Annotated in this window: 104 protein-coding genes, 3 tRNA genes, 1 pseudogene and 1 riboswitch (2 of these 109 cut by a window edge); of the genes and pseudogenes, 49 read left to right on the forward strand and 59 right to left on the reverse strand. The window is 65.1% G+C overall.

What is annotated here, in order from left to right; genetic code table 11:
- A protein-coding gene (locus tag ASG20_RS11870) for a hypothetical protein (RefSeq protein ID WP_056052393.1) crosses the window boundary here: on the forward strand, positions 1-468 show its 3' portion. Its footprint begins 168 nt before the window's first position; only the last 468 of its 636 coding nucleotides appear in the window; its start codon lies beyond the left edge, outside the window; it ends in the stop codon at positions 466-468.
- 117 nt (positions 469-585) lie between these two features.
- Positions 586-2,079, forward strand: coding sequence for a serine hydrolase domain-containing protein (locus tag ASG20_RS11875; protein ID WP_082470912.1), 1,494 nt, complete (start codon positions 586-588; stop codon positions 2,077-2,079).
- A gap of 201 nt (positions 2,080-2,280) precedes the next feature.
- On the opposite strand, the pseudogene ASG20_RS19405 reads toward ASG20_RS11875, so the two are convergent.
- A pseudogene (locus tag ASG20_RS19405) lies at positions 2,281-2,359 on the reverse strand.
- Positions 2,360-4,135: 1,776 nt separating this feature from the next.
- On the opposite strand from ASG20_RS19405, the gene ASG20_RS19905 reads away from it, so the two are divergent.
- Positions 4,136-4,675, forward strand: a complete 540-nt coding sequence (locus ASG20_RS19905) for a hypothetical protein (RefSeq protein ID WP_236698767.1) — start codon at positions 4,136-4,138, stop codon at positions 4,673-4,675.
- A 47-nt stretch (positions 4,676-4,722) separates the two neighbouring features.
- A complete protein-coding gene (locus ASG20_RS19910) occupies positions 4,723-5,157 on the forward strand; it encodes a hypothetical protein (protein WP_231420713.1) in 435 nt (144 codons plus the stop codon).
- Positions 5,158-5,178: 21 nt separating this feature from the next.
- Here ASG20_RS19910 and ASG20_RS11885 read toward each other — a convergent pair.
- Positions 5,179-5,254, reverse strand: a tRNA-Thr gene (locus ASG20_RS11885).
- A gap of 212 nt (positions 5,255-5,466) precedes the next feature.
- Between ASG20_RS11885 and ASG20_RS11890 the strand changes: the two genes are divergently transcribed.
- Both ASG20_RS11890 and ASG20_RS11895 read left to right on the forward strand, forming a co-directional pair.
- The gene (locus tag ASG20_RS11890; RefSeq protein ID WP_156364262.1) at positions 5,467-6,606 is read left to right on the forward strand and encodes a PAS domain-containing protein; all 1,140 of its coding nucleotides are present in this window, start codon (positions 5,467-5,469) and stop codon (positions 6,604-6,606) included.
- A gap of 76 nt (positions 6,607-6,682) precedes the next feature.
- Positions 6,683-11,299 carry an NAD-glutamate dehydrogenase gene (locus tag ASG20_RS11895; RefSeq protein ID WP_056052401.1) on the forward strand — a complete coding sequence of 1,539 codons (4,617 nt, stop codon included), beginning with the start codon at positions 6,683-6,685 and terminating at the stop codon, positions 11,297-11,299.
- A 159-nt stretch (positions 11,300-11,458) separates the two neighbouring features.
- Here the strand turns inward: ASG20_RS11895 and ASG20_RS11900 are convergent, their stop codons facing one another.
- From ASG20_RS11900 to ASG20_RS11935, 8 genes are all read right to left on the reverse strand, one after another.
- Positions 11,459-12,568 (reverse strand): PepSY-associated TM helix domain-containing protein, encoded by a 1,110-nt coding sequence (locus tag ASG20_RS11900; RefSeq protein ID WP_056052404.1) that lies wholly within the window; start codon positions 12,566-12,568, stop codon positions 11,459-11,461.
- Between the two features lie 154 nt (positions 12,569-12,722).
- Positions 12,723-13,406 (reverse strand): Fe2+-dependent dioxygenase, encoded by a 684-nt coding sequence (locus tag ASG20_RS11905; RefSeq protein ID WP_056052407.1) that lies wholly within the window; start codon positions 13,404-13,406, stop codon positions 12,723-12,725.
- Positions 13,400-14,146 carry a tetratricopeptide repeat protein gene (locus ASG20_RS11910; protein WP_056052410.1) on the reverse strand — a complete coding sequence of 249 codons (747 nt, stop codon included), beginning with the start codon at positions 14,144-14,146 and terminating at the stop codon, positions 13,400-13,402. The genes ASG20_RS11905 and ASG20_RS11910 overlap by 7 nt, the downstream gene beginning before the upstream one ends.
- Before the next feature lie 7 nt (positions 14,147-14,153).
- Positions 14,154-16,637 carry a TonB-dependent receptor gene (locus ASG20_RS11915; protein WP_056052412.1) on the reverse strand — a complete coding sequence of 828 codons (2,484 nt, stop codon included), beginning with the start codon at positions 16,635-16,637 and terminating at the stop codon, positions 14,154-14,156.
- A 74-nt stretch (positions 16,638-16,711) separates the two neighbouring features.
- Entirely contained in the window at positions 16,712-16,954 is a 243-nt protein-coding gene (locus ASG20_RS11920) for a ribbon-helix-helix domain-containing protein (protein ID WP_082470913.1), read from the reverse strand.
- A gap of 16 nt (positions 16,955-16,970) precedes the next feature.
- Positions 16,971-18,794: a cobaltochelatase subunit CobT gene (cobT, locus tag ASG20_RS11925; RefSeq protein ID WP_056052419.1), complete on the reverse strand. Its 1,824-nt coding sequence runs from the start codon at positions 18,792-18,794 to the stop codon at positions 16,971-16,973.
- Positions 18,795-18,798: 4 nt separating this feature from the next.
- Positions 18,799-19,803 carry a cobaltochelatase subunit CobS gene (gene cobS / locus ASG20_RS11930; RefSeq protein WP_056052421.1) on the reverse strand — a complete coding sequence of 335 codons (1,005 nt, stop codon included), beginning with the start codon at positions 19,801-19,803 and terminating at the stop codon, positions 18,799-18,801.
- A 178-nt stretch (positions 19,804-19,981) separates the two neighbouring features.
- Positions 19,982-20,506, reverse strand: a complete 525-nt coding sequence (locus ASG20_RS11935; RefSeq protein ID WP_082470914.1) for a J domain-containing protein — start codon at positions 20,504-20,506, stop codon at positions 19,982-19,984.
- Positions 20,507-20,628: 122 nt separating this feature from the next.
- Here ASG20_RS11935 and ASG20_RS11940 point away from each other — a divergent pair, with 122 nt between their 5' ends.
- The 6 genes from ASG20_RS11940 (at position 20,629) to ASG20_RS11965 (ending at position 24,985) form a co-directional block, all read left to right on the forward strand.
- The gene (locus ASG20_RS11940) at positions 20,629-20,916 is read left to right on the forward strand and encodes a BolA family protein (RefSeq protein ID WP_056052428.1); all 288 of its coding nucleotides are present in this window, start codon (positions 20,629-20,631) and stop codon (positions 20,914-20,916) included.
- Complete coding sequence (locus ASG20_RS11945) at positions 20,916-21,623, forward strand: glutathione S-transferase (protein WP_056052431.1); 708 nt, start codon at positions 20,916-20,918, stop codon at positions 21,621-21,623. Before ASG20_RS11940 ends, ASG20_RS11945 begins: the two co-directional genes overlap by 1 nt.
- 196 nt (positions 21,624-21,819) lie before the next feature.
- Entirely contained in the window at positions 21,820-22,203 is a 384-nt protein-coding gene (locus tag ASG20_RS11950; protein ID WP_231420712.1) for an NUDIX domain-containing protein, read from the forward strand.
- Between the two features lie 4 nt (positions 22,204-22,207).
- Positions 22,208-23,107: a pirin family protein gene (locus tag ASG20_RS11955; RefSeq protein ID WP_056052436.1), complete on the forward strand. Its 900-nt coding sequence runs from the start codon at positions 22,208-22,210 to the stop codon at positions 23,105-23,107.
- A 229-nt stretch (positions 23,108-23,336) separates the two neighbouring features.
- Complete coding sequence (locus ASG20_RS11960) at positions 23,337-24,209, forward strand: alpha/beta fold hydrolase (RefSeq protein WP_056052438.1); 873 nt, start codon at positions 23,337-23,339, stop codon at positions 24,207-24,209.
- Between the two features lie 296 nt (positions 24,210-24,505).
- The gene (locus ASG20_RS11965) at positions 24,506-24,985 is read left to right on the forward strand and encodes an RcnB family protein (RefSeq protein ID WP_056052443.1); all 480 of its coding nucleotides are present in this window, start codon (positions 24,506-24,508) and stop codon (positions 24,983-24,985) included.
- A 139-nt stretch (positions 24,986-25,124) separates the two neighbouring features.
- Here ASG20_RS11965 and ASG20_RS11970 read toward each other — a convergent pair whose 3' ends face one another.
- The gene (locus ASG20_RS11970; protein ID WP_056052446.1) at positions 25,125-26,225 is read right to left on the reverse strand and encodes a DUF2332 domain-containing protein; all 1,101 of its coding nucleotides are present in this window, start codon (positions 26,223-26,225) and stop codon (positions 25,125-25,127) included.
- Between the two features lie 46 nt (positions 26,226-26,271).
- On the opposite strand from ASG20_RS11970, the gene hisG reads away from it, so the two are divergent.
- The 11 genes from hisG to ASG20_RS12025 all read left to right on the forward strand — a co-directional run bounded on the left by hisG (position 26,272) and on the right by ASG20_RS12025 (position 36,469).
- Positions 26,272-26,940: an ATP phosphoribosyltransferase gene (hisG, locus tag ASG20_RS11975; protein ID WP_231420711.1), complete on the forward strand. Its 669-nt coding sequence runs from the start codon at positions 26,272-26,274 to the stop codon at positions 26,938-26,940.
- Between the two features lie 136 nt (positions 26,941-27,076).
- Positions 27,077-28,372 (forward strand): histidinol dehydrogenase, encoded by a 1,296-nt coding sequence (gene hisD / locus ASG20_RS11980; RefSeq protein WP_056052450.1) that lies wholly within the window; start codon positions 27,077-27,079, stop codon positions 28,370-28,372.
- Positions 28,373-28,585: 213 nt separating this feature from the next.
- Positions 28,586-29,041, forward strand: a complete 456-nt coding sequence (gene nusB, locus ASG20_RS11985; protein WP_056052453.1) for a transcription antitermination factor NusB — start codon at positions 28,586-28,588, stop codon at positions 29,039-29,041.
- A gap of 114 nt (positions 29,042-29,155) precedes the next feature.
- Positions 29,156-30,049 carry a thiamine-phosphate kinase gene (gene thiL, locus ASG20_RS11990; RefSeq protein ID WP_056052456.1) on the forward strand — a complete coding sequence of 298 codons (894 nt, stop codon included), beginning with the start codon at positions 29,156-29,158 and terminating at the stop codon, positions 30,047-30,049.
- Positions 30,050-30,140: 91 nt separating this feature from the next.
- Positions 30,141-32,297 carry a sodium-translocating pyrophosphatase gene (locus ASG20_RS11995; protein ID WP_056052460.1) on the forward strand — a complete coding sequence of 719 codons (2,157 nt, stop codon included), beginning with the start codon at positions 30,141-30,143 and terminating at the stop codon, positions 32,295-32,297.
- Positions 32,298-32,557: 260 nt separating this feature from the next.
- Complete coding sequence (locus ASG20_RS12000; RefSeq protein ID WP_056053132.1) at positions 32,558-34,195, forward strand: DNA methyltransferase; 1,638 nt, start codon at positions 32,558-32,560, stop codon at positions 34,193-34,195.
- 180 nt (positions 34,196-34,375) lie between these two features.
- On the forward strand, positions 34,376-34,594 hold the full coding sequence (gene infA, locus ASG20_RS12005) for a translation initiation factor IF-1 (RefSeq protein ID WP_031441079.1): 219 nt from the start codon (positions 34,376-34,378) through the stop codon (positions 34,592-34,594).
- A 45-nt stretch (positions 34,595-34,639) separates the two neighbouring features.
- Positions 34,640-35,206: a Maf family protein gene (locus ASG20_RS12010; RefSeq protein ID WP_056052463.1), complete on the forward strand. Its 567-nt coding sequence runs from the start codon at positions 34,640-34,642 to the stop codon at positions 35,204-35,206.
- A complete protein-coding gene (locus ASG20_RS12015) occupies positions 35,199-36,158 on the forward strand; it encodes a ribonuclease (RefSeq protein ID WP_056052465.1) in 960 nt (319 codons plus the stop codon). The genes ASG20_RS12010 and ASG20_RS12015 overlap by 8 nt, the downstream gene beginning before the upstream one ends.
- On the forward strand, positions 36,155-36,340 hold the full coding sequence (locus ASG20_RS12020) for a DNA gyrase inhibitor YacG (RefSeq protein ID WP_056052469.1): 186 nt from the start codon (positions 36,155-36,157) through the stop codon (positions 36,338-36,340). Before ASG20_RS12015 ends, ASG20_RS12020 begins: the two co-directional genes overlap by 4 nt.
- A gap of 53 nt (positions 36,341-36,393) precedes the next feature.
- Positions 36,394-36,469, forward strand: a tRNA-Phe gene (locus ASG20_RS12025).
- A gap of 166 nt (positions 36,470-36,635) precedes the next feature.
- Here the strand turns inward: ASG20_RS12025 and ASG20_RS12030 are convergent.
- From ASG20_RS12030 to ASG20_RS12050, 5 genes are all read right to left on the reverse strand, one after another.
- Positions 36,636-37,703, reverse strand: coding sequence for a 5-(carboxyamino)imidazole ribonucleotide synthase (locus ASG20_RS12030; protein ID WP_056052472.1), 1,068 nt, complete (start codon positions 37,701-37,703; stop codon positions 36,636-36,638).
- 25 nt (positions 37,704-37,728) lie between these two features.
- Positions 37,729-38,184 (reverse strand): 5-(carboxyamino)imidazole ribonucleotide mutase, encoded by a 456-nt coding sequence (gene purE, locus ASG20_RS12035; RefSeq protein ID WP_056052477.1) that lies wholly within the window; start codon positions 38,182-38,184, stop codon positions 37,729-37,731.
- A gap of 248 nt (positions 38,185-38,432) precedes the next feature.
- Entirely contained in the window at positions 38,433-39,119 is a 687-nt protein-coding gene (gene gpmA, locus ASG20_RS12040) for a 2,3-diphosphoglycerate-dependent phosphoglycerate mutase (protein WP_056052480.1), read from the reverse strand.
- Positions 39,120-39,280: 161 nt separating this feature from the next.
- Complete coding sequence (locus tag ASG20_RS12045) at positions 39,281-40,417, reverse strand: M14 family metallopeptidase (protein ID WP_056052483.1); 1,137 nt, start codon at positions 40,415-40,417, stop codon at positions 39,281-39,283.
- Complete coding sequence (locus ASG20_RS12050; RefSeq protein ID WP_056052486.1) at positions 40,414-41,028, reverse strand: DUF4136 domain-containing protein; 615 nt, start codon at positions 41,026-41,028, stop codon at positions 40,414-40,416. Before ASG20_RS12050 ends, ASG20_RS12045 begins: the two co-directional genes overlap by 4 nt.
- Before the next feature lie 157 nt (positions 41,029-41,185).
- Here ASG20_RS12050 and ykgO point away from each other — a divergent pair, with 157 nt between their 5' ends.
- Both ykgO and ASG20_RS12060 read left to right on the forward strand, forming a co-directional pair.
- Positions 41,186-41,311: a type B 50S ribosomal protein L36 gene (gene ykgO / locus ASG20_RS12055; RefSeq protein WP_003046794.1), complete on the forward strand. Its 126-nt coding sequence runs from the start codon at positions 41,186-41,188 to the stop codon at positions 41,309-41,311.
- Positions 41,312-41,315: 4 nt separating this feature from the next.
- On the forward strand, positions 41,316-41,942 hold the full coding sequence (locus ASG20_RS12060) for an HAD family hydrolase (RefSeq protein WP_056053135.1): 627 nt from the start codon (positions 41,316-41,318) through the stop codon (positions 41,940-41,942).
- An 83-nt stretch (positions 41,943-42,025) separates the two neighbouring features.
- Here the strand turns inward: ASG20_RS12060 and ASG20_RS12065 are convergent, their stop codons facing one another.
- Positions 42,026-42,631, reverse strand: a complete 606-nt coding sequence (locus ASG20_RS12065) for a L,D-transpeptidase family protein (protein ID WP_056052490.1) — start codon at positions 42,629-42,631, stop codon at positions 42,026-42,028.
- Positions 42,632-42,829: 198 nt separating this feature from the next.
- On the opposite strand from ASG20_RS12065, the gene ASG20_RS12070 reads away from it, so the two are divergent.
- On the forward strand, positions 42,830-43,534 hold the full coding sequence (locus ASG20_RS12070; RefSeq protein ID WP_056052493.1) for a murein L,D-transpeptidase catalytic domain family protein: 705 nt from the start codon (positions 42,830-42,832) through the stop codon (positions 43,532-43,534).
- Between the two features lie 10 nt (positions 43,535-43,544).
- On the opposite strand, the gene ASG20_RS12075 is transcribed toward ASG20_RS12070, so the two are convergent.
- The 5 genes from ASG20_RS12075 to ASG20_RS12095 all read right to left on the reverse strand — a co-directional run bounded on the left by ASG20_RS12075 (position 43,545) and on the right by ASG20_RS12095 (position 52,471).
- Positions 43,545-44,636, reverse strand: coding sequence for a glycosyltransferase family 2 protein (locus ASG20_RS12075; protein WP_056052496.1), 1,092 nt, complete (start codon positions 44,634-44,636; stop codon positions 43,545-43,547).
- The gene (locus ASG20_RS12080) at positions 44,633-47,143 is read right to left on the reverse strand and encodes a DegT/DnrJ/EryC1/StrS family aminotransferase (protein WP_056052499.1); all 2,511 of its coding nucleotides are present in this window, start codon (positions 47,141-47,143) and stop codon (positions 44,633-44,635) included. Before ASG20_RS12080 ends, ASG20_RS12075 begins: the two co-directional genes overlap by 4 nt.
- A gap of 137 nt (positions 47,144-47,280) precedes the next feature.
- Positions 47,281-49,194 (reverse strand): CocE/NonD family hydrolase, encoded by a 1,914-nt coding sequence (locus ASG20_RS12085; protein WP_056052502.1) that lies wholly within the window; start codon positions 49,192-49,194, stop codon positions 47,281-47,283.
- 88 nt (positions 49,195-49,282) lie between these two features.
- Positions 49,283-49,582 (reverse strand): hypothetical protein, encoded by a 300-nt coding sequence (locus tag ASG20_RS12090; protein ID WP_056052504.1) that lies wholly within the window; start codon positions 49,580-49,582, stop codon positions 49,283-49,285.
- A gap of 45 nt (positions 49,583-49,627) precedes the next feature.
- The gene (locus ASG20_RS12095; protein ID WP_056052507.1) at positions 49,628-52,471 is read right to left on the reverse strand and encodes a M16 family metallopeptidase; all 2,844 of its coding nucleotides are present in this window, start codon (positions 52,469-52,471) and stop codon (positions 49,628-49,630) included.
- 376 nt (positions 52,472-52,847) lie between these two features.
- On the opposite strand from ASG20_RS12095, the gene ASG20_RS12100 reads away from it, so the two are divergent.
- A complete protein-coding gene (locus ASG20_RS12100) occupies positions 52,848-53,363 on the forward strand; it encodes a MucR family transcriptional regulator (RefSeq protein ID WP_056052510.1) in 516 nt (171 codons plus the stop codon).
- 147 nt (positions 53,364-53,510) lie between these two features.
- Here the strand turns inward: ASG20_RS12100 and ASG20_RS12105 are convergent, their stop codons facing one another.
- The 5 genes from ASG20_RS12105 to ASG20_RS12125 form a co-directional block, all read right to left on the reverse strand.
- On the reverse strand, positions 53,511-54,311 hold the full coding sequence (locus tag ASG20_RS12105; RefSeq protein ID WP_231420708.1) for a dienelactone hydrolase family protein: 801 nt from the start codon (positions 54,309-54,311) through the stop codon (positions 53,511-53,513).
- Between the two features lie 85 nt (positions 54,312-54,396).
- Entirely contained in the window at positions 54,397-55,629 is a 1,233-nt protein-coding gene (gene lysA, locus ASG20_RS12110) for a diaminopimelate decarboxylase (RefSeq protein WP_056052513.1), read from the reverse strand.
- Positions 55,630-55,699: 70 nt separating this feature from the next.
- Positions 55,700-55,963, reverse strand: a complete 264-nt coding sequence (locus ASG20_RS12115; protein WP_056052516.1) for a hypothetical protein — start codon at positions 55,961-55,963, stop codon at positions 55,700-55,702.
- Positions 55,960-56,478 carry a methyltransferase domain-containing protein gene (locus tag ASG20_RS12120; protein WP_082470957.1) on the reverse strand — a complete coding sequence of 173 codons (519 nt, stop codon included), beginning with the start codon at positions 56,476-56,478 and terminating at the stop codon, positions 55,960-55,962. The genes ASG20_RS12115 and ASG20_RS12120 overlap by 4 nt, the downstream gene beginning before the upstream one ends.
- A gap of 13 nt (positions 56,479-56,491) precedes the next feature.
- Complete coding sequence (locus tag ASG20_RS12125) at positions 56,492-56,755, reverse strand: hypothetical protein (protein ID WP_056052519.1); 264 nt, start codon at positions 56,753-56,755, stop codon at positions 56,492-56,494.
- 361 nt (positions 56,756-57,116) lie between these two features.
- Here ASG20_RS12125 and ASG20_RS12130 point away from each other — a divergent pair, with 361 nt between their 5' ends.
- A complete protein-coding gene (locus tag ASG20_RS12130) occupies positions 57,117-59,681 on the forward strand; it encodes a PAS domain S-box protein (RefSeq protein ID WP_082470916.1) in 2,565 nt (854 codons plus the stop codon).
- 298 nt (positions 59,682-59,979) lie between these two features.
- Here ASG20_RS12130 and ASG20_RS12135 read toward each other — a convergent pair whose 3' ends face one another.
- From ASG20_RS12135 to ASG20_RS12150, 4 genes are all read right to left on the reverse strand, one after another.
- Positions 59,980-60,834, reverse strand: coding sequence for an alpha/beta fold hydrolase (locus ASG20_RS12135; protein ID WP_056053145.1), 855 nt, complete (start codon positions 60,832-60,834; stop codon positions 59,980-59,982).
- Positions 60,835-60,906: 72 nt separating this feature from the next.
- Complete coding sequence (locus ASG20_RS12140) at positions 60,907-61,911, reverse strand: NADP-dependent oxidoreductase (protein WP_056052522.1); 1,005 nt, start codon at positions 61,909-61,911, stop codon at positions 60,907-60,909.
- Positions 61,908-62,129, reverse strand: coding sequence for a hypothetical protein (locus tag ASG20_RS12145; protein ID WP_056052525.1), 222 nt, complete (start codon positions 62,127-62,129; stop codon positions 61,908-61,910). Before ASG20_RS12145 ends, ASG20_RS12140 begins: the two co-directional genes overlap by 4 nt.
- A 35-nt stretch (positions 62,130-62,164) precedes the next feature.
- On the reverse strand, positions 62,165-62,944 hold the full coding sequence (locus ASG20_RS12150) for an SDR family NAD(P)-dependent oxidoreductase (protein ID WP_156364264.1): 780 nt from the start codon (positions 62,942-62,944) through the stop codon (positions 62,165-62,167).
- 106 nt (positions 62,945-63,050) lie between these two features.
- On the opposite strand from ASG20_RS12150, the gene ASG20_RS12155 reads away from it, so the two are divergent.
- Together ASG20_RS12155 and ASG20_RS20030 are read left to right on the forward strand one after the other, a co-directional pair.
- Positions 63,051-63,635: a TetR/AcrR family transcriptional regulator gene (locus tag ASG20_RS12155; RefSeq protein ID WP_056052531.1), complete on the forward strand. Its 585-nt coding sequence runs from the start codon at positions 63,051-63,053 to the stop codon at positions 63,633-63,635.
- On the forward strand, positions 63,632-63,757 hold the full coding sequence (locus ASG20_RS20030; protein WP_269083211.1) for a hypothetical protein: 126 nt from the start codon (positions 63,632-63,634) through the stop codon (positions 63,755-63,757). Before ASG20_RS12155 ends, ASG20_RS20030 begins: the two co-directional genes overlap by 4 nt.
- Positions 63,758-64,594: 837 nt before the next feature.
- On the opposite strand, the gene ASG20_RS12165 is transcribed toward ASG20_RS20030, so the two are convergent.
- The 4 genes from ASG20_RS12165 to ASG20_RS19410 form a co-directional block, all read right to left on the reverse strand.
- Positions 64,595-65,848, reverse strand: a complete 1,254-nt coding sequence (locus tag ASG20_RS12165) for a right-handed parallel beta-helix repeat-containing protein (protein WP_056052537.1) — start codon at positions 65,846-65,848, stop codon at positions 64,595-64,597.
- 482 nt (positions 65,849-66,330) lie between these two features.
- Positions 66,331-66,921 carry a response regulator transcription factor gene (locus ASG20_RS12170; protein ID WP_231420707.1) on the reverse strand — a complete coding sequence of 197 codons (591 nt, stop codon included), beginning with the start codon at positions 66,919-66,921 and terminating at the stop codon, positions 66,331-66,333.
- A gap of 67 nt (positions 66,922-66,988) precedes the next feature.
- Positions 66,989-68,041: a sensor histidine kinase gene (locus tag ASG20_RS12175; RefSeq protein WP_056052540.1), complete on the reverse strand. Its 1,053-nt coding sequence runs from the start codon at positions 68,039-68,041 to the stop codon at positions 66,989-66,991.
- A 673-nt stretch (positions 68,042-68,714) separates the two neighbouring features.
- Positions 68,715-68,981, reverse strand: coding sequence for a hypothetical protein (locus ASG20_RS19410; protein ID WP_156364266.1), 267 nt, complete (start codon positions 68,979-68,981; stop codon positions 68,715-68,717).
- 23 nt (positions 68,982-69,004) lie between these two features.
- Between ASG20_RS19410 and ASG20_RS12185 the strand changes: the two genes are divergently transcribed.
- The 4 genes from ASG20_RS12185 (at position 69,005) to ASG20_RS20150 (ending at position 75,175) form a co-directional block, all read left to right on the forward strand.
- The gene (locus tag ASG20_RS12185) at positions 69,005-70,153 is read left to right on the forward strand and encodes an efflux RND transporter periplasmic adaptor subunit (RefSeq protein WP_056052547.1); all 1,149 of its coding nucleotides are present in this window, start codon (positions 69,005-69,007) and stop codon (positions 70,151-70,153) included.
- Positions 70,146-73,262, forward strand: a complete 3,117-nt coding sequence (locus ASG20_RS12190) for an efflux RND transporter permease subunit (protein WP_056052550.1) — start codon at positions 70,146-70,148, stop codon at positions 73,260-73,262. The genes ASG20_RS12185 and ASG20_RS12190 overlap by 8 nt, the downstream gene beginning before the upstream one ends.
- Complete coding sequence (locus tag ASG20_RS12195; RefSeq protein WP_082470921.1) at positions 73,259-74,752, forward strand: efflux transporter outer membrane subunit; 1,494 nt, start codon at positions 73,259-73,261, stop codon at positions 74,750-74,752. Before ASG20_RS12190 ends, ASG20_RS12195 begins: the two co-directional genes overlap by 4 nt.
- 198 nt (positions 74,753-74,950) lie before the next feature.
- Positions 74,951-75,175 (forward strand): hypothetical protein, encoded by a 225-nt coding sequence (locus tag ASG20_RS20150; protein ID WP_443025931.1) that lies wholly within the window; start codon positions 74,951-74,953, stop codon positions 75,173-75,175.
- Here ASG20_RS20150 and ASG20_RS12200 read toward each other — a convergent pair.
- A complete protein-coding gene (locus ASG20_RS12200) occupies positions 75,103-75,525 on the reverse strand; it encodes a VOC family protein (protein ID WP_056052555.1) in 423 nt (140 codons plus the stop codon). The genes ASG20_RS20150 and ASG20_RS12200 overlap by 73 nt on opposite strands.
- Before the next feature lie 116 nt (positions 75,526-75,641).
- A riboswitch (Fluoride riboswitch) is annotated at positions 75,642-75,718 on the forward strand.
- A gap of 23 nt (positions 75,719-75,741) precedes the next feature.
- On the opposite strand from ASG20_RS12200, the gene ASG20_RS12205 reads away from it, so the two are divergent.
- Entirely contained in the window at positions 75,742-77,097 is a 1,356-nt protein-coding gene (locus ASG20_RS12205) for a voltage-gated chloride channel family protein (protein ID WP_056052557.1), read from the forward strand.
- A 168-nt stretch (positions 77,098-77,265) separates the two neighbouring features.
- Here ASG20_RS12205 and ASG20_RS19415 read toward each other — a convergent pair whose 3' ends face one another.
- Together ASG20_RS19415 and ASG20_RS12210 are read right to left on the reverse strand one after the other, a co-directional pair.
- Positions 77,266-77,604 (reverse strand): hypothetical protein, encoded by a 339-nt coding sequence (locus ASG20_RS19415; RefSeq protein ID WP_156364268.1) that lies wholly within the window; start codon positions 77,602-77,604, stop codon positions 77,266-77,268.
- 152 nt (positions 77,605-77,756) lie between these two features.
- Positions 77,757-78,191 (reverse strand): PaaI family thioesterase, encoded by a 435-nt coding sequence (locus tag ASG20_RS12210; protein ID WP_231420706.1) that lies wholly within the window; start codon positions 78,189-78,191, stop codon positions 77,757-77,759.
- A 760-nt stretch (positions 78,192-78,951) separates the two neighbouring features.
- On the opposite strand from ASG20_RS12210, the gene ASG20_RS12215 reads away from it, so the two are divergent.
- Complete coding sequence (locus tag ASG20_RS12215; protein ID WP_056052564.1) at positions 78,952-79,326, forward strand: hypothetical protein; 375 nt, start codon at positions 78,952-78,954, stop codon at positions 79,324-79,326.
- Between the two features lie 33 nt (positions 79,327-79,359).
- Here ASG20_RS12215 and ASG20_RS12220 read toward each other — a convergent pair whose 3' ends face one another.
- Together ASG20_RS12220 and ASG20_RS12225 are read right to left on the reverse strand one after the other, a co-directional pair.
- The gene (locus ASG20_RS12220; protein ID WP_056052567.1) at positions 79,360-80,169 is read right to left on the reverse strand and encodes a SirB1 family protein; all 810 of its coding nucleotides are present in this window, start codon (positions 80,167-80,169) and stop codon (positions 79,360-79,362) included.
- Between the two features lie 252 nt (positions 80,170-80,421).
- On the reverse strand, positions 80,422-81,156 hold the full coding sequence (locus ASG20_RS12225; protein ID WP_056052570.1) for an SDR family NAD(P)-dependent oxidoreductase: 735 nt from the start codon (positions 81,154-81,156) through the stop codon (positions 80,422-80,424).
- Between the two features lie 81 nt (positions 81,157-81,237).
- Here ASG20_RS12225 and ASG20_RS12230 point away from each other — a divergent pair, with 81 nt between their 5' ends.
- Positions 81,238-81,642 carry a winged helix-turn-helix transcriptional regulator gene (locus ASG20_RS12230; RefSeq protein WP_056052573.1) on the forward strand — a complete coding sequence of 135 codons (405 nt, stop codon included), beginning with the start codon at positions 81,238-81,240 and terminating at the stop codon, positions 81,640-81,642.
- A 182-nt stretch (positions 81,643-81,824) separates the two neighbouring features.
- Here the strand turns inward: ASG20_RS12230 and ASG20_RS12235 are convergent, their stop codons facing one another.
- Positions 81,825-82,760: a LysR family transcriptional regulator gene (locus ASG20_RS12235; RefSeq protein ID WP_201780722.1), complete on the reverse strand. Its 936-nt coding sequence runs from the start codon at positions 82,758-82,760 to the stop codon at positions 81,825-81,827.
- Between the two features lie 136 nt (positions 82,761-82,896).
- Here ASG20_RS12235 and ASG20_RS12240 point away from each other — a divergent pair, with 136 nt between their 5' ends.
- A complete protein-coding gene (locus ASG20_RS12240; RefSeq protein WP_056052579.1) occupies positions 82,897-83,622 on the forward strand; it encodes an SDR family oxidoreductase in 726 nt (241 codons plus the stop codon).
- A gap of 409 nt (positions 83,623-84,031) precedes the next feature.
- Here ASG20_RS12240 and ASG20_RS12245 read toward each other — a convergent pair whose 3' ends face one another.
- A complete protein-coding gene (locus ASG20_RS12245) occupies positions 84,032-86,371 on the reverse strand; it encodes a putative bifunctional diguanylate cyclase/phosphodiesterase (protein WP_082470922.1) in 2,340 nt (779 codons plus the stop codon).
- Entirely contained in the window at positions 86,371-86,970 is a 600-nt protein-coding gene (locus ASG20_RS12250; protein WP_056052582.1) for a hypothetical protein, read from the reverse strand. The genes ASG20_RS12245 and ASG20_RS12250 overlap by 1 nt, the downstream gene beginning before the upstream one ends.
- Before the next feature lie 138 nt (positions 86,971-87,108).
- On the opposite strand from ASG20_RS12250, the gene ASG20_RS12255 reads away from it, so the two are divergent.
- Both ASG20_RS12255 and ASG20_RS12260 read left to right on the forward strand, forming a co-directional pair.
- Positions 87,109-87,993 (forward strand): DUF3034 family protein, encoded by an 885-nt coding sequence (locus ASG20_RS12255; RefSeq protein WP_156364270.1) that lies wholly within the window; start codon positions 87,109-87,111, stop codon positions 87,991-87,993.
- A gap of 12 nt (positions 87,994-88,005) precedes the next feature.
- A complete protein-coding gene (locus ASG20_RS12260; protein ID WP_056052588.1) occupies positions 88,006-88,476 on the forward strand; it encodes a group I truncated hemoglobin in 471 nt (156 codons plus the stop codon).
- Positions 88,477-89,215: 739 nt separating this feature from the next.
- On the opposite strand, the gene ASG20_RS12265 is transcribed toward ASG20_RS12260, so the two are convergent.
- The 3 genes from ASG20_RS12265 to ASG20_RS19690 all read right to left on the reverse strand — a co-directional run bounded on the left by ASG20_RS12265 (position 89,216) and on the right by ASG20_RS19690 (position 90,405).
- Complete coding sequence (locus ASG20_RS12265; protein ID WP_056052591.1) at positions 89,216-89,578, reverse strand: hypothetical protein; 363 nt, start codon at positions 89,576-89,578, stop codon at positions 89,216-89,218.
- Between the two features lie 218 nt (positions 89,579-89,796).
- Positions 89,797-90,057 carry a phage integrase central domain-containing protein gene (locus tag ASG20_RS20155; protein WP_443025932.1) on the reverse strand — a complete coding sequence of 87 codons (261 nt, stop codon included), beginning with the start codon at positions 90,055-90,057 and terminating at the stop codon, positions 89,797-89,799.
- Positions 90,058-90,147: 90 nt separating this feature from the next.
- Complete coding sequence (locus ASG20_RS19690; protein WP_168371628.1) at positions 90,148-90,405, reverse strand: Arm DNA-binding domain-containing protein; 258 nt, start codon at positions 90,403-90,405, stop codon at positions 90,148-90,150.
- Between the two features lie 290 nt (positions 90,406-90,695).
- On the opposite strand from ASG20_RS19690, the gene ASG20_RS12270 reads away from it, so the two are divergent.
- Complete coding sequence (locus tag ASG20_RS12270) at positions 90,696-91,907, forward strand: tyrosine-type recombinase/integrase (RefSeq protein WP_056052595.1); 1,212 nt, start codon at positions 90,696-90,698, stop codon at positions 91,905-91,907.
- A gap of 88 nt (positions 91,908-91,995) precedes the next feature.
- Here ASG20_RS12270 and ASG20_RS12275 read toward each other — a convergent pair whose 3' ends face one another.
- Both ASG20_RS12275 and ASG20_RS12280 read right to left on the reverse strand, forming a co-directional pair.
- Positions 91,996-94,587: a DEAD/DEAH box helicase gene (locus tag ASG20_RS12275; RefSeq protein ID WP_056052598.1), complete on the reverse strand. Its 2,592-nt coding sequence runs from the start codon at positions 94,585-94,587 to the stop codon at positions 91,996-91,998.
- 3 nt (positions 94,588-94,590) lie between these two features.
- Positions 94,591-96,720, reverse strand: coding sequence for a site-specific DNA-methyltransferase (locus ASG20_RS12280; RefSeq protein ID WP_056052601.1), 2,130 nt, complete (start codon positions 96,718-96,720; stop codon positions 94,591-94,593).
- Positions 96,721-96,962: 242 nt separating this feature from the next.
- Here ASG20_RS12280 and ASG20_RS12285 point away from each other — a divergent pair, with 242 nt between their 5' ends.
- The 5 genes from ASG20_RS12285 to ASG20_RS19430 all read left to right on the forward strand — a co-directional run bounded on the left by ASG20_RS12285 (position 96,963) and on the right by ASG20_RS19430 (position 101,377).
- Positions 96,963-97,886, forward strand: a complete 924-nt coding sequence (locus ASG20_RS12285; protein ID WP_056052603.1) for a hypothetical protein — start codon at positions 96,963-96,965, stop codon at positions 97,884-97,886.
- Positions 97,887-98,000: 114 nt separating this feature from the next.
- Positions 98,001-98,162: a helix-turn-helix domain-containing protein gene (locus ASG20_RS19030; protein ID WP_082470923.1), complete on the forward strand. Its 162-nt coding sequence runs from the start codon at positions 98,001-98,003 to the stop codon at positions 98,160-98,162.
- A gap of 3 nt (positions 98,163-98,165) precedes the next feature.
- Complete coding sequence (locus ASG20_RS19695) at positions 98,166-99,116, forward strand: DUF7146 domain-containing protein (RefSeq protein ID WP_056052606.1); 951 nt, start codon at positions 98,166-98,168, stop codon at positions 99,114-99,116.
- Entirely contained in the window at positions 99,113-100,624 is a 1,512-nt protein-coding gene (locus ASG20_RS12295; protein WP_156364274.1) for a YfjI family protein, read from the forward strand. Before ASG20_RS19695 ends, ASG20_RS12295 begins: the two co-directional genes overlap by 4 nt.
- Positions 100,625-100,654: 30 nt before the next feature.
- Positions 100,655-101,377 carry a hypothetical protein gene (locus ASG20_RS19430; RefSeq protein WP_156364276.1) on the forward strand — a complete coding sequence of 241 codons (723 nt, stop codon included), beginning with the start codon at positions 100,655-100,657 and terminating at the stop codon, positions 101,375-101,377.
- Positions 101,378-101,461: 84 nt separating this feature from the next.
- On the opposite strand, the gene ASG20_RS19045 is transcribed toward ASG20_RS19430, so the two are convergent.
- Together ASG20_RS19045 and ASG20_RS12305 are read right to left on the reverse strand one after the other, a co-directional pair.
- Positions 101,462-102,787 carry a diguanylate cyclase gene (locus ASG20_RS19045; RefSeq protein ID WP_082470925.1) on the reverse strand — a complete coding sequence of 442 codons (1,326 nt, stop codon included), beginning with the start codon at positions 102,785-102,787 and terminating at the stop codon, positions 101,462-101,464.
- A gap of 259 nt (positions 102,788-103,046) precedes the next feature.
- A tRNA-Ser gene (locus ASG20_RS12305) sits at positions 103,047-103,139 on the reverse strand.
- A gap of 270 nt (positions 103,140-103,409) precedes the next feature.
- Here ASG20_RS12305 and ASG20_RS12315 point away from each other — a divergent pair.
- A complete protein-coding gene (locus ASG20_RS12315) occupies positions 103,410-104,204 on the forward strand; it encodes a DUF1134 domain-containing protein (RefSeq protein WP_056052619.1) in 795 nt (264 codons plus the stop codon).
- A 254-nt stretch (positions 104,205-104,458) separates the two neighbouring features.
- Positions 104,459-104,809 carry a hypothetical protein gene (locus ASG20_RS12320; protein ID WP_056052624.1) on the forward strand — a complete coding sequence of 117 codons (351 nt, stop codon included), beginning with the start codon at positions 104,459-104,461 and terminating at the stop codon, positions 104,807-104,809.
- Between the two features lie 39 nt (positions 104,810-104,848).
- Here the strand turns inward: ASG20_RS12320 and ASG20_RS19435 are convergent, their stop codons facing one another.
- Positions 104,849-105,004: a hypothetical protein gene (locus ASG20_RS19435; protein ID WP_156364278.1), complete on the reverse strand. Its 156-nt coding sequence runs from the start codon at positions 105,002-105,004 to the stop codon at positions 104,849-104,851.
- Positions 105,005-105,150: 146 nt separating this feature from the next.
- Positions 105,151-106,188: a dihydroorotase gene (gene pyrC / locus ASG20_RS12325; protein WP_056052627.1), complete on the reverse strand. Its 1,038-nt coding sequence runs from the start codon at positions 106,186-106,188 to the stop codon at positions 105,151-105,153.
- Between the two features lie 91 nt (positions 106,189-106,279).
- Here pyrC and ygfZ point away from each other — a divergent pair, with 91 nt between their 5' ends.
- Positions 106,280-107,014 (forward strand): CAF17-like 4Fe-4S cluster assembly/insertion protein YgfZ, encoded by a 735-nt coding sequence (ygfZ, locus tag ASG20_RS12330; protein ID WP_056052631.1) that lies wholly within the window; start codon positions 106,280-106,282, stop codon positions 107,012-107,014.
- Positions 107,015-107,035: 21 nt separating this feature from the next.
- Here ygfZ and ASG20_RS12335 read toward each other — a convergent pair whose 3' ends face one another.
- The 7 genes from ASG20_RS12335 to ASG20_RS12365 all read right to left on the reverse strand — a co-directional run.
- The gene (locus ASG20_RS12335; protein ID WP_156364280.1) at positions 107,036-107,920 is read right to left on the reverse strand and encodes a hypothetical protein; all 885 of its coding nucleotides are present in this window, start codon (positions 107,918-107,920) and stop codon (positions 107,036-107,038) included.
- A 180-nt stretch (positions 107,921-108,100) separates the two neighbouring features.
- Entirely contained in the window at positions 108,101-109,222 is a 1,122-nt protein-coding gene (locus ASG20_RS12340; protein WP_056052637.1) for an OmpA family protein, read from the reverse strand.
- 120 nt (positions 109,223-109,342) lie between these two features.
- Positions 109,343-109,855: a DUF2793 domain-containing protein gene (locus ASG20_RS12345; protein WP_056052640.1), complete on the reverse strand. Its 513-nt coding sequence runs from the start codon at positions 109,853-109,855 to the stop codon at positions 109,343-109,345.
- 25 nt (positions 109,856-109,880) lie between these two features.
- Positions 109,881-112,028 (reverse strand): phage tail protein, encoded by a 2,148-nt coding sequence (locus ASG20_RS12350; protein ID WP_056052643.1) that lies wholly within the window; start codon positions 112,026-112,028, stop codon positions 109,881-109,883.
- 1 nt (position 112,029) lies between these two features.
- Complete coding sequence (locus ASG20_RS12355; protein WP_056052645.1) at positions 112,030-112,404, reverse strand: hypothetical protein; 375 nt, start codon at positions 112,402-112,404, stop codon at positions 112,030-112,032.
- Entirely contained in the window at positions 112,401-113,198 is a 798-nt protein-coding gene (locus ASG20_RS12360) for a DUF2163 domain-containing protein (RefSeq protein ID WP_056052648.1), read from the reverse strand. Before ASG20_RS12360 ends, ASG20_RS12355 begins: the two co-directional genes overlap by 4 nt.
- Before the next feature lie 169 nt (positions 113,199-113,367).
- Positions 113,368-115,343, reverse strand: partial view of a DUF2460 domain-containing protein gene (locus ASG20_RS12365; protein ID WP_056052651.1) — the 3' portion only. 298 nt of this gene lie beyond the right edge of the window; 1,976 of the gene's 2,274 nt are visible here — the last part of the coding sequence; its start codon lies beyond the right edge, outside the window; its stop codon occupies positions 113,368-113,370.

Here is a 115,343-nt window from a genome sequence, read left to right on the forward strand (position 1 = left end):
CCGGCGCACGACGAAGGCCGGTTCAGCCTTACGATCCATGCGCTTGCGCTGGGGCTGATCGTGCCGATAGGCTCGTTTCAGGTTGTTGGCCTGTGGCACGGCTTTCCCGCCATGCTAAGCATCGGCGACTTCGCGGTGCCTAACAGCCTTCAGGGCTACCTTATGACCAGCGCCTATCAAGGGCTGACGCCATTGATAGCGGTGGTTTCGCTGGTGCTCGGCGGGGCGCATCTGCGGCTGGCGTGGACGCTGCTCGACTGTGACTGGGCGCGTGTCGAAGCAGCCGGTGCAATGAGCCTGGCTGCGGCGGTCACCATCATCATCCTGATCGGCTTGCTTGATTGTAATGTCGGTCAGGCGCTGCGCCAGGTCGCGATCCTGCTCCTTGAACTAGCGATCGTCGCGGCCTTGGCGCGCTGGCACGCCGAACTACCGCAACCTCCACAGGCCGATCAGGCGGCCACATGAAGAGGTCTCGTTGCCAGGCGGCCTTGTCCTCACACGGGCGGGCGTGAGTCGCAGTGAAGCGATCCGCGCCGACCCATTGCTAGGGCGGAATACAAAGCCATCGAGAGGAAACACGCAATGCAGCGGTTAGGAAAATGCTACTTGTTCGGTGCGGCGGCTGCGGTGGCGTTCGCCGCTCCCGCTAGTGGGCAGACCGGTCGTTGCCCCGTGCCCGCGTTGGCGGCGGGTGGCCCCGACAACATCCACACGCGCTATGTCGAAGGTCATTTGCAACCGCCGGTTATTAAGTCCGGCGCACGGCCGTTCAGCCTCGCCGACCGGATGCGCCAGTACGATGTGCCCGGAATCAGCGTCGCCGTAATCCACGACGGCAAGATCGTTTGGGCGCGAGGCTGGGGCGTTCGCGATCTGACGAGCTGCAAGCCCGTAACGCCGAATACCGCCTTCCAGGCTGCGTCGATCAGCAAGGTCGTGACCGCGGTGACGGCGCTCCGCTTGGTTGAGCAGGGTAGGATTAAGCTCGACCAGAACATCAACGAGGTGCTTCGTTCCTGGCAGCTGCCGAAGGACGCGAAGCTGGCGCCAAACGGCATCACACTACGCGAACTGTTGAGCCATACGGCCGGCCTGGGGGTTCATGGCTTCGGCGGCTACCAGCCCGGCTCACCGCTCCCCACGCCCGTTCAGATACTGGACGGCGTGTCGCCCGCGAACACGCAGCCCGTGCGCAGCATATTACCCGTGGGCGGCCAGTTCGAATATTCAGGCGGCGGCTATGTAGTAACGCAGGTCGCTCTATCCGATGTGGGCCGCACCGCCTTCGCAGACCTCGGCCGACGCGAGGTTCTATCGCCGCTCGGCATGACGCGGAGCGCCTTCACCATGCCACCATCGCCGGCGATCCTGGCCAATGCGGCGTTCGGCTCTGCGCAGGGCAAGCCCATGCCCAGCAACTATCAGGTCTACCCCGAACTCGCGCCGGCCGGCCTGTGGACGACAGCTACCGATCTCGCCCGCCTGCTGATCGACCTTCAGGCGTCGGCGGCAGGCAAGAGAGGGCACCGCCTATCGCCGGCTATGACCCGCCTGATGATGACGCCGGTCAAGGACAATTGGGGACTTGGGGTCGCCGTATATCCCGAAGGAGCGCCGCGCTTCATGCACGACGGCGTGAATGCCGGATACGAATCCTTCATGGTCTCCTACATTGGCAAGGGCGACGGGATCGTCGCGCTGACCAACGGGGGCGACGGCCGGCGGCTGATGGGCGAGGTCATCCGCGCAATCGCGACCGATTACGGCTGGTCAGATGTCGCCGCACCCGCGACCGAGGAAAAGACGCTGTCGCTCGCCGAACTGTCGAAGGCGGCCGGCCACTTCGAGGGGGGCGGGCTCAAGGTGGACCTCGAAGCACGATCCGAGGGATTGTTCGCCAGGCTTGTCGGCGGGAACATGGCCGAACGCCTGATCGCCCTGTCCCCAACGCGCTTCCGATCAGAGGGACTTGGCGTCACGGTCGAGTTCGCGCCTGACTTCTCAAGCTGCACAATGATCGAAGGCGCGCCGCCCATGAAGATGGTACGGTCAGCGGGCCCGCGCTCAGCTTCCTAGCACAATTGATCAATTCCATTGATGCCGAAACACGGACCGATCAGATGGAACTAGGACGATTGTTCCACCGTAGTGGCGACCGTCCATGGCGCTGCCCGCTAGCCGCTCTTGGAGACGAAGAATGGGGAAAAGGCGCGCTTAACGAATGGCCGTTATCGGACGCCCCTATCGTCAGCCTGAATGTCCGGGTGTGGGCGAAGTTGCCAACGGCAGGGAATCGAACCCGCACCCGTCTCCGGGATCGCTGTAGCGATACGTCTACCAATTCCGTTACGCTGGCACGGACAATATTCGGGCAAATCCCCTAGTTAAGCAATGTCCGGTTTCGGGTGGCGCGGTTCGCTGGTGGAATGGCTATATTTGGGCGAAACTCCCCGCCAGCAGAAGGCTGGCAAGACCCAATTGCGGACGCTCACGCCCCTTCCCTCGCTTCCCAACTTCGGACGCTGGTTCATCTTTGCGAAAACCGATTTTGAAGCCCGACTATCCGCTCGCGAATGTCGTGATGGGGAAGGAAAACGGACGTTCCGTTTACGCGAACGGGTGGCCAGCATCTTCCTCATAAGAGTAGATATTCCAGGGCTCGGGCATCGCGGGCAGCTTTGCCTCGAAACAGGTAAGGTGGCACCACCACGTCTTCGTGACCTCCGAGCGTGTGCCGATTGTCAGGTAGGTCGGATCGACCCCAGAATAGTCAAAATTGCCACAGAAGCAGCATGGGGTCATAGGTTTGGCGTCGCTCATAGCGCGAGCTTGCCCTAGTCGTCGAACGTCTGCAATTAGGCGTAAGCGGAGTGGCCAGAATGGGGAGGTTAGTGGCCTTCCGGTTCGATCACGACGAAGACGCAGGGGAGATCGATAACAGCTTATCCGCGATAACTTCGTTAGGCGACATTCCCATATGGCCAAACCTGCCTGGACAGAGTGAACGGCGGCCATCAATTGTGATAGCAAAGTCGCGAGGCGTATCACCCTGCATTGAGGCGACCGCAGACCGGGGCGGGTTAGGGACCTGTAGCCACACATCCCTCGTTTGCCTGCCGTCAGACGAAAGCGTGAAGTACGAACCCTCAAGATCCACGTGCCAAATCCCGGTCAAACGTTGGGACGGTCCAAACGGGAAGCATGTGATGTCGCCGACATATCGGCCCTGCCTTAGATCACCCCCGTAGCACCGCTCCTCGGTAAGTTTCGGGTCACGCGCCTCGACACAGCTTGCGAGGCGAGGGACGGCCTGATGGCAGGAAGCGAGAGAAAGCAGGTATGTGAGTGCGATCCACCTCATGCTTGAGAGACTGGCGGACATCGGGGATGTCCGCAACTGGGCGCAGACAGACCCACTTGGACAGTTGCGGTAACGGCCATCCCGTTGAATCGAACGCGACCCCCACTCGGTGGGCGTGATGCCACCTCAACTCCGCGGTGCCCTCCCAATGTCCGGTTTGGGAGGAAAGCGGAACGTCCGCTATTGGGGAACATGGCGCATCCGACGCCAAACTTCCGGACGATGCCGCCGCCTCGGATTCGCGCGGCGAGCGGCTCCCCGCTCGCCGGCGCAAGCTTCATAAGGCGATCTAATGAGCGCTCCCTCGATCGTCAGACTCGATCAGAAGCTCGCCCGCGCTGCCGAGCTTGGAAAGGGTATCCGGCTGGAGTCCGCCGACCTCGACCTGCTCGGTAGTCTCGGTCTCTTCGACATGACGCACCGCGCCAAATCCGATTATCTGAAAGAACGAACACAATGTCGCGACGCACGCCGCCGGTCTATCAACGGGGCAAATACTGGCTCGCTCATGACGAACGAGCAGACGGAACCCGGCGGACCCCCAATTTCTATGTCTGATGGTACGATTCCGCCACGCGACGCGAGCGCAGCTCGTCAACGGGTACGGTAGACGAAGCCGCGGCGATCCTCGCACTCGACAAGCTTTATCTTGCCGATAAAGGCGAGGCCCCGGCCTTCTGCCACGCCTGCGGCCAGTCGCTGGCGCAGGCGCAGACCTATCTGCTGAGCGACGCCATCGCCGACTATAAGATCGAGTGGGGCGACACGCGCGTGTCGGCGGACACGATCGCCGGACGCCTGGCGCACGTCGTTGCGTTCCTCGACGCCGAGCAGGCACTGGGCGCGGAAGGCCGATTTGGTCACGCGACCAGCTGCGCTGCCGCCTGCTCGTCAGTCTTCGTCCACGCGTTTCGCGCGTGGTCGCGGTTGCAGCCGGTCGAATGGCGCAACGGCAAAGGCGAGGTCACGGTATCGCGCATCCGCTCACCGGCTGCGACCGAGGCATCGATCGCGCAACTGATCGCGGTCCTAAACCACGCCGCCAACGCCGAGCCGCCGCGCTCCGACAAGCGTCCGATCTATAAGCCCCTTCCCGCCCGCCAAGTGCAGCGCCAGCGCCGCACGCGAATCGGCGTTGACGAACTGGCGAAGATGTTCGCCTACGCGGCCGAACCCGATCGCCAGCGCGGCTCGCTCCACGCATTTCTGGTCGCCTCAGTCTGCACGATCGCGCGACCGGGCGCAGTGATGGATATTAGCGTTGCCCCGAACGCCAGCAATGGTGGCCCGGCGCCCCAACTATCGACCTGAACCCGCAGGGTCGGACGCAGAACAAGAAGCATCGCGCGCTGCTACCTGTGCTCCCGCTACTCGATCGCTGGCTGCGCGCCGAATACGAGACGTACATCTCACTCAAGCCTGTCGAGCGTTCGGGCTGCGGCTGGCTGGTGAACTATCACGGCCGCCCCGTGCAGGATGTCGACCGCGCTTGGGACACGATGCTGACGAAGCTCGAAATGCCCAACGGCCGCGAGTGGCGCCCCTATGTTCTGCGCCACAGCTTGGCGACGCTCGTTCGCAACCGCGGCGCCGAGAAATGGGATCTGGAGGGCTTCATGGGCCACCGCGCCGGCAGCCAGACTGAGGTCTACGCGATCGGCGAGTTCCCTAGCGTCGTCCGCGCTCTGGAGAGCATCATCTCGGAGATCGAAACGCTCGCTCCGGGTGCAATGCACCGGAACCGCACCGGAGCCGAGAAATCCTCGACCATGCGGGAAAATCTTAAAATGTGAGTACTCTCAACAACTTGTCGATGGTGCCGCTTACAGGACTCGAACCTGTGACCCCCGCATTACGAATGCGATGCTCTACCAGCTGAGCTAAAGCGGCCCGACGACGGACGTATCCGGTCGAGGTCGCGGCGAATACCAAGGGATTTGCGGGCTGACAAGCGGTTTGCGTCTTTACCGGGCGTTTACCAAACGGCGTGCAAGAGCGTGGCTGAAAAACGGGGGCCCTTGGGCATGGATACGGTACGCGGCCTGGACAACGAACGCAGCGACGGTCCAGATGGTCCGGTCGCTCGCGGAGGATATGATGCAGTGAGTTCGGGTTTCGGAAATTCGGGTTCTGGGAGTTCCGATTTCGGAAGTTCGGGTTTCGACGGCACGGACCGCGCGACGTCCAGCGATGCGCGTCATTCGACCGATGCGGGCGTCAACGACGTGATGTTCGATCTCGGCGGCGATGAGCGGCGGATGCACGTCCGCGCGTACAACCACTGGGTGTCGCTGCTGAAGGACCGCCCCTACCCGTCGATCGCCGATCTCGAGCCGGAGACGATCACCGATTTCGGCCCGCACAGCGTGCTGCTCGATTTCAGTCGCGGCATGGGCGACCCCCGGATCGCGTATCTCGGGCGTGCGCTACGCGAGGAATGCGGGCTCGAGGGGCCGATCGCGACGATCGCCGACGTGCCGAGCCGCTCGCTGCTGTCGCGGCTGACCGACCATTATCTCCAGATCATCGCCAATCGCGCACCGATCGGTTTCGAGGCGGAATTTGTCAGCAGCCGGGGGCGGACGACGTTGTACCGCGGCATCCTGATGCCGTTCGCGTCGGGCGGCGTGACGATCGACTTCATCTACGGCGTGATCAATTGGAAGGAACTCGCGGACGCCGATCTGCAGGCGGCGCTGTCGGCCGAACTGGATGCGGCGGTTCAGGGCACGCCACGGGTCTCGGGTGCGGCCGCGCAGGTCTGGGCCGATGGTCCGAGCGGCGGGTTCGATATCATGCCGGCCGAGCCGACGCCCATGCCGGCGCTTGTCCTGGATGATCCCTTGCCGGCCGAGTATGTGCTCGCCGGTCCGCTCGGCGAGCAGCTGGCGATGGCGCGCGAGAGTGCGGCACAGGTGCGGGCTGCCGAAGCACGCAGTCGTGCGGCGCTGCACCGGACGCTGGGTCGTGCGCATGATCTCGCGGTGTCGACCGAGCACGACGAGGGCGATTTCGCCACGCTGTTCGCCGCCGCCTGCCTGCCTGGCCAGACGGACGTCATGATGCAGATCGTCACGCTGGTCTTCGGCGTCAATTTCGAGGCGACCCGACTGGCGACGTTCGCGGCGGTGCTGCGCCACGCGCAACGGCATCAGGTGCCCGCGGGAGGTTTTGCAAGCTTTCTCGGCGGTTTCGATGGCGATCTGATCGCGATCGCAGCCGCCGAACACGCCGCATCTTAGGTGCGCCGCAGCATTCGCCTTCGCACCTGCCACAAGGGTTGAGATAGGCGAATAGCGGGCGCATAGGCCCTGACCTATGGCGAACCAATCGTTGAACACGCTCACCGAAACCCTCGCGGGCCGGTTGACCGAACGGGCCCTTCCGGGCGAACTGAGGGACTTCGGGGCGAGCGAGGTCGCGCAGGCCGCGGCGTTCGTCGCCGCGACCGCCGCGCACCGCGACGACGGTGCGCCGGCGATCGCGATCGAGCCGATCAGCGCGGACGACACGCGGCGGCGGATGCGGCTCGCGATCGTCAACGACGACATGCCGTTCCTGGTCGATTCGATCGCCGCGGCGATCGGCGCGCAGGACATCGCGGTCGACCGGATCATTCACCCCGTCGTCCGCACGACGCGCGCACCCGATGGCACGCTGCATGCGATCGACGCGGACGGGCAAGGCGCGGGCCGCCCCGAATCGATGATCTACCTGGAGATGGAGCGCGCCGATGCGCGTGACCGTCGCGGGCTGATCGAGGATCTCACGGCTGTATTGGCCGACGTCCGCGCGGCGGTGACCGACTGGCGCGCGATGCAAGCCGCGCTCGACGACGATATCGCCAAGCTGCCCGAGGGCGAAGGCGCCGCGCTGTTGCAATGGTTCCTCAACGGCCATCTGACACTGCTCGGACATCAGATCTGGCATCGTGACGGGAGTGGCCACGCCGCGCTGGGTATTGCGCGCAACGAGCACCGTGTGCCGATCCTTGCCGAAGCGTCGCGCGCGCTCGCGATCGAGTGGTTCGAGGCGGGCAACGACGCGCCGTTGTTGCTGAAGTCGAACTTGATTTCGACCGTCCACCGCGCCGTGCCGCTCGACCTCGTCGTCGTGCCGGTGATGGAAGGCGCGACCGTCGCCGGGCTGTCGATCTATAGCGGGCTCTGGACCAGCGCCGCGCTGGCCGCAATGCCGCGCGACGTGCCGGTCCTCCGCACGCGACTCGCCGCGATGAAGGCGAAGTTCGGGTTCGATCCGCGCGGTCATGCCGGCAAGGCGTTGACGCACGCGTTCACTGCGCTTCCACACGATCTGGTCATCGCGTTCGCACCCGATGCGCTCGAGGATCTGGCGCTGACCGCGATGAGCATCGCGGATCGGCCGCGGCCGGCGCTCGTGCTCGTCGAATCGGCGCTCGGGCGTCATCTGTTCGGGTTCGTGTGGTTGCCGCGCGACGACGTCACCACCAGCCGCCGCGTCGCGATCGGCGACATGCTGGCCGAAGCGGCGAATGCGAGCGTGCTGAACTGGTCGATCGCGCTGGAAGACGGCGAGGTCGCGATGATTCGCTACACGCTCGATCTGCGCGGCGATGGCCGGATGCCCGACGTCGCGCCGCTCGCGCTCCGGTTGCAGCGGATGGTGCGCGGCTGGGTGTCGGACGTCGAGGCCGCCCTGGTTGAGACGTTGCCACCGCCGCGTGCGGCGCGTCTTGCGCTCAAATGGGCGGCGGCGTTCCCGCAGAACTACCGCAACCTCAGCACGCCCGCCGAGGCCGCCGAGGATATCCAGCGCATCGCCGCGCTGGGCGATGCGGATGCGCGTGGTGTGCGTCTCGTACCCGGTGAAGCCGGCGCCGATCCGCAGCTGAAGATCTACAAGCTCGGCGGTGCGTTGCCGTTGTCCGACGCAGTCCCGGTGCTGGAGAATTTCGGCTTTCGCGTGATTGGCGAACTGCCGACGCGGTTGCGCGACGACAGCGTGCCGTTCGTCCATGACTTCGTGCTGGAGGCGAACGACGCCGCGCAGCAGAGCGACGCGCCCGTGCTCGAAGGCGCGATCGCGGCGGTGCTGGAAGGCGCGGCCGAGAACGATGCGTTCAACCGGCTGATCGTCGAACTCGGGATGCGTCCCGAGGCGATCGTGCTGTTCCGTGCGTGGTTCCGGTATCTGCGCCAGGCGGGGCTTCCGTATGGTCTGACCACCGTGGTCGACGCGCTGCGGCGTGCGCCGAAGGTTGCGGCGGCTCTGATCGCGCGGTTCACTGCGGTCCACCATCCGGAGCACCCAGGTAACGCGATCGAGGCGGATCAGGCGATCGAAGCCGGGCTAGACGCGGTCACGGCGATCGACGACGACCGCATCCTGCGTGCGTATCGCAACCTGATCGCGGCGACTCTGCGGACCAACGCGTTCACGCCCGCCGCGTCGGAAGCGCTCGCGTTCAAGCTCGACAGCCATCTGATCCCCGGTCTCCCCGCCCCCGTGCCGTGGCGCGAAGTCTGGGTGTATTCGCCTCGCGTCGAAGGCATCCACCTCCGCGCCGGCCCGGTCGCACGTGGCGGCCTGCGCTGGTCCGACCGTCGCGACGATTTCCGCACCGAGATCCTCGGGTTGATGAAGGCACAGCGCGTCAAGAACGCGGTGATCGTGCCGACCGGCGCGAAGGGCGGCTTCTATCCGAAGCAACTCCCTGCCCCGTCGAACCGCGACGCATGGCTGGCCGAGGGTACCGAGAGCTACCGGATCTTCATCCGCACCCTGTTGTCGATCACCGACAACATCGTCGAGGGCAAGGTCGTCCATCCCGACGGCGTGACGATCCTCGACGGCGAGGACCCGTATTTCGTCGTCGCCGCCGACAAGGGCACCGCGACGTTCAGCGACGTGGCGAACGCACTCGCGCTCGAACGCGGCTACTGGCTGGGCGATGCGTTCGCCTCCGGTGGCTCGGTCGGATACGACCACAAGGCGATGGGCATCACCGCCAAGGGCGCATGGCTGAGCGTCCAGCGACACTTCGCCGAACGCGGGCTCGACGTGCAGAGCGAGAGCATCACCGTGGTCGGCTGCGGCGACATGTCGGGCGACGTGTTCGGCAACGGCATGCTGCTGTCGAAGACGCTGAAGGTCATCGCGGCGTTCGACCACCGCCACATCTTCCTCGATCCCGATCCCGATCCGGCGACCAGCTGGGACGAGCGCAACCGTATGTTCGCGTTGCCACGGTCGAGCTGGGCGGACTACGACGCCAGCCTGATCTCGAAGGGCGGCGGCGTGTTCGCGCGCACCGCCAAGGTGGTGAAGCTGTCGCCGCAGGTGCAGGCTGCGCTCGGCGTGACGGTGAGCGAGATGGAGCCGGGCGCGCTGATCTCGGCCATTCTCAAGGCGCCGGCGGATCTGCTCTGGTTCGGCGGCATCGGCACCTATGTGAAGGCGGCATCGGAAGCGAACGTCGCGGTCGGCGATCCGGCGAATGACCGGCTGCGCGTCAATGCCGAGGATCTCCGCGTGATCGCGATCGGCGAAGGCGCGAACCTGGGCGTCACGCAGGCCGCGCGCATCGCGTTTTCGGCACGCGGCGGGCGGATCAACACCGACTTCATCGACAATTCGGCAGGCGTCGACTGCTCGGATAACGAGGTCAACATCAAGATCGCGCTCAACCGCGAGATGATCGAGGGCCGGCTGGAGTACGAGGACCGCAACACGCTGCTCGCCAGCATGACCGACGACGTCGCGCACCTGGTGCTGGAGGACAACCGCCTCCAGACGCTCGCGCTGTCGATCGCCGAAGCGGACGGCGCGGTCGCGATGCCGAGCTATGTCCGCGTGATCGAGATCTTCGAGGGCACCGGGCGGCTCGATCGGGCGGTCGAGGGGCTGGCGTCGAACGATATCCTGCTGCGCCGCGGCCAGGATGGCCTGGGGCTCACGCGGCCCGAGCTGGCCGTGCTACTGGCGACCGCCAAGCTCGGGTTGCAGGATGCGATCGAGCATAGTGATGTCGCCAAGGACGACGCTTTGAAGGCGGATTTGCATGCCGCGTTCCCGGCGGCGATGCGCGAGCGCTTCGCGACGGCGATCGACGAGCATCGGCTGCGGCCCGAGATCGTCGCGACCAAGCTCGCCAACCGGATCGTCAACCGATTGGGCATCCTCTACCCGTTCGAACTGGCGGAAGAGGAAGGCGCGGCGATGGGCGATATCGCGGCGATGTTCGTCGTCGCCGAGCGCCTGTTCGACCTGCCCGCGTTGTGGGCGGAAATCGAGACCGCGGTGATGCCCGAGGCGGCGCGGATCGCGCTGTTCGACGAGGTGGCGGTCGCGACCCGCTCGCAGATCGCAGACCTGTTGCGCGTGTCTGCACCGGGCGCCGTGCCGGGCGAAGTGCTCGCACGGTTGGCGAAGGGCATCACGCAGCTCGACAGCCAGACCGCGGCGTTGCTGCTTGAGGAAGCAAGTGCGCAGAGCAGCCGCATCGCGGGGCAGCTCGAAGCGGTCGGTGCACCAGGCGATCTGGTGCGCAAGGTCGTCCGCCTGTTCGAGATGGACGGCGCGGTCGGACTTGCCGATCTCGGCGAGCGGATGACGCTCGACGAGGCGGTCCTCACGCGCGCGTTCACGCATCTCGGGCAGGCGCTCGGGCTCGACTGGGCGCAGGCAAACGCCGCGCGGATCAGCCCGACCGATCCGTGGGAGCGCCTGCTGATCGCGGGCCTCGCGCGCGATTTCCAGCAGCTACGGCTCGAATTCCTCGCCCGCCGCGGCGCGCAGGATCCGCAGGGCGCCGTGGAAACGTGGCTGGCCGCAAATGCAACGCGCGTGGCGCAGTTCAAGGCGGTAATCGACCGCGCGCGCCACGCGGCGGTGCCGAATGCGGCGATGCTAGCGCAGATCGCCGGGCAAGCACGGGTATTGTTGGGGCGGTAACTTAACCCCTCTCCCCTGCGGGGAGAGGGAGGGGCCCGCGTGCTCTTGCGCGTGGGAGGGTGAGGGGAATGAGGCTCGGGACGCTGATCCCAACAGCCCCTCACCCTTCCGTCGCCAAGAGGCTCCTCCTTCCCTCTCCCCGGAGGGGAGAGGGACAGCCTAGGTCGCCCGTCGCGCCGCCAGCTCCGCCTTCCACCCCCGTGCACGCCACCACATGATCACCCCGGTCACCGCCAGCACCGCCGGCAATATCCCTCCGAGGAAAATGATCACCTGCCACAGCGCACCCATGTCGGTGCCGTCGTGGATTCGCCGCATCCACCGCGCCACGCCGCCCTGAGGCCGCGCGGGGGCAGCAGTCGCGCCGCCGGTGTCGTCGGCGATCTTCACCCCGACCGGCGTCGTCCCGCGCGCGAACGTCACGGTCCAGTCGGCGCTGAGATCGGTCGGCCAAGCGACACTGCGCAACGGCGCGCCACCCGCCAGGGCGCGCGCCTTGCCGATCGCCACGGCAAGCGGTTGCGCAGGCTTGGCCAGCGGTCTCGCACGCATCATCGCGCCGCGATCGGGCCCGCCTCGGGGCCGCGACGCCTCCCCGTTGATCTTCCCGAAGAATTGCGGGAACGAGATCCACGCGCCGGTCAGCGACAGCACGAACAACGGCAGCGCGATCCAGAACCCGAACAGGTGATGCAGGTTGGTATCGACGTTACGGTGCCGCCGGAACCGCAGCCCGCGCGACCATTTGCCGACCGTCGGCCACCACAGCCAAAGCCCGGTGAAGCACGACACCATCATCGCCACGCCGATCCAGCCGACGATCGATCGCCCGACGCCAGGCAGTTGCAGGCTGCCGTGCAGGACGTGCAGAAACCGCACGAGCCCACCGTTCGACGGCGACACCTCCAGCACGCGCGCAGTCGGCGGATCGAGATACACCATCGTCCGCTGCGGCGGTCCCGGTCGCTTCGATGCAGTCCCGCCGGCGGCGGCGGCAATGACGACCGGTCCGCCATCGTCGGGCATCGTCAACTGCGCGATCCGCTCGCCGTGCGTCAGCCGGGTCGCTGCCGCCGCGACATAGGCGTCCGGGCTGAGCACCGTCGTCCCCGACACCGCATAGCGCGTCGGATCGACGATCCGGTCGAGCGCGTCATGCCACACCAGCGCCGCGCCGCTGAGCGACAACGGAATGATCAGGATCGCAAGGATCAGCCCGATCCACTTGTGGACCTGAAACCACGCCCGCCGCATCGCCAATTTACTCATCGAATATTCCCCCGCTCGCGGAGCGTGTCATGGCAGGCGTACGCAAGTCCATCCATCCCCTTCCCGTCATCCTGACAAAAGTCAGGACCCAGAGCCAAGCAGCGTAAGACCCGGGATCCTAGGTCCCGCCTTTCGTCAGGATGACGGATCGCGCTCAGACATCGGCCCAGCGGCGCAAAAGATTATGGTACACCCCCGTCAGCCGCACGGTCGCCGGATCGCCCTGCCCTTGCGCGGCTGCAACCGCCTGCACGCCCTGGTCGAGATCGAACAGGATCCGCCGCGCGCCGTCATCCCGGACCATAGACTGCAGCCAGAAGAACGACGCCACCCGCACACCGCGCGTGACCGGCGCGACGCGGTGCAGGCTAGAGGCGGGGTACACCACCATATGGCCGGCGGGCAGCTTGACCGATTGCGGCCCGAACTGATCCTCGATCACGAGTTCGCCGCCGTCATAGGTCTCGGGATCAGCGAGGAACAGCGTTGCCGACAGGTCGCTGCGAATGCGGAAGTCGGAGCCGCGCTTGATCCGGATCGCAGTGTCGACGTGCAGCCCGAAATCCTGGCCGCCGGCGTAGCGGTTGAACAGCGGCGGAAAGACCTTCAGCGGCAGCGCGGCGGCGACGAACAGCGCGGAGCGGCCGAGCGCGTCGAGGATGATCCCGCCAGCCTCACGCGCTTCGCCGGAGTCCTCGGGCAGTTGCTCGTTGCGCTTGGCGAGCGCCGATTGCTGGCCGGAGGTCGCGTTGCCGTCGATCCATTCGGCCGCATCGATGACGCTCCGCACTCGTGCCACTTCCGCCGGATCGAGCACATCGGGAACGGCGATCAGCATGCCGCACCTTCACGCAATGCGGCCACGCCAGCAGTGCGGAACGCGGGAATATCGCTAGCCGCCAGCCATGCTACGGCCTTGCCCAGAAACGCCGCGTTGCCGCGCGCGCCGGCTTGTTTCAACCAGACCAGCGCCGCGTCGACATCCCCCGCCGCGCCCAGCATCCGCGCGTGATTGAAGCATCCGCGGAAATCGCCGCCCTCCGCTGCCCGTGCATAGCATTCAGCAGCCCGCACCAGATCGCGCTCGCACGCCCATCCGTCTTCCGCAAAACTGCCGACGAAGTTGATCGCCTTCGCACTGGCGAGCCCCGAATCCATCCCCGCGACCGTCTCCAGCAACGCCAATGCCGCCGGCTTGTCTTCGGCGACACCCTCCCCCAGTGCGAGAAGCGTCGCGTAATTATACATCGCCCAATCGAGCCCGCGCGCCGCCGCGACCCGGTAGCATTCGGCCGCACGCGCCTTGTCGACCCGCGTGCCCCAGCCGAGATCGTAGCAGCGCCCAACCATGTTGAGCGCCATCACGTGATGCTGCGCCGCCGCCTTGGTGAACCACCCAAGCGCCGCTACCGGATCGGCCACGACGCCGGTGCCATCGAGCAGCATCTGCCCATACACCGCCTGCGCCTCGGCGACGCCGGCGTCCGCCGCCTCGCGCACGAACGCCGCGCGCTCCTCCGGACTTCCGGAGAGGCGCGCGGCGATGGCGTCGGGCGTGAGGGTATCGATCGCCGTCATATCATCCTCAGAACCGCAGGTTCACCGTGCCGAAGATCGTGCGACCGGCCGCGAGCGTCGCATAGTGGCTGGCATAGGTCTGCGAGAAATAGGTCTTGTTCGTCAAATTCTGCGCATTGACGCTGAGGTCGACATTGTCGGTCAGCTTGTAGCTCGCGCGTGCATCGAAGCGCCAGTAGTCGGGCGTGCTGCGCGTCAGGACCTTGGTCGCCGGGTTGACCGACACGACGCCGGCGGCAGTCTGCGTCGCGGTGCGGTTGTCGGCATAGCCGCCGATCTGCTCGTCCATGTACAGAGCCGTGCCGCCGATCTGAAGCCGCTTGGTCACGGCGACGTTGGTGGTAGCGGTGAAGCTGTTCTTCGCGGTCTGCGGGACCTGCTTGCCGGTGTTGACCGACACGACGCCGATCGTCCGGGCCGGCTGGATACCAGGGAGCGCGGCGGCGGTCAGCGTCGTGAAGCCGCCGTCGATGATCTTCGGATCGAGATGCGTGAAGCCGCCGAAGACGGTCCAGCCGGGCAGGATCGTCCCACTGACGTTGAACTCGACGCCACGGATCCGCGTCTCGCCGATGAACGACGCGGTGTTGTTGTCGTCGAGCACGCGGGCATTGGCGATATCGGTCTGGAACACCGCCGCGCCGAGTTGGAGCTTTTCACCGAACAGGCTGGCCTTGGCGCCGACCTCATACGACTTCGTCTTTTGCGGCTTCAGCAAATTGAGCGTTGCTGCCGTGATCGCATTATCCTCGCGGCCTTCGCCGAGCAGGCTGTTGGGCGGCGTCGCGGCGGTCGCATAGCTTGCGTACAGGCTGGTCTCCGGCGTCGGCTTGAACACCAGGCCGGCCTGCCAGTTGAACAGGTTGTCGACCCGCTTGACCTTGGTTTGCGTCGCGCCCGGAAGGGTGATGGTGGATTCGAACCGATCGTAGCGCGCACCCAAGTTCAGGATCAGCGCCGGCATCAGCGTGATCGAATCGAACGCATAAACCGCCTTGGTATTGGCGTCGTTCTGGGTTTCGGCGGACGTCGCGCCCTTCACGATCGGGGTCGGCGTGGTCGACGTGTCGCTCGTGTAGTTCACCCACGGTGCATTCGGGTTCGGATCGAACAGGCTCACGCAATAGGACCGCGCGATCGTCGCGGTGTTGCAGCGTGGCGAGATCGTCGATCCGTTCGCCGACACGAACGCGCCGCGCCGCGTCTTCTCCCACGAGATTTCGGTGCCGAGCGAGAAGCTGTGCTCGATGCTCCCTGTATCGAACTTGCCGTACAGGTCGGTCTGGTCGACGATGCTCTCGCTATAGCCGTACCGCGTGTTGCCGCGCGTCCAGACATAGCCGCCGGTAAGCACGTCGCCGCGCGTGCCAGCGGCACCGCTGGTCGGATTGACGGCCGCCGTACCAAAGACATTGCCCTGGCTGTCGTCGGGCAGCGTGAAGATATAGCTCTGGTCGCTGTGCGTGTAGCGCGCGGTGTTGCGCAGCGTGATGCCGCCGAAATCATGCTCGACGCGGATCGTCGCCTGGTTGGTGTTGGCATCGCGGAAGTCGCGATTGGCCAGGCCGTAGAAGTTCTTGCGCGAGACGTAGCCGGTCTGGCCGCCGGCGGTCGTCACGGTACCGAGCGCAGGCTGGGTCGAAATGTTGCCGGTGCCGGGATGGTTGGCGATCGTGTAGAGATACGGGATGCCGCTGTCGGGCAGTTCGCTGCTCTCCATATGATAGAAGCTGGCGGTCAGCCGGGTCGGCGTGCCGAGCCCGACCGCGAACGACGGTGCGACACCCCAGCGCTTCGACCAGATCGCATCGCGCCCGGCGACATCCTGGTCGTGCCACATGCCTTCGATGCGGAACGCGGCGGTGTCGGAAATCTTGAGGTTCACGTCGCCGGTGATGCGCTTGTAGTCCGCCTCGCCGTAGCTGCCGCTGAGCGATCCAAAGTTCTCGAGCTGCGGCAGGCGCGACAGGATGTTGATCGTGCCGCCGGCCGAGCCGCGGCCGCCGAGCGTCGAATCCGAGCCACGAACGATCTGGACCGAATCGACCGCGAAGACTTCGCGCGTCTGCGATGCGAGATCGCGGACGCCGTCGACATAGATGCTGCCCTGGCTGTCGAAGCCGCGGATGAACGGGCGATCGCCGATCGGGTTGCCGCCCTCCGCTGCGCCGAAGGTGATGCCGGGCACGGTCCGCAGCGCGTCGGCGAGGCTGTTCGACCCGGTCTGCTCGATCACGTCCTTTGGCAGGACGATCACCGAGCGCGGCGTGTTGACGAGTGGCGCGACCTGCTTGGGGCCGGAGTCGCGCTCGCGCTGACCGTTGACGAGGATTTCGTCGCGTTGCTGTGCATCGGTCACTGGTGCCGCGGGTTTGTCGGCATCCGCCGCATAGGCCGGCGCGGTCGCGAAGGCGCCGACGCACGACAGAGCGAGAAACGCTGGTACGGAGGACGAGCGCGGCAACGATGCGCGCAGCGAAGGTAGCGACATGGACAAACCCCTTTGTTCTTAAGGGGCTCGCTATTGAGAGTCGTTCTCACTGTCAACGCTAATGCGAGTAGTTCTCAACCTGGATTATCAAACAGCCATGTTCTCAATGCGCTAGCGAGATTGGGGGGATCGTCCGCGACGATGCGAATCGCATCGATCTCGGCGACGAGCGCGGACAGCGGCAGGGCAAGACGCACCGCCGCGCCTTCGAGCGCCTGCCAAAAGACCGGTTCGAGGCTGATCGAGGTCTGGTGGCCGGCGATCGTGATCGAGCGTTTGACGGGTCCGTGGAACCCGCCGGCTGGCGCCGCGATCACGCCGCCGGCCTGCGGATCATTCGGTATCGAACAGCGAGGCCAGCTGTTCGATGATCGTCCCGCCGAGCTGCTCGACGTCCATGATCGTCACGGCACGCGCGTAATAGCGGGTGACGTCGTGGCCGATGCCGATCGCGACCAGCTCGACCGGCGACTTGCTCTCGATCCAGCCGATCACCTGGCGCAGATGACGTTCCAAATACGAGCCGGAGTTCACCGACAGCGTCGAATCGTCGACCGGCGCGCCGTCGCTGATCACCATCAAGATGCGACGTTCCTCCGGCCGTGCGACTAGCCGCGCATGCGCCCACATCAGCGCCTCGCCGTCGATATTCTCCTTCAGCAACCCCTCGCGCATCATCAGCCCGAGCGAGTTGCGCGCGCGCCGCCACGGTTCGTCGGCACGCTTGTAGACGATGTGGCGGATGTCGTTGAGCCGACCCGGCTGCGGCGGACGCCCGGCAGCCAGCCACGTCTCACGGCTCTGCCCGCCCTTCCAGGCGCGCGTCGTGAAGCCGAGAATCTCGGTCTTCACGCCGCAGCGCTCCAGCGTGCGCGCGAGAATATCCGCGCTGATCGCCGCGATCGAGATCGGGCGACCGCGCATCGAGCCGGAATTGTCGATCAGCAACGTCACCACGGTGTCGCGGAAGTCGGTCTCGCGTTCGGCCTTGTAGCTCAGCGACAGCGTCGGGTTGACGATCACGCGTGCAAGGCGCGCCGCGTCGAGGATGCCCTCCTCCTGGTCGAAATCCCACGACCGCGACTGCTGCGCCATCAGCCGCCGCTGGAGGCGGTTGGCGAGCTTCGACACGGTCGATTGCAGATGCACGAGCTGCTGGTCGAGATAGCCGCGCAGCCGCGCGAGTTCGTCGGCATCGCACAGTTCGGTGGCAGCGATCACCTCGTCGAACTGCGTCGTCCACGGCTTGTAGTCGAACGCGCCGCCCATGTCCGCGAAGGGACGGTTCGGGCGGACCGGCTGCATGCCTTCCTCGCCGTCGTCGCCGGGCTCGCCGTCGATGTCGTCCATCGACTCGTCGCTCTGCTCCTGGCCGTCGCTTTCCTCGTTCTGCTGCTCGGACTGTTCGCCGCGCGCCTCGACTTCGCCCTGGCCGTCCTCGCCCTGGTCGTCGCCTTCGTCGCCCTCGTCTTGCTGCTGTTCGTCGGTGCCCTCGTCCTCGGAACCGCCTTCGTTGCTCTCCTCGGGGACCTGATCGCCCTCGACCAGTTCGAGCTCCTGCAGCATTTTTCGCGCAAGGCCCTGGAACGCTTTTTGGTCATCGAGCGCGTAGGCCAGCGCGTCGAGGTCGGTCTTGCTCTCGATCCATTCGCGGACCAGCGCGAGACCGGGCGCGGCAATCGCGGGGGATTCCTGCCCGGTCAGCCGTTCGCGCACCATCAGGCCAAGCGCGGTCGACAGCGGCACTTCGTCACGGTTGCGCGCGCGCGTAATTGGATCGGCGCGCAGGCGGACGTCGAGCGCGCGTTCGAGGTTCTCGGTGATCCCCGCATAGCCACGCGAGCCGAGCGCTTCGACTCGTGCAGTCTCGATGGAATCGAACACCGCACGCGCAACCGCGTCGACCGGCGCCGCACGATTATGCAGCGCGATGTCGTGGTGCTTTAACCTGAGCGCGAAGCCGTCCGCGAACCCACGCGCCTCCGCGACCTGCTCCAGCGGCAGAGCGCGAGCGGGCATCGGCACCTTGATGTGCTTGCCCGACTGTGTCGGCGCGTCCGCAGTGAAGGCGAGTTCGACCTCCGGTTCCTCCGAGATCGCACGCGCCGTGCCGGCAAGAACCGCCTTGAAGCGATCGAGAGGGGTTTCGTTGGCCAAAGGTTTAGGCCTTGCCCACCACGCTCTCAGGCAAGTCCTTGCCGAACACGCGCTGGTAATATTCGGCGACCAGCGGCCGCTCCGCTTCGTCGCACTTGTTGAGGAACGACAGACGGAACGCGAAGCCGACGTCGCCGAAGATCAGCGCGTTCTGCGCCCAGGTGATCACCGTGCGCGGGCTCATGACAGTCGAAATGTCGCCGTTGACGAAGCCCTTGCGAGTCATATCCGCCACCCGAACCATATTCTCGACGGTCTTCTTGCCCTCGGGCTTGTCGTATTCGCCCGACTTGGCGAGCACGATCTGCGCCTCGACCTTGGCGGGCAGGTAGTTGAGCGTGACGACGATGTTCCAGCGGTCCATCTGGCCCTGGTTGATCTGCTGCGTGCCGTGATACAGCCCGCTCGTGTCACCGAGACCGACCGTATTGGCGGTCGCGAACAGGCGGAACCAAGGGTTCGGGCGGATCACCCGGTTCTGGTCGAGCAGCGTCAGCTTGCCCTCGGTCTCCAGTACGCGCTGGATCACGAACATCACGTCGGGGCGGCCCGCGTCGTACTCGTCGAACACGAGTGCGGTCGGGGTCTGCAATGCCCAAGGGAGCAGGCCTTCGCGGAACTCGGTGATCTGCTGGCCGTCCTTCAGGACGATCGCATCGCGGCCGATCAGGTCGATACGGCTGATGTGCGCGTCGAGGTTGATCCGGATGCACGGCCATTTCAGGCGCGCCGCGACCTGCTCGATATGCGTCGACTTGCCGGTACCGTGATAGCCCTGGACCATCACGCGGCGGTTATGCGCAAACCCCGCCAGCACGGCGAGCGTGGTGTCGGCATCGAAGACGTACGCCGGATCGAGATCGGGGACGCGCTCGTCAGCTTCGGAAAACGCCGGCACTTCCATGTCGGAATCGATTCCGAACATCTCGCGCACCTTCACCATACGGTCGGGGGCGTCGAGGATCGTGGTCTCGCGGCTGTCTGGCTGGGTATTCGGGATATCGGTCATGTTGGCCTCGTGTTCCCGGTAGCTCTAGGCCAAGCGCGGGCAGTTACTCAACCGCCCCTGTAAGATTGGTCGGGCGATTGACCGGAAGAGTTAGACGAACCGCTCGCCAGCCGTGCGGTTCCGGCTGGCGCATCGCGAAATATCGATCAGAGTAAGTATGGATCACATTCCCGCTTCGTCACGCAAACGCCGCGGCGCCCTTCAGATGCTGGTACGCCGCGATCACCTTCTGCAACTCCGACTCGTGGGCGCGGTCGCCGCCGTTGCGATCGGGGTGATAGCGCCGGACGAGTTCGCTGTAGCGTTTGCGGAGCGCCGTCCGGTCGGTGTCCGTGCCGAGCCCAAGGACGCGCAACGATCGCCGTTCGCCATCCGACAGCACGCGGCCGTCTTTCCGCGCCGCGGCCATCCGCTCGCCGAAACGCGCGCCGATCGCATCGATCGGATCGGCGAAGTCCGCCCATTTCGGCGGGGTATCGCCGCCGCCGTGCGCGAACGCGCGCGTTTCGCGTTCCCAACCCGCCATCGGCCGCTGCGCATGGTGGATCTCGTCCGCGGTCATGCCGTCGAAGAAATTATAGCCGGAGTTGAACGCGCGGACATGCTCGAGGCAGAACCAGCGGAACTGCGGCGGGCCGCCGTCGCTCGGTCCTTCGAGCGGGGGCGCACGAAATTCGCCGGGCTCCTCGCAGTCGCGCCACATGCAGACGCGCCCCGTCCCTTCCACGCGGCCGTGAAACCGTGGGCTGGGGCGTTCTTTCCGCTCTTTTCGATCGTCGTCCGCCACCGGCTCCCCGCGCTTCCAAAACGGGCTATATAGGGAGCATGACAGACCTCGCCACCGGCTCCGTACAGGACCAGATCACCGCCCGCCTCACCACCGCACTCAGCCCTACGCAGCTGACCGTCGTCAACGAGAGCGGCTTGCACGCTGGCCACATGGGCGACGACGGCACCGGTGAGACCCATTTCCGTGTCGAAGTGGAAACACCGGCATTCGAAGGACTTAATCGCGTCGCGCGCCAGCGGCTCGTGAACCAGGCGCTCTCCGAACTGTTGAGCACGAAGATTCACGCGCTCGCCATCAAGGCCCGCGCGCCTGGGGAGATTTGATGGCGTACAAGCTCTGGTACTGGCCCTCCGTTCAAGGTCGCGGCGAGTTCGTCCGGCTCGCACTCGAAGGCGCCGAGATCGCGTATGAGGATTGCGCGCGCGGCGTAGGCGAAGAGGGCCTGCTGGCCGATCTCAACGATCGCACCGGCCGGACGCCGTTCGCGCCGCCGTATCTGGAGCTCGACGGTCTGGTGATCGCGCAGGTCGCCAACATCCTGATGTATCTCGGCGAGCGCCACGGCCTCGCGCCGTCGAACATGGCGGACCGGCTGTGGCTCAACCAGCTCCAGCTGACGATCGCCGACCTCGTCGCGGAGGTCCACAACGTCCATCATCCGGTCGCGATGATGGACTATTACGACGACCAGAAGCCCGAGGCGGCGCGTGCCGCCAAGCAGTTCCGCGAGGCGCGGATGCCGAAGTATCTCGGTCATTTCGAGGATGCCGCGCAAGCCAATACCGGCGACTGGCTGATCGATCACAAATGGACCTACGCCGATACGTCGCTGTTCCAGGTGATCGAGGGGCTGCGGTACATGTTCCCGAAGCGGATGAAGACGCTCGAACCCGACTATCCGAACCTGGTCCGCATCCACGATCAGGTCGCGGCGCTTCCCGGCATCAAGGCGTATCTCAAGAGCGACCGCCGCGTTGCCTTCAACACCGACGGCATCTTCCGCGCGTATCCGGAACTCGATGCGGCATGAGTCACCTTCGATCCTCCCCCGCCAGGGGGAGGTGGATCGCGCAGCGAGACGGAGGGGGCGGTAAGCGATGACCGCTGCTCCGTGTCCTCCCCCTCCGTCGCCTTCGGCGCCACCTCCCCCTGGCGAGGGAGGATCGAAGCGCACCCCACGCCCGGCCGCACGTATCCTGCTCGTCGATGGCCAGGATCGCGTGCTGATGTTCCGCTTCACCCCGACGGACCGTCCACCACTCTGGTGCACCCCCGGTGGCGCAGTCGATCCGGGCGAGACCTACGCCGCCGCCGCCCGCCGCGAACTCTGGGAGGAAGTCGGCCTCGACATCGACTGCGGTCCCGAAGTCGCACGCCGCGTCGTCGACTTCCGCACCTTCGAAGGTGTGGAGGTGACCGCGGACGAGCGCTATTTCCGGATCGACGTCGACGCCTGCGACGTGAAGGCGGGCAATCTCACCGAACAGGAGAAGCAACTGCTCGTCGGTCACCGCTGGTTTTCCCGAAACGACATCGTCGCGCATGACGAAACGCTCTATCCAGCAGACCTGGTCGAACTGCTCGACGCCACGGAACCTGCCAAGGGATAACGCCATGCTCGATGATTTCGTCCTCCAGACCATCCTGCCGTCGACGCACGATCTCGGCGGGTTCAAGGTCCACCGCACGCTGCCGAACAAGGAGCGGACGATGGTCGGTCCGTTCCTGTTCTTCGACCAGATGGGCCCGGCGCATCTCGACGTGGGGCAAGGCATCGACGTGCGCCCGCACCCGCATATCAACCTGTCGACGGTCACCTATTTGTTCGACGGCGCGATCGATCACCGCGATTCGCTCGGCACGCAGGCGCGAATCGAGCCTGGCGCAGTCAATCTGATGACCGCGGGCCACGGCATCGTCCATTCCGAACGCTCGCCCGGCGACGAGCGCGCCGAAGGGCCGAACCTGTCGGGTATCCAGACCTGGCTGGCGATGCCCGAGGCGGTCGAGGAGATCGACCCGGCGTTCGAGCACATCACCAAGGCGCAACTGCCGACGATCGAGGCGCACGGCGCCCGCTCGCGGATCATCATGGGGAGCCTGTGGGGCCAGACCGCGCCGACGACGACCTATTCGGGGACGATCTACGCCGACATCGCACTCGATCCGGGCGCGAGCGTGCCGATCGACGCAGCGGCGGAAGAGCGCGCGATCTACCTCGCGATGGGCGAGGCGACGCTGGAAGGCGTGAGGCTGGAGCCGCAGGTGCTGTATGTGCTGCGCCCCGGTATCGCGGCAACGCTGCGGTCCGCACACGGCGGCCGCGCGATGCTTTGCGGTGGCGATGCGTTCACGACGCCGCGCCACGTATGGTGGAACTTCGTCAGCTCGAACCGGGATCGTATCGAACAGGCGAAGCGCGATTGGAATGCGGGCAACTTCCCCAAAGTGCCCGGCGACGAGAAGGAATGGATCGAGATTCCGGCGATCCCGAAGACGGTCAGCTATCCCTGACTCCTCCCCTCCCGCAAGCGGGAGGGGGTAGGGGGTGGGCACGCGCTATCGCCGCCCGCTCCGTTCGAAACTGGCCGCGAGCCCACCCCCAACCCTACCGTAAACGGGAGGGGAGAACGCGCCTTCTGCTCCCCTCCCGCTTGCGGGAGGGGTCGGGGGTGGGCATGTGCCAAGGGCAGCGCGACAGGCAGGCCCTCCCCTGACCCCTCCCGCAAGCGGGAGGGGAATAATGACACTGCAACGCATCGCGTTATCCACGGGAGTCGAACTCGACGTCGCGATCAGCGGCGAGCCCGCAAACCCGCCCGTCATCCTCCTCCACGGCTTCCCCGAATCGCACCGCACCTGGCGCGACATCGCCCCCGACCTTGCCCGCGACCATTACGTGATCGCCCCCGACCAGCGCGGCTTCGCGCGCTCCTCCAAACCCGAAGGCGTCGACAGCTACACCCCCGAGAAGATCGTCGCCGACCTGATCGCGCTCGCCGACCATCTCAAGATCGACCGCTTCACGCTGGTCGGCCACGACTGGGGCGGCGCGGTGGCCTGGATGGCCGCGTTGCGCCACCCCGAGCGCATCGCGAAGCTCGTCATCATCAACGCGCCCCACCCGCTCGTCTTTCAGCGGACCATGTTCGACGACCTCGAACAGCGCGCCGCCAGCCAGTATATCCGCGCCTTCCGCAACCCCGATCTCGAAAAGCACATCGAATCGATCGGCCTCGAAACCTTCTTCGACACCAGTTTCGCAAAGCACGCCGATCTTGCCGCGATGGCCGAGGACAAGGCCGCCTATCTCGACGAATGGGGCCAGCCCAGCGCGATCACTGCGATGCTCAACTGGTACCGCGCGAGCGCGATCGTCGTCCCCGCGATGGACGAAACGCCCCCCCGCCCCGCCTTCCTCGACGCACCGTTCCCGCCGACCGCGATGCCGGTGCTGGTGATCTGGGGAATGCAGGACAGCGCATTGCTGCCAAGCCAACTCGACCTTGGCGCGTATGTGCCGGACCTCACGATCGAGAAGATCGATGCGGGCCATTTCGTACCGTGGCAAAAGCCCGATGCGGTGATCGCCGCCATGCGCCGCTGGGGTATCTGACACGATCTGCGGTCAGCAATGTACGTACCGCTGGCCTACGTTGAAACCACCCCGGCGAAGGCCGGGACCCACTCGGGTAACGGCCGAAATTTGGAACTGCGCTACGTTACTGCAACCTCTCCAATTGGACCCCGGCCTTCGCCGGGGTGGTTTGACTGTTAATAGGGCAGGGAACACAGAATCGGGCATGCGCCACCTGTCTGAATCCTGACGACCGCATTCTGCGATCGTTCAGCGCGACGGGCGCAAAACGCTGTCCATGCCGTCGATTCGGCGTCGAACACAGGAGAGCAGTCATGCGCAAGATGATCCTCGCGGCCGTCGCCGCCGCCACCCTCGTCCCAACCGTCGCCACCGCACAGAGCTACGGCGAAGTCCGCCACGACCAGCGCGAAATCCGCGAGAGCCAGCGCGACCTCCAGCGCGCGAGGCGCTACGGCGACCGCCACGACGTCCGCGAAGCCCGCCAGGAACTGCGCGAAGACCGCCGCGAGGCGCGCGAGGACTGGCGCGACTATCGCCGCACGCACGGCGACCTCTACCGCCGTCCGGCCTATGCCGGCCCGCGCGGCTATCGCTATCGCCCGGTCAATGTCGGCTACCGGTTCGCGCCCGAATATTACGGCCGCAACTATTGGATCAACGACTATCAGACCTATCGCCTGTCGCGCCCGGCGTCCGGCTATCAGCGCTGGGTCCGCTACGGTCGCGACGTCGTCCTGGTCGACACGCGCTCGGGCCAAGTGGTTCAGGTCAACAACGGCTTCTTCTACTGAGCCGGACGTCCCATCCCTCACCCCGGGCGTGTTCCGGGGTCCACCGGTCCGCCAACTCGAAGCGATCGATGCGCGGAACGGTGGATGCCGGAACAAGGATTTCCTGAGCTCGTCGAAGGGTCCGGCATGACGGGGGACCTCAATCCTTCTCGTACGCGCCACGCCGCATGACGTAATCGCGCGTCTCGTACGGCAGCGACAACCCATCGACCCAGGCGCCATGTGCATGCGTCAGCGCGACCAGCTCCATTGCCCGCTCCCCCGGCCAACCGCGCACGCGCACTTCATGCCGGTGCAGATCGCGATTCGGCTCCATCATCACCCAGCCAAGCGGTCGCTTCACCGTCGCCCGCGCACCCGCCGCCGCCATCGCGACCCGGATACGCTCGCGGGAGGTCGCCGGCAGATACTGCCACACTACCGAATGCATCAGCACGCGCGTGACGCCCTCGGGCTGCGGCTCGTCCAATTGCGCCTCGACCCAGTCCGCCGCATCGCCTTCGACCAGATCGACGCCGCCGTCCCGCACCATCGCGATCGCCGCCGCGAGCCGCGCCTGTCGCTCGACCGCATCGACCCAGACATACGCTTCCAGCCGTGCCGCAGCGTCCGGATCGGCGACGTCCACCGGGTGGATATCGACGCCGCGGGTCGACCTGATCTTGACGGGCGCGTTCGGCGGCGGCGGCCCCCGCCATTCGGGACGGATCGTCACCGGCGATGTATCCGGCCCGACATTCACGCCGCCGAGATCGAACCGATAGCGGTCGATCAGGAGGTTCAGCCCCGCACTCGATCCGATTTCCAGCACCTCGAACCGCCGCCCGTATCGCTCGGCCAAATGGAGGATCCCGGTCATCATCCCCGCGGACCGCGCCGCCTCGTTGGTCTGTGGTGGCCCATCGAGCCACGGCAGCAACGCCGCATCCTGAGCGACCAGCGTCGCCTGCAAAGCGGCCGCCACGCGTACCGGGTCGGTTTCCGCCCCGGCGAACACGGCAGAAAGCGCCGGATCGACGCCCGCCCGGTGCAGCGCATGCAATCCGCCGACCAGCCGCAACGCCAGCGCATCCGCGACCGGCTCGCCCATCCAGTCGAGCACCCGCCGCCCCGTCTCGCTCTCGCGATCCACCGCGGTCGCCAGCGCAGTGCAGACCCGCGCGGTAATCGGCGCGTCCATCGCGGTGCAATAGCCCGCCTGGATGTCGAACGCCGCACGGTTAGTCGGTTCATTTGCCATGTGCAGGTTGTTGCACCCGCCAAGCCCCCCCCGTAAAGCCCGGCGCGTGCCAGAGTCCCAGATCATCATCGCCGTCCCCAAGGGACGCATCCTCGCCGAGGCCCTGCCGTTGCTCGCGCGCGCCGGGGTGCATCCCGAAGCGTCCTTCTCCGACGAGAACTCGCGCGCGCTCCGGTTCGCGACCAACGATCCGGCGATCTCGCTGATCCGGGTGCGCGCGTTCGACGTCGCCACTTTCGTTGCGCACGGGGCTGCGCAACTCGGCATCGTCGGTTCGGACGTGATCGCGGAGTTCGGCTATTCCGAACTCTACGCGCCGGTCGATCTCGGCATCGGCCATTGCCGGCTGTCGGTCGCCGAGCCTGCCGAGATGGCGGCACAGGACGACCCGCGCGGCTGGAGCCATGTCCGCGTCGCGACCAAATACCCGCATGTGACAGCTGCGCATTTCGCAGCCCGCGGCGTGCAGGCGGAATGCGTGAAGCTCAACGGTGCGATGGAACTGGCGCCGACGCTCGGGCTCGCGCCGCGCATCGTCGACCTCGTATCGTCGGGCCGCACGCTGCTGGAAAACGGCTTGGTCGAGGTCGAGACGATCATGGAAGTCACCAGCCGCCTGGTGGTCAACCGCGCCGCGATGAAAACGCGCGCGAGAGTCGTACCATTGGTCGAGGCGTTCCGTCGCGCTGTCGAAGCGCAGGAGATCGCGGCATGAGCGCGCTCTTCTGCTCCCCTTCCCGCAAGCGGGAAGGGGTCGGGGGTTGGGCTCGCGCCATCCTCAACCGTAACGCCAGCGGTGAGCGCGTGCCCAACCCCAACCCCAACCCCTCCCGCATGCGGGAGGGGGGCAAGTGATCCGCCTCAATACCACCGATGCCGACTTCGCCACCCGCTTCACCGCCCTCGTCGAAGACCGCCGCGAATCCGACGCCGGCGTCACGCAGGACGTCGCCACAATCATCGCGTCCGTCCGCCGCGACGGCGAAACCGCGCTCCGCGACCTCACGCAAAAACACGACCGCCACGACCTCGAAACCACAGGCTGGCAGATCGACGCCGCCGATTGCAAGGCCGCCTTCGACGCACTCGACCCCGACCTCCGCACCGCGCTCGAACTCGCCGCCACCCGCATCCGCGCGTATCACGAGAAGCAGCGCCCGCTCGACAGCGACTCGGTCGACACGGCGGGTGTGAGACTCGGCGCACGCTGGCTCCCCGTCGACGCCGCCGGCATCTACGTCCCCGGGGGGCGCGCCGCCTACCCCTCGTCGCTGCTGATGAACGCGATCCCCGCCAAGGTCGCGGGCGTCGGCCGCCTCGCGATGGTCACGCCGACCCCCGACGGCCAGATCAACCCGCTCGTCCTCGCCGCCGCGCACCTCGCCGGCGTCGACGAAGTGTGGCGCGTCGGCGGTGCACAAGCCGTCGCGGCGCTCGCCTACGGAGCAGGCCGGATCGAACCGGTCGACGTCATCACCGGCCCCGGCAACGCCTGGGTCGCCGAGGCCAAGCGCCAGGTCTACGGTGTCGTCGGCATCGACATGGTCGCCGGCCCCTCCGAGATCGTCGTCGTCGCGGACGCGCTCAACGACCCCGAATGGACCGCCGCCGACCTGCTCAGCCAGGCCGAGCACGACGTGACCACGCAGTCGATCCTGTTCACCGACGACGCAGCCTTCGCCGACAAGGTCGCGGACGCCGTCGACCGCCAATTGCGCGACCTCGCCACCGAAGCCGTCGCGCGCGTCGCGTGGGATACCAACGGCGCGATCGTCATCGTCGACACGCTGGCGGACGCGATCCCGCTGGTCGACCGCCTCGCCGCCGAGCATTTGCAACTGGCGATCCCCGACCCGCAAGGTTTCTTCGACCGCATCCGCCATGCAGGTTCGGTCTTCCTCGGCCGCTACACTCCAGAGGCGATCGGCGATTACGTCGCCGGCCCGAACCACGTCCTCCCCACCGGCCGCCGTGCGCGGTTTGCGTCGGGGCTGTCCGTGCTCGACTTCATGAAGCGCACCAGCTTCCTGGCGTTGGACGAAGCTGCGCTGCGCGAACTCGGGCCAGCCACGGTCGCGCTGGCCAATGCCGAAGGGCTCCCCGCGCACGCCAAATCGGTGGCTTTGCGCTTGCGGCTCAACAGTTAGATTGTTCGCGCAGAGGCGCAGAGAGCGCGGAGGTGTTGCGCGCGGCGTAGCCGCTACGATCTCCTCATTGAACGGTGATGGGAGGGCCGCTCCGCGGCGAGCGATACACCTCCGCGCTCTCTGCGCCTCTGCGCGAACCATTCTTCCTCACCAGCCCGCACCGAAACGCAAAGGGCTGACACACACGCCCCCCGCGCCTACAGGCAACCGCTTATGACTCGAACCGCCCCCCGCACCAAGGCGCGTGCCGCCGCTCGCCTCGCCGCCGTCCAGGCGACTTACCAGCACGAGATGGAAGGCACCGCGATGCCCGTCCTGCTCAACGAATTCCACCAGCACCGGCTCGGCGCGACGATCGAAGACGTCGAATATGCCGAGGCCGACGTCGATTTCTTCGACGACCTGGTGACCGGCGCCAACGCGCGCGCCGGCGAAATCGACGTGCTGATCGAGGGCAAGCTGGCCAAGGGCTGGACGCTGGCACGCCTCGACAAGCCGATGAAGGCGATCATCCGCGTCGGCACCTACGAACTGCTCGTGCGCAAGGACGTGCCGGTCGCCGCGGTGATCAGCGAATATGTCGATGTGGCGCATGCGTTCTACGACAAGCGCGAGTCCGGCTTCGTGAACGGGCTGCTCGACGGCATCGCCAAGGAAGTGCGGGCCTGACGAACTCCCTCTCCCCTCCGGGGAGAGGGTCGGGGTGAGGGGCTGCCAAGCAGTGCGGCGCCTGGAACGGCCCCTCACCCCAGCCCTCTCCCCGGAGGGGAGAGGGAGCAGAGAGTGACCGAAGCCGAGTTTATTGCCGCTCTCCGTCGGCTCCCGCTGCACCCGGCGGCGCGTGGCCTCAACGACGATACCGCGCTGCTCGACGCAGGCCCGCTCGTCGTCACGACCGACACGCTGGTCGAAGGCATCCACTTCCTCCCGACCGACCCCGCACAGGACGTCGCGTGGAAGCTGGTCGCGACCAACCTTTCCGATCTCGCGGCAAAGGGGGCCAGACCCGAGGGGGTCCTACTCAACTATCCGCTCAGCGACGACGCGTGGGACCGTGCCTTTCTCGAAGGGCTCGCCGACGTCCTGACCACCTTCGACACGAGGATCATCGGTGGCGACACCGTGACGCTCCCTCCGAATGCGCCGCGAGTCCTGACCCTCACCGCGTTCGGCAGCAACGCCGCGGCCCCCGCCCGAAGCGGCGCACGCGACGGCGATGCGCTCTACGTAACTGGCACGATCGGCGACGCGGGCGCTGGGCTAGCCATCGCACTCGGCGCGGAAGGCCCCGCCGAACTCCTCGCCGCGTACCGCCGCCCGTATCCACGACTCACCGATGGCCGCATCCTGGCCCCGCATGTCCACGCGATGATGGACGTATCCGACGGCCTCCTCATAGACGCATCCCGCATGGCGTTAGCCAGCGACCTCGCCGTCAGCATCGACCTAGCTCGCATCCCTCTCTCGGCCACCTACCGCGCCTTCTCCGGCGATCGGCTCGCCGCCGCGACCGCCGGCGACGACTACCAACTCCTTTTTGCTGCACCGCAAGATTTCATCACCGACGCCATTCTGATCGGCGCGTTCTCAGCCGGCTCGGGCCTTACCCTTCACGACTCGGGCACCCCCGTCCCGCTCCCGCCAAGTCTAGGCTACGAGCACATCCCCCGAGGATAACTTGCGCAATACCCCCGCACTGATAGGTTCGCTGTATCGGGACTCGGCAAAGTCGAGACCGGAGAGGACCTGACAAGAGGGATAGTGCCGTATGACGACCGTCTATTTGGCCATGATCTGCGGCGTCATCGCCGTCCTATATGGTTTCGTCACCAGTCGACAGGTGCTCGCCGCCTCCCCCGGCAACGCAAAGATGCAGGACATCGCCGCCGCCATCCAGGAAGGCGCCAAGGCGTATCTCGGCCGCCAATACACCACGATCGCAATCGTCGGCGTCATTGTCGCGGCGATCCTACTGTTTACGCTCGGCTTCACCTCGACGATCGGCTTCGTCATCGGCGCGGTGCTCTCGGGCGTCGCCGGCTATGTCGGCATGAACATCTCGGTTCGCGCCAACGTCCGCACCGCGGAGGCCGCGCGGACGTCGCTGCAGGCCGGCCTGACGCTGGCGTTCCGCTCGGGCGCGGTTACCGGCATGCTCGTGGCGGGTCTCGGCCTGCTCGCGATCAGCGCGTTCTTCTGGTACCTTACCGGACCCGCCGGCCATGCGCCCAACGACCGGATCATCGTCGAGGCGCTCACCGCACTCGCGTTCGGCGCCTCGCTGATCTCGATCTTCGCGCGGCTTGGTGGCGGCATCTTCACCAAGGCGGCGGACGTCGGCGCGGATTTGGTCGGCAAGGTCGAGGCGGGCATTCCCGAGGATGACCCCCGCAACCCCGCCGTCATCGCGGACAACGTCGGCGACAACGTCGGCGACTGCGCCGGCATGGCCGCCGATCTGTTCGAGACCTACGTCGTCACCTTGGGCGTCACGATGATCTCGATCGCGCTGCTGATCCAGGCGAGCGGCGCCGAGCTGATGCGGCTGATGACCCTCCCGCTGCTCGTCGGCGGGGTGTGCATCGTCACCTCGATCATCGGCACCTACATGGTGCGGCTCGGTGGCGGCAGCATCATGGGGGCGCTGTACAAGGGGTTCTTCACCTCGACGATCCTGTCGATCCCGGCGATCTATCTCGCCACGCAGTACGTGCTCGGCGACCTCCACCGCGTGATCGGCGGCGCAGGCTTCCTCGATCCCGCTACCGACGACTTGACCACGCAGGCCGCCCCCTCGCTGACGCAGAGCTTCACCGGCATGGACCTGTTCTGGTCGATGATGATCGGGCTCGTCGTCACCGGGTTGATCGTGTGGATCACCGAATACTACACCGGCACCAACCACCGCCCGGTCCAGTCGATCGCCAAGGCGTCCGAGACCGGTCACGGCACCAACGTCATCCAGGGCCTCGCGATCAGCCTCGAATCCACCGCGCTGCCGACGCTGGTCATCGTCGTGGCGGTGATCGTCGCGTACCAGCTGGCAGGGATCATCGGCATCGCCTTCGCCGCAACCGCGATGCTCGCTCAGGCGGGTATGGTCGTCGCGCTCGACGCCTACGGCCCCGTCACTGACAATGCCGGGGGGATCGCCGAAATGGCGGGGCTTCCCGACGACGTCCGCCAGCGCACCGACGCGCTGGATGCGGTGGGCAACACCACCAAGGCGGTCACGAAGGGCTATGCGATCGGCTCGGCGGGGCTTGCCGCGCTCGTGTTGTTCGGCGCGTACACCACCGATCTCGCGACATACTTCCCCGACGTCACGGTCGATTTCAGCCTCAGCAACCCGTACGTCATCGTCGGCCTGCTGCTCGGCGCGCTGCTCCCCTATCTGTTCGGCGCATTCGGCATGACCGCCGTCGGTCGCGCAGCCGGCGCCGTCGTCGAGGAAGTCCGCGAGCAATTCCGCAACAACCCCGGCATCATGCTCGGCACCAGCCGCCCCGACTATGCACGGACGGTCGACCTGGTCACGAAGGCGGCGATCCGCGAAATGATCGTGCCGTCGTTGCTGCCGGTCCTGTCGCCACTTGCCGTCTATTTCATCATCACCGCGGTCGCGGGCCAGGCTGCCGGCTTCGCCTCGCTCGGCGCGATGCTGCTGGGCGTGATCGTCTCCGGCCTGTTCGTGGCGATCTCGATGACCTCGGGGGGTGGCGCCTGGGACAATGCCAAGAAATACATCGAGGACGGCCACCACGGCGGCAAGGGGTCCGAAGCGCACAAGGCCGCGATCACCGGCGACACCGTGGGCGACCCGTACAAGGACACCGCAGGTCCCGCGGTCAACCCGATGATCAAGATCACCAACATCGTCGCGCTGCTGTTGCTCGCGGCGCTGGCGGGCGGCGGCGTGGGGTGATTTTAGAGTTTGATCGGCGACCGGAGGCGGGCAAGCCGTAGGACTGGGCGAACAACTGCTCGCGAATCACCATTTCACGCGGAGCGAAGACTGGCTCGAGTTCCTGACGATGATGGGGGCGTTCCTGGCAAAGCATAACTCCGCCTGAAATCAGACTTGATGCAAGTCAGATTCCGGCAAACGCTCCACATCGGACCAGTACGGCACACTCGGATGCATCTCGCTTGGACGACCGGCCTTGTGATCCGCAGTATCCGGCGATGCGGAACCGACCTGAAAACCACCTCTTCTATGGCGACAACCTAGCCGTGCTTCGCAAGGAGGTCGCAGACGAGAGCGTCGATCTTGTCTACCTCGATCCGCCGTTCAATTCGAACGCGAACTACAATATCCTGTTCAGATCGCCGACCGGGCCGAGTGCCGACGCGCAGATCGAGGCGTTCGAGGACACTTGGCACTGGAACATCGTCGCCGAAGATGCCTTCGACCAGGTCGCGCGGAGCGGCAACACCAAGGCGTTCGACCTGCTGAACGCGATGCGCGGGTTTCTCGGCGACAACGACATGATGGCGTATCTGGCGATGATGGCGGTGCGCCTGATCGAACTCCACCGCGTGCTGAAACCGACCGGCAGCCTGTATCTCCACTGCGATCCGACCGCGAGCCATTACCTGAAACTGCTGCTCGACGGGGTGTTCGGCGCCAAGCTGTTCCGCAACGAGATCATCTGGAAGCGGACGAACGCGCATAACGACGCATCGCAGGGCATGACGCGGTTCGGCCGCACGCACGACGTGATCCTGTTTTACGCAAAAGAGCGCAACGCCTGCTGGAACCTGCAATTCTCGCGCTACGACGCCTCCTATCTGAAGCAGCATTACGCGAACATCGACACCGCGGGCCGCCGCTACAAGACGTCCGATCTGACTGCGGCGAAACCCGGCGGCGACGTCAGTTACGAATTCCGCGGCGTGACGCCCCCGTCGGGTCGATACTGGGCCTATTCGCGCGCGAATCTCGAGAAATTCGATACCGAGGGCCGGCTTCAATTCGCCGCTAAATCGGGCATGCCGCGGCTGAAGCAATATCTCGAGGATATGCCCGGCGTCACGCTCGGCGACCAGTGGGACGATATCTCGCCGATCAATTCGCAGGCGCAGGAAAGGCTTGGTTATCCGACGCAAAAACCGGTCGCGCTGCTCGAACGGATCATCGCCGCATCGTCGAACGCCGGCGATGTCGTGCTCGATCCATTCTGCGGATGCGGCACCGCGGTCCATGCTGCGGAGAAACTCGGTCGGCAATGGATCGGGATCGATGTTACGCACCTCGCCATCTCGCTGATTGAAAAGCGCATGCGCGACGCCTTTCCCGCCGTCACGTTCACCGTCGAAGGCACGCCAAAGGATCTCGCCTCCGCCCACGACCTCGCCCTCCGCGACAAATACCAGTTCCAGTGGTGGGCGGTGTCGATGGTCGATGCGCTACCGTTCGGCGGCAGGAAAAAGGGTGCGGACGGCGGCATCGACGGACTGATCTATTTCAACGATCACGACCCGGCATCGGGCAAGATGGTGACGCACCGCGCGATCGTATCAGTCAAGGGTGGGCTCAATCCGGACACCACGATGGTCGAGACGCTCGCCGCGACGATCGCGCGCGAGAAGGCACCGATCGGCATCCTCATCATGAACGCCAAACCGACGCGCGAGATGGAGCGCCGTGCCGCCGCGGTCGGCATCTACCGTGCCGGCGTCGACGAGACGTTTCCCAAACTCCAGATCCTGACGCTCGCCGATCTGTTCCAAGGCAAGCGCCCGCGCATCCCCAACGTCGACCGCGCCGCGTTCCGGCGCGCAGCACGCGAGGCCAACGCGTTTCAGCCGAGCCTGCTGTGACATTCCGCGTCCGTCGTCCTCGACCGGTGCTCTTGTCCAACGACGCTTGATGGCCGATATAGGGATCAAGCAAGCGGGTTCGGGCATCACGCCCGTATCCGCCTTCGGCCGTGCTTTCCTTTTTCGCGAACCTGCGGTAAGGGCGCTCGTCCCGAAATTCCCCCAATTCAGAGATTATATTTGGCCAAGGAAGAACTGCTCGAGATGCGCGGCCGCGTGGTGGAACTCCTCCCCAACGCGATGTTCCGGGTTCAGCTCGAAAACGACCACGAGATTCTCGGTCACACCGCCGGCAAGATGCGCAAGAACCGCATCCGTGTGCTGGTCGGCGACGAGGTGCTGTGCGAACTCACGCCGTACGATCTGACCAAGGGTCGCATCACCTACCGCTTCAAATAAGCCCGTGGGTGCCTAGGCGCCTGCCGCTTCTATAACGAGGCACCAATGCTGGTCCTGGCCTCTTCCTCGCCCCGCCGCCGCGATCTGCTCGCACGGCTCGGCGTCGTGCCGTCGCGCGTGGCATCTCCCGACATCGACGAAAGCCCGCGCAAGGCCGAACCGCCCCGCGCCTATGCTCTTCGCCTCGCAGTCGAGAAGGCCAGCGCTGTCGCACGTGCGGAGGGCGAGATCGTCCTCGCCGGCGACACCACGATCGCGCTCGGCCGCCGCATCCTGCCGCCCGCCGACACGCTCGAAATCCAGCGCGACCTGCTTGGCAAGCTGTCCGGCCGACGCCACCACTGCCTGTCCGCGGTCTGCGTGATCGACGCGACCGGCAAGGTGCGCACCCGGATCGCCGACACGGTCGTCGCGTTCAAGCCGCTGTCCCCTGCCGAGATCGACGACTATCTCGCGTGCGGCGAAGGCCTCGGCAAGGCCGGCGGCTACGCGATCCAGGGCCGCGCGGAAGCGTTCGTCCGCTTCCTGTCGGGCAGTCATTCGGGGGTGGTCGGCTTGCCCCTGTTCGAAACGCGCGCGCTGTTGAAGACCGCAGGCGTCGCGCTTGCCTGACTCGGGGCCTGCATGGCTCTACGAAGCCGGCATCGGCGAAGCGCGCGCGGCTCTGGTGGACGATGATCAGATTGTCGAAGCCGCGATCGAACTCGACACCGAGGCATTGAAGGTCGGCCTCGTCGCCCGCGCGCGGCTCGTCGAACTCCTCCCGGGCCGCCGCGGTCGCGTCACGCTCGACGGCGGCGAGGCGCTGATCAACCACCTCCCCCCCGGCATCACGCAGGGCGCCAGCCTCACCGTCGAGATCGTCCGCGAGGCCCTCCCCGAAGCGGGCCGTGCGAAGCTCGCCAAGGCCGTCCCCAGCGACCTGCCGCCCTGCGCCGCCCCGACACTGTACGAGCGCCTCATGGCGACCGGCCTGCCCGTCCGCAGTCCGTTCGCGCACGAACCTGATGCGCTGGAGGCGGCGGGCTGGTCCGAACTCCTCGACGAGGCTGTGAGCGGCGAGATCGTGTTCCCCCTCGGCGCGCTCCGGCTATCGCCAACGCCGGCAATGACGCTGTTCGACGTCGACGGCGCACCGCCGCTCGACGCGCTCGCGGTCGCCGCCGCGCACGCCGTCGCCCGCGCGATTCGCCGGCATGGGATCGGTGGCTCGATCGGCATCGATTTCCCGACGATCGCCGGCAAGGCACAGCGCAACGCCGTCGCTATGGCGATCGACGAATCGCTGCCGCAACCCTTCGAGCGCACCGCGATGAACGGCTTCGGCTTTCTCCAGATCGTGCGGCCCCGTCCGCGTGCGTCGATCCCTGAGATCCTCCGCGCCGATCCGGTCGCCGCCGCGGCCCGCGCAGCGCTCCGCACGCTCGAACGCACGCCGCCGACCGCGTCGCGTCGCCACACCCTGCCTGCCGCCGTCCATGCGCGTTTGATGACGCGCCCCGACTGGCTCACGGAACTCGCGCGCCGTACGGGCGTCGTCCACGAACTGGAGAGCGCCCGATGACCGCTACCGCCTCGACCATCAAATGCCCGATCTGCGACCAGCCCGCGGTCGCCGAGTTCAAGCCGTTCTGCTCGAGTCGTCACCGTGACCGCGACCTGTTGCAGTGGCTCGGCGAAGGCTATCGCATCCCCGGCCGATCAATTGCGCAAACGGGGCTGGACAGCGCCGAAGACCCCGACTAAACGCGCCCTTCCGATCGCAAGGTCGGACGCTTCTCCGGTCCCAGACCGGACGTGCCCGGATAGCTCAGTTGGTAGAGCATGCGACTGAAAATCGCAGTGTCGGCGGTTCGACCCCGTCTCCGGGCACCATTTTTTCCCACGTGATTTAAGCTGCCGGTTCACTCGCAAGGCCGCGAGATTGGACCCCCATTCCGTTCGTGCTGAGCGAAGTCGAAGCACCTGCGCTTGGGGCACACCCTTCGACTTCGCTCAGGGCGAACGGAATGGGGGAGAAGCTCCTAGACCGGAACCAGCGTTAGCGGACGATCCGCGTGACGTGGCCCATCTTACGCCCCGGCCGCGCGGTGCCCTTGCCGTACAGGTGCAGGTGCGCGCCGGGCTCGCCAAGCAACTCCGCCCAGCGATCCGCGTCGTCGCCGATCAGGTTTTCCATCGTCGCCTCACGCCCGGTCAGTGTCGTCGCGCCGAGCGGCAGGCCGCAGATCGCGCGGATGTGGTTTTCGAATTGCGAACATTCGGCGCCTTCGATCGTCCAGTGCCCCGAATTGTGCACGCGGGGCGCCATCTCGTTGAACACCGGGCCGTCGGCGCCGACGAAGAACTCGCAGGCGAGGACGCCGACATAGTCGAGTTCGGCCGCGATCCGTTCGGCCAGTGCGGCGGCCTCGTCGGCTTGGGCCAGCACGGCCGCCGGTGCGGGGACGGTCGAGTGGCGGAGCATCGCGTCGCGGTGGACGTTGAGTGGCGGATCGTAGCGCGCGATGCTGCCGTCGAGGCCGCGGGCGATCAGGATCGAGAACTCGTGGTCGAACGGCACGAACGCTTCGAGCACTGCGGGGCCGCCGATCGTGTCCCAGGCGGCTTGCGCGCCTTCGGGGGTGTCGATTTTGACCTGCCCCTTGCCGTCATAGCCGAAGCGGGCGGTCTTGAGGATCGCGGGGGTGCCGATCGCCTTCAGGCCCGCCTGCAGGCTGGCGAGGCTGTCAACCGCCGCCCACGGTGCCGGACGCCCGCCGACGCTCTCCACGAAGCGTTTCTCGCCGATGCGCTCCTGCGCGACACGGAGCGCGCGCGGGCTTGGGTAGACGGGGACGCGGTCTGCCAGCCATTCGACGGGCTCGACCGCGATGTTCTCGAACTCGTAGGTGATGACGTCGCAGGCGTCGGCGAAGTCGGCGAGGACGATGCGGTTGTGATAGTCGGCGCGCGTCATGGTCGAGGCGGACTGTGCGGCGACGCTCTCCTGGTCGGGCGCGAGGACGTGCGTGTGATAGCCGAGCTGGGCCGCGGCGGTAGCCAGCATGCGGCCGAGCTGACCTCCACCGAGGATGCCGATGGTCGATCCGGGGGGAAGCGGCGTCATGTCAGCGTCTTTCAGGCTATCGTGCTCAGATGGGGTCGGTCGCGACGGCGTCGGTCTGTGCGGCGCGCCAGGCTTTGAGGCGTTCGGCCAGTGCGTCGTCGGACGTCGCGAGGATCGCGGCGGCGAGCAGGCCGGCATTGATCGCGCCGGGCTTGCCGATCGCGAGCGTGCCGACCGGGATGCCGCCGGGCATCTGGACGATCGACAGCAGGCTATCCATGCCCTTCAGCGCCTTCGATTCGACGGGCACGCCGAGCACCGGGAGGTGCGTCATCGAGGCGGCCATGCCGGGGAGGTGCGCCGCGCCGCCTGCACCGGCGATCACAACCTTGAGGCCGCGGTCGGCAGCGGTGGTCGCGTAATCGTATAGGCGTTGCGGGGTACGGTGTGCGGAGACGACCTTGGTCTCGTAGGCGACATCGAGCGCGTCGAGCGTCTCGGCGGCGTGGCGCATCGTCTCCCAATCGGAGGTGCTGCCCATGATGATGCCGACTAGAGCCACGATCGCCCCCTGATTCAAGGAGCGCCGTGCCTAGCGACGTGGGGAGCCTAGGGCAACGCTATTGGTAGGCCGAGGTAGGCCGAGGTAGGCCGCACAAGATTGCACCACCCCGGCGGAGGCCGGGGCCCAATTGGGAAACGGAGCTAACCGGTGGCAGCGCTCCGTTACTGCCACCTTTCGAATTGGGCCCCGGCCTTCGCCGGGGTGGTGTCGCTTCCGGGACGGTGTCAGCGCTCGCTGAGGTAATAGCGGTCGGTGGCATTCAAATCCGCGTCGAGTTCATACACGATCGGCTGGCCGGTCGGGATCTCGAGGCTGGTGATCTCGTCGTCGGGAATGTTCGACAGGTGCTTGACCAGCGCGCGGAGCGAGTTACCGTGCGCGGAGATCAGGATGCGCTGGCCGTCCTTGAGCGCGGGCGCGATCCGCTCGTCCCAGTAAGGAAGAACGCGCGCGATTGTGTCCTTGAGGCTCTCGGTCCTGGGGATCGCGATGCCGTCGTAACGCCGGTCCTTCGACAGGTCGAACTCGCTGCCGTCGTCGAGTACGGGCGGCGGGACGTCGAAGCTGCGGCGCCAGATATGGACCTGTGCGTCGCCGTGCTTGGCGGCGGTCTCGGCCTTGTCGAGGCCGGTGAGGCCACCGTAGTGCCGCTCGTTGAGGCGCCAGTCCTTCTCGACCGGGAGCCAGAGGCGACCCATCGCTTCGAGCGCGATGTTGAGCGTCTTGATCGCCCGCGTTTGGAGGCTGACGAAGGTCTGGTCGAAGTCGAGGCCCTTGGCGGCCATCAGCTCGCCTGCGGCCTTGGCCTCGGCCTCACCCTTGGCGGTCATGTCGACGTCCCACCAGCCGGTGAAGCGGTTCTCGAGGTTCCAGGTGGACTGGCCGTGGCGGATCAGGACTAGGGTCGGCATTCGGGCTCCTGCGATGGCGGGACTGAACGGAAAAGTGCGGTGCCCCCCCCTATCCGTCATCCTGACGAAAGTCAGGATCCAGAGCCAAGACGGACGGCGTCCTGTTACCCTGGGTCCTGACTTTCGTCAGGATGACGGCAGATCGAGGGCGATGCGGGCGATCAGATTTCGTCGATCATACCGGCGAGCGTCTCGAGCATCGCATGCGCGAGCTGTTTCGAGCGCTCGGGCGACCAGCCGAACGCGGGATCGGCGTTGGCGTCGTGATCCTTGAACGGCATCTCCAGCGTCATCGACACCGCACCAAAGCGCTCGGCGAGCTGGTTGGTCGACATCGACAGGTTGGCCGAGCCCGGTGCGGACTTGGGATAGCCCTTCTCTGTCTGAAAATCGGGCGTGTGCGCCGCGAGACGACGGCCGTATTCGTAGAATTTGTCGCCGTGCGCGTCGGTCCAGGAGGGGATGCCTTCGAAGCCGGCAATGAAGTTCGCCGGGATCGCCTCGTCGCCGTGGATGTCCATCGCGACGTCGACGCCGGTCAGATCCATCGCGTTGCGCACACACAGGACTTCCGGACTCTTCTCAGGGCTGGGCGTGTGCCATTCGCGGTTGAGGTTCACCCCCACCGCATTGGTACGCAGATGACCGCGGCGCGTGCCGTCCGGGTTCATGTTGGGGACGACGTTGAAGGTCGCCTTCGCCAGCAGCGCGGCAGTGATCGGATCGGCCGAATCGGTCAGCCGCTCGAGCGCGCCTTCCATCCACCATTCGGTCATCGATTCGCCGGGGTGCTGGCGACCATAGATCCAGACCTGCTTCGGCCCCGACCCGATCGTAAAGCAATCGATCGCCTGACCGTCGAGCGACTGGCCGAGTTCGCGGTGCGCGACGCCGGGAAGCAACGCGGTACGCGCCACCAGCGCCTCGTGCATTTCCATCGTGTACGGCGCGAAATACGCGAACCAGGCGAGATCGGTATCGGCGGTGAAGTCGAATTCGAGCACGCCACTCTCATAGCGTGTCTCGATCATCCGCCACGCCTGGCGATCGGTGCTGGCGCGCGTCTTGTAGCCTGGCCAGCCGAACGGATAGGCCGACTTGCCCGCGTTCAGGATGCGGTAGGTCAGCGTGCGGCCGGCCGCCCCCGCAACGCGGAAATAGAACCACTGGAAAAAATCGGACTGGAAATCGGTGACGATCTCCATGTCGATTCGGTCTCCCTCGATGGCGACAACGCGAATGTTGCCGCCATCGAAGGCTGCATTGATGGTGACGGGGCTCATGGTCTGTACGGTCATTTCACCTGAATAGTGCGACCGGACTCACCGGGGAACCCCATGAACAACGCGCGGGCGAGCTTCCCGGCCTGGATATCGGTCGTTGCGTCGGCCTTGCGGGCATCGGCGAAGGTCTGCGCGCGGCCTTCCCAGACCGGCGACTGGTCGGCGCTGCGCTTGATCGTCACCGACAGTTCGGAGACGAGGATCGCGGTACGCCCGCCGCCGCCGATCGGGAAGCCGACACCGCCGCCAAGACCGAGGCCGCCACCACCACGACCGCCGCTGAAGCCCCCGCCGCCGAGACCGATGCTGAACGGCGCCGGCTTGGGCGGCCCCGCCTGCGTGGTACGGGTGAAGCCCACGGTGGCGACCAGCAACGGCTTCGCGCCCGGTGCCGGCACACTATAGCCGGCCTTCAGCAGTTCGCCCTGTACGGCAGCCGCGTAGGTCTTGAACTCGAGGCTCGCGGGGCCACCGCCGGTAAGCGGCTGGACCGCGATCGTCCCGCGGTCGATCGGCTCGCCGAGATGATAGCGCAACACCTCGGTCGGCGGCAGCGACGGGCCGGTCGCGCACGCGGTGAGGGATGCGCTTGCCAGCGCCAGGACCAGGATCGAACGAACCGCCATCGGGACTTCCTTAGAATGTTGCGCTATAGTAACGCTCCGACCAGCCGAGTGGGTTCCCGGATGGCAGGAGTGTGTCCGTTGCTTGACTTGGACACACCCCGCCATTAGGCGATCCCGTCTTTCCGCACACCTAGATTTGAAAAGAAGCGAATCGATCATGAAGATCCGCAATTCCCTGAAGTCGCTCAAGGATCGTCACCGCGATAACCGCGTGATCCGTCGTCGTGGCCGTACCTACGTCATCAACAAGACCAACCGTCGCTTCAAGGCACGCCAGGGCTAAACCCCTGAAGACCGCCGTCATTTTCGACGTCGGTCGCGTTCTTTACGACTGGGATCCGCGGATCCTGTACGAGCGCCTGATCGACGACGATCGGGCGCTCGACGCGTTCCTGCGCGACGTCGTGACGATCGACTGGCATTTCCAGCACGATGCTGGCCGCGACTTCTCCGACACCTCGGCGGAGCTGGCCGCGTTGTATCCGCAGCATGCCGACCTGATCGCCGCCTGGGGGCCGCGATTCAACGAGAGCATCGGCGCGCGAATCGCCGGCATGCAGGAGATCGTCGAGGAGCTGGACGCGGCCGGCGTACCGCTGTTCGCGATCACGAACTTCAGCCACGAGTTCTGGCTACCCTTCCGCGCGCGTGAAGCGCAGCTGTTCGACCGGTTCCGCGACATCGTCGTGTCGGGCGAGGAGAAGATGATGAAGCCGGATGCGGCGATCTATCGGCTGTCGCTCGACCGATTCGGGTTGGCGGCGGAAGAGGCTGTGTTCGTCGACGACAATGCGGCGAACGTGGCGGGCGCGCAGGCGCTAGGAATCGAATCGGTGCTGTTCACGGATGCCGCGGATTTCCGCGCGCGACTGGTCGAGCTTGGGCTCCCGATCGCCCAGCACCCGTCATTCTGACGAAAGTCAGGATCCAGAGCCATTAGCGTCGCGGTCCGTTACTCTGGATCCTGACTTTCGTCAGGATGACGGGGTGGCATAACTTACCGATCCAGCGAGACCGACTGGCGCAGGTTTGCCACTGCGGTCTCCTGATCCACGACGGGCGCCTCCGGCATCGCGCCGCCCTCGAAATCGTCCGTCACCGTCACGGTCGTCCCCAGCGTCGTCACCCCGAACAGCTGTTTGGCAAAGCCGAGCGGCACGCGGATGCAGCCGTGCGACGCGGGGAAGCCCGGGTTGCGCCCCGCGTGGATCGCGATGCCATCCCAGGTCAGCCGCTGCATGAACGGCATCGACGCATCGTCGTACAAGCTCGATTTGTGGACCGCGTTCTTCTGCAGGATCGGATAGGTCCCGAGCGGGGTATCCTTGCCGTCCTTGCCGCTGGAGATCGTCGTCGCCGCGATCATCGACGACCCGCGATAGACGAACGCGCGTTGCTCCAGCAGGCTGATGACGATGCTAACGGGCTCGCTCTCGCCATTGTCCTTCCAGACGAACTGGTTCGGCGACAGTTCGGTCGCAGCCTGCTCGATCGGCATCGCGGCGAGCGCGCCGGCCGACGCCGCCAGCGCAGGACTCGCGCCCGCGAACAGCGCGACGGCCAGCCCGATTGCCGTCACTGGCCGCATCATCCCGATCATCATCACCCGTTCTCGAATCCCGATATCCCGCTCAACGCGCGATTCTTCGAATCGTGCCGCGAGACGAGGGAGTCGACGAACCGACCCCAAGCCGGGGTAGTCAGAGGGAGCGGACCCACAACCAGTGGAAATGGTTGCAGAATATTCACTGAAAATCGGCTATACGATGGTCCAAGAAACGGGGCAATTTCGGGAAAATCGATGCACGACGAGCAAGGTCCTGTGCGCGAGCGACGCGCGCTTCTGAAGAATGGTCTGGTATTGGCGGGGGCTCTGGCGGTGCCGGGTGCCGTATCCGCAACGACACGTCTCGGACGTCCGCTCACCGCGCGCGATCTGAAGCCGATGATGCAGCCACCGCTGCCGCGGACCACGGTCGCGCTGACGTCGCCGAAGGTGGTCCGTCCCGATCTGCTGCGCCAGGCGATGGCGTCGCTCAGCCGTCACGGCAGCCGCATCCAGCATCACGACCGGATCGCGATCGCCGATTTCGCGGCACCCTCGGGCAAGCCGCGGTTCCACTTCATCGATCTTGCCAGCGGGCGCAGCACGTCGCTGCTGGTCGCGCACGGCAGCGGTTCCGACCCGGCGCATACCGGCTATCTCGAGCGCTTCTCGAACCGCTTCGGCTCGAACGCCTCGTCGGAGGGTGCGTTCGTGACCGACGACTATTACGTCGGCAAGCATGGACGGTCGCAGCGCCTGATCGGTCTCGATCCGACCAACGACAACGCACTCGATCGCGCGATCGTGGTGCACTCGGCCTGGTATGCGAACAAGGACATGATCGAGACGCACGGCATGCTCGGTCGCAGCCAGGGCTGTTTCGCGGTCGGCGAACGTGACCTCGACCAGGTGTTCGCACGCCTCGGCGCCGGCCGGATGATCTACGCCGCCAAGGTCTGATACCGGGCGTCTAGACGGCGGTCTGGACCATCCGGCTCTGCTCCATCCGGTGACGCGCACGACGCGCGCCGCCGATCAGCCCCGACCACAGCAACGCCTCCAGGCTGGCATAGCCGAGGCCAAGATGGTCGGGCCGCACGGCGAGCACATCGGCCAGCCGGATCGTCCCCGCGCGCAGCCCCACCCGACCGATATCGCCCCACCGCCGCGCGGTTTCCCAGCGGATCAGGCTGATGTCGTGCGAATCGCACCGGTGCGTTGCCAGGAAGTCGGCCTGGATCACGCTGAGCGCGCTGCCCAGGATCGCGAGCGTCGCGCGATCCGCCACCGGGCGCTTGGCCATGTTGTGCGACACCATCAGCCGCGCGATCGTCTCGGCACGATCGTCGAACAACCGCGCATAACGCTCGGTCAGCACGCGGACCGCGGACGCCTCCATGGTATCCTCGAACCGCTTCGATACGCCGCCCGGATGGACCCGGTACAGCACCAGCGGCGCATCGAGCCGGGCGATCGCGCCGAAATGGCGGATCCGCTGGTACAGGTCGAAATCCTCGGCAAACAGCAGATCCGGCCGGGTGATCGGATCGAGCCGCCGCGCGACGTCGGTCCGCATCATCGTCGACGACCAGACCAGCGGGTTCTCGATACAGGTCAGCCATGCGACCAATGCCGGCGTCGTCGTCGGTGCATAGCGCGACGGCGTGACCTTCCCGTCGCACAGGATCTCGGCGGACGTCCCCAGCAACACGGTGTCGGGATGCGCCTCGAAATAGGAGACCTGCCGCGCGAAGCGATCGGGGCGGCAGATGTCGTCATGGTCGAGCGCGGCGATGTACCGCCCGCGTGCCTCGGCGAAACCGCGGTTGCGGGTCCTCACCGGGCCACCGTTCTTCGCCATCGTCACCAGCCGTACGCGCGGATCGGGCCATGCGCTCACCACCGCGCACGTATCGTCGGTCGAACAATCGTCGACCACGATCAGCTCGAAATCGGTCAGGGTCTGCGCCGTGACGCTGGCCAGCGTCTCCTCGATCAGCGCGGCGCCGTTATAGGCCGCCACGACCACGCTCACCAGCGGAGCGGCATCGGCCGCGGTCACGCCGCCGCCCGGACCCTGGACGGCAGGACCTGCTCGACGATCATCAGTCCGACATCGTTCTGCCAGAGCCAGAGCCCGTTCGCCTGCCCCGAGAAGCTCGATTCGCCGCCGAGCGGACCCCACGGCACGAACCCTGCGGCCAGCCCGAGCCCGTAGAGCCCAGCGACCGGCACGCCCTCCGCATCGACGATCCGGCAATGGCGATCCACCATCGGCCTGCCGTCGTCCGCCGCCAACGCGATCGCCGCGCCGTCCTGTCCGACGATCGGCATGCCGATGGGGCGATAGCCGAGCGCCGCGATCACCAGGTCCGCGTCTTCGATATGCGCGCGCGCCGCCGCGTCGTCGTCGCCCGCGATCCGGTGCAGCGCGACGCGTGGATCGGGTTTGCGACCATCGATCTCCAGCATCCGCAGGACCAGATCGCGCGCTTCGAGCCTGAACCCGGCCAGCCGGTAGACGAACCCAGAGACCGGGCAGATGTCGTCCGGACCGAAATCGGTGAAGCCCTCGGCATGCGCCGCCTCGACCGAGTGATAGAAGGGGCGCAGCGGCCGACGGTGGAGCAGCGTGATCGCGCCCGCGCCGAACGGCAGCGCCGGCTGGCTTTTCAGCAGCAGCGCGATCGTCGTCAGCGCACTGGTCGATCCGCCGATCACCGCGATCCTCGGCGCGCGCCGGCCGGTCAGCAGGTCGGCGACCTTCTCGAACCCGCCGATCGTCAGGACGTCATCGGACTGCAGCAACCGCCCGGCCGCGAGTTCGATCAACGGCGCGCCTGCCACGCTTTGCGCCGCGAGCCGTTCGAGCGGCTGATGACCGCCGGTCGCGACGACGACATTGCGCGCCAGCTGTTCGAAGACGTGGCCGTCGGCCAGCCGGCGCAGCTCGACGCTCCACAGGCTATCGCCGACCCGTTTCGCGCCCAGCGCCTCGTGCCCGGTCAGAACCGTGCCGCCGTGCGCGCGGACGAGATCGGTGAGCCGGTCGCCGGTCGCGCGCAACAGCGGCCCGACCTCGGTCAGCGGCACGCCGAGCGCGCCCTCATGCGCCGCGACCGCGCGGCCGGCGGGATGATCGACCAGCCGCGCGAGTTCGGGATGCACATTGTCACGCACCGCGGTCAGGAACGTCTGCGCGGTTGAATCCGAGGTGATCGCATAGCGCCCGAGCCGCCCGCCGCCGATCGCGTTGCCGCGCTCGATCACCATCAGCCCGGAGGCCGCGAGATCGGGGAGCAGCCCGCGCTTGGTGGCAGAGGTCAGCATCGCCGTCCCCGCGGGGCCACCACCGATCACGATCACCGAGGCGATCGCGCCGGTCGCGCCGCGCACCGACGCCCGCCGGTCGCGCGGGCGGACGATCGCGGCGCAGGCGTTCGCAAGCGTTTCGGCGGCTCGTCGCGCATCATCGGCCGACATCGCGTCGGTGATCGGCAGCGACAGCATTCGCCCGGCGATCCTGTCCGCGACAGGGGTGGGCTCGATCATCGCGGTCGCCTGGAACCAGGGCTGCTCGCCGAGATGCGGGCTGAAATAGCGGCCGCAGCCGACCCCGTCCGCCTCGATCGCCTCGACGATCGCGTCGCGGTGATGCGCGATGTGTTCGGGGAGAAGCACCGGCATGAACTGCATCGAACGACGCCGGCCCGATACCGCCTGGAAATGGAAATCGGGCAGCGTCGCACGGTAGGTCTCGTCCAACACGGCGCGGTGATCGGCGACCGCGTCGATCTCCGCGAGCTTGGCCTGCGCGATGATCGCGGTGATCTCGGGCAGCTTGGCGTTGATCCCCGGCAGCGTCGCGCTGCGGCTGCCCTCGAACCCGAAATTCCCCATCGACCGCAATGTCGCGATCAGGTCGATGTCGCCGCTATGGATCAGCCCGCCCTCGCCCACCGCGAACGTCTTGGTCGCATGCATCGAATGCACCACCGCGAACGGCGCGCGCGCACCGAAGCCGAGCCCCGCATCGTCGAGCGTCCCCAGCGACGAGGCCGCATCGATCACCACCCCGACGCCGTAGCGCCGCTGGAAATGCACATAGCGGTCGAGGTCGATCGCGTTGCCGAACGTCGCATAGGGCACCATCACGCCGATCCGCTCGCCGTGACGCTGGAGCAGCCGCTCCTCCTCGATCGCGCACGCACCCCAATCCTCGGGATCGATGTCGCAGATCAGCGGCGTCAGCCCCGCCCACGCCGCCGCCTGTGCGGTCGCGGCGAAGGTGAGCGCCGGCATCAGCGCGAGTGTCCCCTGTTTCGGGTTCAGCCCACCCGTCCGCATCCCCGACGCGTGGCGGATCGCGAGCATCAGGCCGAGCGTGGCATTGCCGACCGCAAGGCACGCGCCGTAGCCGCCGAACAGCTGTTCGGTCACGCCAGCCTCGAACGCGCGCACCTCCGGACCGTTGTTGCTGAACACGCCCGACGTCTCGACGCGGTGCAGCGCATCGAGATGGTCACTCAGCCGCGGCGGATTCGGCGCGATCAGGGGGAGGCGTTTCATCGGCGGTCCGGTCTGTTGTGCGGCAGGTCTATGACCCATCGCCTCCTAAGAACCAGTTACGCGAGCAAACGCCAAGAGAGGCAAGACAGTTCTTTCCTTACACCACCCCGGATCGCGTCCGGGGTGGTGCAGCAGTTTCAGCGGACCAGCGGCAGGCTGATATAGCTTTCGTCGGCACCCGCGACGGTGATCTTCTGCGTCGCCTTCACGTAATCCTTTGGTTGCGCGAAGAAGATGTTCGGGACGAACGTCTGCGGGTTGCGATCGTAGAGCGGGAACCAGCTCGACTGGACCTGCACCATGATCTTGTGCCCCGGCAGGAACACATGGTTGGTGGTCGGCAGCGCGAACTTGTATTTGAGCGGCACGTTCGCGGCGATCGGCTTGGCGACCGCCAGGCTCTCACGATACCGCCCACGGAAAATGTCCATCGCCACCGACAATTGATACCCCGCCATCGCCTTGTCGCCCGGCGTCACGTCGGGATACACGTCGATCAGCTTGACCACCCAATCGCTGTCGGTACCGGTCGTCGACGCGGTCAGGTTCACTTCCGGCACGCCGGCGATGGTGGTCGGCGTGGTGAGCGCATCGGTGGTGAAGGTCAGCACGTCGGGACGCCCCGAGACGGCGCGCTGGTCGTCGACCAGCCACTGTTTCCATGTCGATCCGGTCGCATAGGTCGGAACGGTCGGGCGCACCCGGTAGCTGACCGGCGTCGCCGGGTCGGAAATATAGTCCGCCGTGGTCGCCGCGCCGCCGGCGGCCTGAAAGCCGAGCGCACCGCCGGGCTTGAGGTACAGCGGCGTGCCCGCGGTCTGCGCGGTCGGCCATTTGTCGAGCCTCTGCCACTCGTTACGCCCCGACTGGAACATCGTCACCGGCGCGACGTCCATCGCCGGCTGGTCGCTCTTCAGGTAGTGCGCGAGGAACGGCGCGAGGACGTGCCAGCGCCACCATTTGGCGGTGTCGGCATCCCATTTGATCGCACCCAGCGCGGTGCCGTCGCGCACCTCCTGGCCGTGATACCAGGGGCCCATCGACAGATAGACCATGTCGTTGGCGGTGTCCTTGGGCTCCAGCGCGCGGTAGACCGCAGGCGCGCCGTAGATATCCTCCTGATCCCACAGTCCACCGACGATCAGCGTCGGCACCTTGAGCGGCTGGCCGGCGAGCACGGTGTCCATCGCCTGGCTCGACCAGAACGAATCATACGCCGGATGCTGCGTGATCTTGCGCCAGAAGCCGAGCTGTTCGAGCCCCTGCGCCTTGCCGATCGCCCCCGCCGAGCCACCCTTGAGGTAATAATCATAGTCGTCGGCGGTGTCGGTAATCCACGGCGTGCCGGCATCCTTCGTCGCCTCCTGGCCGAGCACGTACGGCATCATGCCCTCGCGGAAGGCGCCGTTGTGGAACCAGTCATCGCCGCGCCAGCCATCGACCATCGGGTTCATCGGCACCGACACCTTCAACGCCGGATGCGGATTGATCAGCGCCATCAGCGGCAGGAAGCCGTCATAGCTGATCCCGCTGATCCCCACCCGACCGTTCGATTCGGGGACGTGCTTCACCAGCCAGTCGATCGTGTCGTAGGTGTCGGTCGAATCGTCGGTCTTGGTCGGGTTCTGTGCAGTCCCGGCGCGTGCGGGGTTCATCATGTAGATGCCCTGCGATCCGTGCATGCCGCGGACGTCCTGGATTACGCGGATGTAGCGCGCCGCGGCGATCACGTCGCCCGCACCGTCGCCATGCTCGAGGATGCCCGCATAGGTGCCGCTGTCGACCTTGGTCTGGCCGTCGGCATCATAGGGCGTCCGCGTCATCAGGATGCCCGCGTCCTTCGCACCTTTCGGCACGATGATGACGGTGTGCAGCTTGACCCCGTCGCGCATCGGGATCTCGACGACCTTGCGCACATAGTCGTAGCCGACGTCGCGCGGCGCCATCTTGGCGGGGCGTTCGTCGTAATTCTGCGCGGTCGCGGGGGTGGTCGTCGCGGTAGCCAGCGCGGCGATCGCACAGGCGGCAAACAAACGGGTCGTCGATTTCATTGTCTTCTTCCTTCCCTCCCGGACCGAAAAAGAAAAGGCCCGCCTTCCCTTGCGGAAAGACGAGCCCCTTTCGTAGCAATTCAGCCGATCAGGCCGTCCGCGTACCGGTCAGCGGGAAGCTGCCGAACGCGCCGGCGGCGACGCTGCCCTTGAGGACGTCGTCCTCGACGGTCGCCTTGCAGTCGAGCGTCATCGGCATCGGCACGGTCATGCTCTGCTTCCAGGTGATCGTGTCGCCATCGACCTCACCGGTGACGTCCATGCCACCCATCGCGCCCGACACCGCACCCGTGAAGGTGCTGCCGGCGCTGTTGACGGTCAGCGTCATCTTCTGATCGCCCAGCGGCGATTTGACCACGCAATCCCAGCTGCCATCGACGTTTGCCATTGCACTCTCTCCTGAAGCACCACCCAGCACGCCTGGGCTCTGCAATTAATTGGCGCCGGCAACCGACGCCGCGGAGATGACCTCGACCGGCAGGCCGATGCTGTCAAGCTGCGGCCGCACCGTCTTCGCATCGCCGACCACGACCCAGATCGTCTTCTTCGGATCGATCGCCTGCTGGATCGCGGTGTTGAGTTGCGGCAGGTTAAGTCCCTGATAGCGCTGCGTGATCGTCGCGTAGTAATCGTCGGGACGCTTGAGCAGGTCGTTCTGCTGCATCGCGCTCAACACCGCGTCGGACGTCTCGAAATTGCCCGACAGCGAACGGATCGCACCGTTGATCGCACGATCGAACTCGGCCTGCGTCATCGGCTCCTTGCCGAGGAACGCGCCGATATCACTCCGCAGCGCAGCGATCGACGGGCCGGTCTGGTCCGCCTGCACCGGTGCCGACAGGATGTAGGGCGCGGCGTGCTCGACCTGCTGGAACCGCCCCGACACGCCGTAGGACCAGTGCTTGCTCTCGCGCAGATCCATGTTGACGCGACCGAGGAAGCTGCCGCCGAGCGCATCGTTGGCGGTGACGATCGGCAACAGGTCCTGCGTGCCCTTCAGGCCGGTCGGGATGCCGGCGAAGATCGCCGATTGCGGGCTGTCCGGCCGATCGACCAGCACGATCTTCGGCCCCGACGGCGTGACGGTCGCCGGAAAGACCTTGGCGCCCGCCGCGCCGGTCGGCCGCCACGTGCCGAACCGACCGTCGAGCGCCGCCTTCACCTCGGCGAGCGGACGATCGCTGACGACGAAGATCTTCGCCTTGTCGGGCCGCAGCCATGCGTGCTGGAACGCGATCAGGTCCGATCGGGTCAGCGCCGCGACCGCCTTCGGATCGCCGCTGCCGATCGCCTTGGCATAGGGCGATGTCGGCCCCTGGATCAGCGGCGGCATGACGCGGGCGTAAATCCCGCCCGGGCTGGTCAGTTCCTGCGCGATCTGCGCGAGCTGCTGGTTCTTGACGCGCGCGACCTCGGCATCGGCGAACGCCGGGTTCTGCGCGATGTCCGCGAACAGGTCGATCGCCGGCGCGAGGTTCGCACTCGGCACCTGCAACGACAGGAAGGTCCGGTCGCTCGACGCGCCCGAACCGATATCCGCACCCAGCCGCTCCTTGGCCTCGGCCAGCGCGACCGAATCGCGCGTGGGCGTGCCCTCGTCCATCATCGCCAGCGTCAGCTGCTGCGTGCCGAGCTTGCCCGCGACGTCCGCCGCGGTGCCCGCATCGAAGCTCAACACCGCCTGCGTCACCGGCACCGCGGTGCGCTGCGCGTAGACGACCTCGATACCATTCGCGAGCCGGGTCCGCTCGACCGTCGGGAAGCTCAGGCCGGCGACCGTGCCGACGCCCGGCAACGGCCCCCGCGTCCCCTTCGGCGGCGCCTCGGGTGCGGGAACGACGTTGGCCTTGGGCGGCACAACCGCGTTGGCATAGGCATCGCGCGGCCCCGGCACGACGGTCAGCGAATAGGCCGGGCGCGACAGCCACTTCGCCGCCGCGGCCTTCACGCTGGCCGGCGTCTCGGCCGCCAGCTGCAACAGCTGTTTCTTGTAATAGCCAGGATCGTTCGAATACAGCGCGCCCTCGGCCAGCGTGACCGCCTTGCCGCCGAACCCACCGACCGATTCCAGGCCTTCCATCGTCCGGGCCGCGGTCGTCGTCGCGACGCGGCTGACCTCGTCCGGGGTCGGACCGTTCTTCAGGAAATCCGCGAGGATCTCGTCGATCCGCTTCGACACCAGCGCAGGGTCGACGCCCTGCCGGACGATCGCCTCGATTTCGAACATGCCGAGCTGGCTGAAGCTGCTGTTGCTCGCCGAGATCCGCGTGACCAGCTTCTCCTTCTTGACCAGCGCAGTATCGAACCGGCTGCTGGCGAGGCCACCGAGCACGCCCGCCGCAACCTCCAGCGCTGTGCCATCCTTGTCGTTCAGGCCGGGCACCACCCAGTTACGGCTGATCATTACCGCCGCGACGCGGTCCTTGATCGTCTCGCTGACAGGGGCCGGCAAGGTCGGGATCGGCGCCGGCGGGACGATGCTCTGGGGCCCCTTCGGGATGCCGCCGAAATACTTCTCCGCGAGGCGCTTTGCGGTCGCCGCATCGACGTCGCCGGCCAGCACCAGCACCGCGTTGTTCGGGCCGTAATGATCCTTGAACCAGTCCTTCACCGTCTGCAGCGACGCCGCATCGAGATCCGCCATCGAACCGATCGTGGTGTGGCCGTACGGGTGATCCGCGGGGAACAGCCCTTCGGTGGTCTTGTACTGGGTCAGGCCGTAGGGCTGGTTGTCGCCCTGGCGCTTTTCGTTCTGGACGACGCCGCGCTGCTCGTCGAGCACGCCCTGCGTGATCGCGCCGGTCAGATAGCCCATGCGGTCGGATTCGAGGAACAGCGCGCGGTCGAGCGCGGCGGTCGGCACCGTCTCGAAGTAATTGGTGCGATCGTAATAGGTGGTGCCGTTGAAGTCGGTCGCGCCGACCTGCTTCAGCGGTTCGAAGAAGTCGCCGGGTGCGTTCTCGGAGCCGTTGAACATCAGATGCTCGAACAGATGCGCGAAGCCGGTCTTGCCCTTCGGCTCGAACTTGGATCCGACATTGTACCAGACCGACACCGCCACCACCGGCGCCTTGCGATCGGTGTGCACGACGACGCGCAGGCCGTTCTTCAGCGTGAACTGCTGGTACGGGATATCGACCGACTTGACGAGATCGGCGACCGGCGCCGGCTTTGCAGCTGAAAGAGCACGGGCTGCGGGAGCTTGTGCCCAACCCGGCGCGGCCGACAGAAACGCTGTTGCGGCGACACCGGCAAGAACCGTCTTTTTCGAAACCATATGCGTCAGTGATCCTCGCCTTAATTGTCACCTCACCATAAGTGCCCCGCGGGTTTGAGCAACAGAAATGACAGGCCGGCGATACGTGGAAATTCGCCGCGACGGGATCGCCGCATTCTGCATAACAGAATCTACGGCCTCCGGCATGACGCCGTTCGACTTAAAGACCGCATGATAGATTTTTCATCTTGCAGCCGGCACCGCTTTTCGATGATCCGAGCCATTCTTCGGTCGACCGTCCGAAATCAGGACGATTAGCACTCGATCATGCTAATCGAAACTTTATCCAACATTTGCGCATTGTAAGGATTGCCAATTTATAGATGAACATTGTAGGCGCGCCGCACAGGGGCCATTATCACTTCAAGGATATCTCGTGACCGATACACTCAATACCGTCGAACTCGCCGCCGAACTGACCGCGGCATGGCTCGCGAACCCGAACACGCGGACCGCGGCAGACGACGTTCCGGCTTTTCTGCTTGCGATGCATGCCGCTGTCGCCAAGCTCGTCGATGCGGGTGATGCAGAGCCCGAGGCCGCACCGGTTTCGACCGCAGAGCCCGCAGTATCGGCGCGCAAGTCGCTTGCCTCGCCCGACCACATCATCTCGATGCTCGACGGCAAGAAGTACAAGACGCTGCGTCGTCACCTTTCGACCAACGGCCTGACTCCGGAACAGTATCGCGAGCGCTTCAACCTGAAGCCCGATTATCCGATGGTAGCAGCAACCTATTCGGAAGCGCGTCGCGCGATGGCCAAGTCGATCGGCCTCGGTCGCAAGGCGGGTTCGACCGTCGAGAAGGCTGCCGGTTCGGCGGCAACGACGGTTCGCAAGACCGGCAAGGCAGCACTCGATGCCGCCAAGAAGACGCTCGGCAACGAGGGCTGAAGCACGGTCGGGGGAAGGTCGTCTTCCCCCGACTGTCGGCCCGCGGCGATGGCTGCGCGGCCACGCGGGTCGACATTTTAACGCCGCACGCGCTTGGTCCGATAGCGGCGTGCCCTGTCGGCAGGCCGCTATCGCCAAGTCACCGCATCACGCCAGGGCGCCGCGGTAGAAGTCCAGCGTCAGCGTCATCGCCTGAAGGAACAGCGCGGGATCGTAGCGCGGCCCCTCGTCCCGCAGAAATGCGTGCTGGGCGTTCAACTCATGCCACGCATAGGTCGCACCGACCTCTTCGAGCCGCGCGCGGATCCGTTCGCGGCCGGCAAAGGGCACATGCGGATCCTGCCGCCCCCACACGAACATTGTCTGCGCCTTCAATTCGGCCATGCGCATCAGGCTGTCATCCGACCGTCCCGCGCCCAGCGTGCCCGAATGGATATCGGTCGGATAGAAACACGCCGCCGCCGACACGCGCGGATCGAGCGCGGCGCGATAGGCGAGATGCCCGCCGAGACAGACCCCAAACGTGCCGACCCTACCGTTGCACGCCGGGTTCCCCAGCAGCGCGGTCACGCCCGCCGCCGCATCGGCGTCGAACGCGGCAACCGGCTTGGCGATCTTCAGCGCATTGCCGCGGTCGGTGCCCGCCGGATCGTAGCGCAACACCGTGCCCGCCGGCTCATACTCGTGATAGACCTCGGGCACCGCCACGACATAGCCGCTGCCGGCGATCATCGCCGCCAGCCGGCGGATCGGCGCGGTGACCTGATAGATCTCCGAATACAGAAGAATGCCGGGAAAGCGTCGCTCGCCCGCGGGCCGGAACACGTGCATCCGCATCGAACCGCCGCCAGGCATCGCGACATCCTGGATCTCGTCGCCGTGCAGGATCATCCGTTCTTCCTCATACCGGTGCCGGGCAAACGCCTTGGCCGCGATCCGACCGCGCACCCGAAATGCCGGTCGAATCCCCCGCGTCCGTAGCCCGATACCGTCTGAACCGGCAATACGGCCGCCCGATGCTCGCCGTGATCCGCTAGGCCGCGAACTCGTCGGGCAGATACCGATCGGCGACGATCTCATAGCGATCGCCATCGACCAGCACCTGAGGGCTCAACGCGCGGCAGTTATAGGTCGACGCCATCGCCGCACCATAGGCGCCGGTGGCGTGCAGCACGGCAAGATCGCCGCGACCGACGCGATCGATGTCGCGGGCGACCGCGAACACGTCGCCGCTTTCGCAGACCGGGCCGGCGATGGTCGCGACCATCCGCGCGCCATCGGGGACGACCGCCTCGAACCGGTGGAAGGCATCGTACAGCGCCGGTCGCGCGAGGTCGTTCATCGCCGCGTCGACGATGACGAAGGGCTCGTCCGCGCCCGGCTTCACCCAGATCACGCGCGTCATGAGCACCCCGGCGAGCCCGGCGACGACCCGGCCCGGCTCGAACGTCAGCTCGACATCCCAGTCGCGCGTGACGCGGGCCACCATGGTCGCATAGTCGTCGAGCGTCGGGACGATGTCGTCGACGCGGTAGGGGATGCCGAGACCACCGCCGAGGTCGACGCGGTCGATTGCGTGCCCCCGTGCGCGCAGGTCCGTCACCAGCGCACCGATGCGGGCATACGCGACCTCGAGCGGCGCGAGATCGCGAAGCTGGCTGCCGATGTGGAGCGCGACCCCGACCAGGTCGAGACCGTCGATGCGCGACAGCCGGTCGTAGATCGCCGGCACGTCGGCGATCGCAACCCCGAACTTGTTCCCGCGCCGCCCAGTCGAGATCTTGGCATGCGTGCCGCCGTCGACATCGGGATTGACCCGGAGCACCGCTGTCGCCCGCATCCCCCGCGCAAAAGCCAGCGCCCCGAGCACCTGGCCCTCCTCCTCCAGCTCCAGGTTGAACTGGCCGACGCCCGCCGCGAGCGCATCGGCAAGCTCGCGATCGGTCTTGCCGACGCCGGAAAAGACGATGTCCGCCGCCGCGATCCCGGCATCCAGCGCCCGCCGCATCTCGCCGCCCGAGACGATGTCGGCGCCGAAGCCGCACCCGGACAGCAATTGCAGCACCGCGCCGTTCGGGTTCGCCTTGACCGCAAACGCGACGCGCACGCGGGGAAGGATCGACAGTGCCGTTCTGAACCGGTCTGCGGCATCACGCAGCGCGGCGGCGGAATAGACGTGGACGGGCGTGCCGACCGCTTCGGCGATCGCCGGCAGCGGTACGTCTTCGGCGCACAGCACGCCGTCCCGTGGTTCGAAATAGCCCATGATGTCTCGCAGTTCGGCGGTCGGGAATACGGCGCAGCGCCGTCGTCAGGAATGCGGCGGTTCGCCGCGGTCAGGAATACGGCGGTTCGCGCCGCCGATGCGTGCGACGCAGGCGGACGGCATGGATCGCTTCGGCGGTATGACAATGGCCATGCCGTTCGGCGCGGAGGGCAACGACGACGCGCTTGCCGTTGATCGCCAGCGTCAATCCGAGCAGCGCGATCGGAAACACTAGCATCGCCAGCGCCGCACCGTTCGTCGCTGCCGCCACGCTGCAGGCGCCGACGGTCAGCACGACGCCGATCGCACGCCAGAGGATATCGCGCCTGGTCATGCCGCGACACTCCGCGCGCAGGACACCGCCCGGTCGTCGATGACGACCCACCCGGCTCTGCGCAGCGCGGCAACCGCCTGAGGCCGGCGATCGTGCGCGGCACCGCCGTGGCACAGGACGATGTCCGCGGGCAGGTCGTGCTCGGCCTGCAACGCGGTCACGATGTCCGCCACCTCGAAAGACGCGCCGATCGCAGCGTCCGGGGCGCGGTTCGCGGCGGCCCGCGCGCGACCGATCGCACTGGCCGATCGATCGATCCCGCGCACCTCGATCGCGGTAAAGCCGAGCATCCTCGCATGATGCGCCGCGGACAGCAGCAGCGTACCGGCGCCGCACTCGGCATCGACGATACGGACCGCATGCCGCCCCGCTGCGCGCAATGCCGACAATGCGGCGGCGACCTGCGGCCAGCGTGGATCGTGGTGCGTCGACTTGGCTGCGGGATGCGGGGCCCCGGTCCCCTTTCCCGTCGTGATCGCGGTACGCGACCGGACCGGCAGAGCATGAACGTTCATCGCCATCTCTCCGTCATGCCGCACGGGGCAGCGCGCGCTCGTCCCGACCGACCGGGGCGAACGACACGAGTGGCGTGAGCGGCATCGCGGCGACCTCGACGCTCGCATGATAGATATCCCGCTCGGCCTGCGCATAGTGCATCGCGGCGGCGTAGGAGATGAAGCGGCCTTCGAGCGTTCGCCTGCTGTCCTGGACGAGCCAGTGCCCGGCGCGATCCTGACCGACGAAGATGACGAGCCCGGTTGGATCGGGCTCCGATATGGGTTCAGACGACATGTCGCCCTGCTGCCTTTCGTGACGCGAGCGTCGTGCCCGCCCCCAACATCTACGGGGCCCTGCATAGGGATTCGAGATCGATCCGCGCCGATCGCATAGTGCAGACATAGTGTCCGCTCGGTCGGTCGCGGTTTCGGTTGTCCTCGCCGCATCACGCGCGCGATCGGGTGTTCGCGGCGTTCGTCGCGCACGATCGCTGACCGGCGGGGCGCTCGACGACGAGAGCCCGCCATCCCCTTCGCCCCCCGCCCCGAACGCGTCGCGTTCGTCCGAACCGACCATCGCCCCGATAATCAGCGGTGTCGTCGAATGCCGTAATGCCGATTTCCAAACGGCGGGACGATCGCTACGGATTGCGGTGATGAATGCCGAAGTAAGCCCTGCTGCCAATACCTTACCACCCCAACTGGCGTTTCTCGCCGGGGGCGGCGAGGCGGCCCGCCTGATCCTCGGTCGCGACTGGACGAGTCATCCGCTCGGACCGCCGGAAGGCTGGTCGGACATTCTGAAGTCCAATCTCAGCACCATCCTCAACTCGCCGGAATCGATGATCCTGGCGTGGGGCGAGGACGACCTGATCTTCTTCTTCAACGACGCCTATTTTCCGCTGCTGGGGCCGCGTCTCGACTGGGCCATGGGATCGCCTTTCAAAACCGTCTGGCCCGATGCCTGGGAGCAGGCCAAGCCGATCATCGACGAAGCGTTCGCGGGGCGGAGCCAGCGGTTCGTCGATCTCCCGTGGAAGCTGGATACCGATCGCGGGCGTGCCGACACCTGGTTCAGTTTCTCCTACTCGCGCATCCTGGACGCGCGAGGCGCGATCGCGGGCCTGTTCGTGTTCACCAACGAGACCACCGAGCGGGTCCTTGCCGACGCGGCGCTGCGACAGAGCGAAGAGCGGCTCAGACTGGTGATCGAAGGGGCCAAGGATCACGTGATCTTCACGACCGATCCGATCGGCATCATCACCACCTGGTCGGCAGGCGCCGAGGTCGTGCTCGGCTGGTCGGCCGACGAGGCGATCGGCCAGCCGTCCGCCATGATCCTGGCGGACGAGGACGACGTCAGCGGCCCGAAGCTCCCCGCCCTGGGCAGCGCCGCTCGCCAGAATTCGGCGCACGACGAACGCTGGCACGTCCGGCGCGACGGATCGCGCGTGTTCCTCACGGGATCGGTCCATCCCCTGCCCTACGACGCACAGGGAAAGCCGCGCGGCTTCATCAAGATCGCTCGCGACGAAACCGAACGACGTCGCGCGGAACAGGCGTTGCGGGACAGCGAGGCAGCGGCGCTGGTCGATGCGCAGCGGGTGCAGCTTGCGCTCGCGGCGGGCGCGATCATCGGGACCTGGGTCTGGGATCTGCCGAGCGATCGCTTCACCGTCGACGAACCCTTCGCACGCGCGTTCGGCCTGGACCCGGCGATGGGCCGCGAGGGCCTGAGCCTCACGCAGATCGTCGCCACCGTTCACCCCGACGATCAGGCCGGTCTGGCCGAGGCGATCAGCGACGCGATCGCCCGCGGCGGCGGGTACGCGCATCAATATCGGACACGGCGCGCAAACGGCGAATATCACTGGCTGGAGGCGAATGGGCGCGTCGATCACGCACCGGACGGCACCCCGACGAGTTTCCCCGGGGTCCTCATCGACGTCGAGGAACGCCGCAAGGTCGCCGCGGAGCGAGACCGTGCGCTGAACGAACTGCGCCGCTTGAACGAGACGTTGGAACAGCGCGTATCCGAGCGCACCGCCGATCTGATGCGCGCCGAGGAAGCGCTACGCCAGAGCCAGAAGATGGAGGCGGTCGGCCAGTTGACCGGCGGCTTGGCGCACGACTTCAACAACCTGCTGACCGCGGTGACCGGGGGTTTGGAACTGCTCGCGCTACGCGTCGCGAAGGGCGAATACGACAAGCTCGATCGCTACGTCGCGATGGCCCAGACCGGTGCGAGCCGGGCCGCGGCGCTGACCCAGCGGCTGCTCGCCTTCTCGCGCCGGCAGACGCTGGCACCGACGCCGACCGATGCCGATCGCCTGATCGCCGGGATGGCGGAGATCATCGATCGCACGCTGGGCCCCGAGATCGAGGTGAAGATCGTCTCGACCACCGGTCTCTGGCCGGTTCTGGTCGACGCGCCGCAGCTGGAGAACGCGCTTCTCAACCTGTGCATCAATGCGCGCGACGCCATGCCGCATGGCGGGCGGTTGACGATCGCGACGCAGAACACGTGGCTCGACGCTCAGGCGGCGGCGGATCAGGAGCTCCACGAAGGCGACTATGTCGCGCTGTACGTCACCGACACCGGCACCGGGATGACGCCGGAGACCATCGAACGCGTCTTCGAGCCGTTCTTCACGACCAAGCCGATCGGCGAAGGTACCGGTCTCGGCCTCTCGATGATCTATGGCTTCGTCCGCCAGTCGGGCGGCCAGGTGCGGATCTGCTCGGAGGTAGGGCGTGGCACGGTTATGTGTCTCTATCTCCCCCGCCACGACGGCGAGGCGGCAGTCGCCGACCGAGCGCCCGACGAGAGCGGCGTGATCCGGGCATTGCCGGGTGAAACGGTTCTCGTCGTCGAGGACGAGACCGCGATCCGGGATCTGGTCACCGAGGTCCTGTCCGAAGCCGGTTACCGCGTCCTGCAAGCCCCGACCGGCCCCGCAGGGGTGAAGCTGCTTCGCTCCGATGAACGGATCGACCTGCTGGTCACCGACGTCGGCCTGCCGGGCGGATTGAACGGTCGTCAGGTCGCCGATGCGGGTCGCGCGGTCCGGCCCGACCTCAAGATCCTCTTCGTCACCGGCTATGCCGCCAACGCCGCCGTCGGCGCGGGCCATCTGGTCGAGGGCATGGAGGTCCTCACCAAACCGTTCAGCATCGCCGACTTCGAAAAGCGGATCCGCAGCATGATCGGCACCGACTGATCCCTGCGGGTGTGGGAATGAATTGTGACGCTCGTATACCGGCATGGTAAGGATGCTCCGCCATACGACGCGGGCTACAGTTAAGTGATAGCAACCTGCTTCTTGATCAACTTTACCATTTTCGGATGTATCAAAAATCCTTCACTTTCTTATATTTCCGCGATCGCATCGTATTCATCCTGCATAATTGCCTCGTCGCTCTCAGCGATGTCGCCGCACAATTTTCAAACGACAAAGATGATGAATTGGGAAGGTCAGCTGCGCAGCTTCCGCCCTCCGCGATCGTCGCGAAGAAAGCTCAAGTATCGAGGAACGCGATCGCCCGATCGGCGAACAGTTCGTGATACTGGAAGATCCCGCCGTGCCCCGCGTCTGGGTAAAGGACGAGTTCGGCACCCGGGATGCGGCGCGCGAGATCCCGCGAATTCTCGCTCGGGACCATGATGTCGTAGTCTCCATTGGCGACGAGTACCGGCTGGCGGATGACGCCCAGATCCTGCGCGAACTGCGCTCCCCAGGCCGTGATCGCCTTCAGCTGGCGCAAGAAGACTTTCGGCGTGACGGCAGCATCGCGGTCGGCCTTGCGGACTTTCAGACGCGCGAGGAACGCCTGCGCCGCGCGACGGCTGGGCTTGCTCGCGGTGAAGAACAGGAACGTCTTCGGATCGCGGAACGTCAGCATGCCCTTGAGGATCAGCGGCCAGGATACCGAGCCGACCTTATCGATGCCGGTACCGCCCGCCGGCCCGGTGCCGGTGAGGATCAGCCGGCGGACAAGCGCCGGGCGCTTCAGCACCATATCCTGCGCGACGAAGCCGCCCAGCGAGAAGCCCATGAGGTCGATCGCATCGAGCCCGAGCGCGTCGGTCGCCGCGAGGATGTCGTCCGCCATGGCCGAGACCGTGAGCGGTGCCTCGCCGCCCGACGCGCCGACACCGCGGTAATCGAACGCGAATACCGGCCGGTCGGCGGCCAGCGCCTCGACGATCGAAGGATCGAAATTGTCGAGGTTGGCGCCCCAATGGTTGAGCAGCACGAGGGGGACGCCGCGTCCCCCGCCAAGCTGCCGATAGGCAAAGCGAGTGCCCGCAGCCACTACCGTTCGCGTGGCGACGCTGGCCCACGCCCCCCGGGACGATTGCGTCTTGGTCATCGTGGAGTCCTTGTTTTTTTTAGTCGGGAGCATGGGCTGGGTGCGGGTCCAGGCCCCGTCACGGGCGGATCGTCACGGGCGCACCGTCACGACGACCTTGCCCTTGGCGCGGCCGGAATCGACATAGTCCACCGCGTCGTTGAGGCTTTCGAACGGGAAAATGCGATCGACGACGGCCTGGATCGAACCCTGGTCGATCAGCGCGCCAAGCTTGCCCAACTGCTCGCCATCGGCGTGCATGAACAGGAACGAATAGGCGATGCCCTGCCGCTTAGCCTTGCGCCGGATTTTCGCACTCATCAGACGCAGGACGAGCCGTATGACCGGGTTCAATCCCTGCGCCTTGGCGAATGCCGGGTCCGGCGGTCCCGATATCGAGATCAGCTTGCCGCCCGGTTTCAACACCGCGAGCGACTTTTCGAGTGTCTTCGCGTCCAGGCTGTTGAGGACGACGTCGTAGCCGGACAGCAGCTCGGAAAAGTCCTGCGTCTTGTAGTCGATGACGATGTCCGCGCCGAGGCGCCTGACCTGATCGGCATTGGCGGCGCTCGCGGTCGTCGCCACGGTCGCGCCGAGATGCTTGGCGAGCTGGATCGCGATCGTGCCGACGCCACCCGAGCCCGCGTGGATCAGGATCTTCTGGCCGCGTTTCAGGCCCGCGCGCTCGACCAGCACCTGCCATGCGGTCAAGCCGACGAGCGGGATGGACGCCGCCTCCGCCATCGACAGGCCGGCGGGCTTGACGGCCAGATCGGCTTCGTTGATCGCGATGCGCTCGGCAAAGGTGCCGATCTGCCCGTCGCGCGGGCGGCCATAGACCGCATCGCCGACCTTGAAGCGGCGCACGCCCGCCCCGACCGCCGTGACGATGCCGGCGAGATCATGCCCGAGGACGAAGGGTGGCTTGTAGGGCAGGATCGGCTTGAACGCGCCGTCGCGGATCTTGCCGTCGAGCTGGTTGATCGCGGTGGCGTGGATCTCGACCAGCACCTCGTCGGAGGCGGGTACCGGATCGGGCCGTTCGACCAGGATCAGCCGTTGCCCCTTGCCGTACCGTTCGAGCTGATATGCCTTCATGCTGCGCACTCCCGGGTGGCCGCCGCGGCGGGATGATCGATATAGCCCTTGGCGCCGCGGCCATAGAGCGTCTGCGGCTCGATCTGCGCAAGAGGCGCTAGGTCGGTCGACACCGGACTGACACCCGCGCGATTGCGGATCGGCGGCGCCAGGACGAAGCGATTGGCGAGCCTGACGCAGTCCGGATCATAAGACGAGAAGAGGCTGGATTCCGACATGGTGCGGATCTTTCGTGTGGAGGCGTTAGAGGGGATCACGCGGCGTAGCGCGGTGCGGGACGGATCTCCCCGAAGCCCGGCAACATCGCCCGTCGCGCTCTCTGGAACGCGTCCCACAGATCGCCATCGTGCAGCGGCGGGATCGTCACGGCTTCACGCGCATCGTAGCCAGCGAGCGCCGCGTCGACCATTTCGCCCACCTCCATCATCGGCGGCAGCGATGCCTCGTCGGCACCGGCGCGGCCCCAGAGCTCGGTGCGCGTCGCCGCTGGCAGGACCGCCTGGACGTAGACGCCCTTCGGCCCCAGTTCGAGCGCCAGCCCCTGCGACAGGAACAGCACGAACGCCTTGGTCGCGCCGTAAACGGTCATGCCATATTCGGGTGCCAGCCCTACCGCCGAACCGATGTTGATGATCGCACCATCGCCGCGTGCCGCAAGCCGCGGTGCCACTGCGCTCGCGAGCCGCGCGACCGAAGTGGTGTTCAGCGCGATCAGGCGATCGACGGCCTCGGTCGGCTGATCGACGAAATTGCCCCCCAGCCCCGCGCCAGCATTGTTGACGAGGATGCCGATGCGGTCGTCGTCGCGCAGCCGCGTCTCCACGACGGCCATCTGGTCGAGGTTCGTCAGGTCGGCTGGCAGCACGTCCACTGCGACGCCGGTCTCGCCGCGCAACTTCGCGGCCAGGGCATCGAGGCGGGCGGCATCGCGCGCGACCAGAACGAGGTCATGGCCGCGGCGGGCGAAACGATCGGCATAGGTCGCCCCGATGCCGGTGGAGGCGCCGGTAATGAGGATGGCTGGCTTGGTCATCGGATTGCCCTTTTCGAAACGGATCGCTATATTAATGACAGACGTCATGAATAGCTAAATGTGATAGCCATCATGAAACGTCAACAGAGAGCTGGAGATTATTTCGATGAAGGTCAGTCGCGAGCAGATGGTCGAAAACCGTCGCCGCATCCTGCAGGAGGCCAGCCGGCTGTTCCGCGACCGCGGCTTTGCGGCGGTGACGGTTGCCGATGTCATGAAGGCGGCTGGGCAGACTCATGGTGGCTTCTATGGTCACTTCGCTTCGAAGGACGACCTGATCGCCGCGACGATCGCGGATACGCTGGCGGGCGAGAGCGCCGGCATGGCCGATATCGATGCGTGGACCGACGCCTATCTGTCGCCCTTGCACCGGGAGAACCCCGACCGGGGATGCCCGATGGCCAGTCTCGCCGGCTTGATGCGCCACCAGACGCCTGAGGCGCGTGCGGCCATGACGCACGGGCTGAACGCGCACATCGACCGCTTCGCACGCGGTCTGCCGGGCGACGGCGACGCCGAACGCCGCCAGGCCGCGATCGGCCGGTGGGCGGCGATGGTCGGCGCCGTCGTGCTGTCACGCGCCGTCGACGACACCGCGTTGTCGGATGAGGTGTTGCGCGAAACCCGGGCGTGGATCGCAGCGACGCAGCCCGCCGTCCATGCCGATCACGAAGAGGACGCGCGCACGTGAATGTGTCGAACGATCATGCGGATCGCGATGGCCATGACCAGTTGGCGGCATTGCTGGCGACCAACCGCAATCCGCCGATCGGCGACTATGGCCCCGCCCGCTCGCGGGGTGCATGTCGCTAACCTTGGGCACCGCGGCTCAAGCCGCTGCGCCCAAGGCGGACGTCGCGATCTGGCGCCTGGATTGCGGTCAGATCCAGATGAACGACGCGGCTCTGCGCTCGAGCGTTATGATCGGATCAACCTTCCGGAACTAATTCAGTAAAGCGGGCGGGGAGATACCAATGGCGGAAAGACTATCGCTATCGGCGGTCGGCCGACTGTCCACCTGTGCGGCTGTCCTAAGCGCGTTACTGAGCGCGCAGGTGGGATACGGCCAGACTTCCAGCCGTGGGTATGAGCCTCCCAGCTACCACGATGGCGAAACGCATTACGAAAAGAGCGAAGAGCATTTTGGCCGATTTACCGTGGTGCGATCTGTCGAGGACTGCCGCGACGTTCCTATGCTTGATTTTGGCTGTTGGCTGACGAAAGAGGCCAAACTCGAATGGCATGACAGTTCGGGGGCTATCGGGTTCTCATTTGTCGATAACGGCGAAAGTGTTCGATTCAAAGCCGAGGCCAAAAGCGCAGACGGTCGGACACTCTGCCTCAGTCGGGGCCCGCTCGTTGGATACGATCCCCAGCCGAGTAGAAGCGAAAACTGGTACGATCTCCAACCCTTTATCCGTCGGCAGCTTGTTGCCTGCACGGCGATTTCGCCCGCCGTTTTGAATGGAGCGCTTAACGAGGCGAAGGCTTCCGGGACGGACTACGGGTCGGCGGCAAACTGGTGGAAACACGTTTCTGCCGAACTATTCGGAGCAAATGCGCGCCGTTGCATCGCGGAACGAATGGCAAAGCCCTTCACTATGCCGCCGCGCTTCGAGTGCGTACGATACTCGCAGGCACGGCCGGCTATTATTCGTTGAACGCGCCCAAACCCTTCAGCGGGCTTTCGGCGCGCAGGTGGAAGCTATGGAGTACAGGGAGGCTGCCGTCGGCCTGCCGTGGTGCGTCCCAATGACGGTCCGAAACATCCTGGAAATCTGCGCGCGTCACGCGCGTCGGCAAGGTCCAGGAGTTGTGGGCCATCTTCAGCCCGTTAGTATGCGAGGTCAGGACGGTGCCATAGGCAATGTTGTTACGCAGATTGCCGAGCGAAATGGGAGAGCCGTCGGCCGATATACCCAGCATGTCGTATTGGACACCGTTGGAGAAGGCGGTGTTGTTGATGAAGTCCAAGGCCAGCGGGTGGTGATTGGCGTAGAATCCCGCCGCCTTGTTGTCGAACGCGACCGAGAAGCGGACGATGTGCTTGACGGCATTCGGGGTATATCGTCCGCCATAACCGCCCGCCTTGATACCGTTGCCGTTGCCTGCCGCTAGAGGACTGCGCGTGCCGGGCAGATAGCCTTGCTGCCATGCCCAGCACTGCTCGATCGTCACCGGCGAAAAGGCGTTGATCAGGTCGAAGCCGTCGTCCGAATTGGCCCATGCGCGGTCACCGCGGAAGACGTTGCCCGGGTGGCCGGCCTTGATATGGGCGCCGAAGCCGTCGGCGCTCTGCCCGGCGCCGTTGGAGGTGTAGGGATCATAATTGTGGTGCGAGTCGGTGTTCAGCACCAGGTTATAGCCCCCATCCTGAATGAAAAGCCCGGGTCCCATATTATGGTGGAGGTTGAGCCGTTCGTAGATATTGTGGCTGCCGCTGTTCCAGACGCCCCATGACTCGTGGTTCAGGTGATTGTCCGGCTGCTGCGGGACGCCCGTGACCTCCAGCCCCTTCAGGTGAAGCCAGCTGCCGGTGACATCGAACCCCTTGACGCGGCAGTCGTCCTTCATCGCAGAGAAATCGAACACGGGTGTCTCGCCGGGATAGGCCCAGTAGCGGATCGGCTTTCCTTCGCCGCCACTTTTGTCCAGTATCACGGCATTCACTGTGTCCGTGCGCGTGGCGCAGCGGTTGACGCCGGACGTGACGACATAGCGTCCTCCACGAAAGTAAACCGTATCGCCGGCTTGCGCACTTTGCTGCGCGCGCTGGACGGTCTGCCACGGTGTTCCGGGCGAAACCCCGGAGGCCCGATCGTTGCCATCGGGGGCAACGTAGAACACCGTCGCGTGCGCAGGGAACGAAGCAACGAGCAGAATAGCCGGCAAAATTCTGATCACGTCACAGTCCCTTCGGCGATCGCTGCCGACCCGTTGCAGCCTTAAAACTTTCCCTTTCGAGGCTAAGGTCATGTCGAAGCGTCGGCAAATGACAAGCCCGTCACCGAGCCTGTTAGGTCTGCGCCCTCCCGCATCGAGACGTTCCGACAACTCGAATGGCGGGCGAGAAGGCGTTGGCGTACTCGAAATCGATTGGTGATCGGCGCGGCCAGCGCCGTCTCGCCGGGGATCGAGTTTGGCAAACGCGAGCGTTCTCGAGACCCAACCACAACGGATCGACATTCAGGAGTTCCAAAGCGAATGATGTCTGACCCATGGTGCACTTCGTGCGGCGCGGCGCGGAGCGATGGGGATCAGGCGATACGAGTTGAACGCGGCGCCGCGGACGCGGATCGCGCCGCTGCTGCCGGGCGAGGAGCATACGCATTCCATTTCTGGATCCTAATCGAGAACACACCGGCCGCCTTGCTCACGTCAGATCGTCAAACGGCTGCCTCTCGGAGCTCGTCAGACATTCGTACGAGGTCGGGCAATGTCTCGGCTTGCATCTTTCGCATGACCGTAGCGCGCCGGACCTTAACCGTAATTTCCGCGACATTCAGGGCCGTAGAAATCTCCCGGTTGGTACGGCCTTGCACGACCATATCCATGACCAGGCGTTCTCCGGGGGCGAGTAGATCCGCGCGCGCGCGCACCGCCGCGACACGATTGTGTATGCGACGGTGTTCGATATCTTCTAAAATCGCTGCGTTCACAGCATCGATCAGCATCTGATCATCGAACGGCTTGGCGAGGAAATCGACGGCTCCCGCCTTCAAGGCACGAACCGACATGCGAATATCGCCGTGCCCGGTCACGAATATGATCGGCAGCCTGATGCCGCGCCGTCCGAGCTCGGTCTGCAGATCGAACCCGCCGAGTTCGGGCATCCGCACATCGAGAATCAGACAACCAGGACGCTCTACCGGATCGTCGCGCAGGAAATCGCGCGCGGACGCATAGGACATAGATTCGAATCCGACCGACGTGAGCAAGTCGTCGACGGCCGCCCGGATCGGCGCATGGTCGTCCACGATCCGAACCAGCGGGCGAACCGTGGGGGGCTCGACATCATCGAGGCCAGGCGGAGCGGAAGTCAGGTCACTCTCCATTCGAACCGGGTAACAACACTCTGAACGTCGTGCCGCCACCCGGCGTGTCAAGGTAGTCGAGTTGCCCGTTGTGGTCCTCCACGATCGTCTGACTAATGGTAAGACCGAGACCGGTGCCACCTTCCTTGCTTGTCCAGAACGGCTCCCACAGGCGCTCCCTGGCCTCTTTGCCGAGTCCGCTTCCATTGTCGGCGCAGGCGATCACGATCATGCCGTCCACCTGCAATCTCGACGAAACCTCGATCGTTCTCGTTGCCGGATCGACCGTCTCCAAGGCCTCCAGCGCGTTGAGCAGGAGGTTGCTGACAACCTGCTGGATCTGCACCCGGTCCCCAATGATGACCGGCAGGTTCGATTTCAGATCCAGTACCAGAGTCGTCCCGCTCCGTTCCACCTCGCCCTGCGCCAACGCCGCGCACTCCGTGATCACGGTATTTATCGCGATCGGCTCACGTAATGGCGCGTGGCGACGGGACAGGCGACGGACGCGCGCTATCACCTCGCTGGCCAGGTTCGCCGCGTCGACTACTCGCCCCGCGGATTCATGGGCTTTGGTGATGTTCGGCGGATCGGCATCGAGCCAGCGACGACACGCGCCGGCACTGGCCGTGACGGCCGCGAGGGGCTGGTTGACCTCGTGGGCGATCGACGTGACCAGTTCGCCCAGGTTGCTGATCCTGGACAGACGAAGGAGTTGGGCGCGGGCTTCGTGATAAGCCGCCTCGGAGGCGATCATCCGCAACCCGAGGTAGGTCGTGACGATTATCGCAGCCGTACTGATCGCCAGGTTGATCAACCCCGCTTCACGCGAGCCCGACGCGGTGAGCACCGAACTCAAGATCGTCAGCGCGACGCACGTCGCCGCCAGCAGGATCACATCTCGACGGTTCAGCAGCCGGACCGACATCAGGATCGGGACGACGTAGAAGACCGCTGCCGCGATCTCGAGATCGGTCACCGTATCGCTTACGAAGACGGTCAGGATCGTCGCGGCGATGACGGCTTTCGGCCAGGCCCGCGGTCCGGTGCGATGCGGCTGCATCACGACGATCCCCCGGCATTCGCGACCGGACGTGCGTGGGCGGTTCCACCGAGACCCACCACCCGTTCGTTTTCGCGAGCAATCACGGAAACCGATTCACGAATGTAGGATCGCCGCCCCTGATGATTACCGTTCTCCATGGAACGCAATTGCCACATCAACCCGCTCCTCCCAAATCCTATCTTCCGAAGTATACGCCGATACTTTGCTCGTATACCTATCTATATATAGGATATACCATAGTATATGGCTCCGATATCGTTACAGCTACTCATAACAAATCTGACGATTATATGCTTGCAAACGCCTTTTTCAGAGCATAGCGGCAAAACTTACAAAGCACATCCTGCCCCTCCCGCTTTAGGATGGCCAGGATTTGTTGGATTAATACCGCAACAGGTGACGTATCGAACCACGATCTACTCCCATTGCCGGGGACGGAGACAGGCGGGCTGGTGCTCCCCTGATCACGTCGACCGGCATCGGGTACGGAAGAGGCTTCCGGGAACGGTGACACCGTCCTGAAACGCTTCGTTCCGGACCCGATCAATCATGTCCGGAACGAAGGAGGTCGTCATGGCCGTCTTGAATATCCTTGGCGCCGCGCGTGCCTCGAACCACTGCCGCACGTCGGTGGTAATCCCCCCGCGGCGTCAACGCCGGCGCATCTCGGCTACCTCGTGCTCACGCAAGCGGTGAAGCGCTGGTACATCGCCCGGTTCGAGGCATGGTTGTGACCCGGCGTGTGCAGCTTGCCACCGGTATCAGGCGCAGGCTTTGCGCAATCGGTCGCCGCTTTTCGAACGCCGCGACCGTCGCCGGGGCAATCGCCGCCCTGCGCGAGCCGCAGTCCTCCGCTGACGAGCGAACGCGCCGACTTCTGGTCGCCTGCCCGCTCCTCACCCGATCCGCATCGCGCGTCCCATGCCGCCGATAGCACCACGCCTCTCCGGAGTTGTTCAGATGTCTGTATTCATTTCCCAGGTCCCGGCGGGCACGCCGACGTTCCGCTCGATGCTTCTGGGCTGCCTGATCCTGACCGTGTCGGCGTGTGGCGGCGGGCAGTCGCACGAGCCTGCCCGCCAGGCGCCGATCGTCGAACGCAAGGGCGACCGGATCTTCGTGCCAGTGGGATCGCCGCTTCGCACGCGGATCGCAGTCGCCGCGGTGGGCAGTTCGACCGAAGGCCGCACGCTCGACCTGCCGGCGTCAGTCGAGGCGGATCCTGCGCTTCAGTCGAAGGTCGCGCCTGCACTGACGGGCCGGATCGTGTCGCTGCGCGTCGGGCTCGGCGACCATGTCCGGGCGGGACAACCGCTTGCGACCATGGTGTCCTCCGATCTGGCGCAGGCCTATGCGGACCAAGCGCGTGCGACCGCCGCGATGGCGCTCGCGACCCGCAGCAAGGCGCGAGCAAGCGCGTTGTTCGAAGCGGGTGGTGGAGCGCAAAAGGACGTGCTTCAGGCCGAGAGCGACTATGCCACCGCGCAGGCCGATCTGCGGAGCGCCACCGCGAAGCTGCGGATCGTCGGCGCGCCGCTGCGCCAGCGAGGCGGTGCGCAGGTCCTGACCATCGTCGCGCCGAGCAGCGGCAGCGTCACCGATCTTGCAGCAGCACGCGGGGCGGTGTGGAACGACGCGACTCAGTCGCTGATGACGATCACCGATCTCAACCGTGTCTTCGTCACGGTCGAAGTCCCCGAGAAGGATCTCGCATCGGTTCATGTCGGCCAGCCGGCGAGCGTGCGCTTTGCCGCATATCCCGACGCGCCGGTACAGAGCCGAGTCGCCTCGGTCAGCGATGTTCTAGATCCCGAGACACGGCGCATGAAGGTGCGTCTCGCATTCCCCGACGGCGATCGTCGATTGAAGCCCGGGATGTTCGCGACCGTCTCGTTCCAGGCAGCGGCGGTACCGGCGGTCTCCGTTCCGACCGGCGCGCTGTTCCTGAAGGACGAGGGCAGCCAGGCCTATGTCGAAGTCGCACCCTGGACCTTCGTGCCCCGTACGGTCGAGGCTGGGTACAGTCTCGGCGCGCGGACGACGATATCGAAGGGCCTGAAGGCCGGCGAGCGCGTGATCGTACGCGGCGGAGTGCTGATCAATGATTGATCGGCTCGTCGGCTTCGCGCTCGCGAAGCGCTTCATCATGGCGCTGCTGGCGATCCTGATCGCGATCTTCGGCTATTATTCCTGGTCCCAGCTCGCGGTCGAGGCCTATCCCGACATCGCCGATACCAGTTCACAGGTGATCGCCCAGTCTCCCGGGCTCGCCGCGGAGGAGATGGAGCAACAGGTCACCGTGCCGCTGGAGCGCGCGTTGAACGGCACCCCCGGCCTCGCGATGATGCGCTCCCGCACCGCCTTCGGCCTGACGCTCATCACGGTGGTCTTCAAGGACGGCGTCGAAGGCTATTGGGCGCGTCAGCGGCTGCAGGAGCGGATCGCCGCGGCCGATCTGCCCGAGGGCGTCGAGGCCGGACTCGATGATTTCACGTCGCCGATCGGCGAGGTCTATCGCTACACGCTCGAGAGCGACACGAAGTCGCTGCGCGAGCTGTCCGAGATCCAGCGCTGGACGGTCATCCCCGCGCTACGCGGCATCGATGGCATCGCCAACGTCAACAATTTCGGCGGTATCACCACACAGTATCAGCTCGAGATCGATCCAGCCGCGCTGTCGCGCTACGGGATCGCCTTGAAGGATGTCACCGATGCGATCGGTGCCAACAACGCGAACGCGGGCGGCAGCGTCGTGAACCGCGGAGAGCTTGGCTATGTCGTGCGTGGCATCGGCCGGCTCCGGACGCTCGACGATATCGGCGCGATCACCGTCAAGACGAAGGACGGTACGCCCGTCCATGTCGCCGATCTGGGCACTCTGAAACTCGGCAATCAGGAACGTCACGGCATCCTCGGCAAGGACTACAACAACGACTCGATCGAAGGAATCGCGCTTCTGTTGAAGGGCGCCAATGCCGGGCCGGTGCTCGATGCGCTCCACGCCAAGGTCGATCAGCTCAATGCCTCGCTGAAGGCGCAGGACGTGCGGATCGTACCCTATATCGATCGCAGCAACCTGATCGACGCGACGATCCACAAGGTCTCGCACACCGTCTTCCTGGGCATCGGCCTCGTCGTCTTCGTGCTGATCCTGTTCCTCGGAAGTGCACGCGCCGCGCTGATCGTCGCGGTGGTCATACCGTTCGCCATGCTCGTCGCGTTCGCACTGATGTACCTGACCGGCGTGTCTGCGAACCTGCTGTCACTCGGCGCGATCGATTTCGGCATCCTCGTGGACGGCGCGATCGTGATGACCGAAGCGATCCTGCGCCGTCGCGAGGCGGACCCCGATGCGGTGCTGAGCGAACAGGACGTCCGCCAGGCCGCAGTATCCGTCGCGCGGCCGATCGTCTTCGCGACGCTCATCATCATCGCCGCGTATCTCCCGCTGTTCGCGTTCCAGCGCGTCGAGGCCAAGCTGTTCTCGCCGATGGCCTATGCGGTCGGCTATTCGCTGCTCGGCGCGCTCGTCCTGTCGCTGACCCTGGTGCCGGCGCTGGCCTATATGATGCTGCGCAAGCCCCGGCGGATCGTCCACAACCCGGTCCTCATGCGCGCCGAGACGGGCTATCGCCGGTCGCTCGCCGCGCTCATAGCGCGCCCGCGGATCGCGGTTGCGACCGTATTGGTCGCCGCGGTTGCGGTGGTCGGGCTCGGTGCGACGGTCGGTCGGGAATATCTGCCCGAACTCGACGAAGGGTCGCTCTGGCTCCAGGTCTCGATGCCCGCCGGGATTTCACTCGATACCGCAAAACGAATGGCAGGCGACCTGCGTGCCGAGGTTCTGAGCTTCCCCGAAGTGTCGTACATGGTCACGCAGACCGGACGCAACGACGACGGCACGGATCCCTTCACGCCGTCGCATATCGAGTCGAGCGTCGGTCTGAAACCATACGACACCTGGCCCGACCATGAGAGCAAGGACGAACTCGTTCGACGGATGAACGCGCGGCTTTCGCGGCTGCCTGGCTATCAGATCGGTTTCAGCCAACCGATGATCGATGGCGTCAACGACAAGATCTCCGGTGCGCACAGCGCACTCGTGGTCAAGGTCTTCGGCGAGGACCTGAAGGAAGGTCGGCGGATCGCGCAGGACATCGTCGGCGTGCTGCAGTCGGTGCGCGGCTCCTACGGCGTGGCGATCGATCAGGAGCCACCCCTGCCCCAGGTGGTCGTCAAGGTCGATCGCAGCGCCCTGGCCCGCTACGGCATCAGCATCGCCGACGTGAACGACCTGCTGGCGACCGCGGTCGGTGGACAGGGTTTCTCGCAGATCTTCGTCGGCGAGCGGGTGTACGACCTGGCCGTGCGCTTTCCGGCTACCGCACGGGATACGGTGGAGCATCTCGGCGACCTCGTGCTAACCACGACCGGTGGGGCGCATGTCCCGCTCTCCTCGGTCGCCACGATCGGCTATCAGGCGGGCGAAAGCACGATCACGCGCGAACTGACGCGCCGCCATCTCACCGTGAAGCTGGACTATCGCGACCGTGACCTGACCAGCTTCATCGCCGAGGCCCAGTCCAAGATCGCCTCGCAGGTAAAATACGATCACAGCAGGTTCGAGCTGACCTTCGGTGGCCAGTTCGAGAACCAGCGTCGGGCCGAGGCGCGGTTGCGCATCATCTTCGGCATCGTCGCGGCGCTGATGCTGATCCTGCTCTATTCGCTGTTCGGCGTGTTCCGCTACGCGCTGCTCGTGCTGGGTCTCGTGCCGCTTGCGGCACTGGGAGGACTGATCGCGCTCCATCTGACAGGGGTGACGCTGAATGTCGCATCGGCGGTAGGGTTCATCGCGCTGTTCGGCGTCGCGGTGCAGAACGGGATCATCATGGTGTCGAACCTGAACGCGGCGCGAAGCCGCGGGCTGGCGCTGATCGACGCGGTGATCGAGGGTGCGGCCGAGCGGCTTCGTCCCGTGCTGACCACCGCGACCGTGGCAACCGTCGGGATGTTGCCGGCTGCGCTCGCCACCGGCGTCGGCAGCGACGTGCAGCGCGGGATCGGTACGGTCGTGGTCGGAGGGCTCGTCCTGACGACCTTCCTGACGTTGTTCCTGATCCCGGCGCTCTATTTCCTGATCGAGCGGCGCGTCGAGGCGAAGGCCTCCGCTGCGCCACGTCCTTCCGCCGATCCCGCGCTGGAGCCTTCGCTATGACACTCCGATCCCTCCGATCCCTCCCCCTGCCCGTCATGCTGCTGGCCACTCTCTCGGGCTGTGCCGTCGGCCCGCGCTACGTGCGGCCCGAACTGCCGCGGACGGACCGCTATACGTCTGCCCCGCTCCCCGTTCAGACGACCGCCACGGCGATCCCGATCGGCGACGCGCAACGCTTTCTGATCGGCGCGCGCCCGCAGGCAAAATGGTGGGCCGCATTTGGTTCGCCGGACCTCGATCGGCTCGTCGCGCAGGCCTTCGCCGCCAACCCGGACGTCGAGGCAGCCCAAGCAGCCTTGCGAGCGGCGCGGGAGTCCTATCGCGCCGAACGCGGTGCGCTGTTGCCGACCGTGACGGCGGGCGCGACCGCGAACCGCCAGCGCGTGGCATCCGAGATCGCGTCGCCGCAAAGCTCCGGCGCGTCGATCTTCAATGTCTATACCGGGCAGTTGAGCGTCGGTTACACCCCCGACCTGTTCGGGGGCGTCCGACGGACGATCGAATCCGCTGCGGCGCAGCGCGACGCGCAATGCTTCACGGTGGAGGCGACCTATCTCACGCTTGCCGCCAACGTCGTGAACGCGGCGCTTCAGGAGGCGCAATTACGCGGAGAGCTTGCGGTAACGCTCGATCTGGCGGACCAGCAACGCCGTCTGCGCGCGCTGATACAGCGCCAGTTCGAACTCGGATCCATTCCACGCGGCGACGTCGTCGCCCAGGATGCCGCGCTCGCACAGACCGAGGCGTTGTTGCCCGACCTACGTCGGCAACTTGCGCAGCAGCGCAATGCGCTGGCCGTGCTGCTTGGGCGTCCACCCCGGGATCAGCCCGAGGCCACCTTCACGCTGGCGTCGTTCGCCTTGCCAACCGAGTTGCCGGTAAGCCTGCCCGCGCAGTTGCTGGAGCAGCGCCCCGATATCGGGCTCGCCGAGGCAAATATACGCGCGCTCAACGCACAATACGGCGTCGCGATCGCCGCCCGCCTTCCCAGCCTCACCCTCAGCGCAGATACGGGCCTGGTCGGCGAAACATTCTCCGCGCTGACCGCACCCGGCGGTTTCTTCTATAATCTGACGGCCGGGCTGCTCCAGCCGATCTTCGATGGAGGCACGCTGGCAAGACGTGCCCGGGCGGCGCGTGCCTTACGCGATCAGGCTGCCGCGCAATACAGGAGCGCGGTGCTGACGGCGTTTCAGAACGTGGCGGACACGCTCGAGGCGATCCGCGCGAACGGCGATCTTCTGGCGGTGCAGACGCGTGCCGAGACCTCCGCGGCCGGCAGCCTGACGATCGCAAAGAGCCGGGCGGCGCTCGGCGACGTCGACAACACCTACCTGATCCAGGCACAGGCGACCTATCTCCAGGCCCGGCTGGGCGTCATCCAGGCGCAGACCGGGCGGCTGAGCAATACCGTCGCGCTGTTCCAGGCGATGGGGGGCGATTGGCAACATCCCGCTGCTGGTGAATCTGTCATCCCACGGAACCCGTGATGGTCGATTTGGATGTCCCCGCCCTGACGGTCACCTTCGCATCGCTCGCGACGGCCTTCGTACTGGGCACGCGGGGCTTCGTATCAACGTCCGTAGGGCCGGCAGCTTTCGTCGATCTCGGCCTCCGGACGACGGGACAGGGGCAAGACCGAAGCGCTGTACCGCGTCCACATCGTGTTTCCCGTCGAGCAGGTCGCGATGGCACGCGACATTCTCTGCAACGAGCGCGAGTTGCAACACTATCCGACGCGCGAGATCGAGACGATGGCCGAGGACGATGCCTCCGTCGAACTTGGTGCGATCCTCCTGCCGACCACCGCGCAGGTTACCGAACTGGACGTCATTGTCGCTCATCTGGGTAGGTGCGCAGAGATCGTCGCTTGCCGGGTGAAAGGTTCGATCAGATCCCATCGGTTGCCGTAGAGGTCTTCGAAGACGGCCACGGTGCCGTATGGCTCATGGCGAGGCGCCTCGACGAAGCGGATACCCTGCTCCGTGTAGGCGAGGTAGTCACGGGTGAAGTCGTCTGTTTCGAGAAACAGGAACACGCGCCCGCCGCTTTGATCGCCGATTGCCCGACGTTGCCGGTCGCCGACCGCCCTCGCCAGTAGCAGTCCGCTCGCCGCGCCGTACGGTGCGACCACCACCCATCGTTTGTCATCTGCCAGCGCGGTATCTTCACGCAACTCGAAGCCAAGCTTGCCGACGAAGAAGGCGAGAGCGGTGTCATAGTCGTCGACGAGGAGGGCGGTCAGGTTTAAGCGCTGGGGCATCCAGTGAACCTGCGCCAATATCGACGTCGCGCCAACGCCCGCTCCCACCCAGGATGGTGAAACGGCAAATCTGACCGAAACCGGCCGTTGACGAGATTACCCTCAGACGACATATACGCCGCAACGGCGATGGATTTCCGCCAGGCTATTCGGCCGAACCGCCCTCGCAAGGGCCGATGATTCCTACCATGCGCCGCAAGGCAGCTAGGAGGAATCGTGCACGCGACGTTTCGCAATCTCTATAACGACCTGAACGTGGCGGCGTTTGTCCGCAATCGTCACGATCATGCCGTGTCGGTCATGCGCTGGGCGCTTATTCTGGTGCCGATGGCCGCACTCGTTGGTACGCTCTGCGCTGCGTTTCTGTGGAGCCTCGATGCGGTTACACGCCTGCGGTTCGCATCGCCGTGGCTGCTCTACCTGCTGCCGGTAGGCGGCTTCGTGGTAGGGCTGCTGTACCATCTGACCGGCCGCTCGGTGGAGGGCGGCAACAACCTCATTGTCGAGCAAATCCACGAACCGGGCGGCGGGGTGCCGTTGCGGATGGCACCGCTCATCTTCCTTGGCACGGTGGTGACGCATCTGTTCGGCGGTTCGGCCGGACGCGAAGGCACCGCCGTCCAGTTGGGCGGCAGTCTCGCCAGCGGCGTTGGTCGCGCGCTCAAGCTCGATGCGGACGGCACCCGCATCCTGCTGATGGGCGGAATCGCGGCCGGGTTCGGCGCGGTGTTCGGCACGCCGATCGCGGGCGCGGTATTCGCGCTGGAGGTGCTGGCGATCGGGCGCGTCGAATATCGCGCGCTGGTGCCGTGTCTCGTCGCGGCGCTGGTCGGCGACTGGACGTGCCTCGCATGGGGCATTCATCACGGGGTGTACCGGATCGCCACGCTGATGCCGGTCGATGCGCTGCTCGTCGCCAAAGCCGGCATCGCCGGGGTGGCGTTCGGGTTGGTCGGTCTCGTCTTCGCGGAAGCCAATCATGCGCTGGGTGGGTGGCTCAAGCGGATCGTTCCCTATGGCCCGCTGCGCCCGGTCCTTGGCGGGATCGCAGTCATTGCGCTCGTCCACCTGTTCGGCACGCGCGACTATCTCGGTCTCGGCACGCTGGCGGCGACACCTGACGGCCTCACCCTCGCCAGCTTCTTCGGCCCTGAGACGCATCCTTGGAGTTGGGCGCTCAAACTGCTGTTCACCGTCGTCACGCTCAGTGCCGGCTTCAAGGGCGGCGAGGTCACGCCGCTGTTCTTCATCGGCGCGGCGCTCGGCCATGCGCTTGCCCCTATGTTCGGCGTGCCGACCGACGTATTCGCAGCGATCGGGTTCGTCGCGCTCTTCGCTGGGGCCGCCAATACACCGCTCGCCTGCACTTTCATGGGCATCGAGCTGTTCGGCGCTGCCTATGCGGTGCCGATCGCGGTGGCCTGCTTCGTCGCCTACCTCTGCTCGGGTCACAACGGCATCTACCTGTCGCAGCGCGTCGCCGTGCCGAAGGTGCCGGCGACCGGCCTTACCCCGAACGCGACCCTGCGCGAGGCGCGGGCGCATCGCGCCGCGCGTCGCCCGCGCTCTTGATCCCCGCACCGATCGAAGGTCTGTCCATGCCCAATCGTTTCACCGTCCAGCATCGCGAAATAGGGGTGCGGCCCGAGCCGAAAGCCGCAGAAAAGCGTGGTTGTGGCGGAGGGGTTATACAGCGAATCGAGGGATGGGGACATCAACGCCGCCTGCTCGGCTCCATGCTCATGAACAATCGATCTTCGTTGATATCGTCAGCTTTTTGCCGACGTTTGAATCCCACGTGCGGTTGATAACGACCTTCCCGCCACGATTGAACATGATCGTTGTTGTCTGAGAACCACCGGAAGGGCTTGAACCGCCTGTCACGATACCTGTCTCCACCGTTTGACCGGCCGGACAGGTCGCACCCTCAGCCGCGAGTAGGGGGCGGATTTTTTTGTATATCGCTGCCGCCTGTCGTTGACTGAGCTTACCTGGAAGATCGCCCACGGCCATTGCAGGGGCCGCAATTGAAAGTGCCAGAGCTGCGGCGAAGACGACCGCGATAGGCTTGATGGTCATGCTGTTTCCAACGCCTCGAATGGATGGTTGCCGATCATTGTCATCGAACGATGGCCCGAACGTGAACGGCTGCTTTCGAATGCGGCAGGCCGGCTAAAGTCGAATACTGGCACAGCTGGCCCACGCTCGATTGGTTCACGCTGCGGGAGCTGTCATCGGGAAATCAGGAGGGTCGATGTCGCGGACGCACATAGTCGACCCTGTGCATCCAGCAGTCTAGCTTCGGAAAAAGCAGCGCGGCGCCCTAAGGAAATCATCTTGCCCTCGGCACGCACTGGTCCGCTCGCCTCGCTCAGCGCCCGATGATACGACACCTTGAGTTCCAATGTCGTAAAACCCTGACCCACCGGCAGGCTGGAATGGACCGCGGCGCCGCAGGCGCTGCCGAGCAACGTCGCCGCATAGCCGCCTTGCACCGATCCGATCGGGTTGTAGACCTTGCCCGACGGAGAACCCTCGAACACCACACGGCCACGCTCAAGTTCGACCAAAACGATATCCAGCGTCTCGTGGATCGGCGGGCGAATATCGGCTGCCACCAGGGCTGCCAGCTGGTCATGGCCATCAAGTTCGGCGTGATCGGTCAAGACGTTCATACGCGGACACTTCCGGGAGTAATCTCACTCATCTTGGCGCGTGGCTCTTCTGGATCACCCTTGTTAATATAAGTCGGCCGGACCGCGCCAGAAACGGAAGCCGGTGGTCGTCACGAACATGTGAAGCCCCGGGGCATCGGACAACTTGTAGCTCTTCTCCGCCGCCTTGGCCTGTCGGCAGCATAATTCGGTTAGCACCGCCCCCCAAAACGTCTTCAGCGTATCCCCAACAACCATGCGCTTGGCTGAGAAACTATGGGACCGCGTGAGACGACCGCGCTACGAAAAGCGAGACAAATCATCGAGTTCCGAGATGGTGTGAAATGCTGTGGGACACTAAAATGGCGGAGCCGCCAGTTCAAGGCGGACGCGTCTCTTCGCGACCTACGCAGGTTTTGAGCTCGACAAGCTTGAAAGCCATCAGCGCGTTGTCATCGCGCTGTCGGTGCATATCTTGCGCAGGCGTGTGGCGTTGCTCGGACAGGCGCGCCGATGTCGTCGAGATCCGGTTGGCGCTGCACTGCCTGCTGCCGCACTGCCCGGAACGCTGGACTCGAACTCTGCTGGGATGCGGCCCGGCAGGAAACGAGATCGGCGGGGCACAGGGGGTGACCGAGGCGTTCAACGGGATCATCCGCCAGCTACGCCGTGCCGGCTGTTATGAAGAGGTGTCTGAACCTTGAGTATGCGATTACCTCGAGCAGCCGTTGCCCGCGTTCCCGACGGCACGCGGATCGTCAGCGTCGAGCGGATGTCGCGGGCTTTCACCAAGTACCATCTGGATGACGGAAGCGCGCTGCACCGGTTCAAGATGGAAGAGCCGCACGCCACGCCGCACGATCACCCCTGGAGTTTCGATACCGAGATCCTCCATGGCGGCTATGTCGAAGAGGTGTTCCACCTGGATCCGAACGGCGGTTGGCACAGCGAACTCGTTCACCGGCTTCCTGGCGAAACCTACCATGTCGATGCCACGCACATTCACCGCATCGTCGAGTTGCCAACCGGCGAGTGCTGGACACTGGTTCGAGCCGCTCCGCATGCGCGGGAAACCCGGTTCTGGCGGTTCGGAGATACGGTTCAGTCCCGGGCCTGGCATGAGCGACGGTGGACGCGCTTGGAATAAGCCGCCACGGCAAGGGTTATTCCACCGCGACGTTCAAGACGGCGTTGGCCGGGGAAGGGCATCGAGCGCTGCGGATACCTGCAGGCGCAGATCGTCGTCCCGGGTAATCTCCAGCATCGCGCTGAGGCTGCTGCGGGCGCCGGCCACGTCTCCTGCAACCAGCTGAAGTCTCGCTCGCTCCCACCAACCATGGGCGTGGGTAGGCGCAACGATCGTCATGCGGTCATACAGGACCAGCGTGCGTGCGGGATCGCCAGCCTGCTCGGCACGGTTCGCCTGGTTGAGCAGCAGTCGAACGAGTGCCGATCGGTTCGACAGGGGAAGCATCCCGTCGGAAGGCCGGGCTTGCCCTGTCATCTGCTCCAACAAAGCCTCAACCTGTTCAGGGGCGACGATGCGACCGTCATTGAAGGGATCGATGATCAGCGGATCCGATGCGTCGCCAAGGCGCACCAGGACGTGGCCGGGGGTATTGAGCGGCATCGCCGACCATCCGAGACGTCGTGCCATCGCCGCATAGAGGATCGAGAGACTAATCGGCAGGCCGAGCCGGCGGTCGACGACAGCAATCAGGTCCGCATTCTGGGGATCGTCGTAGTGCGTGCGGTCGCCGGAGAATCCGAACTCTTCAACCATCACGCTGCTCAGGGCTTGGGCCTGAGCAGCGCTGCTCACTGCGTCGCCGTCAGCGGCGCGTAGAGCTATTTCCATGTCGGTAAGCTCGTCGAGATATTCATCGAGATCGACACCGGGGTGATCGAGCGCTGCGAGTTCGAGGGCGGCCAGATCGAGCTCGATCTCCCCGTCTTCCATCAGCCCAAGATGAAGAATGGTATTGGTCATGACGCGGTAGATGGGGACTCTTCCGATCGTTCCTATGACACCGCAAGGCGACGAGGCCTGGCGAAGCGATCGCGACCGCACGATCGAAGGGTTCCGATCCCTCGACCTCGCCGCTGGGGCGTGATCGTGCTTGATGGCAAGGTTATCGCGGGCGAGGCGCACATCCACATTTGGGTTCGAATCTAAGTTTGTCAGATGGACCAATACTCCGTTCTAAAGCCAGCGGACCTGTTCGCCCGCTGGCTTAGTTCGTCAAATTTGAGCCAGGCCTCCATCGGTGAACAGCTCGCTGCCTGTCATGAAGCTGCTATCCGACGATGCGAGGAACGCCGCGGCTGCAGCGACTTCGGACGGATCGCCGACATGTCCGATCGGGGTGGTAGACCCCATCTCGATCATTGCGTCGCGACCGACGACTTCAGCGGCCAGTTCGGTCAGCGTTGGTCCAGGCGACAGGACATTGACGCGAATACCGGTACCACGCAGATCCTGCGCCCAGCTGCGCGCGAGGTTACGAACAGCAGCCTTCGAAGCGCTGTAGATGCTGAACGCCGGCGTTCCCATCACGCCGGTGCTCGAGCCGGTAAGGATGATCGAACCACCCTGGCCCATCAGCTTCAAGCCCTTCTGCACCGTGAAGATCATGCCCTTCACATTGATGTCGAAGGTTTCGTCATAATGCTCGGACGTGATCTCGGTGAGCGGCACCAGGGCGCCGGTCCCAGCATTGGCGAACAGGATATCGAGCGCGCCACGCTCCTGCTTCACCGTATCGAACAGTCGATCGAGATCGTCGGCATCGGTGACCGATCCTGCCACCGCACGTGCATTCGCGCCTAGGGTGGCCACTGCCGCGTCCAGTTTCTCCTGTCTCCGGCCGAAGATGTAGACGAACGCCCCTTCCTCGATGAAGCGCTTTGCCGAAGCTAGGCCGATGCCCGTGCCGCCCCCGGTGATGATCGCGGTTTTGCCTTCTAGTCGGTTCATGCATGCCTCCAGTTTTGATTGTATGCAGCTGGCGTTGGACCTACCTAGGGGCAAGTATGCACCTTTTGGTAAGTATAGATTATGTCCGATGCCCTCCGACCTGCCATTGCGGATACCCCTCCAATTGCGCCCGCCTTCACCTGTGGCCTCGATGCGACGCTCAAGATCATTTCGGGTAAATGGAAGCCGCTCATCCTGTATTTCCTATTGCGTGGACCGACGCGCTACGGTGAACTCAAGCGCGCGGTGCGCGACGTCAGCGACAAGGTGCTAATCCAGCATTTGAAGGATTTGGAAGCGGACGGCGTATTACGCAGGAACGACTATAAGGAGGTGCCGCCACGCGTCGACTACACGCTGACGCAGCTTGGCCAGAGCCTTGCTCTGGCACTTGAGCCATTATGCGTTTGGGGTACCGAGAATATGGCGGAAATGCAGGCAATCTTTGTTGAGCGCGATGGTTGGGTTCGCCCGAAGCGTGCCTAACCGCTGCGTGGAAGACGAACGAAATCAAACTGGACGGTGTTGCAAGCCGAGCTGACAGCTGGATCTGACGCAGGCCTACGGTCAGTTTGTGATCTCAACGACCCAGAACGCGACATTCATGCTGCCTTGCGGGCCTCCATAAACAGTCACTTGTTCACATAACCATTCAGGCTCGCATTGGCCTATCGCGGACCAATCCCGGTAGCATCCTCGTTGATGGCGAGGCTAGTCGAGCGTTGGTCCGCGATGAGGTCGACAAAGGCGCGCAAGGGTGCGGGCATGAAACGCTTTGAGAAATAGAGCCTTGGCCCTTCGAACCGCGACCACCATTCGGGAAGCACCGGTTGGAGCACACCGGATCTGAAATATGGCTCCAACCAGTTTTCGAAGGTTCCGATCACGCCGCCTCCGGCCCCTGCGGACTCAATAGCTGCGGCCGCGGCATCGACGCCGATAATCAGCCGCGCCGGGGGATCGATAGTTATGGTTTCGCCGCCGCGCTCGAACTCCCATTCCACGATCGCCCCGCTCGAGAAGCGGAGTCGGATCGTGTCATGGTCGAGTACGTCACGCGGCGTACTCGGGACGCCGCGGCGCGCGAGATAGGCTGGTGCCGCGGCGTAGGCCAATCGCTGGAACGGCGGACCGATCGGCACCGCGATCATGTCTAGCGCCAGATGCTCGCCGTAACGTATGCCCGCATCGCACCCTGCGGCCGTGATGTCGACAAGACGATCTTCGACCATGATCTCGACCCGCACGTGCGGATGCAGCGCGAGATAGCGGTCGATCAGCGGAGGAAGTATGTCGACCATAACCGCGCCGGCAACGTTCAGCGTCAGCCGCCCGCGTACCTCTCGTTGAGAATTCGCGGCGTCCTGCAATGCGGCCCGTGCTTCGCTGAAAAGCGGCGACAGCCGACCGACAAGCGCCTTGCCCGCCGCGGTCGGCATGACGCTGCGCGTCGTTCGGGTCAGCAGCGGTACGCCAAGCTGTCGTTCGAGCTGGGCGACCTTGTCGCTGACGGTGGAGGGCGAAAGGCCGAGGCGTGTCGATGCCGCACGGAAGCCCCTCGCCTCCACGACCGCGAGCAATATCGCCAGATCGTCGAGCCGCATTGCGTCGGGATTGTTCGCCATAGCGATCAGCCTATCCGGTCCGGCGCAGATTATCAAAGCGTGGCGAACGGGGCATCAAGCGAACGTCGACGTTCCAGCGAGAACGTCCCGCAACCTCGATCCGCAGGAGCGATATATGACTGGAAAGACCGTTCTCATCACCGGAGCCAACAAGAGCATCGGCTACGAAACCGCCCGCCAGCTCGGTCATTTGGGATTCAGGGTTTGGCTCGGGTGTCGCAACAGCGAACGCGGTAGTGCGGCGGTCGATCTATTGCAGGCGGACGGGCTCGATGTTCGGCTGCTCGTGATCGACGTCGCTAGCGATGCCAGCGTGCAAGACGCCGCTGCGCGCGTCCTGGAGGAGGATGGTGCGCTCGACATCTTGATCAACAATGCCGGCATCCCAGGAGGCCCGGCCATTGCACCCAGTCTGCAACCGGTCGACGAAATCCGCGAGGTCTATGAGACCAACGTGTTCGGCCCGATACGCGTAACACAGGCCTTCCTACCGCTGCTTAAGAAGGGCAAGGCGGCCAGCGTCGTCATGGTCAGCAGCGGGCTGGGCTCGCTCGGCTGGCTTTCAGAGCCCACCAATCAATTCTATGGGATCAATATCCTTGGCTATAACAGCTCGAAGTCCGCGCTAAACGCCGTGACCGTGTCCTTCGCTAAAGAGATCGCGGCTGACGGCATTCGCGTAAACGCGGCGGACCCGGGGTACACCGCGACCGATTTCAACGGACATTCCGGCTATCGGACGGTGGAGCAGGCAGCTACCGGAATCGTCTGGCTTGCGACGCAGCCTGCCGACGGGCCAACGGGACGCTTCTTTTTCGAACACGATGAGGTCCCTTGGTAAGTCGGTCTGCGGCTCCTCGAACCGAAGACGAACGGAAGATCGCGCGGCGGGAGTAAATGCTGCGAGTCACAACCGTATTGGGCCTTCCGCCAATGATCCTCGAAGGAAACGAATGGGCGCGCGGCTGCCGACCAGCCCTTCCGTAACAGGTCGGTTTTTTTAGTTGGCGAGATGACCCAATTGCGGACGTTTAGGCGCTATTCCCCGGCCCCAACTGCGGCCGTCCGTTCATTGTGCTGAGAGGTCGAATTCGGCGCCCCGGATCATCGGTATGTACGGTTGAGAAAGGATGGACAGCGAGCAGCCCTTACAATTCATGAGGGCGTTGGTCGTCATCGCTTACGGTCGCTTATCCAACCATCGTCAGGCACCGCGCGCCGCCTGGACGCACTGCTCGCTCTTCCACCCGCTAGGCTGCCTGGCTGAATTTATTGTCGAGCAGCCCGGCGATACGGCTACTCTCGACCGGGCGACTGAATAGATAGCCCTGTATGTTACCGCAGCCCTCACCCCGCAGCAGGTCGAGCTGCCCGGTATCCTCGACGCCCTCGGCGGTCGTTTCCATGTTCAGCGCGGTCGCCAGATCGACGATTGCGCGGACGATCGCCGCGGCGCTCGGATCGGTGGCGATGCTGGTGATGAACGAGCGGTCGATCTTGATCTTGTCGAACGGAAAGCTGCGCAGGTAGCTGAGTGACGAATAGCCGGTGCCGAAATCGTCGAGCGCGACGCGGATGCCCATCGCGCGCAGCGTGTGCAGCAATGCGATCACCGGGCCCTCGCCGTCGAGGAAGACCGATTCCGTGATCTCGATCTCGAGCCTGTCGGGTGCCAAGCCACTATGTGCGAGCGCCTGGAGAATGATCGCCTGCAACCCGCTGTTGCGGAACTGCAGCGGCGAAACATTGACCGCGACGCGGATATGCTCGGGCCAGTGCATCGCCTGTCGACAGGCCTCCTGCATCACCCATTCGCCGATCGCGATGATCAGCCCGGTATCCTCGGCGATCGGGATGAATTCGGCCGGAGGAACGATGCCGCGTTCCGGATGATGCCAGCGCACGAGCGCTTCGAAGCCGCCGATCCGGTCCGCCTTCAGGTCGAACACCGGCTGGTAGTTGAGCACGAACTGGCCTGCCTGGATCGCCTCGCGAAGGTCGAGTTCGACCTGCCGACGCCAGCGTGCCGCGGCGTCGAGCGCGGGTTCGAAAAACCGGAATACGCCGCGACCGTCTTCTTTCGCAAGATACAGCGCGAGATCCGCATTCTTGAGCAGTGCATCGGCGTCCTCACCGTCGATCGGGCCAATCGCGATGCCGATGCTGACCGCGGTCGCGATCTGGTGGCCATCGGCCACGACCGGCTGGCGCATCATATCGAGGATGCTCTGTGCAAGGACGCGCGGGCGATCGGCATCGAACTGGCCCGACAGGATCACCGCATATTCGTCGCCGCCGAGCCGCGAGACCAACCCGTCGGGTGCGACCTCGCTCAACATCGTGCCGATCGCCTTCAGCAACGCATCGCCGACCGGATGGCCGAGCGTGTCGTTCACGCCCTTGAAGCGATCGAGATCGAGACACAGCACCGCGATCCCCCCGCCGGTGCGCCCGACCTGGAGGATCGCCTGGTCGAGCGACTGGCGAAAAAAGGTGCGGTTCGGCAGGCCGGTGAGGACATCGTGGAACGCGAGATGGGTGATCCGGTTCTCGCGTTCGAGAATGCCGGCCGACATCCGGTCGAAGCTCGCGGCGAGCCTGCTGATCTCGTCGCGCCCCTTCACGACGATATGCGCGCGGCTCCCCTCCTCCAGCGCTCGCGCCGCGGCGTCCAGCGCCGCGATCGGTCCGGCGATCCCCAGCGCCAGCCGCCGGCTGCCCAGCACGACGAGGATCAGCCCGGCCAGCCCGGCGAGCGCGATACCCGCCTGCAACGGCAGATACGGAGTCAGCGCAGCGTTGAGCGGATAGCGGATCAGGATCGCCGCCTGCGGTCGACGCGTCAGACCGGCCAGCGGCTTGGCGATCGCGAAAGCGCGGCCGGTCGAGAGATTTAGCATGGCGAGCGTCCGGGTCGACTGCGATGCGCCGACCAGGCGATCGACGGCGGGATCGGACCCGATCGACCGGTCCGCTGCATGCCAGCGGCCTGCGCCGTCGCTGCGCATGATCGTCGCGATCAGCGGGATCGCGGACAGCCGTTCGAGCGCATGCATCTCCGTGCCGTCGAGTCGCACCGCGAAGACGACCCAGCCGACCTGTGCCGGCGCCATCACCGGCGACAGGATCAGTCGGTATACCTGCCCCGCCACCACCACGACCGCGTCGCGCCGGTCGCCCGGAACCGCGAAGGGAAACCGAGCGACCGTCGCCGCAAGCGCGCCCGACGGGCCGGTAACCCGGCCGTCCTGATCGACCACGAACGCGGCGGTAACCTCGGCCCGGTGGCTGATATTGGCGAGCGCGGATGTGATCGTCGGCCGATCCCCACTGGCCACCGCAGCGCGGAATCCGAAATCTCGCGATAGCAGGTCGGCCGACGCGATCAGCGACTGCGACCTGAGCGTCCAGACCCGGTCGTAGACGCTGCCGCTGGCGATAAGTTCCTGGCGCACGGACTCGCGCGCGTGCGTCCAGATCATCGCCTGCGCGACGATCGCGAGCAGCACCATCGTTACCGCGAACAGGCTCGCGTACAGCACCGACAGCTTGGTCCGGAGATGGCGGAATCGCGGCGCGCGAAGACGCATCACCGGTGCAGCACGAAGGTCGTGGCAAAGCCCGCGGCGGCGACGTCGATCGGCTGCGAGGCGGTGCTGTCCGGCGCGCGGATCGAGGGGTGCCAGACGCGGACCGTACCTGTCCCTGCCGGCACGCCGGTGATGCTGACATGCCCCGCCTGGTCGGTCAGCGCGGCAAACGGGGTGGCAGTCACGAACACGAACCCGCTCATCGAGTCATGGATGTTGCAGCCGAGCGGGACCACGCCCGGACGGTCGAACAGGACAGTCCGCGCGTCCTCCTGCCCGTAGAGTTTCAAGTCGAACTTCTTGACCTTCGAAAACGAATAGACGTGGTGACGCACCCGGTCGCGATTGGGGAAGCCGACCGTCGCGCCGACCGGGACGATCAGCACGTGCGGCTGAAACGCGATGTCGCGCTGTTCGATCATGTACGGCCCGCGCACCGTCACCCCCGGCGCCTTGGGCGTCTCGATCGTGACCACCGCGCCCGGCAGTGGCTTGCCGTCGAAGCCACGGACATCGATCGCCACCGTGGCGGCATGCGCGGCCATGGGCAGCGCAAACGCGACGATCATCGAACTCAGGCGGAGGACGGATGCGTACATGACACGACTTCTAACGGTCGGAAGATTGCCAACCCGTAAATGCCGCTCATGTCTTTTTCGCCCCGGCTCCGCGTGGAAAACCTGGCTAGGGAAACCGAGATTTAACCAATGGTCTCCATGAGATACCGGATGATTCGCATGCCATCGACCGTCGCGGGATGCATCGCCAAGCTCGTAATGGCGATCGCCGTCTTGACAGCGTCCCCCGCCGCAGCGCGCGAAGGTCGCGCAGGTGGTAAGCTGATGCTGACCAACGGCGTTACCACGATCGAGGGCAGTTCGGGCGGGGGCATCTCCACCTGGGCGCTGATCGCCGGCAACGAGACCGTCGACGGAATCGGCGGGTCCGCGCATGTCTCGGTTATCCTGCTGCCGGACTATCGATGGGAGAGCCACGGCGCTGCTATCGGAGTCCACGACCGACTGGAACTGAGCTACGCCCGACAGAATCTCGACACGCGCGACGTCGGTGCAAAGCTCGGTATCGGCCGCGGTTATACGCTCAACCAGGACGTGTTCGGTGCCAAGCTGCGGGTCGCTGGCGATGCCGTCTATGGCAGCGCCTACCTGCCGCAGATCGCGATCGGCGTGCAGTACAAGCACAATCTCGATCCGCAGATCGTCGCCGCAGTCGGTGGACGCCACGCCAGCGGTACCGATATCTACGTAGCTGCCACCAAGCTCCTGTTGCGGCAGAGCATTCTGCTCGGCACCACGATCCGCTACACCAAGGCCAACCAGAACGGCCTGCTCGGGTTCGGCGGCGATCGCGGCGCACATCGCACCGTCCAGGTCGAGAGCACGCTCGGCTATCAAATCTCGCGCCAGTTGGTCGTCGGCGGCGAATACCGGTCGAAACCGGACAATCTCGGGTTCGACAAGGAGAGTGACTGGAAGACCGCCTATGCCGCCTATGCGATCAACAAGAACCTGACCGCGACCGCGGCCTATGTCGACCTGGGATCGATCGCGACGGCCGAGCGCCAGCGCGGCGGCTTTCTGTCGCTCCAGACCGCCTTTTAGGGGACGTTTCCGATGCTCGTGCTTGCCTTGCTCGTCCTCCTCCAGACTGCGCCGGCGCCGCCGGGCGAGGACCCGGTCGCGCCTTATGCGATGAGCGATGCCAATGCCGGCGGCGGTCCGTTCAAGGGCGTTGCCATGCTCGAGGCGTTTCACGGCGTGGCCGGGATCGGCCGGATCGTCGACGATCTGGTGACGACGAGCCAGGCCGATCAGCGGATCGGCGACATCTTCAAGGGGCAGGACATGATCCGCCTCCGCCGCACGCTGAAGGAGCAGTTCTGCGTTCTGTTGAACGGCGGCTGCCACTACACCGGCCGCGACATGGCGACCACGCACAAGAACCTCGGCATCCAGGCCAAGGATATGAACGCGCTGGTCGAAAACCTCCAGGCCGCCATGCGTCGCGAGAGTGTCACGTTTCCAGCTCAAAACGCTTTCCTCGGCAAGCTTGCCGTTATGAAGCCGTATGTGGTCACTCGTTAGAAAACCCAGAAGGCGACATTCAAGTGTGCTTTCTCCGGTTCTCCAAAGCGGACCTCCGCTCATGTGCTCCTGTCAGCCCACCGGCGGGTCGAACTAGCTCCTGGGAACGGCTTGAATTGGGACAAAGCCGTCGTTCCGGCAATCGGCAGTGAATGTCGGGTTCTACATGAGCTGGCCATTCGCAAGGCTTCCGAAATCGGCTCGGCAACGAGCCATCCTGCAAGGTAGCGACTTCGCTGAAATTGGATTTCACGCCCAAATAGCAGCCGCCGCTCCCTTGCCGAAAAACCCCGCCTCAGAGGTTGTCGCGCACTTTCTCAATCTGACAGGGTAACCTCGGAAAATGGTGCGGACATGGAGCAAGTACGCCACCGCGCAAGCCGCAAGTGTCCAGAATTTAGGGTATGTCGCGACGACAAACATGTGTTTTGCGACCCGTCGCGGCGGGAAGTGAGCGCTCAAAAGCGGCAGGGCCGATCTCGTCCTACCTACGGTCATCAACGCTGCGAGGCAGTTCCCGATGACGGACACCATTCATCGTGTGAGGTGTCGTCATAGACCTGCGCCTACGAGGCCGGATGTAATCGTCGCGCTACACAGCGAGATTGCCGGGACCTGCCGACTGTCGGGGCGAGGATATCCGGACAGCTACGTCCGATGGGGGGCTCAACATGGAGCAACTACTGGACAGGTGTCCCGCGCGAGGTTGCTGGCAATATGAAGGTCCTAGAACGCGATATCAGCGAGCTACGCCGGTTGTCGAATATATTACGTCGACTGTTTTAACCATAGTCAGCTGCGCGCGAGCATGAGATCGATGATCGCCCGGTCGGCCGAGCGCGTGCGCGCGTTCGTTCATCACGGTCGAGAAGGTTGATCGCCAGCCGTACGGGACATGTCGTGCCCGGATCGCCAGGCGATTGTAGAAATACCCGATCACATTCTTGCTGATCGGCTTGTGAGCGTGCCGCTGGCTTGGAAACACCAGCGGCCGACGCGGTGCGAAGGCACGTGCCGCCCGGAGCGCATCCATCGCCTGTCTGGACAGCGGCACCTGAACGTCGAATCGCCCGTCCTGCTTGCGCGCGACCTTCGATCTCATGCGATCCGCCGGGATGCGCCAAACCGGCAACCTTGTTCAAGGCCTCCAGCTCGGCCCAGCTGGTCGTCCAAAGCGTGCCCGATCGCAGTGCCGTCAGGGCGAGCAGTCGCGCTGCAAGCTTGGTCATGGGATGGGCAACCGATGCCTCGGCCGCCATCAGTAGCGCTCGCGCTTCCTCCCGCGACGCAACGCTGGATGCCGCTTCTTGCTAAGCAGCTTCATCGCTCCGCGGATCGATACAGCCGGATCGCTCGTCGCGTATCCCGACGTATCGGAAAGCCGTACACGGCCGAGATGCGCTGCCGAACGCGACGCGCGGTCTCTACCGATGCCCGGTCCTCGATCCGGCGCACCAGTTGCAGCACCCTGGGCGAGGTCACCGCTACGACTGGCGTCGAACCGATATACGGAAAAACATCCTTCTCGAGGCGGTTCAAGACGTCCGCCGCATGCAGCTCGACAGCTGCTGGGCATGCCATTCCAGCGCTACCGCCTCGAACGTCGTTGCATACTCGATATGCCGAACCGCTGCGGCTTGCTTGCGGTCGACGTTCGGATTGTCCCCGCTTTCAAAGCCGTGAGGCCGCCTCCCGGTGCTCGCGCGGGAGCGCCAAGCTGACTTCGAGATAGCTGCCCGGCACGAGCAGCTTTTCCTTCCCGGCGATACGACATTTCCAGCGCCAGGCGCGGAAGCCGATCGTCGTCACGAACATGTGAAGACCCCGGGCGTCCGACAGATTGTAGCTTTTGTCGCTGCCTTGGCCTGACGGCAGCGTAATTCGGTCAGCACCCGATACCTCCAGAACGTCTTCGCGTACGCTCAACATGCTTGGGCTTGGGTGAGACACAATGGGACCGTGTGAGACTACCGCGCTATGAAAAGCGAGGCAAATCCTAAAGTTCCGAGATGGTGTGAGATGCTGTGGGACATTAAAATGGCGGAGACGGAGTCCGCCGAACCCGCTGTTTGCCACGGTTCGTCAACGTCCACTTGCGCCCCGAATCTCCTTGTAATAAAACGACTTCTTATCATCGGCTGCCCATCATTGCTTGTAGACGTCCACCTAAATCCGGCATAAAAAGTGGGACCGGTAGTGGGGCCGAAGTAGGACCGAACATGGCAACGCGCACTCTGAACAAGCTGGACTCTCGGACAGCGGCAACGATCAAGACGGCGGGGCGACATTCGGACGGCGGCGGGCTCTACCTGTCCGTCGACCCCACTGGCCGGAGGCGCTGGGTGTTCATGTACACGCGGAACGGCAAGCGGACTGAGCTTGGGTTAGGCGGCGGGCGCGACCTGACACTAGCGAATGCGCGGAAGGAAGCCGGCACGCTGCGAACGATTTTGGCTGAGGGCGGCGATCCCCGGTCCGCGCGAGAGAAGCAGGAGCGGCAGACTTTCGGCGAGGTTGCCGACGCCTATGTCGAAGCCATGCGGCCATCATGGCGCAGTGCTAAGCATGCCGCGCAATGGTCGATGACGCTGACCAAATATGCCGCCCCGATCCGCCCGCGCATGGTAGAGACAATCAGCACGCGGGAAATCCTCGAGGTACTACAACCGCTGTGGCAGCGGACGCCTGAAACGGCGGAGCGGCTTCGCGGCCGGATTGAGAACGTATTGGACGCGGCCAGAGCGAAGGGGCTGCGCACTGGCGAGAACCCGGCACGCTGGCGCGGCCACCTTGACCAGCTCCTGCCCAAGCGACAGCGGCTATCTCGCGGCCACCATACCGCTCTGCCTTATGCGGACGTACCAGCCTTCATGGGTGATCTACGTGGGCGCGAGGCGACGGCAGCGCGGGCGCTAGAGTTTGCGATTCTGACTGCCGCCCGATCCGGCGAAGTGCTTGGCGCTGCCTGGGCCGAAGCCGACCTCGATGGCGCTGTATGGACGGTGCCAGCGGCTCGGATGAAGGCCGGGCGCGAACACCGCGTACCGCTCTCCGCACGTGCCGTGGAGCTTCTGAAGCGTTTGAACGCGGCGCGCAATGCCGAGACGGCAAAGCCGAGCGATCCTGTGTTCGCTGGAGCCAAGGGTAAGCCGCTTTCGAGCATGGCAATGGCAATGCTGTTGCGCCGGATGGGCTCCGCCGTGACGGCGCACGGCTTCCGTTCCGCGTTCCGAGATTGGGCGAGCGAGACAACCGGGTTTCCGCACGAGGTCTGCGAGATGGCCTTGGCACATACGATCGGGAACAAAGCAGAAGCCGCTTATAGGCGGGGCGACCTGTTCAACAAGCGGCGCAGCCTCATGGATGCTTGGGGGAACTACTGCGGCGAGAATGTCGGAAACGTGGTTCGGCTAGCCGCGGCAGGCGCCTGATCACCGGCGACTGCTGCTTAGGTCGCAAAACTGACTAACATGGCAGCTTGAGACGCGGGATCGTGTCGCGTCTCACGTACCGTGCTGTTCAGCTCTTATAGATTATGGACGCCGAGCCTAGATACGCAGCCTTGGCACTGGCCGCTGCATAGACGGCCGAGCGCACCTGTGGATTTTGGAGGTTCAGCACGCGGTATCGGCCTTCCACTTCCGAGACGGCATCAATCGATCCGTACAAATGCCCGTTGGCTTCCGCATATTGGGCAAGGCCGTGCAGCTTGGGCAGGGAGTCGGCTAAATGATGCCCGTGCGGGTCCACTATGTCGGCAACGATACTGCCATTGGCATGTTGGCTGAAGAACACGAAGTCGGGCCGCATAATCCGCTTATCGTCAACGTCATCATATATGACACCCAAGGAGTCTTGGCTGGCGCGAGCAGGGTTGCGAAACCATGCTACCCTTTCATCCTTCTCTATTTCGGCTTCAACGACCGCCCGCTCCCATATGTTCAGTTCGTCCGGGAACAGTCCGTCTGCGTCGCACAACATATGCTTCTCATAGCGGGGCAACGGGTTTTCCGTGCCGTTGGCTTCCCGTGCCATCGTTGGCTGCAACCACGTCTTTGGACGGGCAAGGAATACGTCCAACGGATTGGCACTGAGCGCTTGAATTTGACGATAGGCTTCCTGTCGTTCATCGGTCAGAGTGCCAATTACCCCTCGGTATTCGTTCAACCATTGATCAGATAGCGCCTCGGCAGCGGCCTCAAGCGTCTCCTTGATTTCCGGGATAAGTCCCAATGCCGCAACATCGGTATGGGCGCCGATCAGGGCCTCCTCTTCGTCCTCTGCATTCTGATCCTTTGCCGCCAGATGCTCGCTATAGGTTGTTGCCAGATCGGGGCTGATGATCCGGCCTGCCCGTTTGTAGGCGTCCTCGATCACCGCATAGTCGGCCACCTCAACGAAGTCGTTGAATGTCATCCCTTGACTGGCAACGTCGGCTTTTAAGGTTTGCCCTTCTACTGCCATCACAGCGGCCCGCATGGTGGCGATCTTGGGGGCAAGCTCGGTTCGCATCCGGTCAAGTACCTTGTGCATTTCCGCATGAGCCTTTTTCCCAGCATCTGGAAGCAAGCCATCGCGCGCAAGTTCATGGGCAAGCGCCGTCAACCGCTTCACCGGACGGGCCAGTCGCTTGGGCAGGATCTGCGAAGGCAAGGACAGTAACTTGTCCCAAACTGCCTCAGGGATCGCCGGGTTAGGCAGAACCTCGATCGGGCGAATGAGAACACGGCGCAGAGGCAAATCTTCGCCCGTATCGCCGCCGGACATGAGAGCGTTGACCACCGCGGTGACAGATCTCTTGTCGAAGCGGGGCAAAAGGCAATCCACAGCATTCAGCCGATCACTGCCGGGGATGCGTCGGGCAAGCGGCGATCGCATCATGCGGCCCAGCAACTGCGTGATATGCGTACGGTCGGTGGCAGCGCGAAGCGAAACCATCACTTCGGCGCGGGGGCAATCCCAACCTGTGCTTATCGCGTCTTTAGCTATCAGGATGCGAACCCAGTCGGACTCTTGCACCCGTTCCGGCTCAATATAAGGAACAGAGCGACTGCCAAATGTCTCTGTCCTGTGTTCGCCAAGCACGTTGGCAATGCAGTCATGGGGCAGATCGGGCCATTCCTCGTATATCGCGTCCAGCCAAGTGCTGATTTCCTTGGGATCGGGAGCGTTCGGCACCTGTAAGACCATCAAAGGTTTGACCGTATCAGGCTCTCCCTGCTCCTTCATATAATCTGCCCATGCGTCGGAAATATCCCTCAGGCTTCGCGTGCCCCGCTTCAACAGGACGGTCGCGAAATCGCCAATCTCATCCGGCACGTCCAGATTGATCGTGTCCTTGATCAGGCCGGAGTCCTGTACTTTCTTGGCGTCGACCACCACGTTGGGTAGTCTGACATGACCTACCATTTCAGCGATGGCATCGTTGAACCGCTGGACGGTTGCAGAGATACCCCACACAACGGGGATACCTGGCACGCCTCGCGTTCCGTTGATTAGCTGTTTCACGATAGTGGGCTTACCGCTTCCGCCCCCTTCTTTCATGCCCCGGTGGGCTTCGTCGAGCACCAAATAGAGCGTCAGGTCCGGGTCCTCGATCGTACTCTTGATCGTGTCCCAAATAGTGTGGGACCGCAGGTCCGGCATCAGCCGTTCGCCCATGCCATCCTTCTCAATCGCACCATCGTCGGGATCATGCCCGCGAACAAGCAGGCTATTTTTGGAGAACTTATGTGTGTTGAGGAAATAGACCTTGCCAGGTTCGAACTGCTCCCGGCCAAAGCTGTTCATCACCGTTACTAGGTTAGAAGCCGTTAGCTTGTCCGATGCTTGGCTGAGCCGCCATTTGGATTGTTCGTTCAACGAGGGATCATCACTGAACCAAATAACGACCGCGCCGGGATCAGCCGGAAAATCGAAATCATCACTGCCGAAAAACAAGGCTTCGATCACGGCGGCTGCCATCACTGTCTTGCCCGCGCCCGTGGTAGCAGTGAGAGAAAAGGCGTTCTTGTCACCGTCCTCGTGCCACCGCTTGCGAGCCTTTTTCAGCCGGTCGAGAACATCGGCAACCGCCGGCGTTTGATACTCATCAATAAGGGTATATTTCATCTGTCAGCGCCCCATCGCAAAGCGGAAGTTGGTCAAATAGGACTCATAGAGCCGGACAGGCTCCACCGATCCGGGAAGCTGACGCACTACCGATTGAAAGCGGCGGTCATCGTCGGTCACTACATAGACAACCCGGATTGCAGCGTTCCCTTCAATCGCTTTGGCGAAAGCGGCTGACTTGTCGAGGTCGATCAACAGGCCATAGCTATCGGCAATCTCCCAACCCTGATCGGGCAACTCGTCAATTCTGCGGCCGTCGCTCCCCGCTCGCATCCACAGCAAGGGCGCAATCCGTCCAAAGGCGCGGTTGTGCCTTACGGTAATCGGCGTCTCATAGGTCAGAGTAAAAAATTCTACGTTTTCAGCAAAGCCCTCGGCAACCGGAAACTCGTCAGTGAACTTATAATCGCCTCTTATCTGATCGCCGTCTGGGGTCATGCCCGTTATAGCGGAGCCTATGCGGGGCTTCGTGATATACTCGCATATTCCCCACTGTTCCCAATCAGGATCGCCGGCGCGAAGGCCATCGTTGCGAAGCCTCGCTTGCTCGTCGACGCCAACTTCGTTGTTGGTGACTGAGATACATTGCCGCCTGCCGCCATCCTGCTTGTTCATCCGCATGACCGCGTGAGCAGTTGTCCCTGATCCGCTGAAAAAGTCGAGCACAACCGCATCACGGTTTTTACCGATCAGAAAGCGTAGACAATCCTCGACCGCGTAAAGCGATTTTGGAAAAGGAAAACTTCTATTTGGAAGTATCGTCTTTAGAAGGTTTGAGCCATGCCTAGTAGCATCGTGGCTTTGCAAAGCCCAACTGTCTGTAGGAACAAAGTCTCGGCCACTTCCTACAAATTGCCCAATTACGGAACCATCAGAACGAGTCCCGACTACTTTGATCGTACCGTCGGTTATTCGTTTTTTTTCACCTCTCGCCAAGTAGTAAACCCGCGTGTTCTCGCCAGCCAGCTTTCCAACTTTAACGAATCCTGATTCGACCGATGTTTGTATCGCCGCCTTACCTAATTGCCACCGTCCCTCAACCCCGTCCGACCGAATCGGCCAAACAGTGACTGCCCCATCAACGGTAGCAACGTCTGAGCGATTGGCTTGAAGCGGCAAAGGTTCGCCAACCTTTACAATTTTCCCTGTTTCGTTCGACACATAGATTGGAAAAAATGAGTCCGGCCTGTCTGTTCGGAGTGGCTCCGATCCGCTTCGCCACAGCGTATTCCAATACAAGACATCCTTTTGATTCTTTTCCTTTTGGCCTCCCCATGCCTCGCCTAACGGCATCGCTTCTGGCGACATCTCCCCAAAGAAGACATAAAATACGAACTCCGATGACCGAGCAAATAGACCATCCCTACTTACGCCACCGGGCTTGATAACAGACGTTACCATTTGAATGCGGGCATCTGTAAATATCTGCTCCAACAGCAATCCTAGGCGCAAATATTCTCGCTCATCGATAGTAACGATTAGAGCAGAAGAAATAGGGTTCAGCAAAGCGCGTGCGACTATTAAGCGCCGCTCCATCATCGCGAGCCATTTTGAATGACGATAAAGATCATCACCCTCTACATAATCGTTATTGTATTTCCAATCCTTAGCGCCCGTGTTGTAGGGCGGATCGATATAGATCGCGTCAATCTTCCCCTGATGGGTAAAATTCAGAGCTTCGAGAACGTGGAAGTTTTCGCCGTTGATCACCGTATGAAACGGCTTGCCGTCGCCACGCTCAACCTTGCCCGTGCTGACAAGGCCGGGATAGATATAATCCTTGAACTCCGCGACCACGATCAGATCGGCAACCGCAACAGTCTGCCGCTCACCCTCAGTAGAATACAGCAGTTCCAACTTGGCTATCCGACCCCCAGGCGACGCCTGAAACCCCGTCACCTTCCAAGGCCGCTGATCACCCTTCGCCGTCGATCCACGGGGGGGAAGGACATGTACCTTGTCGCCTTTGCGGACGGGTCTGCCGGGAAGTTCGACGCTTTCGGGGCGATGCCGCTCAAAGTTGAGACCGAAGGACCGACGAGACGAGAGAACGTTGAACTCGCGCTCCAGCTCCTGCCCAAACGCCGCATCTTTAGCCTTTGCCTGTGCAATCAAATCAGTAAGCCGCGACAATCCCGGTATCCTCCGATGCATATCGCGAGCGTTGGACACTCTGCCAGCCCGCGAAGGGCTTGTGACAGATACCTGCACTGTCCGGCAAGGCGGGACGGGCGATGCAGCATATCTCGGCATAAGCAGGACTTTTCCGCGCTCCTCGTTCCACCTATCATCGGCCGTGGGGATAGGCTGGCCGGTGGACAAGCGTACTCCCCGCGTGCTTCCCCGATCATCGTGGAAGCCGCTTGGGAGGCGGAATGGCAGACCAATGGCTTGAAGCAGCAACCGCGCTTGACGTCTTCGGCAACCGCTTGGCGATATGCGAGCGATGCCATGCGGGGCTGGTACGAACGCAAGCCGCGTCATTCTACCGCGTAGATAACGTTCAAGCCGATGCCGAACTGCCGCGCGAATTCTGGTGGGCAAAGGGGCACGAAGCACTGGATCAGAATTGGCAAACCGGCGATTTTAGCACTTGGATCGACCAAAAATATCACTGGCAGGCCTTTGGTGTTCGGTTCGCCCTGGCTGACTTGCTGAACCTGCTTCCATTCGATCAACATGCTGCAATCCGGCGGCAGCTGTCCGTCGCCGGCAACTCGGCTTGGATATCCGCGCGGGAGGCACGGCGGTTCGCTTACGAAAAGGCTCGGCTAAATCCGACTACCGCGGGCAAGGCCGTGGCCGAGCAGTGCAGGCTGGGCTTCATCTTGGCGCGGGCGGTGGAAATGCGGTGGGCATTGGGACGTACACCCGACGACGGCTGGACCGAGGAAGCGCGGGAGTGGGACGTGCCGATCTGGTTCTGGGAGCGCTTCACGACGCAGGACGCAAGCTCCCAAGATTGGGAACAGGGCCGGTTCGCTGGCCGGGGGCGCGGACCGCAGGGGTATGGCTGGTTGACGCTCAACGGGGTGCATTTCTTGCGGTCCTCGTTCGACGTCCTTTTGCCAAGCGCGCTGCCAGCGCCCGAAGGATCCGAGCAAGCCGACCCGCGCAAAGTGGCCCTCTCGGAAGCCGACCTGCTGCGGTGGTGGGATAAACTCGCTCCCGTCCGGGAAGGGCTTACGCAGGAACAGCTACGGGCGATCGCCGCTAGCGATCATCCGCAACATACGGTGTCGCGCGATCGCATCCGGGCCCTTGCGGACGGTCGGAAGCCGGGACCCAAACCGAATTAAGCGGCAATCGTCCGCCTGATTGTCGCGCAATCGCCGCCGAAATAGCCGCCCGATTCAACCTCGCGCACTGTCCCGTCATGCCCGCCGATGCCGGCATGAACACGGGAGTGACGAATGGAAACGCTAGCGGTCTCAATCAATGAAGCGGCAAAGGCGCTTAGCCTCGGTCGATCGACGATTTACGTTCTAATCTCGGAAGGGCGTTTGGAAACGCGCAAGATTGGCAGGCGCACAGTGATCCCTACCGCGTCACTCGCCAAGCTGCTGGAGGCGTAGGCCATGCCTGCACCTCGCGAGCGCTTTGAGCGGCTGAATGCCACGCTCCTGCCGCAGCTCCCATCGCTGGTGAAGCAATGGCTTCCTTCCGGCCGGGCGGCTGGCATGGAATGGACCGCGCTCAACCCGTGCCGGCATGATCGGCAGTCGGGCTCGTTCCGGGTTAATCTGCGGTCCGGCCGGTGGGCGGACTTCGCGACCAGTGAGTGCGGCGGTGATCCTATCTCGCTCTATGCCTACCTGTTTACCGACGGGCGGCAGGGCATGGCGGCACGAGAACTGGACCGCGGCACGATTGCGCTTCGGCCGGCCACCGCTGCTAAAGCCGCGAAGGTCGCTAATCCTTGTGCCGATGAAGTGCGGCGGATCTCCCGCGCCCGCTCAATCTACGCGGCGGCTGGCCCGATCAGCCGCGCTTCGGAAGCCTATCTGCTGAGCCGGGGATTGCAGCGGGTTCCTACGTGGGAGCGCCTGCGTTCGGCCATTCTGCGCTATCCCGAGTCCGATCTACATCCGGCGATGATCGCACCGGTGACGGCCGCCAGCGGGATGCTGGAAGGCATTCAGCGCACCTTCCTAACGGATGATGGGCGCAAGCTACCGGTGCGCGATCCCAAGCTGTCACTCGGCCGGGTGCGCGGCGGCGCGATTCGCCTTGCCGAGCCGGCGGCGGAGCTGGTGCTGTGTGAGGGGCTGGAGGACGGCTTGAGCCTCGCACAAGAGCTTATCGGCGCTCACGTATGGGTCGCGCCGGGCGCTGGCATGCTGGCGGCCACGTTCCTGCCGCCTGTCGTGTTGCGCGTAATTATCGCCGCCGACAATGACGCCCCCGGCGAACAGGCTGCAATGCGAGCGGCGGAGCGGTTTGCAAGCGACGGACGGACCGTTCGGATCATGCGCCCCGATCCCGCATATAAGGATTGGAATGATCAGCTCCGTGGGATCGCCCGGTGAGCCGCTTCGCTTCGGCATTGGCGGCGGCGGAGCCGGCTCAGACACCAGAGCCGCTGCCGCTCCGCCGTGCGCTGCCACCTGCCGAACCATTTCCGCTAGAAGCCTTGGGACCGGTGCTTGAAGGGGCCGCTCGGGCGATAATGGATCGGGTGCAATGTCCTGATGCGATTGCGGCGCAGTCGGTGCTGGGAGCGGCCTCGCTGGCGGCACAGGCGCACGCCGATGTCGTTATACCGGCAACCGGGCACATCCGGCCCCTGTCGCTCTTCCTAGTGACCGTCGCTGCGTCCGGCGAACGTAAGAGCGCCGCCGATGGTGAGGCGCTTCGTCCGATCCATGATCGCGAGGAGGTTCTGCGCGAATATCATGCAATAGCCCGGCCCAAGTACGAGAACAGCCAACTGGCGTGGGACGATGCCCGGAAGAAGGCGCTGGGCAAATGTAAGGGGGACTTCGAGGCGGGACGTGCCGCGCTCGACGCCATCGGTCCGCCGCCGACCCCGCCGCCAGCGCCCATGTTGCTCGTACGCGAGCCGACGTTGGGAGGATTGCACAAGCTTTTCGGTGTGTCCGGTCCGTCACTTGGGCTGTTTAGCGATGAGGCCGGCAGCTTCCTTGGCGGCCATGGTATGAGCGAGGACAACAGGCTCCAGATGGGCGCAGGATTGTCGGAACTGTGGGACGGGAAGGCGATCAGCCGAGTCCGCGTGGGAGACGGCGCGAGCATATTGCCCGGCAGACGTCTCGCAGCGCACCTCATGGTCCAGCCGGGCGTTGCCGATCGGTTGCTTAGCAACGTCGAACTTTCACAACAGGGCCTTCTGTCGCGCCTGCTCGTGGCGGCGCCTCCCAGCCTTGCAGGTACGCGCATGCAGCGCCCTACCGGTCCGGGTTCCGCGATAGCCCTAGCGGCTTACCGGAGTCGATTGGGAGAGATGTTGGCGGCCGACGCGTCGATGCACGATAGCGGGCTGAAGCCTCGCCGGTTGGAGCTTGACTATCGGGCTAGCTGCGTCTGGGCCGCTTTCGCCGATGAAACGGAACAGGCGTTAGGACCGGGAGGGGCGCTGGAACCAATACGGGGCTTCTCCAACAAACTTCCCGAACACGCCTTACGGATGGCGGCTGTCCTTGAGCTCGTTGCAGATAGCGAGGTTGGGCTGATCGGCCCCCGCTCAATGGAGACGGGCGTCGCGCTGGCTCGTTTCTACGCGAGCGAGGCTCTTCGCCTCTTCCACGCGGGCTCAATTCCGGCCGCGGTGATGCAAGCCGAGCAGCTGCTGCACTGGCTTCATAATGTTTGGGGGCAGCGGCTCGTTGGCATTGCGCACGTCTATCAGCGCGGGCCGAACTCGATCCGCACCAAGGCGAAGGCGCGCGCGGCGATCGATGTTCTGGAGGAACATGGCTGGCTGCACCCGGTTACGGATGGCGCTGAAATTGACGGCAAGAGGCACCGAGACGCCTGGCGCATTGTCCCACCCCTTTCGCAAGTTTCGCGACTTTAGCAGGCCGCCACCGCAGAACGGAGATTTGGTATGGCAGGATCGAAACCGAAGGGAACACTACAGGTGACGGAGAAGCTGGGTGTTTCTCGGGAGCGCCAGCTGGCCGACGTGGCGCTCGATCCGCTATTCGGTAGCGCCGTCATTGCCTCATCGTTCGGCAAGCCATTCTCCGGCGAGACCGACTTCACGGCGTTCTATGAGGCGATGCATGATCGCGCACGAGCGATCCGGGACAACAAGCTCGACAGCGCGGAAGATATGCTAACGGCGCAGGCCGCTGCCCTGAATGCCATGTTCTTGGAGCTGGCCCGGCGATCAGGCGCGAACATGGGTGAGTACATTCAAGCCGCCGAGACCTACATGCGATTGGCGTTGAAAGCGCAGGCTCAGTGCCGTGCGACGCTTGAGACGCTCGCCAACATCAAGAACCCGCCTGTCGTTTATGCGCGGCAGGCGAACATCGCGAACGGACCGCAACAGGTGAACAACGGTGTTGTGGGCACCTCGCACGGGAGCAATCAGGCAAGTCCGCCGAACGAACTATTGGAGACGGAGCATGGCAAACGGCTGGACCCTCGAACGGCGGGCGCGGCAATCGGCAGCGATCCGACGATGGAAACCGTGGGAGCGATCGACGGGGCCTCTGACGGCGGACGGCAAGGCAAACGCCAGCCGCAACGCCGACAAGGGCGAAAAGCGGCCGGCGCTCAGGGCTCAGCTGGCGCATCTTCGGGAGCTAATGCGGGAAATTGAGGTTGATTAGCGGGGGCCGTTCGCAATTCCCCGACGCCATTCTATCGGATCTATCGGAGCACCGTATATCCAGCAATATTCGTCCTAGCTAGCGGCACAAGGTTGTTCGTTCGATGCAACATCCGACGCGCGCGGCATTGAGGTCGCCCGCGTGACTTGGGCACGTCCTGCCGCTTTACTTAAATACGATGCTTTGTCGGCGGCTTCAAAAGCGGCGGCTACTTGCGCCTCAGTCTGGCATTCCGCAACTCCCACGCTTACTGAAACGAAGAAATTTACCTTATCTCCGCCTGACGAAGTCCAAGTCACCTCGGAATCCTTTAGGGCATCACTAACTCTTCGCATTGATCCATATGCTTCCTCCTCAGTACAGTCCGGCATCAAAATCCCGAACTCATCACCGCTGATCCGATATATTCTATCGCGCGGCCTCGCCTTCAAGCGCAAGATAGTTGCAATATGTTTCAAAGCCGCATCACCGGCGGAATGACCATAACTGTCGTTCACCGTCTTAAACTTATCAATATCAATGCGAATGCACGCAATCGGTTTGGCCACTGTCAGAGCGCCGGACGCGAGACCACGCAGGTCTTCTTGATAAGCACCCTGATTTCGAAGCGTCGTGATCGAATCCGTCTCACCAATCGCACCCGGAGCGGGCTTCGACATCAATTCACGAACGGGACCTTGCTGGCAGAAGCAAGGTGTCGACTCACAATCGCGGCAGTGCCCTGGATAAGCGCTCCATAGGAGCTCATCAGTTAACGGCGACTCGCCTCCGCGCCGCTTCCGTAGTTCAATTGCCAGTGCGAACCACCAGCCGAGAAAGTCTGCTATCTCATTCTCGAAATTGCGCGGGTAAAGATGCCTGAACCTCAGTGCCTCCGAGACTTCAGCAAGCTCCTCCGTTAGCCTTAAATAAATATAAACAAGCGGATCACTTAAACCGTCCGGACCACTCCAGCTGTGTCCGTATATGCTGCTAAACATCAACTCCAACTCGTTGATCGACTTTCCCTGAGTTCCCGCACGCCTATAATATAGCTTGCCAAGAAGCTCGTCGTTTAAATCCGGTTTTTCACCGATCCAACAGGAACATGGGCTTTTCAGACAGTATGGACATGCTTGCGGATATTTACGAAGTATCATGTCCGCGAGCGTTGTATTACGTGGATCGACGGAACTTATAAGAGCGCAAGCCCACCCAAATATCTTCGGCACAAATCGCGAAGCGGCTTCCATGTCCCTCTTCTTGAACAAGTGCTTGCCAGCAACGCCGCAAACCTCTGACATATGCTGAAATATATCGGCGGTCGATTTATTGTAGTTCTGAGTTGGACCATAAATTGCGCTGAGCATATCCACGTAGTCGTTTATGCCTTGCGCCCGGTCATATTTTATAACTGGCATTGCGATTCCGTGCTCTGTTCAAGCCAACAGATATACACAGCCCATTCCGGATTGAAACGGACCATTCCGCGCCGCGCTCGCTTGCGAGCCGTCAGCAGCTGACTCCAGCCGGCGCGGTGGGCTGCACATTTGTCGAGTCTGGCAGAAGGATCGATGGACATTCGCCCCGGAGGCCAGTCGAACTATTGGGGCCGAAAGTAGGGCCGAAGAGCGAGCCGCCCCTTTCTTGGTTATTTTTCAGGGGCTTGCATGGGACAAATGGCGGAGACGGAGGGATTCGAACCCTCGGTACCAGTAAACCCGGTACGGCGGTTTAGCAAACCGCTGGTTTCAGCCACTCACCCACGTCTCCGGCTGCAGCAGATGCGGGGCTATAGCGAGGGTCGTCGCGGGGGGCAACGACTGTCTTCGCGTCATTCGCTCTCTTCGTGTCATTCATCGCGAATTCGCCCAAATTCGACACGCGCGGCCGGTTCGTTCATTGCGCGGCAAGGCCGAGGTTGGTTACGCTGGCCAAGCGAAAGGACCGGGTCGACCGGTCCGATCGGATCGGCCATGTCGAGGTCGATGGTTTCAAGGTCGATCGTTTGGTGCCCCGTTTGCGGACGCCGGTTTGGGGACAATGATCATGCGTGACTTCTGGCTCGGCTTGGGTGCCTTCGCCGCCGCGATGTGTGGAGGCACTGGCGGTGCCGCCGCGCAGGTGCGCACGATCGATCCCAACCAGGCGATCGATGGCGACCTCGCGCCGCGCGCCTATACCGCGCCGTCGCGCGCGCAGACGACCACGCAGCCGTCGCGGCCCGCCGATATCGATACGCAGGTCCAGTCCGACCCGACGCCCGCCCCGGCTGAGCCGTCGAATCCGCCTTCGAGTCCAGCGGCGGACCCGGCCTCGCCGACCGCCCGCGCGGAAGCGACGACGCAGGCGGCCGACACCTATCAGCGCGACGACCTGCTGGCGGCGGGCGAAGGCGTGTTCGGCAAGGGCGCAGCCGGGCTCGGCGGCATCCTCGAAAAGATCCTCAAGGATCAGGGCCAGCCCAATGCGTACATCGCCGGGCGCGAGGCGTCGGGCGCGTTCATCCTCGGCGTGCGCTACGGCTCTGGGATCATGAGCCACAAGGTCGAGGGCCAGCAGCCGGTCTACTGGACCGGGCCGTCGGTCGGCTTCGACGTCGGCGGCGATGCGAACAAGGTCTTCGTGCTGGTCTACAACCTCTACGACACCGAGGAGCTCTACAAGCGCTTCCCCGCGGTCGAGGGTCGTCTGTACCTGGTCGGCGGGTTCGCCGCGACCTATCTGCGGCGCGGCAACGTCGTCCTGATCCCGATCCGCCTCGGCGTCGGCTGGCGCGCAGGCGTCAACGTCGGCTATATGAACATCACGCACAAGAGCCGGTGGCTGCCGTTCTAGGCGAAGACGGGCAGCCGGCCAGGTCCAGCCGACTCCACCAAGCCCGGCCGGCGAGGCGCAGGCGGGCAGCCGGCCACGCCCGGCCGACTCCGCCAAGCCCGGCCGGCGGGCAAAGCCCGTCCGACGGCATGGGCTTTGCCCATGTCGCGCGCCACACGCGACGCTCAAGCCGCTCGTGCCCCCCACCCTCATCCCACGCCCAGCAAATCCAGGCGACGAGTTGACGCCCCCTCCCCACGCGCTACCCCAGGCCAATGGCAAAACCCGACCGCCTCGCCCGCCTCGACGCCCAGCGCGAGGATCTCGAAACCGAGTACCGCGACACCCTGATCGCCGCGCTGGAGAAGACCGCGTCGGGATCGCTCGGGCTGTTCGACCGCAGCGCCGACCGCCGCGTCCGCGCCGCGATCGCGCCGACGATCGACGCGCTCAACGAGATGGGCGCGGACATCGACGCGATGCGCGACCGCCTGCTGCTCGAACCGTTCGCGCTCCACCACGACTTCTTCGCGGCACGCGGCCCGGTCAGCGCCAGCGCGGTCGGCGAACAGAAGGAGGCGCGGTTATGGATCGACCGGCTGAACGCAGCGGATCCTGCACGCTGATGCGGCACGTCTTCGCGGGATAAACCCCGGCATTCGATCTCAGAGGCAATCGCCATTCACCGCGCAAACCATCGTCAACATGCCGAAGAACCACGCCGTCGCCATCGCCGGCACGCATACTATCGCAACGCCGATACGCACCCGGGACGGCACGGGCATCAGATGAATCCCGCCGAACAGCGCGGCCAGCGCCAAGCCCGGGATCGACTAGCGAAACGAACCGCCGACGATCCACACCGGCAGGACCGGGTACGCGAAGACCCAGACCAGCAGGATGGCGAACGGTCCCACGCCCGCCACGGCCAGCGCAAGACTCCAGCGGCCCCTGAGGCCCGCGACGCTCACCCCTCGAATCGCCACCCGACCGTCGTCCCCGCCAGGAACGGCACCACCGCGGTCGCACCCTCGCCGATCGACGCCGGCACCTCGACCGGATCGCGCACCAGCGTCACCGTGCCGTCGTTCAGCGGCAGCCCGTAGAATCGCGCGCCATGCTCGGACGCGAACGCTTCGAACTTGTCGATCGCGCCCTCTTCCTCGAACACGCGCAGATACGCCTCGAGCGCGAACGGCGCGTTGAAGATCCCGGCGCACCCGCACCCTGATTCCTTCGCGCCGACGACATGCGGCGCGCTGTCGGTGCCGAGGAAAAACCGCGGCGATCCCGATACCGCCGCCTTGCGGACCGCGAGGCGGTGCGTCTCGCGCTTGAGCACCGGCAGGCAATAGGCATGCGGCCTGAGCCCGCCGTCGAACAGCGCGTTGCGGTTGATCAGCAGATGCTGCGGCGTGATCGTCGCGGCGATCGGATGCGAGGCTTCGGTGACGAACGCCGCGGCCTCGGCGGTGGTGATGTGCTCGAGCACGATCTTCAAACCGGGATAGTCGCGCGTCAGCGGCGTCAGGACGCGCTCGACGAACACCGCCTCGCGGTCGAAGATGTCGATCGACTTGTCGGTCACCTCGCCGTGGATCAGCAGCGGCATGCCGATTCGCTGCAGCGTCTCCAGCACGCCGGTCAGCGCGCGGATATCGGTGACGCCGTGCGCCGAGTTGGTCGTCGCATGCGCGGGGTACAGCTTGCACGCTGCGAACACGCCCTCGGCATAGCCGCGCTCGATCTCCGCCGGATCGGTCCCGTCGGTCAGGTAACACGTCATCAGCGGGGTGAAACCGACGTCTCCGCCCAGCGCCGCCATGATCCGATCGCGATAGGCGCGCGCCGCGACGATCGTCGTCACCGGCGGAGTGAGGTTCGGCATGATGATCGCGCGCGCGAACTGCCGCGCGGTGTGCCTCGCGACCGCCTCCAGCATCGCGCCATCGCGCAGGTGGACGTGCCAGTCGTCGGGGCGGCGGATCGTGAGGCGCTCGGTCATGCGCTCCTCCTATCGGCGCGGGCGCGTCGGCGCCATATCCCTGTGGTGCGATCCAGCTTGGAAATCGCCGCCCGCGCACTAGGTGAAGGCTATGGACCAGCAATCTTCCGCAACGATGCTCGCCGACCGCAGCGTGATCCGCGTCGCCGGCGACGACGTGCGCGGCTTCCTGCAGGGACTCGTCACCGCCGATACCACGGCGCTCACGCCCGACGCGCCGGCCTGGGCCGCGCTGCTCTCGCCGCAGGGCAAGGCGCTGTTCGACTTCATCCTCTGGGCAGACGGCGATGGGGTGCTGATCGATGCCGAGGCAGCGCAAGCCGAAGCACTCGCGAAACGCCTGTCGATGTACCGGTTGCGCCGCTCGATCACGATCCAGCCCGATGACCGCAAGGTGCATTGGGCGGTAGAGGGTTCAGGCACCCCCGACCCGCGTCTCGCTGCGCTCGGCCGGCGCTGGCTCGCCCCGGCGTCCGAACCCGCGCGCGACTGGCACGCACATCGCCTGTCGCTGGGCGTCGCCGAGGGCGTCGGCGAGCTCGGCGCAGGCGAAACCTTGTGGCTCGAATGCAACGCCCGCGAACTGAACGGCGTCAGCTTCACCAAGGGATGTTATGTCGGGCAGGAGAACACCGCGCGGATGCATCACCGCGCCAAGGTCAACCGCCGGCTCGTCGTCGCGCCCCTCACTGAAACCGGACCGCGCACCCGCGCCGCGTATCCCCAACTCGGCCTGATGGTCGAGCACCGCCGCATCGACGCGCTCGGCGACGCGATCGTCCCGGAGTGGCTGGCCGCGGCGCTGGCGGACACCGCCTCGGACTGAAGACCGGCCGACGGCGCGCGGTCACTTCGCCTTCGACGGCGTGATCTCGCTGCCCTTGACCCGCCACACCCGCTTGTCCGGCGTCGCGACGAACACCGGCATGTGCAGGCTGTACGACGCGAACACATGGATCTCGGTCGGGACGGGATCGAGCAGGTGATCGACAACGAACCCGACCGGCGTCGCGCCCGGCGGCAGCTTCGGCGCGGTCATGGCGAGGCAACCGAGCGTGTAGGGGCGTGATGCCACCACTCTGCCGTCGCGATCGACGAGCACGCGGTAATGGCCGCCCATCGGAAACGTCGCCGCCTCCTTCTGCGCCGACAGCAGGTAGACCGCGATCAACCCGTCCTTTTGCGGCGGGAGCACGACGCTGTTGAACGGCAACGGCGTGCAGGGCTTGTACCCGCGCGCGACGGCCGCCTGTGCCGCCACCTCGCGGGCGCGCACTAGAAGAGCCTGCGCAGGTGTCAGCGCGGCCGGTCGCACGAGGACCTCCTGCGACACGACCTTCCCGCCGCGCACGTCCGCCACGAAGAACGCCTGCGCCGCAGCACCCGCACCGCGGTAATAGGTCACATGCAGCGTCCGCGGATCGGGCTGCTCGACGACATACCCGCCGGCACCGCGCAGTTCGCTTTTCGGGATCGCGGCGGTCAACGCATCCGAGCTGACCCACGCCGCCCGATCGAACGTATAGAGCAGCGATCCGAGCCTTGCCGCCTGCGCGATACGCTGAGCGTCGGACGGCCCACCCGGAATGGGGCTGCTCGGCGTGGGCGGCAACGCTACCGAACCGACAGATGACGACTCATTTTGCTGGGGCACGGCGGGTTCGCGAGGAACGATCGCCCCTTGGAGAATGGCGGCACCGATCGTCAGGATATGCGCGATGACCAATGTCATGTCCCCCAGAGCGAAACGCCATGCTGGACGCTGCAACGGCGACAGGCAAGGCCACGCCAATTTCAACCAAGCCCCAAAATGCTGCACACCTCCCGCGCACAAAAGAAAAGGGAGGCCGGCTTGCGCCGACCTCCCCGATCTTCGTTCCGTAGCCGACCCGAGGATCGACTGGCGAAAGTCTTACTGGCCCGAACCCGGACCGTAGGTGACTTCCACGCGACGGTTCTGCACTTCGCGAACGCCATCGGCGGTCTCGACGCGCGGACGGGTCTCGCCGAACGCTTCCGTCGAGATGACACCCTCTGGGATGGCATGCGACGACAGGTACGCCTTGGCGGCGTCTGCACGACGCTGCGAGAGACCGACGTTGTACGATGCTGCACCCGACTTGTCGGTGAAGCCCGCGATCATGACCTGGGCATTGCCGCACGACTGGTACTGCGTGACGGCGTTGTCGAGGATCGATGCTGCCTCTGGCGTGATGTCCGACTTGTCCCATTCGAAGAACACGATGAACGGACCAGGCGAGCAGACGACTTCTGCTGGCGGCGGCGGCGGCGGGGGAGCAACTGGCTCCGGCGGCGGCGGCGGAGGAGGAGCAACCGGCTCGGCAGGCGAACCGAAGTTGTACGTCAGGCCACCAAGGATGCTGTGCGAGCGGTAACGACCGTCGAACACGCGGTTCGACACGTCGACCAGCTTGACGTTCTCAGCATTGAAGAAGCGATACTTCAACGTTGCGTCGACGTGGTTGCTGAGCGGTGCACGGATACCGGCAAGACCCTGATACGCGAACACGGTGTCCGAGTCGTTCAGGAAGTCGCCACCGCTGGTGAGGCCGTACTTCGCCTTGACGCGAGCAACACCGACACCGCCGCCGACGAAGCCCTGGATGCCGTCGTCCGGACCGAAGTCCAGAAGGCCGTTCAGCATGAAGCTGAGCGCCGACGACGAACCACCGGCACCGTCATAGCTGCCAGCAGCGGCGTTGCCGCGAACGCCAGCCTGCGTGAAGGTCGGCGTGGTCGTGGACGACGTGTAGCCGTCAACGGTTGCACGACGATAGCCGACTTCGGTTTCCAGACGGAAACCACCAAAGTCGTAACCCATCACGCCATCGACGTCATAACCGTAGTTATGATCGACCGAACCTGCGCTGTTCAGGTTACCGATGTCATAGTTGATATCTTCAACGATCATCGCACCGCCATCGACGCCAACGTACCACGACTTGTCGCGGGCGAGGGCGGGAGTGGCGAGTGCGGTGGAGGCGAGTGCCAGAACGACGGCAAGCTTCCGCATACTAAATCCCCTTTCATGAGTGTCACACGGACATCGCAAACTCCCTATCCTCGGCCTTGTTTCCACGCAAGCGAACAAAAGTTCCCACTGTGGCAGGAACGACACAGTTTTCGCCGTGTTTCAGGCAGATATCAGCCCGTGGCCGCGCAATGCGTCCAGGATGGCCACGATTGCGCTTCTTGCGTCGCTATCCGCGAGCGTGGCGCCGGCGAGCAGCGCAGGCGGATTCGCGATCGCCGGACGCCGTGCACCGACCACGATCTGCCCGCCGATCGTCACGTTGGCACCCGACATGACGCCACTCGCCCAGGTTCCCGCACTGAACCGCACGATGTGTCGGTCGCCGCCATGCCACACCATCATTCCCTCGCGCGGCACGACGAATCGCCAGCCGCCTGCCGTCCAGGCTGCCAGCGCGAACGCGTGTCCGGCCCAGTCGCCGGTCGGCGCCGCGCCGAGGATCCATGCCGCGCCCAAATCCGGGTTGGCCGGCGGCACCGTCGCGCCGACCGCAAGGACACTCGCCTGCACTGCGATATCGAGGATCGCCAACGCCTCGTTGTGCGTCGATTCTTTCTGCGCCTGCCCCGGTTGCAGCAGCGGCAGCGAAAGCCGCGATGTCGTGTCGCCCATGGTCCACTCCCCCTGTAGTTCGAATTCAGGCCGGTATCGTCAGATGCGCCGTCAGCGATTCGCCGAAGATTCCGCGCTGGGATATCGCCAGCGAGACCGCGCCACCGGCCAGATCGGTGTCGGTCAGCGTGACGAGCGGCGCGGTCGTGTCGACGGTGCGCGCCACACCACCCGCGGCGATCGTGACACGGTACGCTTCGCTTTCCTCGGCGAGCGGCGCATCGACCCCGTCGATCCAGCGCCACCCGGCGCGGCTGCGGCGAACCCAGCGCACCGTCGCGCCGCCGTCGCCGTCACGCGCGAAGGTGACGTGGACCGGCGACGGCGGCACGACCGAGGCGCCGCGGATCACGCAGCGCATCTCGACCGGGCTCACGTCGCCGACGCCCGACGCCATCACCCGCACTTCGCGGCCCAGCACCGACAGCGGCAGGTCGATCGTCCGCGCGGCATCCGCCTCCAACAGCACGAACCGATCGCCCGCGACCTGCGGACTCGCCGCCTCGGTTCCCCGCCGCCCCCGCAACAGCGTCCGCAGCCGCCAGCGCCCGCCGCCAAGCGGCTCCGCCCGCCCGAACTGCACCAGCTCATCGCCGAGCAGCGCGAGATTGCTGCCCCGGTCGAGCGCGTCCGCATCGGCATCCGCCAGCATCATGGCGGGATGCGCGAGCCGCACGTCGAACGCACCACGCCGGTCGATCATCGTCGCCGGCCCGCCCGCCACCACCGCCTCGACCACACCGATCACACCCGGTGCCGCGCTCGCGCCCGCCGCCGTCCAGCTGATCCCGTCGTCGACGCTGTAGAGCAGGGCCGCCTGCCGCCACCCCGCGCCTGCGCCCGCCGCGACCACCGTCATCCGCGGCATCGACAGCGGCGCATCGTCGAGCCCCGGTATCTCGAACGCCTGGAGGATCGTGGCGCCGACCACCGCATCGACCGCGCCGACCACCCGGCCGCTGGTCGCGGTCGCCGGTATCGACGCGATCGTCACCGGCACGAGGCCGAGCGTCGTCACCATTCCTTCGATCGCGGTGTCGGTCACCCGCCAGACGCCCGCCTCGCCCGCGATCGTCACGCAGGCGCCCGGCGCGATCGCCATCGCCGCGAACCCCGCCGTCACGGTCCGCCGCACGCGCCCCGCCTCGGCCCGCGCCAGCATCGCCTCCGCAACCGTCTTGGCCGCCCCCGCGTCGAGCACCGCCGGCACCTCGATCCGCTCGTCGCGCACGCCCGCACCCGGCCGCCGCGCGCGCTGCACGCCCGTCTGGTAATCGCGCGCCGCATCGTAATAGCCGAGCGTCACCGTTCGTGGCACCGTCTCGATCGCGGCGACCGCCCGCGTCCGCCGCGCGCCCTTGTCGCCGACCGCAAAACCGTCGTCCGCGACCTGCACGATCGCCGCCGCTGTATCGCGCATCGCCAGCCCGTCACCGACCGGTGCGAACCACGCCCCGCTCGCCTGCCCGAGCAGGTCCAGCACCGCACGGACGCTACCGCCCGACGCGGCGAACCCGCCGACCGACAATGCGGCGGCCCCGGAGACCTCCTCCGCCAGCTCGGCTGCGATCGTCGACACCAGTACCGCGCCCTGATCCGCGATCACCTCGAACGTCAGCGACGGGATCCGATTGCCGAAATCCGCGAGCTGCAGCATCTCGAACACCGCATACGCCGCACCGCGATACGCCGGTGTCGCGCCGCCTTCCGCCGACGCGATCAGCGGATCGACCGCCTGGTCCTCGCCGCCGAGATGCAGCCGGAACCCCGTCGCGGTCTTGAAATCGCCGCCCGCCCCACGCAGCAATTTCCCTTCCGCCCAGATCCGCCCCACCCCCAGGATCGCGCGCGCCGACAGCAGCACGGCGAACGACGCCGCATAGGAATAGGTCGAGGTGCTCGGCTGCCCCTTGCCGCCCCGCGACGTCGACCGGCTCTCGATCAGGTCGGTCGCCCAGATCACCGTTCCCGCCACGCGCAGCGTCCCGAACAGCTTGGGAATCTGGTTCCCGTATGACGAGGTCTGCACGGCCAACTCGACGAGCCGCGGCCCCTCGCGCCGCTTGGGCGCGAACAGCGCGTGATCGACCGATTGCCCGATCAACGCGCCGATCGCGCCGCCGATCGGTCCGCCCACCGCGGTGCCCACCGCCGTCAGGATCAAGGTCGCCATGTCACGTCTCCATCCGCCAGACACCGATCAGGGGCCAGGGCGGCATCCCCGGCCGCTCCACCACGCGCCGCAACCCCGCATCCGCATGCACGAATCCGCCCGCCGTCCTGATCCCGAGATGAAATTGCCCCGGCCCGACCGTCATCAGCAGCACGTCGCCGGGTTCCGCCGCGCCCACGACCCGCACCAGCATCCGGTCGAGCATCGCCACGTCGCCGCCGCGCAGCGCATACCCAGTCGGCACCGCCCCCCGGTGCCCCCCCGCCTGCAACGCCGCCGCCACCAGCCCCACGCAATCAAGCCCGTCCGCGCCCCGCCCGTGCAACCGGAACCGCGTCCCCACCGCGCGCAGCGCCGCCGCCGCGACGACGCTCACGCGCCCGGATACCGCGTGAGCAGGTCGATCCCCGGCAGATGCGGTTCGCCGCGAAAGTTCGCCGCGTTGCCGAACCGCGCGGCACAGGTGGCGAGGCTCTTGTCGCACCCCTCGACCACCTCAACCAACGCGCCCGCCTCGACCACGAAAGTCGGTACCGCGCGGAGCGTCACCGCCACACCGTCAGCCGCCGCGATCGCGCTCTCCAACCCGCCGTTCGCGCCCCCGAACCAGCGCACCAGCCCGCCGCCGAGCCCGGCCGTCGCAACATCGAGCGTCACCACCGGCCCGACGCACGCCACCACCCGCGCGAACCGTCGTCGCCCGGCCATCGCCACCCGACAGCGCCGATCGCCAAGCTCCGCGCGACATTCGGGCGACGTCTCCTCGACCACCGGCCGATCCAGCGCCGCGCTGCTCCCCCGCAGTTCCGCGGTGAAGCCGGTGTCGCCCAGCTCGACCGCGCCAATTAACCCGCTCCCCAGATCGACGCGCGCGTGCGGATTGGTCCAGTCGACCGCGAACAGCGCGACGCGCGCGCCATCCCAGCGCCCGGCCAGCAAATCCCGCTCGTCGATCGCCGCACTCGTCAGCGCCCCCGCGACATCCATCGTGTCCGCCTCCAGCCCCGCGGATCGCTCGATCGCCGACGGAGTCACCCCCGGCGCCGCACGATGCACCAGCCCGTCGACCACCAGATCGCGGTCATGCGCGGTCAACCCGATCGCCACCCCATCCCGCCGCTCGATCCGCCAGCACACCGCGATCGTCGCCAGCTCCGCATCCAGAAACATGAAAGTCTCCTCCGAAAGGATACCCTCTCCCCTCCGGGGAGAGGGAGGGGCCCGCGCGCCCTTGCGCGTGGGAGGGTGAGGGGCGTGAGGCACGGGACACAAATCCCAACCACCCCTCACCCTTCCGTCGCCAAGCGGCCCCTCCCTCTCCCCGCAGGGGAGAGGGAAACTAAGCCTCGCGCACCTCGACCAACGGCACACTCGCCGCGACCCCCGCCAGGAACGTCGCCCGCGCCACGCTCAACCGATCCTCGGCAAACCGCACCGGCACATCGAACACGAACCCGGCGGTCACCGCCGCGCCCAGCGCAGGCGCCACATCCAGCACCACCCACCCCCCAGCCTCGACCGCGAACGCGTTCGTCCCGACCCCGTCGACACTCACCGAAACGCTGCCCGCCACCGGCCGCGTGATCCGCCGGGCGGCGCGCTCGTACCATTTCACCAGCGCGAACCGCCGCGCGACACCGTCCCCGGTCCCGATCGCCTGACCGCCCGCCGCGAAATCGAACGGATCGCGCAACCGAAACGCGCGCGCCGCGCCCATCCGCGCGCGAAAGAACGCGAGCAGCACACCGATATCCGCCTCGCTCCGCAATCCCGGCCCGACATCGTACGCGGTCCGCGCCTCCGCCCAGCCGGCATTGCGCGCCTCCCGCCCGCCCGCACTCGTCAGGATCGCGGTCGAAAACCCCGGCGCGACCTCCGCCTCGCGTCCCAGCTCCAGCGGGAACAGCACATCGTCGAACGCGTCCACGGCATCCTCCTGTTCCGTATCGAAATGCACGAACCCATCCCGCATCACCTGCGGCAGCGCCCACAGGAACGTTTCCGCGACCCCGCGAGCCCGCGCGACCAACGCCGCCGCCTCGATCAGCCCCCACTGCACCGCCTGATCCGGCCGCAACACGAACCCCGACAGATAATGCTGCCTCTCGACCGGATAGCCGAGCCGCGCGAACGCCACCGCCACGCCCTCCGCAGACGACGCGCTGTCCCCCGCCGTCACCCAATCATAATCCTCGAGCTGCAACACATCGAACGCCGGACTCGCCCACCCCACCGGCATGTTCGCGCGCTTCGCCTCGGGCGCCGCCGCATCCAGCACGGTCGGCAGATACGTCAGCAGATGCGTCACACACCCCGGCGCCTCGGCTTTCGCCGCTGCCACCAGCGCAGCCGTCGACGCCGCCAGGCACACCCCCGCCGCATCCAAAGTCGCGATCCGCGCGGCGTTCTTCACCCCCAGGATGCTGCCGATCGCCACCGGCGCAAACGCCGCCACCGCACTCGCATCATACAAGCACGGCCGCCCATCGGGCATCACCCACCACCACGGCTCGCCAACCTGGAACTTCGCCGCCAACCCCGCCGCCACCGCGATCCCCATGAACGCCCGCGCGACCGCCTGCAGATACCCCATCGCCCCGCCATGCGCCGGCGACAGCAGCGTCGACGGCGGCTCCCACCCGGTCAGCGCGGGCGCGCCATCCGCCGCCCGCTGTTTCCAGTCGTTCCAGCAATGCGCGTCGAACAGCTCGTAACTCAGCGACCAGATCACGTCGAAGCCGAGCGCCTTCGCCCGCGCCGCAAAATCCCGGTGCCACGCCGCACACGCGACGTTCAGCACGCCCTCCGCCGCCGAAACGTAGAACCCGCCGCCAAGCGCCTCGAGCCGGAAATAATGGCTCATCCCGACATACTGCGTGATGCTCCCCCGATACCCGAGATGCAGCGCATTGCGCAGCAACCGCGCCGGCGTCAGGTTATAGCTGTCGTCATACCCGCCAGCGATCCGAACCCCGTGCTCCGGCACGACGGCATCGCCGATCGCCAGCACCGACCCCGGCCCCTCGCAGACGAGATCGGTCCACTCGACCCACCCCTCGCGCGGCCCAACCAGCGGAACATCGACCTTCGTATAGTCCGGCGGCACCAGCGACACGAACATCCGGTCGATATCCCCCGCCCACACCAGATCGGAGTCCTCGGGCAGTTCATACCCGCCCACCATCGCCCCGAAATCGAGCGAAACGACCGCATCCTCCGGCGTCCCGACCGCATAATTCCACAACCGCACATACCACGCGCGCGCCACGCCCGCCGCATCGCGCCCTTCGATCGTGAGCGTAGGGCCATTGATCG

It is taken from the genome of Sphingomonas sp. Leaf198, from assembly GCF_001424005.1.
Taxonomy (GTDB): Bacteria; Pseudomonadota; Alphaproteobacteria; order Sphingomonadales; family Sphingomonadaceae; genus Sphingomonas.

Excerpts from the sequence above, each read along its gene's own strand:
- gpmA (WP_056052480.1), bottom strand. The coding sequence starts at position 39,119 with ATGCCGACCCTAGTCCTGATCCGCCACGGCCAGTCCACCTGGAACCTC.
- ASG20_RS12090 (WP_056052504.1), bottom strand. The coding sequence starts at position 49,582 with ATGGCAAACGTCGATGGCAGCTGGGATTGCGTGGTCAAATCGCCGCTG.
- ASG20_RS12150 (WP_156364264.1), bottom strand. The coding sequence starts at position 62,944 with ATGACCAAGCCAGCCATCCTCATTACCGGCGCCTCCACCGGCATCGGG.
- ASG20_RS12155 (WP_056052531.1), top strand. The coding sequence starts at position 63,051 with ATGAAGGTCAGTCGCGAGCAGATGGTCGAAAACCGTCGCCGCATCCTG.
- ASG20_RS12350 (WP_056052643.1), bottom strand. The coding sequence starts at position 112,028 with ATGGCGACCTTGATCCTGACGGCGGTGGGCACCGCGGTGGGCGGACCG.
- ASG20_RS12070 (WP_056052493.1), top strand. The coding sequence starts at position 42,830 with ATGCACGACGAGCAAGGTCCTGTGCGCGAGCGACGCGCGCTTCTGAAG.
- ASG20_RS12000 (WP_056053132.1), top strand. The coding sequence starts at position 32,558 with ATGCGGAACCGACCTGAAAACCACCTCTTCTATGGCGACAACCTAGCC.
- ykgO (WP_003046794.1), top strand. The coding sequence starts at position 41,186 with ATGAAGATCCGCAATTCCCTGAAGTCGCTCAAGGATCGTCACCGCGAT.
- ASG20_RS12340 (WP_056052637.1), bottom strand. The coding sequence starts at position 109,222 with ATGCGGAAGCTTGCCGTCGTTCTGGCACTCGCCTCCACCGCACTCGCC.
- purE (WP_056052477.1), bottom strand. The coding sequence starts at position 38,184 with ATGGGCAGCACCTCCGATTGGGAGACGATGCGCCACGCCGCCGAGACG.
- ASG20_RS19030 (WP_082470923.1), top strand. The coding sequence starts at position 98,001 with ATGGAAACGCTAGCGGTCTCAATCAATGAAGCGGCAAAGGCGCTTAGC.
- ASG20_RS12050 (WP_056052486.1), bottom strand. The coding sequence starts at position 41,028 with ATGGCGGTTCGTTCGATCCTGGTCCTGGCGCTGGCAAGCGCATCCCTC.
- lysA (WP_056052513.1), bottom strand. The coding sequence starts at position 55,629 with ATGGGCTATTTCGAACCACGGGACGGCGTGCTGTGCGCCGAAGACGTA.
- nusB (WP_056052453.1), top strand. The coding sequence starts at position 28,586 with ATGACTCGAACCGCCCCCCGCACCAAGGCGCGTGCCGCCGCTCGCCTC.
- ASG20_RS12190 (WP_056052550.1), top strand. The coding sequence starts at position 70,146 with ATGATTGATCGGCTCGTCGGCTTCGCGCTCGCGAAGCGCTTCATCATG.
- ASG20_RS12220 (WP_056052567.1), bottom strand. The coding sequence starts at position 80,169 with ATGACCAATACCATTCTTCATCTTGGGCTGATGGAAGACGGGGAGATC.
- ASG20_RS12335 (WP_156364280.1), bottom strand. The coding sequence starts at position 107,920 with ATGACATTGGTCATCGCGCATATCCTGACGATCGGTGCCGCCATTCTC.
- ASG20_RS12230 (WP_056052573.1), top strand. The coding sequence starts at position 81,238 with ATGTCCGATGCCCTCCGACCTGCCATTGCGGATACCCCTCCAATTGCG.
- ASG20_RS12195 (WP_082470921.1), top strand. The coding sequence starts at position 73,259 with ATGACACTCCGATCCCTCCGATCCCTCCCCCTGCCCGTCATGCTGCTG.
- ASG20_RS12255 (WP_156364270.1), top strand. The coding sequence starts at position 87,109 with ATGCCATCGACCGTCGCGGGATGCATCGCCAAGCTCGTAATGGCGATC.
- ASG20_RS12175 (WP_056052540.1), bottom strand. The coding sequence starts at position 68,041 with ATGCAGCCGCATCGCACCGGACCGCGGGCCTGGCCGAAAGCCGTCATC.
- ASG20_RS19430 (WP_156364276.1), top strand. The coding sequence starts at position 100,655 with ATGGCAGGATCGAAACCGAAGGGAACACTACAGGTGACGGAGAAGCTG.
- ASG20_RS11935 (WP_082470914.1), bottom strand. The coding sequence starts at position 20,506 with ATGTGGCGCGACTGCGAGGAGCCCGGCGAATTTCGTGCGCCCCCGCTC.
- ASG20_RS20155 (WP_443025932.1), bottom strand. The coding sequence starts at position 90,057 with ATGGCATGCCCAGCAGCTGTCGAGCTGCATGCGGCGGACGTCTTGAAC.
- ASG20_RS11955 (WP_056052436.1), top strand. The coding sequence starts at position 22,208 with ATGCTCGATGATTTCGTCCTCCAGACCATCCTGCCGTCGACGCACGAT.
- ASG20_RS12120 (WP_082470957.1), bottom strand. The coding sequence starts at position 56,478 with ATGAACGTTCATGCTCTGCCGGTCCGGTCGCGTACCGCGATCACGACG.
- ASG20_RS12345 (WP_056052640.1), bottom strand. The coding sequence starts at position 109,855 with ATGGGCGACACGACATCGCGGCTTTCGCTGCCGCTGCTGCAACCGGGG.
- ASG20_RS12315 (WP_056052619.1), top strand. The coding sequence starts at position 103,410 with ATGATCATGCGTGACTTCTGGCTCGGCTTGGGTGCCTTCGCCGCCGCG.
- ASG20_RS12215 (WP_056052564.1), top strand. The coding sequence starts at position 78,952 with ATGTCGCGGGCTTTCACCAAGTACCATCTGGATGACGGAAGCGCGCTG.
- ASG20_RS12145 (WP_056052525.1), bottom strand. The coding sequence starts at position 62,129 with ATGTCGGAATCCAGCCTCTTCTCGTCTTATGATCCGGACTGCGTCAGG.
- ASG20_RS12020 (WP_056052469.1), top strand. The coding sequence starts at position 36,155 with ATGACCGCTACCGCCTCGACCATCAAATGCCCGATCTGCGACCAGCCC.
- ASG20_RS12260 (WP_056052588.1), top strand. The coding sequence starts at position 88,006 with ATGCTCGTGCTTGCCTTGCTCGTCCTCCTCCAGACTGCGCCGGCGCCG.
- ASG20_RS12200 (WP_056052555.1), bottom strand. The coding sequence starts at position 75,525 with ATGCCCCAGCGCTTAAACCTGACCGCCCTCCTCGTCGACGACTATGAC.
- ASG20_RS12080 (WP_056052499.1), bottom strand. The coding sequence starts at position 47,143 with ATGAAACGCCTCCCCCTGATCGCGCCGAATCCGCCGCGGCTGAGTGAC.
- ASG20_RS11965 (WP_056052443.1), top strand. The coding sequence starts at position 24,506 with ATGCGCAAGATGATCCTCGCGGCCGTCGCCGCCGCCACCCTCGTCCCA.
- ASG20_RS11875 (WP_082470912.1), top strand. The coding sequence starts at position 586 with ATGCAGCGGTTAGGAAAATGCTACTTGTTCGGTGCGGCGGCTGCGGTG.
- ASG20_RS12115 (WP_056052516.1), bottom strand. The coding sequence starts at position 55,963 with ATGACCAGGCGCGATATCCTCTGGCGTGCGATCGGCGTCGTGCTGACC.
- ASG20_RS12185 (WP_056052547.1), top strand. The coding sequence starts at position 69,005 with ATGTCTGTATTCATTTCCCAGGTCCCGGCGGGCACGCCGACGTTCCGC.
- ASG20_RS12275 (WP_056052598.1), bottom strand. The coding sequence starts at position 94,587 with ATGAAATATACCCTTATTGATGAGTATCAAACGCCGGCGGTTGCCGAT.
- ASG20_RS12250 (WP_056052582.1), bottom strand. The coding sequence starts at position 86,970 with ATGTACGCATCCGTCCTCCGCCTGAGTTCGATGATCGTCGCGTTTGCG.
- ASG20_RS11940 (WP_056052428.1), top strand. The coding sequence starts at position 20,629 with ATGACAGACCTCGCCACCGGCTCCGTACAGGACCAGATCACCGCCCGC.
- ASG20_RS12140 (WP_056052522.1), bottom strand. The coding sequence starts at position 61,911 with ATGAAGGCATATCAGCTCGAACGGTACGGCAAGGGGCAACGGCTGATC.
- ASG20_RS12320 (WP_056052624.1), top strand. The coding sequence starts at position 104,459 with ATGGCAAAACCCGACCGCCTCGCCCGCCTCGACGCCCAGCGCGAGGAT.
- ASG20_RS19045 (WP_082470925.1), bottom strand. The coding sequence starts at position 102,787 with ATGCCAGTTATAAAATATGACCGGGCGCAAGGCATAAACGACTACGTG.
- ASG20_RS12010 (WP_056052463.1), top strand. The coding sequence starts at position 34,640 with ATGCTGGTCCTGGCCTCTTCCTCGCCCCGCCGCCGCGATCTGCTCGCA.
- ASG20_RS12125 (WP_056052519.1), bottom strand. The coding sequence starts at position 56,755 with ATGTCGTCTGAACCCATATCGGAGCCCGATCCAACCGGGCTCGTCATC.
- ASG20_RS11945 (WP_056052431.1), top strand. The coding sequence starts at position 20,916 with ATGGCGTACAAGCTCTGGTACTGGCCCTCCGTTCAAGGTCGCGGCGAG.
- ASG20_RS11915 (WP_056052412.1), bottom strand. The coding sequence starts at position 16,637 with ATGTCGCTACCTTCGCTGCGCGCATCGTTGCCGCGCTCGTCCTCCGTA.
- ASG20_RS12065 (WP_056052490.1), bottom strand. The coding sequence starts at position 42,631 with ATGATGATCGGGATGATGCGGCCAGTGACGGCAATCGGGCTGGCCGTC.
- pyrC (WP_056052627.1), bottom strand. The coding sequence starts at position 106,188 with ATGACCGAGCGCCTCACGATCCGCCGCCCCGACGACTGGCACGTCCAC.
- cobS (WP_056052421.1), bottom strand. The coding sequence starts at position 19,803 with ATGACCGATATCCCGAATACCCAGCCAGACAGCCGCGAGACCACGATC.
- ASG20_RS12085 (WP_056052502.1), bottom strand. The coding sequence starts at position 49,194 with ATGAAATCGACGACCCGTTTGTTTGCCGCCTGTGCGATCGCCGCGCTG.
- ASG20_RS11970 (WP_056052446.1), bottom strand. The coding sequence starts at position 26,225 with ATGGCAAATGAACCGACTAACCGTGCGGCGTTCGACATCCAGGCGGGC.
- ASG20_RS12135 (WP_056053145.1), bottom strand. The coding sequence starts at position 60,834 with ATGACCAAGACGCAATCGTCCCGGGGGGCGTGGGCCAGCGTCGCCACG.
- ASG20_RS11960 (WP_056052438.1), top strand. The coding sequence starts at position 23,337 with ATGACACTGCAACGCATCGCGTTATCCACGGGAGTCGAACTCGACGTC.
- ASG20_RS11910 (WP_056052410.1), bottom strand. The coding sequence starts at position 14,146 with ATGACGGCGATCGATACCCTCACGCCCGACGCCATCGCCGCGCGCCTC.
- ASG20_RS11905 (WP_056052407.1), bottom strand. The coding sequence starts at position 13,406 with ATGCTGATCGCCGTTCCCGATGTGCTCGATCCGGCGGAAGTGGCACGA.
- ASG20_RS12225 (WP_056052570.1), bottom strand. The coding sequence starts at position 81,156 with ATGAACCGACTAGAAGGCAAAACCGCGATCATCACCGGGGGCGGCACG.
- ASG20_RS12130 (WP_082470916.1), top strand. The coding sequence starts at position 57,117 with ATGAATGCCGAAGTAAGCCCTGCTGCCAATACCTTACCACCCCAACTG.
- ASG20_RS12235 (WP_201780722.1), bottom strand. The coding sequence starts at position 82,760 with ATGCGGCTCGACGATCTGGCGATATTGCTCGCGGTCGTGGAGGCGAGG.
- ASG20_RS12030 (WP_056052472.1), bottom strand. The coding sequence starts at position 37,703 with ATGACGCCGCTTCCCCCCGGATCGACCATCGGCATCCTCGGTGGAGGT.
- ASG20_RS12265 (WP_056052591.1), bottom strand. The coding sequence starts at position 89,578 with ATGAGATCGAAGGTCGCGCGCAAGCAGGACGGGCGATTCGACGTTCAG.
- ASG20_RS19695 (WP_056052606.1), top strand. The coding sequence starts at position 98,166 with ATGCCTGCACCTCGCGAGCGCTTTGAGCGGCTGAATGCCACGCTCCTG.
- ASG20_RS12360 (WP_056052648.1), bottom strand. The coding sequence starts at position 113,198 with ATGTTTCTGGATGCGGAGCTGGCGACGATCGCGGTGTGCTGGCGGATC.
- ASG20_RS19415 (WP_156364268.1), bottom strand. The coding sequence starts at position 77,604 with ATGACCATCAAGCCTATCGCGGTCGTCTTCGCCGCAGCTCTGGCACTT.
- ASG20_RS11950 (WP_231420712.1), top strand. The coding sequence starts at position 21,820 with ATGTTCCGCTTCACCCCGACGGACCGTCCACCACTCTGGTGCACCCCC.
- ASG20_RS20150 (WP_443025931.1), top strand. The coding sequence starts at position 74,951 with ATGGCACGCGACATTCTCTGCAACGAGCGCGAGTTGCAACACTATCCG.
- ASG20_RS12270 (WP_056052595.1), top strand. The coding sequence starts at position 90,696 with ATGGCAACGCGCACTCTGAACAAGCTGGACTCTCGGACAGCGGCAACG.
- ASG20_RS12245 (WP_082470922.1), bottom strand. The coding sequence starts at position 86,371 with ATGCGTCTTCGCGCGCCGCGATTCCGCCATCTCCGGACCAAGCTGTCG.
- ASG20_RS12095 (WP_056052507.1), bottom strand. The coding sequence starts at position 52,471 with ATGGTTTCGAAAAAGACGGTTCTTGCCGGTGTCGCCGCAACAGCGTTT.
- ASG20_RS11995 (WP_056052460.1), top strand. The coding sequence starts at position 30,141 with ATGACGACCGTCTATTTGGCCATGATCTGCGGCGTCATCGCCGTCCTA.
- ASG20_RS11895 (WP_056052401.1), top strand. The coding sequence starts at position 6,683 with ATGGCGAACCAATCGTTGAACACGCTCACCGAAACCCTCGCGGGCCGG.
- ASG20_RS12285 (WP_056052603.1), top strand. The coding sequence starts at position 96,963 with ATGGCAGACCAATGGCTTGAAGCAGCAACCGCGCTTGACGTCTTCGGC.
- ASG20_RS19690 (WP_168371628.1), bottom strand. The coding sequence starts at position 90,405 with ATGTTGAGCGTACGCGAAGACGTTCTGGAGGTATCGGGTGCTGACCGA.
- ASG20_RS12240 (WP_056052579.1), top strand. The coding sequence starts at position 82,897 with ATGACTGGAAAGACCGTTCTCATCACCGGAGCCAACAAGAGCATCGGC.
- ASG20_RS11900 (WP_056052404.1), bottom strand. The coding sequence starts at position 12,568 with ATGAGTAAATTGGCGATGCGGCGGGCGTGGTTTCAGGTCCACAAGTGG.
- ygfZ (WP_056052631.1), top strand. The coding sequence starts at position 106,280 with ATGGACCAGCAATCTTCCGCAACGATGCTCGCCGACCGCAGCGTGATC.
- ASG20_RS12045 (WP_056052483.1), bottom strand. The coding sequence starts at position 40,417 with ATGACCGTACAGACCATGAGCCCCGTCACCATCAATGCAGCCTTCGAT.